At 61.2% G+C, this 113,398-nt stretch carries 104 protein-coding genes, 1 tRNA gene and 2 pseudogenes (2 of these 107 running past the window's edge); 53 read left to right on the top strand and 54 right to left on the bottom strand.

Annotated features, from left to right (window positions below; genetic code table 11):
• Both P0Y58_13175 and P0Y58_13170 read left to right on the top strand, forming a co-directional pair.
• On the top strand, positions 1–4 hold the final stretch of the coding sequence (locus P0Y58_13175; GenBank protein ID WEK33087.1) for a DUF1543 domain-containing protein. It extends 488 nt beyond the left edge of the window; 4 of the gene's 492 nt are visible here — the last part of the coding sequence; its start codon lies beyond the left edge, outside the window; the stop codon is at positions 2–4.
• A 61-nt stretch (positions 5–65) separates the two neighbouring features.
• A complete protein-coding gene (locus P0Y58_13170) occupies positions 66–1,043 on the top strand; it encodes a D-2-hydroxyacid dehydrogenase family protein (protein ID WEK33086.1) in 978 nt (325 codons plus the stop codon).
• 247 nt (positions 1,044–1,290) lie between these two features.
• On the opposite strand, the gene P0Y58_13165 is transcribed toward P0Y58_13170, so the two are convergent.
• On the bottom strand, positions 1,291–1,800 hold the full coding sequence (locus P0Y58_13165) for a hypothetical protein (protein WEK33085.1): 510 nt from the start codon (positions 1,798–1,800) through the stop codon (positions 1,291–1,293).
• A 177-nt stretch (positions 1,801–1,977) separates the two neighbouring features.
• Between P0Y58_13165 and P0Y58_13160 the strand changes: the two genes are divergently transcribed.
• Positions 1,978–2,988: a 5'-nucleotidase gene (locus P0Y58_13160; GenBank protein WEK33084.1), complete on the top strand. Its 1,011-nt coding sequence runs from the start codon at positions 1,978–1,980 to the stop codon at positions 2,986–2,988.
• Here P0Y58_13160 and mhpT read toward each other — a convergent pair.
• Both mhpT and P0Y58_13150 read right to left on the bottom strand, forming a co-directional pair.
• Complete coding sequence (gene mhpT / locus P0Y58_13155; GenBank protein ID WEK33083.1) at positions 2,985–4,217, bottom strand: 3-(3-hydroxy-phenyl)propionate transporter MhpT; 1,233 nt, start codon at positions 4,215–4,217, stop codon at positions 2,985–2,987. The two genes, P0Y58_13160 and mhpT, sit on opposite strands and share 4 nt — an antisense overlap.
• A 33-nt stretch (positions 4,218–4,250) precedes the next feature.
• Positions 4,251–5,642, bottom strand: a complete 1,392-nt coding sequence (locus P0Y58_13150; GenBank protein ID WEK33082.1) for an alginate export family protein — start codon at positions 5,640–5,642, stop codon at positions 4,251–4,253.
• A 192-nt stretch (positions 5,643–5,834) separates the two neighbouring features.
• Between P0Y58_13150 and P0Y58_13145 the strand changes: the two genes are divergently transcribed.
• Complete coding sequence (locus tag P0Y58_13145; GenBank protein WEK33408.1) at positions 5,835–6,044, top strand: hypothetical protein; 210 nt, start codon at positions 5,835–5,837, stop codon at positions 6,042–6,044.
• Positions 6,045–6,082: 38 nt separating this feature from the next.
• Positions 6,083–6,166, top strand: coding sequence for a hypothetical protein (locus P0Y58_13140; GenBank protein WEK33328.1), 84 nt, complete (start codon positions 6,083–6,085; stop codon positions 6,164–6,166).
• Here P0Y58_13140 and P0Y58_13135 read toward each other — a convergent pair.
• The 5 genes from P0Y58_13135 to P0Y58_13115 all read right to left on the bottom strand — a co-directional run bounded on the left by P0Y58_13135 (position 6,147) and on the right by P0Y58_13115 (position 13,439).
• Positions 6,147–7,877: an acyl-CoA dehydrogenase gene (locus P0Y58_13135; protein ID WEK33081.1), complete on the bottom strand. Its 1,731-nt coding sequence runs from the start codon at positions 7,875–7,877 to the stop codon at positions 6,147–6,149. The two genes, P0Y58_13140 and P0Y58_13135, sit on opposite strands and share 20 nt — an antisense overlap.
• A 14-nt stretch (positions 7,878–7,891) precedes the next feature.
• The gene (locus P0Y58_13130; GenBank protein ID WEK33080.1) at positions 7,892–9,133 is read right to left on the bottom strand and encodes a thiolase family protein; all 1,242 of its coding nucleotides are present in this window, start codon (positions 9,131–9,133) and stop codon (positions 7,892–7,894) included.
• Positions 9,130–11,013, bottom strand: coding sequence for a feruloyl-CoA synthase (locus P0Y58_13125; GenBank protein ID WEK33079.1), 1,884 nt, complete (start codon positions 11,011–11,013; stop codon positions 9,130–9,132). The genes P0Y58_13130 and P0Y58_13125 overlap by 4 nt, the downstream gene beginning before the upstream one ends.
• A 74-nt stretch (positions 11,014–11,087) precedes the next feature.
• Positions 11,088–12,536 carry an aldehyde dehydrogenase gene (locus P0Y58_13120; GenBank protein WEK33078.1) on the bottom strand — a complete coding sequence of 483 codons (1,449 nt, stop codon included), beginning with the start codon at positions 12,534–12,536 and terminating at the stop codon, positions 11,088–11,090.
• A gap of 72 nt (positions 12,537–12,608) precedes the next feature.
• Positions 12,609–13,439: a p-hydroxycinnamoyl CoA hydratase/lyase gene (locus tag P0Y58_13115; GenBank protein WEK33077.1), complete on the bottom strand. Its 831-nt coding sequence runs from the start codon at positions 13,437–13,439 to the stop codon at positions 12,609–12,611.
• Positions 13,440–13,673: 234 nt separating this feature from the next.
• Here P0Y58_13115 and P0Y58_13110 point away from each other — a divergent pair, with 234 nt between their 5' ends.
• The 6 genes from P0Y58_13110 (at position 13,674) to P0Y58_13085 (ending at position 22,055) form a co-directional block, all read left to right on the top strand.
• A complete protein-coding gene (locus P0Y58_13110) occupies positions 13,674–14,108 on the top strand; it encodes a MarR family transcriptional regulator (protein WEK33327.1) in 435 nt (144 codons plus the stop codon).
• Between the two features lie 298 nt (positions 14,109–14,406).
• A complete protein-coding gene (locus tag P0Y58_13105; GenBank protein ID WEK33076.1) occupies positions 14,407–16,566 on the top strand; it encodes a TonB-dependent receptor in 2,160 nt (719 codons plus the stop codon).
• A gap of 46 nt (positions 16,567–16,612) precedes the next feature.
• Positions 16,613–18,193 (top strand): FAD-dependent oxidoreductase, encoded by a 1,581-nt coding sequence (locus tag P0Y58_13100; GenBank protein WEK33075.1) that lies wholly within the window; start codon positions 16,613–16,615, stop codon positions 18,191–18,193.
• Positions 18,194–18,209: 16 nt separating this feature from the next.
• Complete coding sequence (locus tag P0Y58_13095) at positions 18,210–18,707, top strand: RidA family protein (protein WEK33074.1); 498 nt, start codon at positions 18,210–18,212, stop codon at positions 18,705–18,707.
• Between the two features lie 98 nt (positions 18,708–18,805).
• On the top strand, positions 18,806–21,250 hold the full coding sequence (locus tag P0Y58_13090) for a TonB-dependent receptor (GenBank protein WEK33073.1): 2,445 nt from the start codon (positions 18,806–18,808) through the stop codon (positions 21,248–21,250).
• A 34-nt stretch (positions 21,251–21,284) separates the two neighbouring features.
• Positions 21,285–22,055 carry an SDR family NAD(P)-dependent oxidoreductase gene (locus P0Y58_13085; protein WEK33072.1) on the top strand — a complete coding sequence of 257 codons (771 nt, stop codon included), beginning with the start codon at positions 21,285–21,287 and terminating at the stop codon, positions 22,053–22,055.
• A 190-nt stretch (positions 22,056–22,245) separates the two neighbouring features.
• Here the strand turns inward: P0Y58_13085 and P0Y58_13080 are convergent, their stop codons facing one another.
• Positions 22,246–22,887 carry an HD domain-containing protein gene (locus P0Y58_13080; protein ID WEK33071.1) on the bottom strand — a complete coding sequence of 214 codons (642 nt, stop codon included), beginning with the start codon at positions 22,885–22,887 and terminating at the stop codon, positions 22,246–22,248.
• 131 nt (positions 22,888–23,018) lie between these two features.
• Here P0Y58_13080 and P0Y58_13075 point away from each other — a divergent pair, with 131 nt between their 5' ends.
• Complete coding sequence (locus P0Y58_13075) at positions 23,019–23,990, top strand: helix-turn-helix domain-containing protein (GenBank protein ID WEK33070.1); 972 nt, start codon at positions 23,019–23,021, stop codon at positions 23,988–23,990.
• A gap of 79 nt (positions 23,991–24,069) precedes the next feature.
• Here the strand turns inward: P0Y58_13075 and P0Y58_13070 are convergent, their stop codons facing one another.
• Entirely contained in the window at positions 24,070–24,237 is a 168-nt protein-coding gene (locus P0Y58_13070; protein WEK33069.1) for a hypothetical protein, read from the bottom strand.
• Between the two features lie 223 nt (positions 24,238–24,460).
• On the opposite strand from P0Y58_13070, the gene P0Y58_13065 reads away from it, so the two are divergent.
• The 3 genes from P0Y58_13065 to P0Y58_13055 all read left to right on the top strand — a co-directional run bounded on the left by P0Y58_13065 (position 24,461) and on the right by P0Y58_13055 (position 27,067).
• Entirely contained in the window at positions 24,461–25,738 is a 1,278-nt protein-coding gene (locus P0Y58_13065) for a bifunctional O-acetylhomoserine aminocarboxypropyltransferase/cysteine synthase (protein WEK33068.1), read from the top strand.
• A gap of 64 nt (positions 25,739–25,802) precedes the next feature.
• Positions 25,803–26,567, top strand: a complete 765-nt coding sequence (locus P0Y58_13060; protein ID WEK33067.1) for a hypothetical protein — start codon at positions 25,803–25,805, stop codon at positions 26,565–26,567.
• Positions 26,568–26,602: 35 nt separating this feature from the next.
• Positions 26,603–27,067 (top strand): GNAT family N-acetyltransferase, encoded by a 465-nt coding sequence (locus tag P0Y58_13055; GenBank protein WEK33066.1) that lies wholly within the window; start codon positions 26,603–26,605, stop codon positions 27,065–27,067.
• Here the strand turns inward: P0Y58_13055 and P0Y58_13050 are convergent.
• A complete protein-coding gene (locus P0Y58_13050; protein ID WEK33065.1) occupies positions 27,064–28,260 on the bottom strand; it encodes a type II toxin-antitoxin system HipA family toxin in 1,197 nt (398 codons plus the stop codon). The genes P0Y58_13055 and P0Y58_13050 overlap by 4 nt on opposite strands.
• On the bottom strand, positions 28,257–28,511 hold the full coding sequence (locus P0Y58_13045) for a helix-turn-helix transcriptional regulator (protein ID WEK33064.1): 255 nt from the start codon (positions 28,509–28,511) through the stop codon (positions 28,257–28,259). The genes P0Y58_13050 and P0Y58_13045 overlap by 4 nt, the downstream gene beginning before the upstream one ends.
• A 193-nt stretch (positions 28,512–28,704) precedes the next feature.
• Here P0Y58_13045 and P0Y58_13040 point away from each other — a divergent pair, with 193 nt between their 5' ends.
• From P0Y58_13040 to P0Y58_13030, 3 genes are all read left to right on the top strand, one after another.
• Positions 28,705–30,405 (top strand): FAD-dependent monooxygenase, encoded by a 1,701-nt coding sequence (locus tag P0Y58_13040; GenBank protein WEK33063.1) that lies wholly within the window; start codon positions 28,705–28,707, stop codon positions 30,403–30,405.
• 11 nt (positions 30,406–30,416) lie between these two features.
• A complete protein-coding gene (locus tag P0Y58_13035; GenBank protein ID WEK33062.1) occupies positions 30,417–30,599 on the top strand; it encodes a DUF2783 domain-containing protein in 183 nt (60 codons plus the stop codon).
• Between the two features lie 63 nt (positions 30,600–30,662).
• Entirely contained in the window at positions 30,663–32,015 is a 1,353-nt protein-coding gene (locus P0Y58_13030) for an MFS transporter (GenBank protein WEK33061.1), read from the top strand.
• 106 nt (positions 32,016–32,121) lie between these two features.
• Here P0Y58_13030 and P0Y58_13025 read toward each other — a convergent pair whose 3' ends face one another.
• The 3 genes from P0Y58_13025 to P0Y58_13015 all read right to left on the bottom strand — a co-directional run bounded on the left by P0Y58_13025 (position 32,122) and on the right by P0Y58_13015 (position 35,067).
• Positions 32,122–32,649, bottom strand: a complete 528-nt coding sequence (locus tag P0Y58_13025) for a GNAT family N-acetyltransferase (protein ID WEK33060.1) — start codon at positions 32,647–32,649, stop codon at positions 32,122–32,124.
• A gap of 121 nt (positions 32,650–32,770) precedes the next feature.
• Entirely contained in the window at positions 32,771–34,162 is a 1,392-nt protein-coding gene (locus tag P0Y58_13020; GenBank protein ID WEK33326.1) for an amino acid permease, read from the bottom strand.
• A gap of 80 nt (positions 34,163–34,242) precedes the next feature.
• A complete protein-coding gene (locus P0Y58_13015; protein WEK33059.1) occupies positions 34,243–35,067 on the bottom strand; it encodes a phytanoyl-CoA dioxygenase family protein in 825 nt (274 codons plus the stop codon).
• Between the two features lie 137 nt (positions 35,068–35,204).
• Between P0Y58_13015 and P0Y58_13010 the strand changes: the two genes are divergently transcribed.
• Positions 35,205–36,113 carry a LysR family transcriptional regulator gene (locus tag P0Y58_13010; protein ID WEK33058.1) on the top strand — a complete coding sequence of 303 codons (909 nt, stop codon included), beginning with the start codon at positions 35,205–35,207 and terminating at the stop codon, positions 36,111–36,113.
• Between the two features lie 151 nt (positions 36,114–36,264).
• On the opposite strand, the gene P0Y58_13005 is transcribed toward P0Y58_13010, so the two are convergent.
• Positions 36,265–38,604, bottom strand: coding sequence for a multicopper oxidase domain-containing protein (locus tag P0Y58_13005; protein ID WEK33057.1), 2,340 nt, complete (start codon positions 38,602–38,604; stop codon positions 36,265–36,267).
• 198 nt (positions 38,605–38,802) lie between these two features.
• On the opposite strand from P0Y58_13005, the gene P0Y58_13000 reads away from it, so the two are divergent.
• Together P0Y58_13000 and P0Y58_12995 are read left to right on the top strand one after the other, a co-directional pair.
• Positions 38,803–40,281, top strand: a complete 1,479-nt coding sequence (locus P0Y58_13000; protein WEK33056.1) for a tyrosinase family protein — start codon at positions 38,803–38,805, stop codon at positions 40,279–40,281.
• Between the two features lie 8 nt (positions 40,282–40,289).
• Positions 40,290–41,075: a DUF2182 domain-containing protein gene (locus P0Y58_12995; GenBank protein WEK33055.1), complete on the top strand. Its 786-nt coding sequence runs from the start codon at positions 40,290–40,292 to the stop codon at positions 41,073–41,075.
• Here the strand turns inward: P0Y58_12995 and P0Y58_12990 are convergent.
• On the bottom strand, positions 41,031–41,678 hold the full coding sequence (locus P0Y58_12990) for a hypothetical protein (GenBank protein ID WEK33054.1): 648 nt from the start codon (positions 41,676–41,678) through the stop codon (positions 41,031–41,033). The two genes, P0Y58_12995 and P0Y58_12990, sit on opposite strands and share 45 nt — an antisense overlap.
• Positions 41,679–41,914: 236 nt before the next feature.
• Here P0Y58_12990 and P0Y58_12985 point away from each other — a divergent pair, with 236 nt between their 5' ends.
• Positions 41,915–44,974, top strand: coding sequence for an autotransporter domain-containing protein (locus P0Y58_12985; protein ID WEK33053.1), 3,060 nt, complete (start codon positions 41,915–41,917; stop codon positions 44,972–44,974).
• A gap of 51 nt (positions 44,975–45,025) precedes the next feature.
• Here P0Y58_12985 and P0Y58_12980 read toward each other — a convergent pair whose 3' ends face one another.
• Complete coding sequence (locus P0Y58_12980) at positions 45,026–45,223, bottom strand: DUF1737 domain-containing protein (protein ID WEK33052.1); 198 nt, start codon at positions 45,221–45,223, stop codon at positions 45,026–45,028.
• A 162-nt stretch (positions 45,224–45,385) separates the two neighbouring features.
• Between P0Y58_12980 and P0Y58_12975 the strand changes: the two genes are divergently transcribed.
• From P0Y58_12975 to P0Y58_12965, 3 genes are all read left to right on the top strand, one after another.
• Positions 45,386–46,213, top strand: a complete 828-nt coding sequence (locus P0Y58_12975; protein WEK33051.1) for a helix-turn-helix transcriptional regulator — start codon at positions 45,386–45,388, stop codon at positions 46,211–46,213.
• 148 nt (positions 46,214–46,361) lie between these two features.
• Entirely contained in the window at positions 46,362–46,541 is a 180-nt protein-coding gene (locus P0Y58_12970; GenBank protein WEK33050.1) for a hypothetical protein, read from the top strand.
• Positions 46,542–46,610: 69 nt separating this feature from the next.
• Positions 46,611–47,060: a GNAT family N-acetyltransferase gene (locus P0Y58_12965; protein WEK33049.1), complete on the top strand. Its 450-nt coding sequence runs from the start codon at positions 46,611–46,613 to the stop codon at positions 47,058–47,060.
• Positions 47,061–47,165: 105 nt separating this feature from the next.
• Here P0Y58_12965 and P0Y58_12960 read toward each other — a convergent pair whose 3' ends face one another.
• Positions 47,166–47,699: a hypothetical protein gene (locus P0Y58_12960; GenBank protein ID WEK33048.1), complete on the bottom strand. Its 534-nt coding sequence runs from the start codon at positions 47,697–47,699 to the stop codon at positions 47,166–47,168.
• A gap of 1,179 nt (positions 47,700–48,878) precedes the next feature.
• Between P0Y58_12960 and P0Y58_12955 the strand changes: the two genes are divergently transcribed.
• Positions 48,879–50,927, top strand: coding sequence for a TonB-dependent receptor (locus P0Y58_12955; protein WEK33047.1), 2,049 nt, complete (start codon positions 48,879–48,881; stop codon positions 50,925–50,927).
• Between the two features lie 89 nt (positions 50,928–51,016).
• Here P0Y58_12955 and P0Y58_12950 read toward each other — a convergent pair whose 3' ends face one another.
• Entirely contained in the window at positions 51,017–51,946 is a 930-nt protein-coding gene (locus P0Y58_12950; GenBank protein ID WEK33046.1) for a hypothetical protein, read from the bottom strand.
• Between the two features lie 267 nt (positions 51,947–52,213).
• Between P0Y58_12950 and P0Y58_12945 the strand changes: the two genes are divergently transcribed.
• Positions 52,214–52,456: a hypothetical protein gene (locus P0Y58_12945; protein ID WEK33045.1), complete on the top strand. Its 243-nt coding sequence runs from the start codon at positions 52,214–52,216 to the stop codon at positions 52,454–52,456.
• A 161-nt stretch (positions 52,457–52,617) separates the two neighbouring features.
• Positions 52,618–52,887, top strand: coding sequence for a DUF3077 domain-containing protein (locus P0Y58_12940; protein WEK33044.1), 270 nt, complete (start codon positions 52,618–52,620; stop codon positions 52,885–52,887).
• A gap of 145 nt (positions 52,888–53,032) precedes the next feature.
• On the opposite strand, the gene P0Y58_12935 is transcribed toward P0Y58_12940, so the two are convergent.
• Both P0Y58_12935 and P0Y58_12930 read right to left on the bottom strand, forming a co-directional pair.
• Positions 53,033–54,370 (bottom strand): McrC family protein, encoded by a 1,338-nt coding sequence (locus tag P0Y58_12935; protein ID WEK33043.1) that lies wholly within the window; start codon positions 54,368–54,370, stop codon positions 53,033–53,035.
• A gap of 5 nt (positions 54,371–54,375) precedes the next feature.
• A complete protein-coding gene (locus P0Y58_12930; protein WEK33325.1) occupies positions 54,376–56,235 on the bottom strand; it encodes an AAA family ATPase in 1,860 nt (619 codons plus the stop codon).
• A 2,014-nt stretch (positions 56,236–58,249) separates the two neighbouring features.
• On the opposite strand from P0Y58_12930, the pseudogene tnpB reads away from it, so the two are divergent.
• A pseudogene (gene tnpB, locus P0Y58_12925) lies at positions 58,250–58,390 on the top strand (IS66 family insertion sequence element accessory protein TnpB).
• A 54-nt stretch (positions 58,391–58,444) separates the two neighbouring features.
• Here the strand turns inward: tnpB and P0Y58_12920 are convergent.
• The 3 genes and pseudogenes from P0Y58_12920 to P0Y58_12910 form a co-directional block, all read right to left on the bottom strand.
• Positions 58,445–58,804: pseudogene (locus P0Y58_12920) on the bottom strand (transposase).
• A gap of 436 nt (positions 58,805–59,240) precedes the next feature.
• A complete protein-coding gene (locus P0Y58_12915; protein WEK33042.1) occupies positions 59,241–60,902 on the bottom strand; it encodes a hypothetical protein in 1,662 nt (553 codons plus the stop codon).
• Entirely contained in the window at positions 60,856–62,235 is a 1,380-nt protein-coding gene (locus P0Y58_12910) for a DNA cytosine methyltransferase (protein WEK33041.1), read from the bottom strand. The genes P0Y58_12915 and P0Y58_12910 overlap by 47 nt, the downstream gene beginning before the upstream one ends.
• Positions 62,236–62,309: 74 nt before the next feature.
• Here P0Y58_12910 and P0Y58_12905 point away from each other — a divergent pair, with 74 nt between their 5' ends.
• Entirely contained in the window at positions 62,310–62,594 is a 285-nt protein-coding gene (locus P0Y58_12905) for a hypothetical protein (protein ID WEK33040.1), read from the top strand.
• A gap of 20 nt (positions 62,595–62,614) precedes the next feature.
• Here the strand turns inward: P0Y58_12905 and P0Y58_12900 are convergent.
• The 9 genes from P0Y58_12900 to thrS all read right to left on the bottom strand — a co-directional run bounded on the left by P0Y58_12900 (position 62,615) and on the right by thrS (position 70,105).
• Positions 62,615–62,691, bottom strand: a tRNA-Pro gene (locus P0Y58_12900).
• 116 nt (positions 62,692–62,807) lie between these two features.
• On the bottom strand, positions 62,808–63,164 hold the full coding sequence (locus P0Y58_12895) for a MerR family transcriptional regulator (GenBank protein WEK33039.1): 357 nt from the start codon (positions 63,162–63,164) through the stop codon (positions 62,808–62,810).
• On the bottom strand, positions 63,145–63,447 hold the full coding sequence (ihfA, locus tag P0Y58_12890; protein WEK33038.1) for an integration host factor subunit alpha: 303 nt from the start codon (positions 63,445–63,447) through the stop codon (positions 63,145–63,147). Before ihfA ends, P0Y58_12895 begins: the two co-directional genes overlap by 20 nt.
• A 4-nt stretch (positions 63,448–63,451) precedes the next feature.
• A complete protein-coding gene (gene pheT, locus P0Y58_12885) occupies positions 63,452–65,833 on the bottom strand; it encodes a phenylalanine--tRNA ligase subunit beta (GenBank protein ID WEK33037.1) in 2,382 nt (793 codons plus the stop codon).
• Positions 65,834–65,866: 33 nt separating this feature from the next.
• Positions 65,867–66,883 (bottom strand): phenylalanine--tRNA ligase subunit alpha, encoded by a 1,017-nt coding sequence (pheS, locus tag P0Y58_12880; protein WEK33036.1) that lies wholly within the window; start codon positions 66,881–66,883, stop codon positions 65,867–65,869.
• Between the two features lie 109 nt (positions 66,884–66,992).
• On the bottom strand, positions 66,993–67,349 hold the full coding sequence (gene rplT, locus P0Y58_12875) for a 50S ribosomal protein L20 (protein ID WEK33035.1): 357 nt from the start codon (positions 67,347–67,349) through the stop codon (positions 66,993–66,995).
• Positions 67,350–67,376: 27 nt separating this feature from the next.
• Positions 67,377–67,571 (bottom strand): 50S ribosomal protein L35, encoded by a 195-nt coding sequence (gene rpmI / locus P0Y58_12870; GenBank protein ID WEK33034.1) that lies wholly within the window; start codon positions 67,569–67,571, stop codon positions 67,377–67,379.
• Between the two features lie 60 nt (positions 67,572–67,631).
• On the bottom strand, positions 67,632–68,183 hold the full coding sequence (gene infC / locus P0Y58_12865) for a translation initiation factor IF-3 (GenBank protein WEK33033.1): 552 nt from the start codon (positions 68,181–68,183) through the stop codon (positions 67,632–67,634).
• Positions 68,183–70,105: a threonine--tRNA ligase gene (gene thrS / locus P0Y58_12860; protein ID WEK33032.1), complete on the bottom strand. Its 1,923-nt coding sequence runs from the start codon at positions 70,103–70,105 to the stop codon at positions 68,183–68,185. The genes infC and thrS overlap by 1 nt, the downstream gene beginning before the upstream one ends.
• A 336-nt stretch (positions 70,106–70,441) precedes the next feature.
• Between thrS and P0Y58_12855 the strand changes: the two genes are divergently transcribed.
• On the top strand, positions 70,442–70,744 hold the full coding sequence (locus tag P0Y58_12855) for a hypothetical protein (protein ID WEK33031.1): 303 nt from the start codon (positions 70,442–70,444) through the stop codon (positions 70,742–70,744).
• A 162-nt stretch (positions 70,745–70,906) separates the two neighbouring features.
• Positions 70,907–71,119 carry a cold-shock protein gene (locus P0Y58_12850; GenBank protein WEK33030.1) on the top strand — a complete coding sequence of 71 codons (213 nt, stop codon included), beginning with the start codon at positions 70,907–70,909 and terminating at the stop codon, positions 71,117–71,119.
• 104 nt (positions 71,120–71,223) lie between these two features.
• Here the strand turns inward: P0Y58_12850 and P0Y58_12845 are convergent, their stop codons facing one another.
• Positions 71,224–71,541 (bottom strand): I78 family peptidase inhibitor, encoded by a 318-nt coding sequence (locus P0Y58_12845; GenBank protein ID WEK33029.1) that lies wholly within the window; start codon positions 71,539–71,541, stop codon positions 71,224–71,226.
• Between the two features lie 275 nt (positions 71,542–71,816).
• Here P0Y58_12845 and P0Y58_12840 point away from each other — a divergent pair, with 275 nt between their 5' ends.
• Positions 71,817–72,029: a hypothetical protein gene (locus P0Y58_12840; protein ID WEK33028.1), complete on the top strand. Its 213-nt coding sequence runs from the start codon at positions 71,817–71,819 to the stop codon at positions 72,027–72,029.
• On the opposite strand, the gene P0Y58_12835 is transcribed toward P0Y58_12840, so the two are convergent.
• From P0Y58_12835 to P0Y58_12805, 7 genes are all read right to left on the bottom strand, one after another.
• Positions 72,001–73,002 (bottom strand): nucleoside hydrolase, encoded by a 1,002-nt coding sequence (locus tag P0Y58_12835; GenBank protein WEK33027.1) that lies wholly within the window; start codon positions 73,000–73,002, stop codon positions 72,001–72,003. The genes P0Y58_12840 and P0Y58_12835 overlap by 29 nt on opposite strands.
• Positions 73,003–73,194: 192 nt before the next feature.
• Complete coding sequence (gene rbsD / locus P0Y58_12830) at positions 73,195–73,593, bottom strand: D-ribose pyranase (protein WEK33026.1); 399 nt, start codon at positions 73,591–73,593, stop codon at positions 73,195–73,197.
• Positions 73,590–74,498, bottom strand: a complete 909-nt coding sequence (rbsK, locus tag P0Y58_12825) for a ribokinase (protein WEK33025.1) — start codon at positions 74,496–74,498, stop codon at positions 73,590–73,592. Before rbsK ends, rbsD begins: the two co-directional genes overlap by 4 nt.
• A 15-nt stretch (positions 74,499–74,513) precedes the next feature.
• A complete protein-coding gene (locus P0Y58_12820; protein WEK33024.1) occupies positions 74,514–75,536 on the bottom strand; it encodes a LacI family DNA-binding transcriptional regulator in 1,023 nt (340 codons plus the stop codon).
• Between the two features lie 4 nt (positions 75,537–75,540).
• The gene (locus P0Y58_12815; protein WEK33023.1) at positions 75,541–76,536 is read right to left on the bottom strand and encodes an ABC transporter permease; all 996 of its coding nucleotides are present in this window, start codon (positions 76,534–76,536) and stop codon (positions 75,541–75,543) included.
• Positions 76,533–78,086 (bottom strand): sugar ABC transporter ATP-binding protein, encoded by a 1,554-nt coding sequence (locus tag P0Y58_12810; protein ID WEK33022.1) that lies wholly within the window; start codon positions 78,084–78,086, stop codon positions 76,533–76,535. Before P0Y58_12810 ends, P0Y58_12815 begins: the two co-directional genes overlap by 4 nt.
• 18 nt (positions 78,087–78,104) lie before the next feature.
• Positions 78,105–79,064: a sugar ABC transporter substrate-binding protein gene (locus tag P0Y58_12805; protein ID WEK33021.1), complete on the bottom strand. Its 960-nt coding sequence runs from the start codon at positions 79,062–79,064 to the stop codon at positions 78,105–78,107.
• Between the two features lie 405 nt (positions 79,065–79,469).
• Between P0Y58_12805 and P0Y58_12800 the strand changes: the two genes are divergently transcribed.
• Positions 79,470–80,558 (top strand): asparaginase, encoded by a 1,089-nt coding sequence (locus P0Y58_12800; protein WEK33020.1) that lies wholly within the window; start codon positions 79,470–79,472, stop codon positions 80,556–80,558.
• Between the two features lie 53 nt (positions 80,559–80,611).
• Here the strand turns inward: P0Y58_12800 and P0Y58_12795 are convergent, their stop codons facing one another.
• From P0Y58_12795 to hpaA, 3 genes are all read right to left on the bottom strand, one after another.
• Positions 80,612–81,103: a GNAT family N-acetyltransferase gene (locus tag P0Y58_12795; protein WEK33019.1), complete on the bottom strand. Its 492-nt coding sequence runs from the start codon at positions 81,101–81,103 to the stop codon at positions 80,612–80,614.
• Positions 81,104–81,162: 59 nt separating this feature from the next.
• Positions 81,163–81,585 carry a homoprotocatechuate degradation operon regulator HpaR gene (gene hpaR / locus P0Y58_12790; protein WEK33018.1) on the bottom strand — a complete coding sequence of 141 codons (423 nt, stop codon included), beginning with the start codon at positions 81,583–81,585 and terminating at the stop codon, positions 81,163–81,165.
• Between the two features lie 155 nt (positions 81,586–81,740).
• Complete coding sequence (gene hpaA / locus P0Y58_12785) at positions 81,741–82,646, bottom strand: 4-hydroxyphenylacetate catabolism regulatory protein HpaA (protein ID WEK33017.1); 906 nt, start codon at positions 82,644–82,646, stop codon at positions 81,741–81,743.
• A 171-nt stretch (positions 82,647–82,817) separates the two neighbouring features.
• On the opposite strand from hpaA, the gene P0Y58_12780 reads away from it, so the two are divergent.
• From P0Y58_12780 to hpaI, 8 genes are all read left to right on the top strand, one after another.
• Positions 82,818–83,477, top strand: coding sequence for a fumarylacetoacetate hydrolase family protein (locus P0Y58_12780; GenBank protein ID WEK33016.1), 660 nt, complete (start codon positions 82,818–82,820; stop codon positions 83,475–83,477).
• Between the two features lie 10 nt (positions 83,478–83,487).
• On the top strand, positions 83,488–84,252 hold the full coding sequence (locus P0Y58_12775) for a fumarylacetoacetate hydrolase family protein (GenBank protein WEK33015.1): 765 nt from the start codon (positions 83,488–83,490) through the stop codon (positions 84,250–84,252).
• Positions 84,253–84,257: 5 nt separating this feature from the next.
• A complete protein-coding gene (hpaE, locus tag P0Y58_12770; GenBank protein WEK33324.1) occupies positions 84,258–85,718 on the top strand; it encodes a 5-carboxymethyl-2-hydroxymuconate semialdehyde dehydrogenase in 1,461 nt (486 codons plus the stop codon).
• A 185-nt stretch (positions 85,719–85,903) separates the two neighbouring features.
• Entirely contained in the window at positions 85,904–86,827 is a 924-nt protein-coding gene (hpaD, locus tag P0Y58_12765) for a 3,4-dihydroxyphenylacetate 2,3-dioxygenase (GenBank protein WEK33014.1), read from the top strand.
• Between the two features lie 63 nt (positions 86,828–86,890).
• Positions 86,891–87,295, top strand: coding sequence for a 5-carboxymethyl-2-hydroxymuconate isomerase (locus P0Y58_12760; protein ID WEK33013.1), 405 nt, complete (start codon positions 86,891–86,893; stop codon positions 87,293–87,295).
• A gap of 43 nt (positions 87,296–87,338) precedes the next feature.
• Complete coding sequence (locus P0Y58_12755) at positions 87,339–88,646, top strand: MFS transporter (protein WEK33012.1); 1,308 nt, start codon at positions 87,339–87,341, stop codon at positions 88,644–88,646.
• A 17-nt stretch (positions 88,647–88,663) separates the two neighbouring features.
• The gene (gene hpaH / locus P0Y58_12750) at positions 88,664–89,467 is read left to right on the top strand and encodes a 2-oxo-hepta-3-ene-1,7-dioic acid hydratase (GenBank protein WEK33011.1); all 804 of its coding nucleotides are present in this window, start codon (positions 88,664–88,666) and stop codon (positions 89,465–89,467) included.
• Positions 89,468–89,477: 10 nt separating this feature from the next.
• Entirely contained in the window at positions 89,478–90,281 is an 804-nt protein-coding gene (gene hpaI / locus P0Y58_12745) for a 4-hydroxy-2-oxoheptanedioate aldolase (protein WEK33010.1), read from the top strand.
• A 150-nt stretch (positions 90,282–90,431) separates the two neighbouring features.
• Here the strand turns inward: hpaI and P0Y58_12740 are convergent, their stop codons facing one another.
• Positions 90,432–91,361: a flavin reductase gene (locus P0Y58_12740; GenBank protein WEK33009.1), complete on the bottom strand. Its 930-nt coding sequence runs from the start codon at positions 91,359–91,361 to the stop codon at positions 90,432–90,434.
• Positions 91,362–91,440: 79 nt separating this feature from the next.
• Positions 91,441–92,610 (bottom strand): flavin-dependent monooxygenase, encoded by a 1,170-nt coding sequence (locus tag P0Y58_12735; GenBank protein WEK33008.1) that lies wholly within the window; start codon positions 92,608–92,610, stop codon positions 91,441–91,443.
• Between the two features lie 202 nt (positions 92,611–92,812).
• On the opposite strand from P0Y58_12735, the gene P0Y58_12730 reads away from it, so the two are divergent.
• Entirely contained in the window at positions 92,813–93,412 is a 600-nt protein-coding gene (locus tag P0Y58_12730; protein ID WEK33007.1) for a helix-turn-helix domain containing protein, read from the top strand.
• Positions 93,413–93,423: 11 nt separating this feature from the next.
• On the opposite strand, the gene hpaR (P0Y58_12725) is transcribed toward P0Y58_12730, so the two are convergent.
• The 4 genes from hpaR (P0Y58_12725) to P0Y58_12710 all read right to left on the bottom strand — a co-directional run bounded on the left by hpaR (P0Y58_12725) (position 93,424) and on the right by P0Y58_12710 (position 97,067).
• Positions 93,424–93,846, bottom strand: a complete 423-nt coding sequence (gene hpaR / locus P0Y58_12725; GenBank protein WEK33006.1) for a homoprotocatechuate degradation operon regulator HpaR — start codon at positions 93,844–93,846, stop codon at positions 93,424–93,426.
• A gap of 119 nt (positions 93,847–93,965) precedes the next feature.
• Entirely contained in the window at positions 93,966–94,907 is a 942-nt protein-coding gene (gene feaR / locus P0Y58_12720; protein WEK33005.1) for a transcriptional regulator FeaR, read from the bottom strand.
• A gap of 113 nt (positions 94,908–95,020) precedes the next feature.
• Positions 95,021–95,590, bottom strand: a complete 570-nt coding sequence (locus P0Y58_12715; GenBank protein WEK33004.1) for a DUF3156 family protein — start codon at positions 95,588–95,590, stop codon at positions 95,021–95,023.
• Positions 95,571–97,067: an APC family permease gene (locus P0Y58_12710; protein WEK33003.1), complete on the bottom strand. Its 1,497-nt coding sequence runs from the start codon at positions 97,065–97,067 to the stop codon at positions 95,571–95,573. Before P0Y58_12710 ends, P0Y58_12715 begins: the two co-directional genes overlap by 20 nt.
• Before the next feature lie 245 nt (positions 97,068–97,312).
• On the opposite strand from P0Y58_12710, the gene P0Y58_12705 reads away from it, so the two are divergent.
• The 6 genes from P0Y58_12705 to P0Y58_12680 all read left to right on the top strand — a co-directional run bounded on the left by P0Y58_12705 (position 97,313) and on the right by P0Y58_12680 (position 104,935).
• Positions 97,313–98,800, top strand: coding sequence for an aldehyde dehydrogenase family protein (locus P0Y58_12705; GenBank protein WEK33002.1), 1,488 nt, complete (start codon positions 97,313–97,315; stop codon positions 98,798–98,800).
• 176 nt (positions 98,801–98,976) lie between these two features.
• On the top strand, positions 98,977–100,287 hold the full coding sequence (locus P0Y58_12700; GenBank protein ID WEK33001.1) for a hypothetical protein: 1,311 nt from the start codon (positions 98,977–98,979) through the stop codon (positions 100,285–100,287).
• Between the two features lie 360 nt (positions 100,288–100,647).
• Entirely contained in the window at positions 100,648–101,865 is a 1,218-nt protein-coding gene (locus P0Y58_12695; protein ID WEK33000.1) for a multidrug effflux MFS transporter, read from the top strand.
• A 125-nt stretch (positions 101,866–101,990) separates the two neighbouring features.
• On the top strand, positions 101,991–103,130 hold the full coding sequence (locus tag P0Y58_12690; GenBank protein ID WEK32999.1) for a tyramine oxidase subunit B: 1,140 nt from the start codon (positions 101,991–101,993) through the stop codon (positions 103,128–103,130).
• Positions 103,131–103,162: 32 nt separating this feature from the next.
• On the top strand, positions 103,163–103,585 hold the full coding sequence (locus tag P0Y58_12685) for a RidA family protein (protein ID WEK32998.1): 423 nt from the start codon (positions 103,163–103,165) through the stop codon (positions 103,583–103,585).
• A 54-nt stretch (positions 103,586–103,639) separates the two neighbouring features.
• Positions 103,640–104,935, top strand: coding sequence for an FAD-binding oxidoreductase (locus tag P0Y58_12680; protein WEK32997.1), 1,296 nt, complete (start codon positions 103,640–103,642; stop codon positions 104,933–104,935).
• A 36-nt stretch (positions 104,936–104,971) separates the two neighbouring features.
• Here P0Y58_12680 and P0Y58_12675 read toward each other — a convergent pair whose 3' ends face one another.
• Together P0Y58_12675 and P0Y58_12670 are read right to left on the bottom strand one after the other, a co-directional pair.
• Positions 104,972–106,969: a TonB-dependent receptor gene (locus P0Y58_12675; GenBank protein WEK33323.1), complete on the bottom strand. Its 1,998-nt coding sequence runs from the start codon at positions 106,967–106,969 to the stop codon at positions 104,972–104,974.
• A 189-nt stretch (positions 106,970–107,158) separates the two neighbouring features.
• The gene (locus P0Y58_12670) at positions 107,159–107,899 is read right to left on the bottom strand and encodes a GntR family transcriptional regulator (GenBank protein ID WEK32996.1); all 741 of its coding nucleotides are present in this window, start codon (positions 107,897–107,899) and stop codon (positions 107,159–107,161) included.
• 135 nt (positions 107,900–108,034) lie between these two features.
• Between P0Y58_12670 and P0Y58_12665 the strand changes: the two genes are divergently transcribed.
• The 4 genes from P0Y58_12665 to P0Y58_12650 all read left to right on the top strand — a co-directional run bounded on the left by P0Y58_12665 (position 108,035) and on the right by P0Y58_12650 (position 112,068).
• A complete protein-coding gene (locus P0Y58_12665; GenBank protein ID WEK32995.1) occupies positions 108,035–108,319 on the top strand; it encodes a UxaA family hydrolase in 285 nt (94 codons plus the stop codon).
• A 2-nt stretch (positions 108,320–108,321) separates the two neighbouring features.
• Positions 108,322–109,491 (top strand): UxaA family hydrolase, encoded by a 1,170-nt coding sequence (locus tag P0Y58_12660; protein WEK32994.1) that lies wholly within the window; start codon positions 108,322–108,324, stop codon positions 109,489–109,491.
• 263 nt (positions 109,492–109,754) lie between these two features.
• A complete protein-coding gene (dctA, locus tag P0Y58_12655) occupies positions 109,755–111,056 on the top strand; it encodes a C4-dicarboxylate transporter DctA (GenBank protein ID WEK32993.1) in 1,302 nt (433 codons plus the stop codon).
• A 22-nt stretch (positions 111,057–111,078) separates the two neighbouring features.
• Positions 111,079–112,068, top strand: coding sequence for an Ldh family oxidoreductase (locus tag P0Y58_12650; GenBank protein ID WEK32992.1), 990 nt, complete (start codon positions 111,079–111,081; stop codon positions 112,066–112,068).
• A gap of 81 nt (positions 112,069–112,149) precedes the next feature.
• Here P0Y58_12650 and P0Y58_12645 read toward each other — a convergent pair whose 3' ends face one another.
• Positions 112,150–113,398: the 3' portion of an amino acid racemase gene (locus P0Y58_12645; GenBank protein WEK32991.1), read on the bottom strand. It continues 230 nt past the right edge of the window; 1,249 of the gene's 1,479 nt are visible here — the last part of the coding sequence; its start codon lies beyond the right edge, outside the window; it ends in the stop codon at positions 112,150–112,152.

The following is a 113,398-nucleotide window of genomic DNA, read 5'->3' as shown; positions in this document are numbered from 1 at the left end:
CTGACGTTGATGCCAGCAGTTGGGTTATCTTCGACACCTCACTGTACCGCCAGGGCCAGAACACCATGCGCATTGTCATTCCCGACGACTACCAGGATGTGATCCGCACGCTCGACTGCTTCGCCAAGCTGAGCGGGCACGCTGTCAGGGTACTCCATGAGCGCCAGCCTGCCACGCCGGAGCAACTGGCAGAACGCTTTGCCGATGCCGACGCACTGGTACTTACCCGCGAACGTACACGCATCGACGCCGCCTTGCTCGACCGCCTGCCCAACCTCAAACTGATCAGCCAGACCGGCAAGGTGTCCAGCCACTTGGATCTGGCGGCCTGCACAGCGCGCGGTGTTGCCGTGACCGAGGGCCGCGGCTCGCCGGTGGCGCCCGCAGAACTTGCCTGGGCGCTGATCCTCAATGCCCGCCGGCAGCTGGTGCCAGCCATCGACGCCTTCCGCCAAGGCCAATGGCAGGTCAACCTGGGCCAGGCGCTGGCCGGCCAACTGCTGGGCATCTGGGGTTACGGCAAGATCGGGCAGCGCCTGGCGCGTTATGCGCAGGCGTTCGACATGCCCGTGCTTGTGTGGGGTAGCGACAGCAGCCGCGCCGCAGCCGAGGCCGATGGCCACCGCGCTGCCGCCTCGCGCGAGGCATTTTTTGCCGAAGCCGATATTGTCAGCCTGAACCTGCGCCTTTCGGAACAGACGCGCCACGGGGTGACCTTCGACGACCTGTCCCACATGAGGCCAGACGCGTTGCTGGTGAATGTAAGCCGTGCCGAACTGATTGCCCCGGGGGCGTTACTGCAGGCACTGGCTGCCGGGCGGCCGGGATACGCGGCGGTGGATGTTTACGAGGAGGAGCCGCTGCTAGACCCGGCCCATCCGCTGCTTCGTCACCCGTGTGTACTGAGCACGCCGCACCTGGGATACGTGGAGAAGAACGGCTACGAGCTGTACTTTGGCGATGCCTTCGACAATGTGCTGGCGTTTTTCGAAGGCAAGCCGAAGAACGTTGCCAACCCAGAGGCGCTGGCGGTTCGGCACTGAGCCATTTGGGAGCAACTGTCTTGTTCACAATCCAAGCGTTTGCGCGATCACTGTGGGAGCGGGCGTGCCCGCGAACACCGGCGAAGCCGGTGCCATCCACCGCGCTGGGCTCTTCGCGGGCATGCCCGCTCCCACAGGGACCGCGTAGGCTTCAGTCTTGTGCAGTACCTGTCAGAGCAGCCGGACCGCCACGAAGGGCCGCAGAGCGGCTCCATTCATGACGTGAGCTTTTGCCTTTAAGTAACGTTCAGCCGAACAGGTTCAGCCCCAGCGCAAACACAGCCACCGCCAGCGCCACCAGCGGCACGGCATTGCGCTCCAAGTACGCCGCCCAGCTGGTGCCGGACAACTGCTGCAATTGCAGCTCGCATTCACGCTGGCGCTCCGCCAGGCTGGCCAAACGCGCCTCGACGCTGTCAACGCGCTGAGCCTGGGTGCTGGCTGCCAGCGCAAGCTTCTTCAACGCCGTAGTCGCAGTGGTGGACAGTGCTTCCCGTGCAAGGTTGCTCGCGGCCAACTGCTCCTGGTGCTGCGCAAGGCTCTTGCGAATCGCCCCTTCCTTCTGCACGCGGGCCAGGGTACTTGCCACCAGCTTCCGGGTCTGCGCCTCGCCACTGGCCTGCAGCGCGGCCAGTTCGATTGCATGCTGGCCCTGCACACTTTCAAGGCGCTCCACCTCTTGCTTGCAGAAGGCATGACCCTCGGCCAGCCCCGGCAGTTCGTCGAGCTGTTGCTTGGGTTCGTATAGCTGGTTCATCAATTTCTGTCCGGATACAGCGTTAAAGGGCGGAACGCTATCAAATTGGCATCATTGAATCCACTGGCGAACGAGAGAATTGAGCGGTTGATCAGGTATCGGGGCACCAGAGGCCTGAGGGCTTTCGTCACCGCGCAGGCGTACACTTGCGTTCAGCACAGGCTCAGGAGTTGCTCAATGCCCTACCCCATCGAACAGAAACTGGTCATTGGCGTTGCCTCGAGTGCGCTGTTCGACCTCACCGTCCCGGACGACATCTATAAAACTCAGGGTGTCGAAGCGTACCGCCATCACCAGCAGCAGAACCTGGACGAGCCATTCCCCAAAGGCGTGGCATTCCCGTTCATTCGCCGCTTCCTGAGCATCAACAAGGCCTTCCCCGAGCAACTGCCGGTAGAGGTGGTGCTGCTGTCGCGCAACTCCCCGGAAACCGGCCTGCGGGTGTTTCGTTCGATCAACCATTACGAGTTGGACATCACCCGCGCGGCTTTCATGTCGGGCCGCTCGCCTTACGAGTACATCCCGGCATTCAATGCCTCGCTGTTCCTCAGTGCCAATGAAGAAGACGTGCAGAAAGCCATCGACGCCAACTACCCGGCCGGTCGGGTGCTGCCGACGCGCATCTACGATGACGAGATCGACACTGAGCTACGGGTGGCCTTCGACTTCGATGGCGTGATTGCCGACGACGAGGCGGAAAGCGTGTACAAGCGCAACGACAACCTCGATGATTTTCAGGAGCACGAGCGCGTGCACAAGGGCATCCCGCATTCGCCCGGGCCGCTGGCAGACCTGTACCGCAAGCTTTCGCTGATACGCATGCTTGAAGACCGCAAGCTGGCCGAGAACCCGGCCTACAAACGCATACTGCGGATTGCCATTGTCACCGCGCGCAATGCACCTTCACATGAGCGGGTGGTGACGACGTTGAAGGATTGGGGGGTGTCGCCGGATGAGTGCTTCTTCCTCGGCGGAATGGAAAAGCCCAGGGTGCTGTCGATTCTGAAGCCGCATGTATTCTTCGACGACCAGCGCAGTCACCTGCAGTCGCCGGCGGGTGATTTGCCGATGGTGCACGTGCCGTTCGGGGTGGCGAACAGGGGGCGTTCATCGACGCTCTCCCCGCCCGACAAGCCTTTGCAGGATCAGGAAGACACCGGCATTGCCGGTGCCATCCAACCTGTCTAGCGAGCAACCTCCTCAACCGGGGCATTGGCGGTCGGGCGGCTTCGCTGCCCCAGCAACGCACGCGCCGCCAATGCCGCTACCACCAGGCCAGGTGATGCCGCCAGCAGCAAACCACCAACACCAGCCCCCGCCGCCAGAATTTGCCCTGCGGCCAACGGCCCGGCCATCGACCCCAGGCGCCCTACCGCCACCGAAGCCCCCACACCGGTCGCGCGCACCTGGGTCGCATACAGCGTCGGCGCAAGCGCGTACAGCACCAACTGCCCACCAATAGCGCAATAGCCTGCGGTAAACCCGGCCAGCAACATCAGGCTAAAGGTGCTCGACAACCCCAAGCCCGCCAGCGAGACAAGCATGCCGGCATAAGCGATGAACACGGCCCGCCCGGCGAAGCCCCGGTCCATCATTCGCCCGGTGAGGAACGAGCCTGCCGCCCCGCCCAGGTTGAACAGAATCTGCACCGCGCCCGCCTGTGGCCGGCTATAGCCCTGCCCGATCAGCAGCGACGGCAACCAGTTGAGCAGCATGTACAGCACGGTGAGCGTGAAGAAGCACGCCACCCACAGCAACAACGTACGGCTTGCCTGCCCCGGCCCGAACAGCTGAGCCAGCATGCCGTTGCCAGCGGCGCTGCCTACAGGCTGGGCACGAAATGCTTGGGACTCCTTGAGCCACACCATCAGCACAAAAGCAATCGCGATGGGGGCAATACCGCCCACATAGAAGACCGTACGCCAGCCTTCTCCCAGCCCGGCCATGCCGATGACCGACGCGATCGCCCCGCCCAGGGGCACGCCGCAGTAGGTCAGGCTCACCGCCGTGCTACGAAGGCGCTCAGGCGCGGCTTCGCTGGCCAGGGCAATGAGGATCGGCAAGGCGGCCCCCAACCCCAACCCGGTCATCAACCGCGCAATCAGCAGCGAGGTGTACGTTTCGGCATGTGCGGTTCCCAGAGAGAAACCGCCGAACAACACAACCGCCACGATAAGGATTGCCTTGCGGCCCAGACGGTCGGCCAGCCAGCCACCGATAAATGCCCCCGGCAGCAACCCCAGCAGCCCGGCACTGAACACCCAGCCAAGCATGGCTGGGGTCAGCGCGAACTCCTTGGCCATGTGCGGCGCAGCGACCCCGGTGGCCTGAAGGTCCAGCCCCTCCAGCAACGCCACCAGAAAACACAGGCCGATGGTAAGCACCGGCTTGCTTGAAGATGAGAATGAACGACTCATGTGTGGCCCCTTTTGTTGTTTTGGGTCGGGAAGTCAAAGCCGGAACGTGGCACGCAAGGAAACGAACGATGAATCTTCGCCGCCGGCTTCCTTGATGGCAGCCCCTACGTCGTAGTACTTCATGTCGAGATCCAGCGTGAGGTTGGGTGTCGCCAGCCATCGGGTGTTGGCGCGGTAGATGGTGCCCACATGGCGGCCGGTGCCACGGGTGTTGGCCAGCAGGCTCATGCCGGGCATGTACACGCCATCTTCTTCGCGCTGCTTCCAGACTTCGAGCACGCCTTGTTCGAAGCGCACCGTGCGCCATGGCGAAAAGCCAAACGTGGGCCCCACCACAATCACGTTGCTCAAAGTGGTCAGGCTTGCCTCACCATAAACCCCGTTACGCGGGTACAGCGGGTCGAAGGTGCCGACCTTGCCGTCACCCGGGTCGCTATCACCGCTGGCGGCGTCGGCACGCATGCCCAGGCGCGGCTGCCAGGGGTGGTCGAAGGTATAGCCACTGTCACTGGACACCGCCCAGGCACGGATCGAAGCGCCGTCCAGGTGGCCACCCTGACCGGCCAGGTTCCAGCTCCAGTCCAGGGACTGATAGCGGCCGAACAGGCGCGTGCCGTAGGTGTAACGCTGCTCGTCCCCCGTCTCGCCAGCCAGGCTGCGGTCGTCGGTTTCCAGGCCGAAGGCAAACAGGTCCATGTTCCACGCCGCCGTCAGCGGCAAGGTGCCGTACAGGCCGTAGAACTTCACCGCATTGTTGCTGCCGTCATCCCAGCTGTCTTCACCTGTTTTCAACGGCCTGACGGCAAAAGCATCGAGCTTGCGCCCGTCCTTGAGGTTGAGGCTGGCACGCACACCGTCGAAGCTCAGGCGCAGGTTGGGCACATCCCGGTAAGTGACGAACACCTGGTCGCCAAAGGCCATCTCCTGGCGCCCGACCCGGGTGGTGTAACGCCCTGCGGCGAAGTCGTGGTTGAAGTCGACAAATGCCTGGCGGATTTCATTTCGGCCTTCGTCATTGGGTGAGTACAGGTCTTTGCCGAATGCCCGGGTGTTCTCCACCTGCACGAAGGTACGCAAGGCATCATCGAACAGGTGCAGGTCGGCATGGGCTTGCAACCGTTGCAACAGGTAAGAGTCGTCTTTCAGGCCACGCAAGCCGAAGAAGGGCCGGTTAAGCACATCGGCGCGGTAACGCGCCTCGGCCCCCAGTTGCAGCCAAGCCGACTCGGACAAACGGTGGTAGCGCAGGCCATCGAACGGGTCGCTGGCCTTGGCAGGGTCATCCAGAAAACGGTAGTCCTCGACCCAGCGCGGAGCGCCTGGCCGGCCTGGCCGGCTGTCTTCAAGCGGGCTGGCCGCTTGCACACACTGGCACAGCGAAAGCAGTACAACGGGCAGCAACGCCCGGTTCAACGGCCTCGTCATCAGAATTTCCTTTTACTTGTTTTTATAAAATTGGATAACTCTGTTAACGATTATTTTTGTTAATCATCTCGCCGTCAATAGCCAATTGACTGCCCGCAAGAAGCCATCGCCATTCTGCGTTCGCTGATCGAACGCAAATGCGTGCAAGGGCTGAGACATGGCGCCATCTGTGGCTAGTATTGGTCCTGCGCGGTGTCTGTTACGCAGTCATCCGCGCGCAATCACTCATTAAAACAACAAGAGAACTGCCTCAAACCCCTTGCCACCTTCGGCCTGCTCATGCTCGGCGCCAGCCAAGCCATGGCTGCGCAAACAGTTAAGCAACCAAACATTCTGCTTAACGTCGACGACGACCTCGGCTTTTCCGACCTGTGCGCGCTGGGCAGCGAAATCTGGCCGTGATCAAGGGCGGTTCGCACCTGTGCTCGGCAGACCGGTGCATGCGCTACCGGCCCTCGGCGCGGCAACCGCAGCCGGTGTTCATGGCAACCTCACACGTAGGTTTCAGAACGGTTGGTGAATAAAGGGCAAAGGTGATGCGGCCGCTCCGATGGCCGCCACCTGCCGGTCGAAATCGGGCAGCAGGTAGTTGAAGAAGTAATGGGCACTTTCCTGCTTTTCCAGCCGCTGTGGCGCATCTGCGGGCAGCGCCTGGATACAGCGGCACGTGCGCGCCCAGGCATAGGCCTGCAAGGCTGTGCCGCACAGTTGCAGGAAGTCGCCCGCAGCCCGGTACGGGTACTCGGGGTCGCCTGCCGCGCTGAGCCGCAATTTGGTAAGCACCACTTCCAGCGTGTCGCAAACCCTGCGCAACGCATCGCCCGCCTCGCCTGCGCCCGTTTCCTCCCGCAGTTCGGCCAGCAGCAGCGCAAAGCCTTCGCCCCCATCGCCCAGCACCTTTCGCAGCAGCAGATCGTTGGCCTGCACTTCGTTGGTACCTTCGTAGATCATCGCGATGCGGCTGTCGCGCAGCGTTTGCTCGATGGCGAACTCGCGGGTGTAGCCATAGCCGCCGAACACCTGCAGCGCCTTGCTGGCCAGGTTGAAACCGTGGTCGGTGAATACCGCCTTGATGATGGGCGTCAAAAGCCCCGCCAGCTTCGATGCCTTGGCCCGCTGCGCGAGGTCAGCTGATGCATCGGCGATATCCAGCCAGTGCGCTGCCCAGTAGCCCAGGGCACGCATGCCTTCGCTGCGCACCCGCAGTTCCAGCAAGATCCGGCGCATCGCAGGGTGCAGGTGAATGGGATCGGGAGCACCCTTGGGCTGCCCCGGTGCATTCATTTGCCGGCGCTCCAGGGCATAGTCCCTGGCGTACTGCCAAGCCGCTTGCGCATGCGCCAGCCCCTGCAGGCCGACATGCAGCCTGGCCGAATTCATCATCACGAACATCGCGGCCAGGCCAGCGTGCGCCTGCCCCAACAGCCAGCCGCTGGCCCCCTCGAAGCGCAGCGCGCAGGTGGCGCTGCCGCTAATGCCCAGCTTGTGCTCAAGGCTATCGCAGTGCACGGCATTGCGCTGGCCATCCTCCCGCCATTTTGGCACCAACACCAGCGACAAGCCGCGGCTGCCCGCCGGCGCATCCGGTAGCCGCGCCAGCACCAGATGCACGATGTCGTGGGTCAGGTCGTGGTCACCGCCGGAGATGAACAACTTGTTGCCGGTGACCGCGTAGCGGCCGTCGCCCAACGGCTCGGCACGGCAACGCAACAGGCTGAGGTCACTGCCGGCCTGAGGCTCGGTCAGGCACATGGTCGGCAAGGTTTCGCCACTGACGATGCCCGGCAGATAGCGCGCCTGCAGTTCGTCAGACGCATGGGCCTTAAGGCACAGGTAGGCGCCATGGGCGATGCCGCCGTACATGGCCCAGGCGTGGTTACTGCCGAACAGCATTTCCTGCACGGCAGCATCCAGCACCAAGGGCAGCCCCTGGCCGCCGAGTTCCGGGTCACAGGCCAATGCCGGCCAGCCACCCTCGACATAGGCACGATAAGCCGCCGGGAAACCCTCCGGCGTGTGCACATTCCCGTCGTCCAGGCGGCAGCCTTGGCGATCGCCCGTTGCATTCAGCGGCGCCAACACCTGTTCACTGAAGCGGGCAGCCTCTTCCAGCACCTGTGTGGCCAGGTCGAGGTCAAACCCTGCATAGGGGGGCATTGCCTGCCAGGCCTGGTCGGCCCGCAGCCAGTGTTGCAGCACGAATTGCATGTCCAGCAATGGCGCCTTCCAGGGCATGAGCCACCTCGCGTTCAAGCAGTAAATTGGGGGTTTTCGATCAGCAGCGCCATGCCTTGGCCACCGCCGATGCAGGCGGCGGCGATCCCGTAGCGCAGGCCGTCGCGGCGCAGCTGCCGAGCCAGGGTGTGTACCAGCCGCAGGCCGGTGGCGGCCAAGGGGTGCCCCAGGGCGATGGCACCACCATGGACGTTGAGCTTTTCCACATCGAGCTGCAGCGCGCTGGCCACGGCCAGCACCTGGGCAGCCTGGGCCTCGTTGATTTCGAAGCGGTCGATCTGCTCCAGGCGCAGGCCGCTGCGCTCGAGCAGCAACGCGATGGCCGGAGCAGGCCCGATGCCCATGGTGTGTGGCGATACGCCAACAGCCGTGGCCATCAGCAACCGGGCCAACGGGGGCCGGGTACAGGTTGAGTAGCGCGCCACCACAGCAGCTGCGGCACCGTCGACCACTGCACAACTGTTACCCGCCGTCTGTACGCCGCCACTGTGCACCGCACGCAGCCGTGCCAACGCAGCAGCGTCGGTAGTCCGTGGGTGGCTGTCCCGCCTGACTCCGGTCACGCCACGCGGTAATTCAATACCGCGTGGCAGGCAGCCTTCAACGACGAATGCCTGCGCCGTGACGCCGACGATTTCTTCATCGAACCAGCCCTGCTGCTGGGCGTGCAAGGCGCGCTGGTGGCTGCGCAAGGCCCAGGCATCCACCGCTTCACGGTGCAGGCCGAACTCACGCGCCAGGTTGTCCGCAGTACCGATCATGTCCACGCCGGCAGCGGGGTCGTACAGCGCCTCCCAGAGAAAGTCCTTGAACCCGACCGGAGCACCTAGCCGGAAGCCGTTTCGGTGTTCGTAGGCCGCAATCGGGTTGCGCGACATCGATTCGGCGCCCACGCACAGCACCTGCTGCGCACCACTGCGCAACTGCTCGCCGGCCTGGCGCAACAGTTCAAGGCCGGTGCCGCAGATACGCTGCACCGCCAACGCCGGGGCGGCCTGCGGCACACCGCAGTACAAGCCCACATGGCGCGGCAGGAAGTAGGCATCGAAACTGGCCTGGGCCATGCTGCCGGCGAGTACGCTGTCCACCGCCTGCGGGGCGATGCCAGCCCGGGCCAGCACCGCACGCCCGGCCTGGATGCCCAGGTCGATGGGCGATACCGCAGACAGTGCGCCGCCCAGGTCTACCCAGGGGGTGCGCACCATATCCACAATGGCCACGTCATCGAACATGGTGCAAAGGCCGGCACTGCTCATGGCCGACCCTGCGCGTGCAGCTGGGCCGGGTCTTCACCACGGTACAGCGCTTCCACCTGCGGGGCCCGCCGCTGCAGCACCGCACGCTGGTTGATCGAACCCTTGTCGGTGATTTCGCCCGCATCGATCGACGGCGGCTCTTCGAGCAGCGCCAGCCACTCGATGCGGCTGGCGTTGCCCTGGGCGTCACGGTTCAGGCGCGCCAGCCAGGCGGCAAACCAGTTGCGCACCGTGTCGCTGCGCAGCACCTCGGCATCGCTGGCGTCGGCCGACAGGCCTGCCAGTGCCCGGCACTCGGGCAAGCGCGGGAACACCAGCAACCCCAGGCACTCGCGATCCGGCGCGGTTACCACAATGTCCTGCACATAGGGCGAGCCTTCCAGCACCGCACGGTTACGCAGCGGGCCGACACTGACGAATACCCCGGACGACAACTTGAAGTCCTCAGCGATACGGCCATCGAACATCAGGCCCTGCTCGGGGTGCTGCAGGTCGGCCAGCTTCAATGCATCGCCCGAGCAGTAGAACCCCTCCTCGTCGAAAGCTTCGGCGGTTTGCTGCGGCGAACGCCAGTAACCGGGCATGATGTGCGGGCCACGGAAGCGCGCCTCCAGCTTGTCGGCCTGGGGTACCAGCTTCACTTCGCAACCCGGCGCCGGCAGCCCCACATAACCGGCCATCGACAACGGCCCGGTGGTGAAGGTGCAGGACGGAGCCGCTTCGGTCATGCCCAGGCCAGCCATCATGCGGATGCGCTCGCCACAGTGCTGCTCGGCGATGCGGTCCAGGCGGTCCCACACGCTTTGCGACAGGCCCGCTGCGGCAAAGAAGAACAGCTTGATGCGAGCGAAGAACACGTCACGCAACTGGGCGTCCTGTTCCAGCGCCTTGGCCAGTTCTTCCCAGCCCTTGGGCACAGTGAGGTAGGCCGTTGGCGAGATATCGCGCAGGTTGCGCAAGGTTTCGGCGAAGCCCTGCGGGGTAGGCTTGCCCGCGTCCAGGTAAAAGCTGCCACCGTTGTACAGCACGATGCCAAGGTTGTGGCTGCCGCCAAAGGTGTGGTTCCAGGGTAGCCAGTCCACCAGCACCGGCGGTTCTTCAGCGAACACCGGGAAGGTTTGCAGCAACATCTGCTGATTGGCGCAGAGCATGCGCTGGGTGGTAATCACCGCCTTGGGCAGCTTGGTCGAGCCCGAAGTGAAAAGGAACTTGGCGATGGTGTCGGGCCCGGTTGCGGCAAAGGCTGCATCACCCGCAGCCGGGTCGCAGGGTTGCAGCAGGCCGTCGAAGCTCACATGCCGACGCCCCGGCGCCTCGCCGCGCAGGCTGACCACGGGCACCGAAGCATCAAGCACAGCATCGAAGGCGCGCATGAACGGTTGAGTATCGGTGGTGAACACCAGGCCCGGGGTCAACACCTGGCACACATGCCGCAGCTTGGCAAAGTCCTGCGACAGCAGTGCATAGGCCGGCGATACCGGGCAATACGGGATGCCGGCATACATGGCACCCAGTGCAATCTGCAGGTGCTCGATGTCATTGCCGGAAAACAGCGCCAGCGGCCGCTCGGCGCTCAGGCCAAAGCCCAGCAGGTGGGTGGCAATGGTGCGCACCTGGCTGAGCATTTGCGCATAGGTGATCTCACGCCAGGCGCCATCAGTTTCACGCGCCGCGATGAAAACAGTGTCGGGGCGTATCTGCGCCCAGTGCAACAGCCGATCGAGCAAACGCGCAGGCAGCGGTGCCAGGGGCTCGACCGGCTGCATCCGCAGAATGCCATCGGCTTGCGTGATCTGCACCTGAGGGTGGCCGATGGACACCTGTCGGTAAGGCGGACATTGGCCAGGGTCGGACGACCGTAAGCGGGCTTCGGTATTCACGCAGGTTGCTCCTTGTTCTTGTTGTACATCCTGCCGCCGCCCGGCGCTGCCGGTGGCGGCCAATCGCGTGTTGCTCAGATGGGGTAATGCCGCGGACCATGCTGCAGGGTGACCCAACGCAGCTGGGTGAACTGATCGATGGCCGTGCGGCTGCCGAAGCTGCCGTAGCCGCTGGACTTGACCCCGCCGAACGGCATCTGCGCCTCGTCGTGCACGGTCGGGCCATTGATATGGCAGATGCCCGACTCGACCCGCTGGGCCAGGGCTAGTGCACGGCTGGTGTCGCGGCTGAAGATGGCCGACGACAGGCCGAACTCGGAGTCGTTGGCCAGCTTCAGCAAGGCCTCGTCACCCTCGGCACGCAACACCACCGCCACCGGCCCGAAGGACTCTTCGCGGTACAGGCGCATGCTGCTGTCGACGTTGTCGAGCAGGGTCGGCTGCAGGATGCTGCCATCCAGCTGACCACCACACACCAGGCGTGCGCCCTTGGCTACAGCATCGTCGATCAACGCCTTGATGCGCTCACCGGCCGCGCCGCTGACCAGCGAGCCGAGCACCGACGTGCTGGCCTGCGGGTCGCCGGCGCGCAGCCCGGCCACCTTCACCGCCAGCCTGTCGACGAAGGCGTCGGCGACGCGGCTGTCCACCACCAGCCGCTCGGTGGACATGCAGATTTGCCCTTGGTTGAAGTAGGCGCCAAAAGCGGCGGCTTCGACGGTAGCGTCGAGGTCGGCGTCGTCCAGCACCAGCAACGGGGCTTTGCCGCCCAGCTCCAGCAGGGCTGGCTTGAGGTGCCGGGCGGCCAGCTCACCGACAATGCGCCCGACGTGGGTAGAACCGGTGAAGTTCACGCGGCGCACGGCCGGGTTGGCGATCAGCCGCTCAACAATGGCCGGGGCGTCGTCCGGGGCATTGCTGATCACGTTGACCACACCGTCGCCCAGGCCTGCATCGTGCAGCACCTGGCCGATCAGCCGGTGCACGGCCGGGCTCAGCTCCGAGGCCTTGAGCACCACCGTGTTGCCGCACGCCAGCGGCATGGCGATGGCGCGGGTGGCAAGGATGACCGGGGCGTTCCATGGCGCGATGCCCAGCACCACGCCACAAGGTGCGCGCAAGGCCATGGCGAAACTGCCTGGCACATCCGAAGGGATCACTTCGCCGGTAATTTGCGTGGTCATGGCGGCGGCTTCGCGCAGCATATTGGCGGCCAGTTTCACATTGAAGCCATACCAGTTGGCCATGGCCCCGGTTTCACCCGCCACCGCGATGAATTCGTTTGCCCGCACCTGCAGCAAGTCTGCACCGGCCAGCAAACGGCTGCGACGCTCGCCGGGCGCCAGCGCGGCCCAGGCCGGGAACGCTGCACTGGCAGCGGCAACGGCCGCATCGGCATCGGCCAGCGTGGCGGCGGCAACTTGCGACACGACTTCGCCGGTGACCGGGTTACGGCGCTCGAAGGTACGTCCATCGCTGGCGGGGCACGACCGCCCGCCTATCAGCAAAGGCACCTGCAACATGCTTATTCCTCTTGTTGTACTTATAGGGAATATCCGCAGGCTGTGGCCGGTGATGGCCCAGCCTGCTTGAAATCAGCGCTTGTAGGCCTGCAGGCCCGGCTTGATGCTCTTGTCGTCGAGAAACTGCTTCATGCCCTGCTCGCGTCCACCTTCGGTGTCCAGCAGGCGGGACTGGTCGAGCTTGGCGTACAGATAGTCTTCGTTCTGCTCCCAGGTCAGTTCGCGGCAGCGCTTGAAACCGTTCTTGGCTGCACGCAATACCACCGGGTTTTTTTCCAGCAGGTTGAGCGCCAGTTCGCGGGTGACGTCGCGCAATTGCGCCAGTGGCACGCTGTCGTTAACCAGCCCCATTTCGGCGGCTTTCGGCCCACCGAAGGTTTTGCCGGTCATGATGTAGTACAGCGACTGGCGGTGGCCAACGGTATCGGCCATGGCCTTGCTGACCAGGTTGCCCGGCGGGATGCCCCAGTTGATTTCCGACAGGCCAAAGGTGGCCTCGTCGGCACAGATGGCCAGGTCGCATGCCACCAGCGGGCTGAAGCCACCGCCAAAGCACCAGCCGTTGACCATGGCGATTGTCGGCTTGGCATACATGCGCAACAGCCGCCATTGCCATTGCGAGGCATCGCGGCGGATTTTTTCTTGCAGGATTTCCGGGCCGGCGTCCACCTCACGGAAGTATTCCTTCAGGTCCATGCCTGCGGTCCACGACTCACCTGCGCCGGTCAGCACCAACACCCCGGCCTCGCTGTCCTGCTCCAGGGTTTCCAGCACGTCGACCATTTCCCGGTTCAGCGTGGGGCTCATTGCATTGCGCTTTTCCGGCCGGTTGAGGGTGACCCAGGCAATGCCCGACTCCAGTTCGACCTTCACGGTAGCCCAGCGGCCTTCGTATTTGCTCATGGTTCTGCACTCTTGTTGTTCGAGGTGGTGAACACCAAGCTAAGCGAGCAAATTAGTTATGTCAATTAACCATTATGAAAATTATCTTTCTTTCGCAGCATGTGTAACGTCCATTTCCCGCCAATTCCCCTAGCCGGATGACGCCAAGGCAGGCAGACTGGGTAACTTTCTTATCCATGAGCCAGGAGCCTGCACCCCATGGCAAAGTCTGCCCGCACTGCCGAAACCGTTTCCATGCCCGCTGCTGCGGCGGATGGGGTGCTTGAAGACTTGATCGGCTACGCCCTGCGCCGTGCCCAATTGAAGCTGTTTCAGAACCTTATTGCCCGGCTCTCGGCGCACGACTTGCGCCCCGCACAGTTCTCGGCGCTGGCAGTGATCGAGCAGAACCCTGGGCTGATGCAGGCGGACCTGGCGCGGTCGTTGGCGATCGAACCGCCGCAAGTGGTGCCGCTGCTGAACAAGCTGGAAGAGCGGGCCCTGGCCGTGCGCGTGCGATGCAAGCCGGACAAGCGCTCCTACGGGATTTTTCTCAGCAAGGCCGGCGAAGCGCTGTTGAAGGAACTGAAGCAGATTGCCCATGACAGCGACCGCGAGGCGACCTCGGCGCTGGATGATAAGGAACGCGGGCAGCTGTTGCGGTTGCTGACGAAGATCTATCAGGAATGAGGCGGTCTTGGAGCTATCAGCTCCGACCATTCGCTGCTGGGAGAACTTACCTCCACCATTCCATAAAATGCATTTTTTGAATCTTAAATAACTAAATAAATTCTATTTAATAATATTAGCTTAGACGTAAAAAGTATTTCAAAACAGTTTTTCATAGAGATATGTTCTCACCAGACCGACCCCTGAATGGCGGAGGCAAAGGAACCTGATACCTCCTTAAGCCTCATGCCACCTCACCCGGCTCCGGTATCCAGGTATCCGAAATCCCACTCGATGCTGGTTATCTGGAAGCTGCAACATGAAGCATTTGCCCTACCCTGTTCGCCATCACCTGTCCGCCGCCGTTGCATTCGCCCTGTTCACGCCCACGGCCTTCGCCGAGCCTGCCGAAACGCCACGCGACAAGCTGCCAACGGTCACCGTCACGGCGGAGCACCGTGAAGAGAACCTGCAGAAAACCCCGCTGGCGATCAGTGCCTTCGACGAGCGCACCCTGCAGGATGCGCAGATCAACAACGTGCGGGACCTGTCCGGTCGGGTGCCCAACCTCTCCCTGAACCGCCAGTCCATTTCCTACAGCGCGCAAACCTACGGCATTCGCGGCATTGGCGAGACCGACCCGATCCAGGAAGCTGCCGTTGCGGTATACGCCGACGACCTGTACATCCCGCGGGCGATTTCCTCGATGCTGGACTTCAACGATGTCGAGCGCGTTGAAGTGCTGCGTGGTCCGCAAGGCACCTTGTACGGGCGCAACAGTGCCGCCGGCGCGATACGGGTGATTACCCGCGACCCGAGCCAGCAGGCCCGCGCGTTCGTCGAACTGGGTGCCGGTAACTACAACGCACAGAACGGTCGACTGCTGGTCAGCGGGCCATTGGTGGACAACACCCTGTTCGGCAGTTTCTCGGCCATCCGCCTGACCCGCGATGGCACCGTGTACAACCGCACCCGTCACAAGGACGTCAACAACATCGACATCCAGTCGTACCGCGGCAAGCTGCGCCTGGCCCCGCAGGATTCTCCCTGGGACGTGCAACTGACGCTGGCCGGTACCTTCGACCGCGGCGACACCACCAGCTACACCCCCTTCAACCCGGCCAACGGCCATTTCGACAAGTTCAAGACCTACAGCAGCCTCGACCCGAAGAACAAGCTGGACCAGGGCAGCGCGGTGCTGCGGGCAATCTACAACATCGATGACCACCTGAATTTCAAGTCGGTCACGGCCTGGTCGGAATTCGACCAGCCGGTGGATTACGACAACTCCGGCCAGGCCAACAGCGGCACCGCATCGCCGATCCAGAACAACCTGATCACCTACAAGCAGCGCTACGCCACTCAGGAATTCCAGCTCAACGGCGAATACGACAGGTTCAGCTACACCCTGGGTGTGTACCTGTACAAGGAGCGCTTCCGCGCCGAGCGCGACAGCCTGACCTTTTCGGTGGCGCAAGACCGGGTCAATGCCAGCGGCCAGTACAGCACCACCGATACCGAAAGCTACGCGCTGTACGGCCAGAGCAATTACAAGCTGACCCCTCGCCTGTCGCTGACTACCGGCCTGCGCTACACCCACGAGCACAAAAACTTCGATTACAGCAACTACGCCATCACCACCGACCGGGCAATCACCGGCACCAACTTCGCTGCCGAAACCAGCGCTTCGTGGGCATCCCTCAGCCCCAAGGTTGGGCTGGAGTACGCCTGGAGCGGCAACCTGGTGCAGTACGGCTATGTTGCCCGGGGCTTCAAGGCCGGCGGTTTCGACAACCGCGCGCCAACCCGCGCCGCAGCCGAACAGGGCTTTGACCCGGAAAACGTCACCACCTACGAGGTGGGCTTCAAAGGCGACTTTGCCGATGGCCGCCTGCGCAGCAACATCGCCTTCTTCTACAACGACTACGACGACCTGCAAACCAATGCCTGGGACCCGGCCATCAGCGCCAACCTGCGCACCAACGTCGGCAGTGCCCACACCTACGGGGTGGAGCTGGAAAACACCGTGCTGCTGGCACGCGACCTGCGCCTCACCGCTAACCTCGGCTACCTGAAAAGCCAGTACGACGACTTCCAGAACGCCAGTGGCCCGGGCGTGAGCGCCGATGGCAAGAAGATGATCTTTGCCCCGGAGTGGAACGCCAGCCTTGGCCTGAACTGGACAGTGCCCGTCAACTTGCCGGGTGAGCTGGTGGCCAATACCGACTACCAGTACCAGACCCGGTCCTACGCCAACCCGCTGAACGCCGACATCTATGAAGTACCTGCCCAGGGCTTCTGGAATGCCAGCACCAGCTATGCCAGTGCGGACGGCCACTGGACCACCACCCTGTCGGTCAAGAACCTGCTCGACCGCGCCTATCCGCAAAGCATTGCCTACTCGGCCGCCAGCCGCACCGCTTACTACTCGGTCAATGACCCCCGCACCGTGCTGCTGAGCGTGCGCTACGAACTGTAGCGCCGCACTGAACGGACTCACTCCCCACTTGCAAGGAGAACACACCATGGGCTTGACCCGTAGAGACCTTATTGCCCACCTGATGGCCGCTGGCAGCTACGGCGCCGCACTTGGCAGCCTGTCCGCCCTGGGCCTGTTGCCCACTGCCGCCACGGCCAGCACCTTCGAGCCCCTGGGCCTTCCGGCCACGTCCGGCAACGGCAAGCGCGTGCTGGTGGTGGGCGCTGGCATCAGCGGCCTGGTGGCGGCCTATGAACTTGGCAAAGCCGGTTTTGATGTACGCGTGCTGGAAGCTCGCGAGCGAATCGGCGGGCGCGCCTGGACGCTGCGCAACGGTGACGAGGTACTGCACAATGACGGCAGCCGCCAGCAGGTCCGTTTCGACAACGGCCACTACTTCAATGCCGGCCCCGCACGCCTGCCCAGCCACCACCTGACCATCCTCGGCTACTGCCGCGAGCTGGGCGTGCCGCTGGAAGTGCTGGTCAACAGCAGCCGCAACGCCCTCGCCCAACCGGACCTCGCCCAGCCACCGTTGCTGCTGCGCCAGGCGGTGAATGACACCCGTGGGCACCTCAGCGAACTGCTGTCGCGCAGCATCAGCGGCAAAGCGCTGGACAAAGAACTGGACACTGGCGACCAGAACGCCTTGCTGGACTTTCTCAAGGTGTACGGCGACCTCGACGAGCAGCGCCACTACAAGGGCTCGGTCCGCGCCGGCTACACCCGCTTCGCCGGGGCGGGCGACCAGACACCGATCCAGCGCCAGCCAGTGGCACTCAAGCAACTGCTCAACCCCAACCTGATGCTGCCGCTGGTGTTCGATGAAATCCCGGAGTTTTCCGCCACCATGTTCCAGCCGGTAGGCGGCATGGACCAGATTGCCAAGGCCCTGTACGCCAAGGTGCAGGACAAGGTGCAACTGCACGCCGAAGTGCAGGCGATCCGCACCGGGGAAAACAGTAGCCAGGTCACCTGGCGGGACCGGCGCAGCGGCAAGACTCAGGTAGAAACCGCCGACTATGCCATCGTCACCATCCCCCTGCCCCTGCTGGCCCGTGTCGACCACAACTTTGGCAAAACCACCCAGGCAGCCATCGCCCAGGCCAAGCCGGACCTGGCCAACAAAGTGGCGTGGCAGGCACCGCGGTTCTGGGAAAGCGAGTTCCAGATTTATGGCGGGCTCTCCTACATCAACCACGAAGCGCGGCTGCTGTGGTACCCCAGCGACCACCTGAACAGCGCCCAGGGCATCCTGGTGGGCACCTACAACACCGGCGAAGTGGCGCGCACATTTGCCACGCGTTCGACAGAGCAGCAACTGGCGTCGTCGCGCCAGGCCGTGGAGTCGCTGCACCCGGGCCATGCCGGCAAGCTGCAGCGCGGGGTGGCGGTCAACTGGTCCAAGGTACCGTTCAGCGAAAGCCCGTGGATTGTCCACGACGTGCTGGCTGAACCCGGTTACTCGCACCTCAACCTGCCCCAGGGCCGCACCTGGCTGGCCAGCGATGCACTGGCCCATGGCGGGGTGGGCATCTGGCAGAACAGTGCGGCGGACTCGGCCCGCCATGTGGTCGGGCAGATCGCCCGGCACGCCCTGCAACAGCAACGCGGCGTCGCCGCCTGAACAAGGAAGCCCTCTGATGAACACACCTGCCCTGCTGCTTGGAGCCTTCATGTCACTGTCTGCAATTACCGCCCAGGCCGACACCATCAAACGTGTCGACCCGCCAGGCTCGAAGTTCCCCATTTCGCAACTGGTCACCGTACCGGCCGGAACCTCGCTGACCTTCGTCAGCGGCACGCTGCCGGACGTCGCCGACCCCAACGCGCCAGCGCAGACCATTGCCGCCTATGGCAATACCGAAACACAAACCCGCTCGGTACTGAAAAAGATCCAGGCGGCCCTGCAAAGCCAGGGCTTGGGCCTGGGTGACATCGTACAACTGCGGGTGTTTCTGGTAGGTGACCCGGCCACCGAAGGCAAGCTGGATTTTGCCGGGCTGCAAGCCGCCTACACCGAATTCTTCGCCACCGCCGAGCAACCGAAAAAACCAACCCGCACCGCCGTGCAGGTGGTGGCCCTGCCCCTGCCGGGCGCCCTGGTCGAGATCGAAGCGGTCGCTGCAAAAGCGCCCTGATACGCCCTTAAGCCATTCCCCCTACTGCTTGCCTGCCGGGCCACCCGGCGGGCGGCCCCTGTGCACCCGCTGTTCGACAGCGCTCATGGAGAGCGAACATGCTTCACGCCTTGAAACTGCCCAGCCCACGCCTGCAACCCGCCCTGCTGACCATGGCCCTTGGCGCCAGCGGCCTGGCCGCGCCTGCTGTATTCGCCGAAAGCACTGCCCAGGCCACCGACCCGGCACAGCTGGGCACCGTGATCGTCACCGGCAACCGCGGCTCGGAAAAACGCACGGTCACCACAAGCCCGGTGCCGATCGATGTGATCAGCGCCAAACAACTGCAGCAAACCGGCAAACCCGGCCTGATGGAAGCCCTTAGCGCCAGCGTGCCGTCCTTCACCCTGCCGGAAAAAACCGGCTGGGATGCCAGCGGCATGGCCCGTGCGCCCAGCCTGCGCGGGTTGAACGCGGCCCAGGTGCTGGTGCTGGTGAACGGCAAGCGCCGCCATACCAGCGCCACCCTGAACATCAGCGGCATCCATGCGGGCGCCGCGCCCACCGACCTTGACCTGATCCCCATCAGTCTCATCGACCACGTCGAGGTGCTGCGCGATGGCGCGGCGGCCCAGTATGGCTCCGACGCCATCGCCGGGGTGATCAACGTGATCCTCAAGGCCGACGCTTCCGGTACCTCGGTGACCAACGCAGGCCAGGGTTACGACGGCAAGAAGCAGACCGTGCAGCAAAGCTTGAACAAAGGCTTCGAAATCGGTGACAGCGGCATCGTGCAACTGGCCCTGGATGCGCGCAGCCAGAACGACGACAACAAGGCCAGCGCCAACGGCTACAGCTACGCCGAAGCCTTAGACAAGGCCGGCAAGTCCACCTACGGCGGCTATGGCACACCGAAGATCAACCTGCTGACCCTGGGCTACAACGCCGAGTTGCCGGTAAGCGACGACCTGACCTTGTATTCCTTCACCACGTATTCGCATCGCAAGGCCGAGCAGGGCCAGAACTTCCGCCTGCCGACCATCACCAACACCATCACCACCGGCCCTAACGGTTACCCAAGCGGCTACACGCCCACCTGGTACATCGAGGAAGATGATGTACAAGGGGCCTTCGGCGCCAAGGGCAATGCCGGTGAATGGGCCTGGGACCTGTCCAGCACCTACGGGCGCAACGAGGCGCTGCAGGGCACCACGCACAACCAGAATGCATCGCTGGGCGAAGCCACGCCCAACCATTTTGAATCGGGCACCTGGATTGCCACGCAGCTGACCAGCAACCTGGACCTGCAGCGCAGCTTCGACATCGGGCTGGACAAGCCACTTGACCTGTCCTGGGGCCTGGAGCACCGCCGTGATACCTACCAGGTGCGCGAAGGCGACTGGGCCTCGTGGGCCAACGGCGGCTACTGCCGTGCGCCCGGCGATTGCGCCGCATCCGGTGCACAGGTCACCAACGGCATTTCGCCTGACGAAGCCACCAGCACCAGCCGCAACAGCGTGGCCAGCTACATCGACGTCGGCTTCAACCCGCTGCCGCAGTGGTACCTGGGCAGCGCACTGCGCTACGAACACTACAACCGCGGGGTGGGCGCCACCCGCAGCGGCAAGCTGACCACCCGCTACGACTTCACCCCCGAGCTGGCCGTACGCGCCACGGTCAGCAACGGCTTTCGTGCCCCGTCGCTGGCCAACAGCCTGTTCAGCGCCCGCTCGACCACCTACGGCGTCGTCAATGGCGTGTACCAATCGATCAACTATGGCGTACTGCCGGTGGACTCGGCGGCCGCCAAGGCATTGGGCGCCAGCGCACTCAAGCCCGAGCGCTCGACCAACTACAGCCTGGGCCTGACCTACCAGCCTGCCCCGCAGCTGTCGTTTACCGCAGATGCTTACGTGATCAACGTGCGCGACCGCATCACCCTCACCGGTACCCTGCTGGGCGACGAAGTGACCCAGGCGTTGCTGGACAACGGTATCGACTCCACCTCTGGCGGGCGCTACTTCACCAACGGCGCCAATACCCGCACCAAGGGCCTGGACCTGGTCGGCAATTTCGACCAGAACCTGGGCAACTGGGGGCAACTGAAATGGACAGCCGCCTTCAACTGGAACCAGACGCAGATCCTGAGCTACAAGGAGAACGTCAATATCCAGGGAACCGACTACAACCTGATGGACCGCCAGGCGCGCAACTTCCTCACGGAAGTGCAGCCGCACACCAAGTTGATTCTCGGCGCCAACTGGCAGCGCGACCGCTGGACCAGCAACCTGACCCTGACCCGCTACGGCTCTTGGCGCGAAGTGAACTCGGCGACCGACCGCAGCCTGGACCGTGAGTACAAGGCGCGCTGGATCACCGACATCGACGTGGGGTATCAGCTGACCAAAGACCTTAACCTGGCTGTGGGGGCGCAGAACCTGTTTGATGTTTATCCGGAACGGCAGAACCCCAGCAGCAAGACCATGACCAAGGGGTATGGGGCGTATTCGCCTTATGGTTTTACCGGGGGTTACTACTTTACCCGGCTGACCTACAATTTCTGATGTGCAACCCAGGCTCCCACAATAGGCATACCTTATGAGCCTGATCCCCGGATTATCTGACAAAGCCTGCGTATTGGTATGCGGCGCAAGCCGAGGCATCGGCCTGGCACTGTGTACGGCGTTACTGGCCCGCGATGATGTAAGCCGAGTCTGGGCTGTGTCGCGGCACGCCAGCACCGCTGACGGGCTGCTTGCCCTTGCCCAGGCACATGGCGAACGCGTGGTACTGCTGGACTGCGATGCTCGCGACGAACTGGCGCTGGCTGCGCTTGCCAGCGAGGTGGGCATTGCCTGCATGCACCTTCATCTGGTCATCAGCACACTCGGTATCCTCCATCAGGAGGGCAGCAAAGCCGAGAAGTCGCTGGCTCAACTGAACCTCACCGCCCTGCAAGCCAGCTTCGCCACCAATGCATTCGCGCCGATCCTGTTGCTCAAGCACCTGATGCCACTGCTGCGCAAACAGCCCGCCACGTTTGCAGCGCTGTCGGCCAGGGTCGGTTCGATCGGCGACAACCGACTGGGTGGCTGGTACAGCTATCGCGCGAGCAAGGCGGCGCTGAACCAGTTGCTGCACACGGCAAGCATCGAACTGAAACGCCTGAACCCGGCCATGACTGTGTTGGCGCTGCATCCGGGAACCACCGATACCGAGCTGTCGCGGCCGTTTCAAGGGAACGTACCGGAGGGGAAGCTGTTTGAGCCGGCGTTTGCTGCGCAGTGTGTTATCGATCTGCTGGGACGGCTTGGGCCTGCTGAGAGTGGTAGCTTCTGGGGTTGGGATGGCGAGCGGATAGCCTGGTAAACGCATAGCCCCCTGTGAGAGATTGCCCACGTTGTCACGCAGAGAACTGATGTTGGACGCTCCGCGTACCCTGTGGGAGCGGGCGCGCCCGCGAAAGCTCCAACGCGGTGCATGGCACCGGCTGCGCCGGTGTTCGCGGGCACGCCCGCTCCCACAGAGACCGCATCAGGGCTGACAGGTACATCACCACTCAACTGGCCCAGCAAGACTGGCGAATGACGCTGCAGAAGTTCCCGGGCCGGAATGCCGGCTCCTTGTCGGCAATCACATCCGCCTTCACATTGCCAAACGTGGTTTGCGGCTTGTGCCGTATGCCGTTATAGAACGCCTGGATAATCGCCTCCTTGAAGTGTTCCCCGCGCGGGTGCGCCTGGACCACGGCATCCCGCGCAGTAATGCCCAACCCCTCGTGATGCAAGCCCAGCACATCGGTCTCCACACCCGCTGTGACCAAGGCAATCAACGGGTGCATATGTTCCGGAATGCCCGGCGTGGTGTGCAGCGCGATCGCCGTCCATACACGCTCGACATCACGTTCATCCACACCATGACGCTGGAGAAAATCACGCGCCACGTTGGCGCCATCCACTTCAAAGCGGCAGCACTCGCTGCTGTGCTCATGGGTCAGCCCCATGTCGTGGAACATGCAGCCCGCGTACAACAGTTCACTGTCGTAGCGCAGCCCCAGCCGCTGGCCGGCAAGCGCCGCGAAGTAGAACACCCGGCTGGAATGGTGGAACAGCAAAGGGGAAGCCGTTTCGCGGACAAGCTCGGTGATTTCCCGAGCCATGGCGCTGTCAGGCAGGTGGATACCGGCAATGGATGAGGACATGGTCGCTCCTTGGGTGGGTTGGTGACGCGTTCAGTCTGCAACCACACCCCCACGTCCTCAATTGACTTGTAACGTCAGATACTGCCATTGTCATTGGATTACAGACTTGCCGCAAAATGCCCGGAGCCACCATGCCCCCTCCCCCCCTCACGATCGCCATCCTGGCCATGCCCGGCGTGCAGATGCTGGATGCCTGCGGCCCGCTGGATGTGTTCGCCGAGGCCAACCGCCAACTCGGCCACGACGCCTATCGCCTGCTGCTGCTGGCTTGCGAACCGGGGCCGGTAGTGAGTTCTTCCGGCACGCGGCTGTATGCCGATGGCTGGATCGGGGAAGACCCGCCAGCCATCGATACCCTGCTGATCGCGGGTACGCCGCAAGCCGCCGACCAGTACCTGCGCCCCGGCATTCTCGACTGGCTGCAGCAGCGGGCAAGCGCTTGCCGCCGTTATGGCTCCGTGTGCACCGGGGCCTTTGCCCTGGCAGCCGCCGGGCTGCTGGATAACCGGCGAGTCACCACGCATTGGGCTGTGGCCGAAATGCTGGCCGAGCGTTACCCACGCGTGCACGTGGATGCCGACGCCATCCAGGTGCACGACGGCAAGTTGCGAACCGCTGCCGGGGTGACAGCGGGGCTGGACCTGGCACTGGCTTTGGTGGAAGAGGACCTGGGGCGGGATATTGCCAGGCAGGTGGCGGGCCATTTGGTGATGTACTTCAAGCGGCCGGGCGGGCAATTGCAATTCAGCCGCCAGGGCGGCACATCATCGGTCGGGCGCTCGGCGTTACAGGGGTTGCAACGTTATGTGGCTGCCAACCCTGCGCTTGAGCACGGCGTGGCCAGCCTGGCGGCACGGGTGGGGCTTAGCCCCAGGCATTTTGCGCGCGTGTTCCAGCACGATGTGGGCATGACCCCGGCGGCCTGGGTAGAACTGGCACGGGTGAACGCGGCACGCGCGCGACTGGAGGCTGGGCAAGAGGCGCCGAAACAAGTGGCTGCGCTGTGCGGGTTCGCCAATGCCGATACATTGCGGCGGGCGTTTGTGAAGCATGTGGGGGTTACGCCGGCAGAGTATCGCAAGCGCTTTGGGCGATCGGGATGAGTTCAAGCAGTTGGCGTGCGCCCGCGCCGGGTGCACTGTTGCAGCCCGGCCGAGGCAGTGCGTTCCATCGCGGGTCGGTTCAGCGAGGGCCGCCGCCCTGATGGCCGCCAAAGCCACCGCCGCCGCCCCCGTGGCCACCACCACCGTGACCACCGCCACCACCCGGCGGCATGAACATCCAGCAACCCGACAAGGCAGATACCAGCGCCGCCACCAAGGCTGCGCGGAAAAGGTGTTTCGACTTCATTGGAACGCTCCACAAGGCTAGATCTGCTGCCCCCGTTGGCCGGTTCGGCAGCGGGCGGATTCTAGAGCTGCGGGGTGATGGCACAGGGAAACTTTGCATAACTTTACAGTCGGTGCAGGCGCAGGGAGCGCAGCTCAGAAGGCGCCACCAAAACATCCTTGACCCGCTGCAACCGGCCACCGCATGCTCGAGCGCTTCCACCCCACGCTCAAGGAACGATTGCATGAAGCTGGAAACGCTCGCCATCCACGCAGGCTTCAGCCCTGACCCGACCACCAAGGCAGTGGCCGTACCGATTTACCAGACCACTTCCTTCGCCTTCGACGACACCCAGCACGGCGCCGACCTGTTCGACCTGAAGGTGGCCGGCAACATCTATTCGCGCATCATGAACCCTACCAACGATGTGCTCGAAAAACGCATGGCCGCCCTCGAAGGCGGGGTTGGCGCGCTGGCGGTGGCCTCGGGCATGGCGGCCATCACCTACGCCATCCAGACCGTTGCCGAGGCCGGCGACAACATTGTCTCGGTGGCCAAGCTGTATGGCGGCACCTACAACCTGCTGGCCCATACCCTGCCTCGCATGGGCATCAACACCCGCTTCGCCGCCCATGACGACATTGCCGCCCTCGAAGCGTTGATTGATGATCGCACCAAGGCGGTGTTCTGCGAGTCCATCGGTAACCCCGCCGGCAATATCGTCGATATCGCCGCGTTGGCCGAGGCCGCACACCGCCACGGTGTGCCGCTGATCGTCGACAACACCGTGGCCACCCCGGTGCTGTGCCGACCGTTCGAACATGGCGCGGATATCGTCGTGCACTCGCTGACCAAGTACATCGGCGGCCACGGTACCAGCATCGGCGGCATCGTCATCGACTCCGGCACGTTCCCCTGGGCCGACAACAAGGAACGTTTCGCCCTGCTCAACACCCCCGACCCGTCCTACCACGGCGTCACCTACACCGAAGCCTTCGGCCCCGCTGCCTTCATTGGCCGCTGCCGCGTGGTACCGCTGCGCAACACCGGCGCTGCGCTGTCGCCGTTCAACGCCTTCCTGATCCTGCAAGGCCTGGAAACCCTGGCCCTGCGCATGGAGCGCCACACCGAGAACGCGCTGAAAGTCGCCGATTACCTGCAAGCCCACGCGCAGGTGGCCTGGGTGAAGTACGCCGGGCTGCCCGACCACCCCGAGCATGAACTGGCCCAGCGCTACACCGGCGGCAAGCCGGCGTCGATCCTGTCGTTCGGCATCAAGGGCGGCCAGGCGGCCGGTGCGCGGTTCATCGATGCGTTGCAGCTTGTCGTGCGCCTGGTGAACATCGGCGATGCCAAGTCACTGGCTTGCCACCCCGCTTCCACCACCCACCGCCAGCTCAACGACGAGGAACTGGAGAAAGCCGGCGTACCGCGCGACATGGTGCGCCTGTCGATCGGCATCGAGCACAGCGACGACATCATCGCCGACCTGGCCCAGGCCCTGGAGGCCAGCCGCGGGTGATCGCTCCGCGCCCCACCCAATGCCGACGGCGGGCGCACAGTCATTCAGCCTGGACACACCCGCAATGACCCTGTTCTACCTGAAACTCATCGTCACCCCACTGCTGATGTGGGCCATTTCCCTCGCTTCGCGGCGCTGGGGCGGTTTGCTGGGTGGGTTGTTGTCCGGCCTGCCGATCACTTCGGCGCTGGTGATGACCTTCCTGTGCCTGGAACAGGGCACGGCCTTCGCCTTGGGCGCTATACCCGGCGCGTTGGGTGGCCTGGCGGCCGTACAGGCCACCTACACCTTCTACCTGTTGGCCACGCACAGGCTCGGGATCGCCCAGGCCGTTCTGCTGGCAGTGCTGTTCTATGGCTTGGTTGCCTATGCATTTACCCATTGGGGCAACCTGTACCTGTCGATCGCCGCGACGCTGGTGCTGATTGGCGTGCTGATACGCGCCAGCGGCCGTGAGCCCAAGCCCGACACTCTCGCCCGCCCCCGGCACCGGTATTGGGAGATCCCTCTTCGCATGGTGTCTGCCACTTGCCTGCTGATGGCCATCACCAGCCTTGCAAGTTGGTTAGGCCCGGCGACCAGCGGGATGCTTGCGCCGATCCCGGTGATTGCCTGGCCACTGGTGGTGTTCGCGCATGTGCAAAGCGGCCGTGCCGGGATGGCGGCGATGGTGCGGGGTAATGCAATCGGGGCGGTGGGAGTGGTCGCGTTTTATCTGGTTTTGGCGTGGCTGCTCGAAGCCTGGGGCGTTGGCGTTACCATCAGTCTGGCAATGATCTGCGCTGTGGTGCTGACTGTCGGGCTGGTCACGCTATTACGGCGGCGTTGATACGCAGCACGAAACATCAGTCGATTGAGGACGATATGGACTATCAGATTCGCCGGGCGGTGGCGGAGGATGCAGCAGGCATCAGCCGAGTGATCATCGCCGCTTTAAGGCAGACCAATGCAGCCGATTACGATGCCGCGACCATTGCCAGAGTGGAGCAATCATTCAGCGAAACGAGCGTTGCTCAATTGCTTGGCAGGCGCTTGGTCTTCGTTGCGACGGGCGACGATGAAGTGGTGGCTACTGCCAGCCTTGACGATGATGTCGTCAGGAGCATGTTCGTGGCCCCCGGCTTCCAGCGCATGGGTATTGGCGAACGGCTGATGCGCGCAGTCGAGAGTGAGGCGTTGACGCGTGGGTCACTGCAGTTGCGAGTACCCTCCTCGATTACTGCCCAGGGCTTTTATACCCGCTTGGGGTATCGGACAGTACGTGATGCGTTCCATGGGCAGGAACGCACGATCATCATGGAGAAACGTTTGATTCAGGGTTGCCCCTAACCGAATGTTCTCATGAATGGCTCAGCACATTGTCGGATAGCGGCGGCTACATGAGGTGCCTGCTCGCACAGCTCGGCCGAACTGTTGAGCACCTGCTCCAATGCCTGCAACTGCCCGCGGATAACCTCTTCTGGCTTGGCTACATCGCACGCCTTGGCGAACTCCAGCAGCCCCTGACGCGAAGCAAACAATGACTTGTTGCCGACAAGGTCCAGCGCCAATACGTCCTCTGGAATGTAGGCCGTGGTGTTGACGATATCGTAGGCAGGTGCCAGCCGTGCGTCCCGTTGGGCAGGGTCGGAATACAAGAGCCCGAAGTTCTTCAGATGGGCATCTCCGTTCCCGACGATACAGCTCAGGCTTACTATCGAGAACAACTGCGCCAACGAACTCTCCACTGCATCGGGTGGACAGAATAGCCGTATGGCCTTGGCGATTGCCGAATAGCTCTTGCTGTACTTCTGCGCGGCAGCCAGTCCCATCAATGCCGCCATGTCCTCAAAGCCGATAGGGTCAAGTTGCTCGTCACGGTCAAAACGGCGCATCACGAACAGCTTGGCGTTATCGGACAGGTAGAATTCCGGTACCGCGATCCCCGCTGCCTTGGCCACGGACATGCATAAATACTCATTGATCGCCAAACCGGGAAACTCATCCCGTCCGCTCTTGATGATCAAATCGGAAGTTTTTGAGGTAAAACGTTGCGGCCCTGCGCCCTGCTGCTCTGGCACCAGTACCTTGGGCTGAACGCCAGAGATTCCGGCGCGCAAGATGTAACGATCCACCAGGTCTGGAAAAATGTCCTCGGCCCCGTCCCAGGCCAGAATTTCCTCCAGCTTTTCTCCCGGAAACTGCTGCCGTTGCAAAAGCGCATCGACCTGATCGGAGCTCACTGCCACACGCCCAATTGGAGAGCTGCTGCCGGACAGCGCCAGCAAAAGCATAGGATCGACATTCACCACTTTTGCCAGCCGGTTGCGCAGCTGCTCCAGCACGTAACCTTCAGGCAGGTTCATCTGGAAAATCGGATGTAGCTCCCGATGGCGATATTCCTCAAAGCGCGCAGGCATCAGCAAACTGACTGCTGCAGATGGCTTGGCATCTTCCCGGTAGCGGAACAGATAGTCCGCCCCAGCGCTAAAAATTTTACCGCTCTTGCCTTCAGGCGTTTTCACATTCAACAGGGTGGTCATGAGTCGAAAATCCCCTGAATTTCATCCAGCGTAGGCATGGCTGCTGGCACGAGTGCGAATTCACAGTCCAGGGCTCCGACAACTCGCGCATAAGCTGACATCCCTACTGTCAGGTCGCCTTTCTCGATAGCGATCAGCTTTTGCCGGGTGATACCGGCAAGGCCAGCGAGCCGGGCTTGGGTAAGCCCGCGATTAAGCCGCCGCTTGCGAAGCATCTCGCCCAGACGGGTGGTGATGAGAGAATAATCCATGTTCGGTATACGTAACAAAACAAAGTAAATGTAACGTATACCTAACCTAGCAAAAAATCAAATCCGGGCGTAAACGAGAACAAGCATTCTTGGGGCAGAGCAATTGTCCCCTACCGGGGACATCGTTCGCTGTGGCCTCAAGTACAGTCATTCGCACACCTTGATACCTACAAAAATAAGGATGTGCATTGCCATGCATCAGCCCCACAGCGAGCCGCGCCGCTCCCTCTATTTCAACTATCAGGTCTTCCCCGCCCACACCGCCAGCGTCGGCGCGGCCAACCCGGAACGCAAACCGGTAGTGGTGGCAGGCGCCGGCCCGATCGGCCTGACCACGGCGCTGGACCTCGCCCGCCATGGCATACCCTGCGTGGTACTGGCGGCGGAACGGCAAGTGAGCGAAGGCAGCCGGGCCATCGTGTTTACCCGCCGCTCGATGGAAATTTTGCAGCAGGTCGGCGTCGCCGATCGGGTCTGTGAGCTTGGCTTGCCATGGCGCTGTGGCAATTCGTTCTACCGCAACCAGCTGGTGTTCCGTATGGAAAACCCACACGACCCAGACGACCGCTACGCGCCCATGACCAACCTGCAACAGCCCTGCCTGGAGCAGTTTCTGGTAGAGGCCGCCGAAGCCAACCCGTTGGTGGAGCTGCGCTGGGGCAATCGGGTGAGTGGCCTGGCGGAGCATGACGGCTTCACCCGGTTGAGCATCGATACCCCCGCCGGCAGCTATGAGCTGGACGCTGACTGGGTAGTAGCAGCTGACGGCGCGCGCTCGACGCTGCGCACACTGCTGGACCTGAAGCTGGAAGGTACCGCTTACGAAGGCCGCTTCGTGATCGCAGACATCAAGATTGACCTGGGCCTGCCCACCGAGCGCCTGGCCTATTTCGACCCGGCCTGGAACCCGGGCAACACCGTATTGATGCACCGCGAACCGGGTGATATCTGGCGAATTGACTACCAACTGCCCGAGAACGAAACCCCGGAACAGGCGCTGCAACCGGAGTCACTGCGCGAACGCATCAATGCCCAGCTACAGATGCTCGGCGTAGACGACCCCCAGTGGGAAATGGACTGGAGCTCGGTCTATTCAGCCCGCGCCCTGACCCTGCCGGACTACATACACAAGCGCGTGATCTTCGTAGGAGACGCGGCTCACCTGTTGCCGATTTTTGGCGTGCGTGGCGCCAATACCGGGTTCCAGGACTGCCATGGCCTGGTCTGGAAACTGGCCCTCACCCTCAAAGGTCTGGCAGGCCCCAAGCTGCTGCCGTCCTACTCCAACGAACGCGTCAGTGCAGCGCGGGAGATCATCAGCGAGGCAGGCAAGAGCACCCGCTTCATGGCGCCACCTACTGCGGGTTACCGCCTGGTCCGCGATGCGGTGCTGTCGCTGTCGCTGACCCAAGCGTTCGTCCGCCCCTTGTACCACTGGCGTACCTCGCGGCCACACGACTACGCAGACTCGGTGCTCAACTGTGCAACTGACGACAACGCGCTTTTCACTGCGGGCCCGCGCAACGGCGCCCCGCTGCTGAACATCCGGCTGGCCGAAGACGACTACCTGTTTGACCACCTGGGCGCCTGTTTCTACCTGCTCTATTTCACCAACGATAACTGCATCCCTAGTGACGTGATCGAGCAAGCGAACGCCATTCGCAGCAGCGGCGTGCCCTTGCAGATCATCGCAATTGCGCAAAGCGCCCAGGCCGCTATCAGCGGTGCAGACCACCTGATCGATGACACCAGCGGCCACATTGCCGCCAGGTATGGCATCACCCGCAATGGCGCCTACCTGGTGCGCCCAGACCAGCACATCTGCGCCCGGTGGCTGCAGGTATCTGCCGCACAAGTGCAATCCGCCATCGACACTGCCTTGGGCAAGCTCTGAGAGGAACCGCCATGAACACCCTGACCGCAACAGACCTAGAAGTGGTTTACGACGTACTGGCAGATGCCTTGGACCAGGCCACACCGGCCAAGGCCGAGCTGTTCCTGACCAAGCTGGCGCTGCTCAACGCCCATGCACTTGGCGATGCCCTGGCCTTTATCGAACTTACCCGGTCGGCGCTACAAGACCTGTAGTGACTGCAGTTGCCAAAGCACCGGAGCCGGTGCCGCTGAAACCAATAATAATCAGGCGCCCACATGCATCAAACCACTGCCCCCACTACCCCGATAGAAACCGCCAGTAGCGCCCAGCACAACGTGATGCGCAAAGTCTCCAGGCGCCTGCTGGGCTTTCTGTTCCTGTGCTTTGTGCTGTCTTTTCTAGATCGGATCAACATCGGCTTTGCCGGCCTGACCATGATGGGCGACCTGGGCTTGAGCAGCACCCAGTTCGGCATGGCCACCACGCTGTTCTACATCGCTTATATCGCCTGTGGCATCCCCAGCAACATGGCCTTGGCCAAAGTGGGTGCGCGAAAATGGATCGGCAGCCTGATGATCGCCTGGGGGCTGGCTTCGACCGCGACCTTGTTCGCGACCGATGCCAGCAGCTTGTACCTGCTGCGGATTCTGGTGGGTATCACTGAAGCCGGCTTTCTGCCCGGTGTGCTGCTGTACCTGACGTTCTGGTTCCCGGCGGCCTACCGCGCCCGCGCCAATGCCCTGTTCATGATCGCGATGCCATTCACCGCAGGCTTCGGGTCGGCACTTTCCGGGCTGATACTGAGCCTGGACGGCGTGTGGGGATTGCACGGGTGGCAGTGGCTATTCCTGCTCGAAGGCATGCCTTCGGTGATCATGGGCTTTGTGGTGTTCGGCTACCTGAACGACACGCCGCACCAGGCCCGCTGGCTGAGCCCCGAAGACAAGCAGCATCTGCAGCATGCCTTGGCCGCAGACACCCCACCTTCAACCTCTACAGCAGAGGATGGCACCGGCAGCCTGCTGCGCGAAATGCTCTCATCCACCGTGCTGAAGTTCAGCCTGGTGTATTTCTGCCTGGTCAACACGCTGGCGATGATCGCTGTATGGACGCCGCTGATCATCAAGAGCATCAGTGCCGCCGACAGCAGCAACAGCACCATTGGCTTTCTGGCGATGATTCCGCAGGTGTGCACCATCATCGGCATGCTGGTGTGGGGGCTGCATTCCGACCGCAGCCAGGAACGCAAATGGCACCTGGTGCTGCCCATGCTGGTGGCCGCTGCCGGCTGGATGTTCGCCGCCTATGCCGGTAACCCGATGGTGCAACTGTGCGGTATCTGTATGGCCGCCACGGGGTCGTACACCGCCATGTCGATTTTCTGGACTACCCCGGACCAGGCGCTGACGTTCAAGGCGCGTGCCATTGGCATTGCGGTGATCAACGCGTTCGGCAACATCGGTTCGGCGCTGAATCCGCTGGTGGTTGGCTGGCTGAAGGACCTGACCCACAGCTTCACGGCCGGGATTGTGTATGCCACGGTGCTATTGGTGATTGGCGCGTTGCTGACCTTTGTGCTGCCCCTGCCCTCGGCCAAGTCGATTTCAAAGCCTGCACAGGAACTGTAGGCGGCGGTTCGCTCCTCGATACACCAGAGGCGTTCGCAACCTGTGGGCGCGGAGTTACCCGCGAAAGGGCCGGTGGAGCATCAGAGAACTCGAGGGTTGGGCATGACTATTGATCATGCTCTTCCCTGTCTCGATATTCGCCCAGAGTCAGCTCCATCGATTGCGACATCAAAGCCGACCCCTCTCGTAAAGGCTCGGGTACACCAACGGGATGCAACCCGCCAGCTGTGTACAACCGCATCGCCGGGCTGTCCGCGATCGTCACACCCAGGCGGACGCATTGCGCACCATGGCTGCTCGCCCAGTTGGTAGCACGCTCAAGCAAGGCACGACCAACGCCGAAGCCACGCGCATTCGGCGCTACCCACATCTGGAATATTTCGACCACGGCTGCCTCGACGCCCGACGCCTTGCACCACACCAAGCCACAAACCTCATTACCCCTGATAGCAAAGAAAGCCTCGGCACTGCTGGATGATGCGACAGCTGATATACGCGTCTGCCACTCATTATCTGCCCTGGCTGACTCGTGCTCGTAAGTACTTCCAAAAGCATCCGGCGACTCATGCAGAGCCCTCAAACGCAAGTCCCGATAAGTTTGCCAATCACTTGCTGTTACAGGACGGACTATCACAATGGCACTTCCATTTTGCACAGTGTCAGCAAGAGACTAATGCCATAAACCTGCCAAGGCTATAGAAGATACCTGAAGCACGTCCTGGCAGTCCTTTGCCGACCGCGAACGGTTTAATGCCTCAAGCGCTGGCTGATACCGGGCGCGGTGTACGCACGCCCCATAGCCAGTAGCCCAGGGATAACAGGACCAACCAGCCTACCCCGACATACATGGCTGTGCGGCTGGCCGGGAACCAACCGAGCACGCCAAAGATGAACACCATGAACGCAATCGCGCAAGCCGGCCCTACCGGCCACAGTGGCACCCGATAATCCAGTGCGGCTACCTCCTCCTTGCTCATGCCGCGCCGCATGGCCACCTGCGATAGCAGGATCATCAACCACACCCAGACAATGGAGAAAGTGACCACCGCGGCAAGCACCAGGAACAAGTCTTCTGGCACCAGGTAATTCAATACCACGCCCAACAGCAAAGCGACGCCCATCACTGCGACTGTCATCCACGGCACACCAAAACGCGACAGTGATGCGAAGCCGGCAGGGGCCTGGCCGTTTTGAGCCATGCCGTACATCATTCGCCCGGCACTGAATATGTCGCTATTGATCGCGGATACCGCAGCGGAAATTACAACGATGTTCAACACGGTTGCCGCTGAGCTGATGCCAAGGCCACTGAAGATTTGAACAAACGGGCTACCGTGGCTCCCAATGCTGGTCCATGGGTAAATGGCCATGAGCACGAACAGGGTCAGGATATAGAACAGCAGAATGCGCAGAGGCACCGAGTTGATCGCCTTTGGCAGCACGCGCTTTGGGTCCCTTGCCTCGCCTGCGGTGATGCCGATCATTTCGACCCCGCCAAAGGCGAACATCACAACGGTGAAGGAAGCAATCATCCCACCGACGCCATTAGGGAAGAACCCGCCGTGGCTCCACAGGTTCGAGATACCGGCCACAGTGCCAGCCTCGTCATTCAGCTGGATACCCAACAGCAGCACGGCACCGCCTGCCACAATCATGGCGACGATAGCGGTCACCTTCAGCAACGACAGCCAGAACTCCATTTCCCCGAACACTTTCACGCTACACAGGTTGAGCGCACCGATGAAGAACACGATCCCAAGCACCCAGATCCAGGCGGGTGTTTCGGGAAACCACAATCCCATGTAAACGCCAAACGCCGTCACGTCTGCCAGGCACACCACCAACATCGAAAACGCGTAGCTCCAACCTGTCAGAAAGCCAAAGTAGCGGCCCAGGTATTGGCTGGCATAGTGGCCAAACGAGCCTGACACCGGGTTATGAACCGCCATTTCACCAAGGGCGCGCATCATCATGTAAATGGCTGCGCCGCCGATCAAGTAGGCGAGCAGAACGGATGGGCCTGCCAGTTTTATTGCCGATGCCGAGCCATAAAACAGCCCGGTGCCGATGGCAGAACCTAATGCCATGAAACGAATATGCCGGGTAGACAGGCCCCGCTTCAGCTGTTGTGAAGATTGAGCGCTCATAGATACCTTCTTGATTTTATTATCAGGTCCGCACAGCACAGAGGCTGTGCGTTTTAATCAGGCACGCATTGTTTCAATCATCAATCTCTTGGCCACAGCACCGGGAATAGCGCATGGTTCATCTGGGCACCGCTCGCCAATTGCGTTTCGAGCCCGGGAAATTGTGGCGAGGTTTTCCACTGGCGCGGTGCGTGGGTGATGTCGTCGCCCAGAAAGCGCACTGAAAAGGCACGGCGCCGGCGATTGCCCCCGACACCGCCAGAGGCGTGCAGGGTCAGCATGTGGAAGAACACGGCATCGCCCGGGGAAAGCTCCCAGCCGAGGATGTTCCAGGCGCTGCGGTCAGCTTCGATATCCGGCAAGTCGGTAAGGCTGCCTTCCGGAAACCATTGCGCCTGGCTGTCGAGGAAGCTGCGTGGCATCAGCCACGGACCCAGGTGCGAGCCCCCTACGAATTCAAGGGTGGACGCCCGCGCGACGGGGTCGACTGGCATCCACATGCTGCAGTTCTGGCGCCCATCGATGTTGTAGTACGGCTGGTCCTGATGCCAGGGCGTACGCTGGCGCGTGTTTGGCTCTTTGACCAGCAGGTGATCGTGATAAAGCCGGGCTGTTTCGCTGTTCATGAGTTGAGCGGCAACACTACCCACCCGGCTCTCGAAGATGAACTGGCGATAGGCCGCGATATCGCCCCAGTTGCAGAAGTCCTCGAAGAACCAACCAGGGTCGTCAGCGCGGCTGGCCACTTTGGCGCGTTCGCTTGGGGTTTTCAGGTTCTGTTCGATGCCGGTTTCGAGCAGTGCAACTTCCTGCGGCGTGAACAGATTACGGACGCAGACAGCACCATCACGCTGGAAAGCCTCGATGGTTTCATCGCTTAGTTGAAATTCGACGGACTGTTTCATAAAGCACCCTTGGTCTTTTTATTGGGCAACAGCACCACTGCCAAGTGTCGAGCGGAATAAGCAAGGTGCAAAGCGAGTATTGCTTTTCGGCACCAATAGGAAAAGAATATATTTCCTAATCCTGAGTATAGGAAAAAATGATAGGGTTCTCGTTTCGGCAGTTAGAGTATTTCGTCGCCGTGGCCGAGCACGGCAGCATCAGCGCTGCTGCGAGAGCACGACACGTTTCGCAGCCCTCGGTGTCGGTTGCCATCGCCCAGCTCGAAGAAGCGCTGAACGAGCGGCTTTTCCGGCGCCAGGTCAGTCGCGGGCTGGAGCTGACGTCAGCGGGCACGCGATTGCTTGCACAGGCTCGCGATATCATTGGCATGGCCATCGCCATGAATCAAAAAACGGATCAGGCGCAAGGTTCACTGCGCGGCAACCTGTCGCTTATCTGCTTTCAAGACCTGGGACCTTACTTTGCACCGCGGCTGCTATCGAGCTTTCGCAAGCAGTACCCCGAGGTCGAGGTAACGCTGTTCGAAACTGACCTGGCAGGCGTACACCGCAACCTGAGTGCCGGCAAAGCCGAGCTCGCGCTTACTTATGACATCGGCCTGGATCACTCGCTGCCGCGCCAGGTACTGGCTGAACTGAAACCCTACGCGCTGATTGCCACGGACCACCGCCTGGCCCACCTGGCAGCGATACCGCTGCATGAACTGGCCCAGGAATGCCTCATTCTTGAGGACATTGCACAAACGCGTGAATATTTCCTTTCACTGTTCTGGGCGCATAACCTGCAACCGCGCACTCAGCAGTACACCCAGACGTTCGAAATGCAGCGGGGCCTGGTCGCGCATGGCTACGGGGTTGCCTTGTCGTGTACCCGGCCCGCCGGGGACCACTGCTACGACGGCACACCACTGCTATGCCGGCCATTACTGGAAGCGGTAGTGCCACAAAAAGTGGTGCTGGCCCAGTCAGGCGCGATGCACCCATCGCCGGTAGCCGAGGCATTCAAACGTTGGGTTGCCCGGGAGATCGCAGGCGCGGCAGTGTGAATCCGATTGAGGTTCCAGGCGCTCAGCGCAGCCGAACCGCGAGTCTCGGGGCGGCGGGAGTAGCCGCCTGCCGCCCTGAGGTTTCGCTAAGGGGCATGCGACCTGACGACAACAGCCAACGTTGTATCAGCAGGTCGAGGTAGCGCGCCGTTCAGTGCGCATGCGTAGGGGTCGCCGATCCGTTGGCGGCGCCCCCGGCGCCTTTGCCTTGCTGTTCGATCCAGTCCAGCCCACCCGGTATACCGGCCTCGAAAATCTCGACCAGGCGCATCATCCCGCCGTCTTCATGGGGCAGAATGTGGCAATGCAAAACGAAGCGCCCAACGTAGCGCTCATAATGTGAGCGCACTACAACTTCGACGCCGGGCTCAACGATGATCGTGTCCTTGTACACGTCCTTCATACCGAAATACTGCGAGGTCGCGTCCCCGGTCACATCCACGCCATCCGCCAACCGCGTTACGCGTACCACCTGGAAAGGGTTGATATGGATATGGAACGGGTGAGCAACATCGGCGGTGCGCAGGCGCCACTCGTCCGTGTTGCCAAGTTGCAGTGCGATAAGTTCGTCCTCTCGTTCGCTGAAACGAACATCTTCAACCTTCCCCCACGGCGCTTGCGGGTCGGGATCAGACGCTGCCTCGAAGCCTGCACGGGTAAGCCGTGCATGCCCCAACCCCGCGCCCGAAGGTGCAGAGGCCACGCCTTTCTGCACTGACTTCAGGTTGAAACGAAGCAGACGGACGTTGTCTACCCGCTCCCAGGCCTCCTCCTGTTGTTGCGGCGCTTGCCCTGTCAGCCTGTCGTGTGGCGAGAAATGCTCAAGCTTCAGGCCGGCGTCGAGGTCGGCCAGAATCGCCGGCAGTTTCGAGGTGTCGAGCCCCTGTTTTTCGCGATCTGCAGCCAGCCGCTTGGCCGCGCTGACCAGCATGTCATGAATGACCACCTTGGCGTCAGCAATCTGCTGGGCATCGTTGCGCTCGACCCTGACAGTGAAGAGCAGGCGCCGGCTGTCCACCGACCCTTCCACACTGGCCTGCGCCGATAGAGGGGCATCGATGACGCAGTAATCCTGATGGCGCAGATCGCCGGCAGGCTGAGGGAAGGACACCAGAATGTCGCTGCGATAACCCGGCTGCAGTACCCGGCTGTCCGTCTCCAGGGCCTGGTACCTGGTCAGCCCATCGGCAGCGATCTCGAACACTTTGAGTGGCGGGCCATCGACCTCGCACTCACGTGCAATCACTCGATCGTTGTCAGCGGCGGACGTGTTGCTGAACACCGTCTTCAGCGACGTTGACTCCGCCTGTGCCGGGCGCGGCTTTGCAGGAAAGACCTGAACCTTGATGCTGTCATTGAAGCCTGCATGGATAAGGCGCCAGCGCTCCGGCTGCCCGGCAATGACCTTCTCCTGGCCAGGTTCGCTGCCAATGCCCAGCATGTCGGTGACACGGCCGTTGACGGTAGTGAAGCGCCCCGAAGCTGTCCAGTTGCTGGGGCCGCCCAGATCGTTGTAGTCGACGATGGCGCCGATATCACCGGCGGCGCAGTTCCATTTGTCCGCTTTGGGCGTACCGTCCGGGGCAAAGCATTTGTACTGAATCTGCTGCAGCATGAAGACCCGGTCGGGAATCGGTTTTCCATCGGGCCTGCTCAACAGCACATCGATGTCACCACTGCGCAAACCTTGACCATTCACGCCCGGAACCGGCCATCGATCTCCATTCACGATCAGCGCCCCAGCCACGCCGCTGGCAACCTGCAAGGCGGTGGAGCCGTGAACGTGGGGGTGGTACCAAAAGGTTCCGGCAGGATGATCGGCAGGGATGTTGTATTCGTACTCGTGCGCCACACCGGCACTTGGGTACAAGGTGCGCAGCACATTGTCGCTGTTACCGGCCGGGTTCACCCAACTGCCGTGGAAGTGGTTGTTGGTGGTGTTGAAACAACCCGGGCGGCTGTTGGGAATATTCATCGTGCCAGGGTCATGGGCCGCTGGGTCGCACTGCTGCTGCGGGATCAGCTTTTCATATACATCCTTGCCAAGCCCGGCCTGGGTATAGTCCTGGCGCAGGCCTGCGGGCAGCTGGTCCCAAGGCAACAGGTGATTGTAGATATCAAAGCGGACCGTCTGGCCCGGAAACGCCTTGATCAGCGGGGCCGCGACCAGGCCTTCGGCACTGGCGCCGTTGAGGTCGGCATAACCGCGCAACCAGACCTTGTCGTTGCTGCCCTTTTTCGGGTCGTGGATTTCGGCTTGTTTCAGGCGCAGTTCCAGTTGCGCACCGGGGTCTTTCTGGCGGATGACCGTGCGCGAAGTGACGCCGCTGGCTTCAAGCATGCCGTGAGCCGCTGCAGCCCCACCCCGATCGATGCCCATCGTCAGTGCAGGTGGGTTGCTGATGCCGCCAGCCTGAGCGGAAAAAGCGTTGGCGACCCAGAAAAGCGATGCCAATGACCCGCTGCACAGAGCCAATCCTTTTGACTGCATATCAGGTTCCTTCCCAAGTAATTGCCAGTGGCTGGCAACAGGATATTCAACTGGAAAAGTAGTTTGAGACGATGAAAACGCAAGGTAATGGCAATTTGATAATCCCGCCTATACTCAGGCCCGACAGTTTTCTGGAGTCAACGTTCAATGGGTCTGCAGGCGGGGCCGCCTGCAACTGTCATCAAGGAGAAGATGCTAATGGCAAGGGAAAGACAAGACGTCGCCACATTGGGCTCTGGTTGGGACAACAAGACGCTGCTGCACTACGCCTTGGCAGTTCGCGAACTGGACAAGTTACCCATTACCGACCACAACAGCTGGAAGTTTCTGGGGGCCATCCACGGTTTCGATCAGGACTTGTGGATTCAGCGTGAGCTCATCAACCACGGCGACCCTGTTCCAGAGGCGCTGCTCGATAATACCTATGGCAATCAGTGCCAGCACGGCAGCTGGTATTTCGTTTCATGGCACCGCGGCTATCTGTTCTCATTCGAAGCCATCGTAGCTGCGAAGGTGAAGGAGTTGACCGGTGAGGACTGGGCCCTGCCGTACTGGAACTACTTCAACCCCGATGACCCGCAGGCACGCGATCTGCCAGCCGCGTTCCTGCTGGACACCTTGCCGGACGGCTCCCCCAACCCGTTGAAAAAATACCCGCGCCGGCCCGGCCTGACCAGGCTGGAACCAGGCCCTACCGATGCGTTCAGCCTGGATGCCATGAAAGAAACCGACTTCACCGTAGACGGCGGCATCGGTTTCGGGGGTGGCGTCTCAGGTGATTTCGTTCAGTTTGGCGGCTGGACAGGCGACCTGGAACGCAACCCGCACAACACCGTGCACCGCCTGATCGGCGGTAACTACGGGTTTATGGCTGACCCGCTTCTGGCTGGCCTGGACCCGATCTTCTGGCTGCACCATTGCAACGTCGACCGTCTTTGGGAAGCCTGGATGAGCACGTCGGGCAAGCATATGGTGGATGACCCGCAGTGGCTGAACGGCCCGCTTGACCGGGTTTTCATCGTGCCGCAAACAGGCAGCGCCGAGACCGGCCTGACATTCACCAGCCGCGATACACTCCCGGAGGGCAGCCTGCACCGCCCATACGACAATTTGACCATCGGCACCGGTGTAACACCAGGAGTGCGAGGCGTGAGGCGAGTCAGCATGGGTTCACCCGATCAGCAAAGCGTTGTACCTATCGGTGCCAACGCCTCAGTGGTCACTGTGGGCGCTGCCCCGGTAGTCACCCATGTCGATCTCGACCCCGCCAGTACCCGCGCCGGCGTTGCAGCGCTGGGCGCCAGCACAGCGGGTGAGGAAGTTACCCGGCTTTATCTGCGGCTCGAATCAGTCCGTGGCAAAGCGCCCTCGCCGCTGCTTGAGGTGTATGTCAACCTGCCCGCCGGCGCGGCCCCTGCAAACCACCCTGAACTTCACGCCGGCAGCCTCACGCTGTTCGGCCTGAACGTAGCGTCCAGAACTGACTCGGGCCATGGCGGCAACGGCCTGGGTTATACGCTCGACATTACCGACCTGGCCGAGCGACTGAAAGCCAGTGGTAGCTTCGACCCTGCACACCTGCAGGTAACCCTGGTACCTGGCGAGCAGATCTCGGCCAGCACGCCGGTGACAGTCGAGCGGATCAGTGTGGTCAAACGCACGGGCATCGTGAGCTGATAACAGGCATGGCCAAACCGGGTTCGATACTGCGCGGTTTCACTCGGGCACCTTGGCCGTTGCTGTTCGCAACGGCCGGGGTCGGCCTGGTTTTTTGCATCTACAACAATGGGCACGCGGCTTACGCGGCGTTCTGCATCAGCACTGAGGGGCTGGGCGTAGCTGCACTCTGGTTCAGCGCCATACGGGCGGAACTGGTCATGACCCCGTTGCATGACGTGCTGGGCAGTTGGGCGCTTATGCTGGTTGCGATGATGCCGCCCTTGCTGGCGATGCCACTCATGCATGTATGGCGCTCTAGCCTGCCGCGCCGGCGCGTGCGTGCGCTGTTCGGTTTTTTACTGAGCTACAGCACCCTGTGGATGGCCGCCGGGCTGGTGCTCAGCGCAGTTGCGCTGCTGCTGTCGCTGGTCTTCCCGGACAGCGCCCTCGGCCTGAGCGTATTGCTGGCCTTGGTCTGGTCTGCCAGCCCGTGGCACCGGGCAGCGCTTAACCGGGGGCACCGGCTGCAACGTATTGGCCTGTTCGGGTGGAAGGCAGACCGGGACTGCCTGTATTTTGGCCTGAGCCACGGGGTGTGGTGCATCGGCGCATGCTGGGCCTGGATGATGGTGCCGCTGCTGGTCCACCAAGGGCACATTCCCGTCATGCTGCTGGCCGGCGCCATCATGCTGGTCGAACGCCTGGCTGCGGGCGAGCGGCCAAGCTGGCGCGTGCCGTTGATCGTCAAGGTGCTGGGTTTTGGCAGGCTATCGACCTCTGCCGTAGAAGCCCTCAGCAGTAAGCGCCACTGAAACCTGGTAAATCACCTCCTTGGTTTTTTTCGTGACATAGACGTTACACAGAAGCTTCTCTGCGCTATCTGGAGGAATGACTGAAATTGGACGCCCGCCATTGGTGTTCAAATCCAATGGCGCAGAGGTGAGTTCGCCGGACCGAATGGCGGCGACTACGCCTTTTCTCAGGTCATCGCGTCGAATATTTTTCTTTCGCGCGGCGTTCTGGACCGTAAGCTTCAACGCAATCAACGCACCAGAAATTTCCAGCACACACATCCTGTCAATTTCAGCATCTATGTTTTTTCCGATACCCGCAGTTTTCAACCGAATACCGTTGATTTGCCGAGTCGACATGGGTTCAGGGTAATACTTGTACCCGCCCATATTGGACGGAGGGCCGTCTGCGGCATAGCTGTATGCAATGCTTTCGTTAAAAGCAGCTCTGACTGACTTGGGGTAGAACTTTTCCAGATAGCCCTTTACGTAGGCCTCTGAGTACCAGCGTTTGGCGATGGCTACCCTGTTTTTGTCATAGCCGGCCAAGGCTGCCGGAACCACGGCCAAGCAAAGAACAAGACCCGCACAGGCTCTGAATATCATCTGAAATCCTTTCAACATGCTCACCCGCCCTGATGACGGGTGTTGGCATACTACTGCAAGATTCTTCGCGGGCAACCCAACACCACAGTGTGCGCAACGTCACGTTCCGGAAGACGCTAGCACATGCGTACTATTCTCACCACGGCAAGCACTTGCCGATACTCCCAGCGCTAATCCGTTGCACATATGGAATGCCATTGCCCCCAAAGCTGGCAGCCACTTGCGTGGCATCTAATGGAGTATCTGGAGTCGCCATGAATCCCCTTTTCAGACTGTCCCCACTCACGTTCGCGATCACGCTTGCCCTGCTGCCAAGCGCCCACGCAGCGGACTACATCCTCAATAGCGCAGAGGACACTTTCAGCAGCGACCGCGCCTACGACGGCACGGTGTCGCTACGCCCCAGCGATGGCATCCCCGCCAGCCTGACCATCAACAATGGCGCCGAACTCACCAGCAAAGGTGGGCGGATCGGTGGGTCGCAGACCAACAACGAAGCCAGTACGGCCATGGCCACGGTCTCGGTCCAGGGCCCCGGTTCACGCTGGGTGGTACCGCGCACCACTGCCGTGCTGGGCAATACCATTGTCGTCGGCGGCGCTGGCCAGGGCACGCTTAACGTACTCGACGGCGGGCAAGTGTTGGTGCGCGACCTTCAGTTGAGCGACAACGGCAACACAGGCAATGCCCTGTCCCGGGCAAACCTGGTGGTCAGCGGCGCCGGTTCGAAAGTAGATGCCGTGAACGTCACCGCCGGTGGCACGTTCCTTTACGATTCGCGCATCACACTGAAAGATGGCGGGCAACTTGCCAGCGAACGCGTGGCCATCAATTCGATCAGCGACCTGTCCGGGGCCAACACGCGCTGGGACAACACCGGCACGTTCCGCAACCGCAACGACCTCAGCCTGAGCAATGGCGCGGTGCTGACCAGCGATTCGATGGAGCTGGGTTCGGCCAACCTTGGCCGCAACACCGTGGTGAGCGTATCCGGCGAAGGCACGCGCCTGGCAACGCGCGCACTGACCTTGGGTACGACCACCAACAGCACCAACCTGGTGTTGGCCAACGGCGCCGAGCTGAGCAGCACCGACGGTATCGACATCAGCGTGCTGACCAGCATCAACTCCGCCGCACGTGGCACCCTCAGCATCGGTGGCGGCGTGGTGAGGGACGACAGCCGCACCGATATCGATGCCCTCACCGCCAGCTCCGCACAGGCTGCCGGCCGCCTCGACCCGCAAACGGCCGTCCGCTTCGGTGCCGGCAGCGGCGCGCTGGCCTTCAACCACACCGATGGCGACCTGAACCTGAGCAACAGCATCAGCGGAGCGGGCCGGGTGTATTCTTTCAGCGGTAACACCACCCTGAGCGGCGACCTTACCGGGATGTCTGGCAGCACCGTAGTGCGTGGCGGGCGCCTGGTGCTTGCCGGCGACGTCGACCAGACCAACCCCCGTGGCACCTCGCTGCTGAGCATCGGTAACGGCACGCTGGTGGTCAACGGCACCGTCGGCCATACCGACAGCACCGGTAACTACAGCAACCGCGCTCAGGTACTGGACGGCGGTGTGCTGGCCGGTGTCGGCCAGGTCGGCAGCACCCAGGTTGCCTCGGGCGGTACCCTGTCGCCGGGTGAAGGCGCGCTGGGCACCCTGTCGATCAACGGCGACCTGGAGATGGCAGCCGGCTCGCGTTACGCCGCCGATATCGCAGGGGATGGCGGCTCGGACCGCGTCAACGTCAGCGGCACCGCGACCCTGCGTGGCACGCGGGTCGATGTCACCACCCTCAACGACGCGCAAAGCTACCAGACCGGGCAAACCTACACACTGCTGGCCGCCCAGGGCGGTGTGGTGGACGGCGCTGCGGCAGGTACTGCCTATGCCGAGGCTTTCACCAACTCGGCGTTTCTCAACGTCAGCCTGCAGCGCACGGCCAATGAGCTGAACCTGACCATTGCGCAGAAGACCACGCCACCTGTTGAGCCGCCGGTGGAACCACCTGTAGAGCCACCCGTTGAGCCACCGGTCGAGCCGCCTGTCGAACCACCGGTAGAGCCACCCGTACAGCCTCCGGTAGAGCCACCGGTTGAGCCGCCCGTACAGCCACCTGTCGAGCCACCCGTTCAGCCCCCGGTACAACCACCGGTGCAGCCGCCAGAAACGGGCGGGCCAGGCACCCCAGGCATCTTCCAGACCGTGGCACTTACTGAAAACCAGTGGAACACCGCAGGCGCGCTAAGCGTACTGCAGCAAAGCGGCGAACCCCTGCGCCTGTACAACAACTTGCTGGTGCTGGATGCCGACAGCGCCCGCGATGCCATCGACCAGCTCTCCGGCGACTACCACGCCAGCACCGGCACCGCGCTGATCGCCAACAGCCAGGTGGTGTCCGGCGTGCTGGGCACCCGCCTGCGCGACCTGTTCGACAGCAGCAGAGTGCGCATGCCACTGGGTGCGTCGAACCTGATGCCAACCACCCCTGAAGCGCAGGGCGGCGCCTGGGCGCAAACCTTCGGTAACTGGTCGAAACTGGACGGCAATAACGGCTCTAGCGGTTTGCACCAGCGCACCGGCGGTGTGCTGATCGGTGCCGACGGCAGCATCAACCCGGACTGGCGGGCCGGCGTGTACGGCGGCTACAGCCGCACCAAGTTCGACGCCGACGACCGCGATGCCAAGGGCCACAGCGACAACTACCACCTGGGCCTGTACACCGGCGCCCAGCTTGATGCCCTGCGCCTGAGCGCGGATGTCGGCTACACCTGGCACAAGCTGGACAGCAAACGCAACGTGGCCTTTGCCGGGTTCAACGACCATCTGAAGGGCAAGCGCGACGCCAACACCCTGCAGGCCAGTGGCGAAGCGGCTTACCGCATCGGCCTGGGCGCGGTGGCGCTGGAGCCGTTCGTGGGCGTGTCGTACGTGAAGTACGACGCCGACAGCTTCCATGAAAAAGGCGATGCCGCAGCGCTGGGCGTGTCCAGCGAGAAGCAGGACACCTGGTTCTCGACCGTGGGCATGCGCGCCTCGACGCGCACCCGCGTGGCCGACCACGACACTCAGTTCTACGGCTCGCTGGGCTGGCGCCGCGCCTATGGGGATCTGGACCCAAGCAGCACCCAGGCGTTTGCAGGGGGGCCGGACTTCGCGGTGCAGGGCATCGCCCAGACGCGTAACGTGGCAATGACCGAAGTGGGCGCGAAAGTACAACTGAACCGCCAGACTGAAGTGGGGCTGTCGTACCAGGGCCAGTTTGGTTCAGATGCCCGCTTCCACTCGGTGAATGCGGGGGTTACGGTGCGCTTCTAAGCCTCTTATCCGGGCCTGATGCTGGATGCCAGCAGAAGGCCCGGACCGGGTTCAAGCCGAAGCTACCTGTGCCCCAGGCCAGGTCACAGCCTGCGCTACGATCACATCTTTGCCATTGAACGTGAGTGCAGGCCCGCCATGAAGTTGGTACCCCAGCTTCAAGGCATCACTGACCCTATGGCAAAAAGAAGCGTCATCGGGGCCCGTTAGCACCCGGTAAATCGGCATTCCATCCGGTGGTTGAGGCATCTGTTCGTTCCTTGCTGAAAAAGGTGTGTATTCCCAGAATACTGTTTACGGCCGGGGCACGGCTACGCGCCAAGCTGGCAAATTGGTTATCCTGCCCGGCAGGCCACCTTCCAGTGGCCACCTAAAACAATAAATCCTGCCTTGCCCCCGGGGAGTAGCAGCATGGAATTCTGGCCATTACGCCCTTCCACTACCCACTTCCACCTGCCCATCGAGCAAACCGCCACCCTGCTTTCCCGCAGCCGCGAAAGCCACGGCAAGCTGCTGGCCGCCGACATGCTGAAACTGGTCAGCGCCCAGGTGCCCTTGGCCCAATGCACCCTCTTCGCCTACGGCCCCAACCGCAGCCCGCAGATCATTTCCTTCGCCGACCGCGCACGCATGCTTGAGCTGCCCAGAATCTCCAGCAACTACGCCGAACGCTTCTACAGCATGGACGGCAACCAACAGGCGATGACCGAGCGCCCTGCACTGCCCGCAGCCGACCGCATCATGGTGCAACGCCAAGGCATCGAAGACATTGCTCACCGCGACTACCGCCGCATCTGCTACGAGCTGCCGCAAATCACCGAACGTGTCGCCTTGCTGACCCAGTGCGAGGGCAACCGCTGGCTATCGGTGAATTTATACCGAGGCCGTGAACACGGCCGCTTCTCTGCCAACGAAATCAATGTCATCGAAACAGCCGCCCCGCTGATCGTACAACTCTCCCGACTGCACTACCGCGCCTACCTCGAAGCAAATGAAATGCCGGCCCTGCTCAGTGAACGGGTTATCAGCCTGTACCCGGAACTGACCCGGCGCGACCGCGAGCTACTGCAACTGATGCTGGCCGGCTGCGAGGTCGAGGCCATCAGCGCGGGCATGGGCATTCAGCTGTCGAGTGCGGCCACGTACATCAAACGGCTGTATCGCAAGCTGGGGATTTCCGGCCAACGCGAGTTGTTGGCGTTGGCGACTCAGCGCAAGGGGGCGAGACAGGTTCACTGACAGCAAGCTCGGTCCAAATGCTGCTGAACCTCGGGCACAGGCGTGGCGATGAACAACTCGCAAGTGTTCGGCGACGAGGCTGGAAGCAGATTTGCTATGATCCCGCGCTCATACTCACCAAGCTATTTGCAGCGTACTGGAAGACCCGATGAACAAATTGATCCTGCCTGTTGCCATCTTCTTTAGCGTGCTCATTACGGGGACGATAGCCGAGCATTACGGCCTGGAAGGTAGCTGGAAAATCGGCCTCCTTTGCCTGGTGGCGTTTGTCGTGCAAATCATCGTTGCCCGCTTCCAGCGCTACCAACGGCAGAAAGCCCAGCGCTAACAAGCCACTGCACCGATGTTTGCTGAACAGGCTGCAGAGGCCACGCTACTCAAGTCACGGAAGACGACCATGCAGTTACGCACGATGACCCACAACGATTGCCACAGCGCCAGTGCCCTGTGCCTGGAGGCATTCATGTTGGCGGTAGCGCCATCACTGTCGCCCCAAGGCGTGGAAACGTTCAGCAAGGTAGCAGCACCGCAGGCCTTCGCCGAACGAATGACCGGCGACAACTTGATGCTGGTGTGCGTTGTAGAGGGATCCCTGACTGGGCTGATCGAACTCAAGGAAGGGAGCCACGTGGCCATGCTGTTCGTTGCGCCGGGTTGGCAACGCCAGGGTATCGGCAAGTACCTGGTAGACGCTGCGCTGCAGCAGGCCAGGGGCAATGTGGTGACAGTCAGAGCGTCGTTGTCGTCGGTGGCAGCTTATCAACGCTACGGATTTGCGCTGGCGGGGGAAGTGGGCGAGTTCGCCGGGCTGGTCTATCAGCCGATGGAGAAGCGGTTGATCGATTGAAGCGGGGCCATCGACACTGCGCTACCACTGTGCGTACATCAACCCCGCCCTTGCTAAAAAATACTCAGCAGCCAGCGCAAACAGACCCAACGTTAGCGTTGTTTTTCAGAACTTGAAACGCTGGTCGAACACCGTCTGATCACCCACCGTCACTGTGCATTGGCGGGCCACTTCAACCGGCAGCATCGGGCCCAGCAACGGATACATCGCCTTGTAGAACACTTCATCGCAAGCGACGTCCTTCACGAAGGGCTGGGCGTGGCCGGCTGCGTCGGCGGTAATACGGCAACCTGTCACCAACTCAGGGGGCAACTCGCTCAATGTCAACTTGCTACCGTGGAGCTTCTGTATATCGACTATCCCGTCGCAGGCGACTCTCGTCTCGCCTTCCTTGAGGGTTTTGGTGTAATCAACCCGCTTGAAGCCGGTACCTGTGAACAACGCCTGATCGTTGACCGTGACTCGGTAGTCGGAAGGCTTGAGAACGATGGATTTGATGCAGAACTCGGTGGTAACAGGCTTCCCATTCACCTGCACTGTTTCCGTTTTGCAGCCAGGGCTGGCCTGGGCAAAAGGATCGGGCGAACTGGCACAACCGGCCAGTGACAGTAAACACGCACCCAACAGCATTTTTTTCATGTGACTTCCTGTGCTCAACGTAAAGCCTCCTGGGGGCGACTTCGGGAACCGCTCAATTCAGTTAGTAGGCTGGCACAAGGCGCAGCGTTCACTGGCAAAGCAGTGCGTAATTGAGCGAACGCATGGGTTAAAGTTCCTTGCTTGCACGCCCTGTCATTTCGCTAAACGACCGCATCATGGCGAAACGGGATGGCATCGAAATTATCGCTCAGCATCAAACTGACGCTGCCCTGCCAATTCGCAAATCCTCCGCACCGACAGCATCCGGCCAAGCAGTGCCAGCGACGGCTCACGAACACCGCTGTTTCAGCGGTATTTAGCCGTTGTGCGACAACAGACTGAAGAAAAAATCAGGCCTTCTGGCGAATCTGAAGATTTTCATTCACAAGTGAAGAAAATGGCTAAGGCAGCGGATCGAATCAAAGAAAAACGCGGTGCCCTCATTCCGCTGCTCGATCCGCAGCAGGGTTGCCAGGTGTTCGCCACAAGATAAGCAGCGCCTGTGAGATCGAGCGCCGCCCGCGCGGCGCATCGCGAGCTGCGCTCGCTCCCACGTTTGTTTCTGGCCAATTTAGCCTGTGATATTTGTGCGCGAACCCTTGGCGCATGTCTCGATACCGCGCCGTATGAACCAGGCGGTCGCGCGCGCCTGTGACAGGCGTTACTGGCCAGAAACAAACGTGGGAGCGAGCGCAGCTCGCGATGCGCCGCGCGGGCGGCGCTCGATCTCACAGGCGCTGCATATCTTATGGCAAACACCTGTAAGCCCTGATGCGATCCCTGTGGGAGCTGGCTTGCCTGCGATCGGCGGCGCAGCCGTCGTAAAATCAGTATCCACGGTGTAGCAGGCAACTCACGGACTCAGGATTTACGACGGCTGCGCCGCCGATCGCAGGCAAGCCAGCTCCCACAGTGATTGGTACTGGGCCAGCGACAGCGACTAGATCCTTGTAGCTGCGCCAATCAGCTTTGGCGCACTCCTTACCAGCGCATGTGCAGGTGCAGGCTCACGGCCGCATCAGCGGCTCGATACCGATCCTGAACGCCTGTCTGCCCACTGAGTAAATTATTTGTCAGTTTTATGTAAATTATTTTACACATTTTATTCCAAATGCTTCTTATTTGCGTTAACGTCCCGCCTCGATTTCAACCCTACCGATCGACAAGGACTGTTACGCAATGCTGCCATGCCCTCCTTCCGCCCGCGCCCTGCTCACCGTTGGATTGCTTGCCGCGGCTGCAGCCCATGCCGAGGAACCCCTCGAGCTCGAGCCGCTTCCCGCCACAGAACTGCAAGCCTCATTCGTCACCGCCACAGGGCGCGGTACGGATGTACGAGATGCGCCAGCCAGTGTCAGCGTCATCACGCGGGAAGAGATCGAACGCCAGCCTGTCTACGACCTCAACACCCTCCTGCGCCGCATCCCCGGGGTGACAGGCGGTTACGGCCCGGTGGGCGAGCAGTCGAAGATCAAGCTACGAGGCCTTGACGACAAATACACCTTGATATTGGTGGACGGGAAACGCATCGGTAGCTCCGCCGACACTAATTACCGCCGTGATCTGGGTCGCCAGGACATCAACTGGATCTCGCCGAACATGATTGAGCGGATCGAAATCGTGCGCGGGCCGATGTCTTCGCTGTATGGCTCAGACGCCATGGGCGGCGTCATCAATATCATTACCCGCAAGGTATCCCGTGAGTGGAGTGGGTCGCTCAACGTAAACACCACGATGCCGGAAGACTCCGACCGTGGGCAGACCAACCAAACCAGCGTCAACTTGTCTGGCCCTGTCACTAACGCCATCGGCCTGCGCCTGGGCGCCAATGTCACCCGACGCGCTGCCGACGAGGCCACCCCTCGCCTCGACGCAATGGGTGACTTCGTTTACAACGACGGCGCCGGCGGCGCCAAAGACCACAGCGTCAACGCTTTGCTCAATTGGCAAATCAATGACAACCATGAATTGTCCTTCGAGGCCATCCACGGCGTGGAGCGTTCGTGGTCGTCAAAGAAAACGTTCGGTGACTGGGGGGATACCGTAGGTGAAGCGTTCGGCGCCGGGCGCCTGACGCGCGACAGTTTCGTGGTCTCTCACCATGGCGACTGGGGCTTTGGGACCTCGCGTATCGACGCTTACTTGAATAAATTCGACAATGACATTGGCGAGGGCAAGGCCAACTCGGAAGAAAAAATTGTCGAAGGCAGCCTGAATATCCCGTTCGAACTGTTGGTCAACCAGCGCCTGACCGTGGGCGGCCAGTGGAAACGAGAACAGCTGACCAACACTGACACGCTGGGCACGGTGCCCGTGGATTACCAAGGTGCGGCAGTGGGAGGGTCGGACCTTGAAGGTGACTATTCCGCGCTGTTCGTCGAGGATGAATTGTTCCTGCTCGATAACCTGTCGCTGACACTGGGCAATCGCTTCGACCACAGCGATGAATACGGCAACCACAATAGCCCACGCGCTTATGTGGTCTATCACCCTCACCCAGACTGGACAGTACGCGGTGGAGTATCGCGCGGGTTCCGGGCCCCCAGCTTGAAAGAAGGCAGTGCGGGCGCAGCGACCAACTCTGGCGGTCGCGGCTGTACCTCTCTGCGCCCGCTTGGCTACGTTACCGGTAGTTGCTGGATGGCAGGCAACCCGAACCTGCGCCCGGAAATCAGTACCAACAAGGAAATCGGCGTTTCGTTCGACCACGACGGCTGGGAGGCCAGCCTCACCTACTTCCATACCGACTTCAAAGACAAAATTGAATATGCACCTCTGGGGTACTTCGAGGGCCGCTGGTGGACCATGCTGGAGAATGCGGACAAAGCCCGCACCCGCGGCTGGGAAGGCAGCACCAAGGTGCCGTTGTGGGAGAATGCCAGCTGGCGCACCAACGCAACCTACATGCTCGAAAGCCGCAACCTGTCGACCGGTGAAGACCTGATCAGTTCGCCGAAGCTCTCGTTGTTCAGCGCCATTGATTGGCAGATCAGCGACCGGATCGGTACCGAGCTTTCGGCTCAGCATGTGGGCAAGCAACGCGGACTAGGCACAGACTTCGTCAAGTCTTACACCACCTATGATCTGACCGGAAACTGGGCGGCCACCAACTGGTTAACCGTGAACGCTGGCGTGCAGAACTTGCTGGATGAAGACCCGCGTGATGACTCGACCACCTTTTACGTGCCCGGTCGGGCGTATTTTGTTGGGGTAACCACCTACTTTTAAGTTGAGCGAACCGCAACTGCGCTCACCTGAATGTACAGTTGAGCGCGCATGCTCATGAAGAAAGCTCGGGCCGCCTTCAACCGCTGTTATCAGGGCTTCATCAGCGGCTCGATGCCAATCCATTTCTTCACCGGGTGATAACACAGCTGCAGGGGCGGAATTTCCACCTTTCGCCCCTGAACCTGCAGGCTACCCAGGTTGATCGCCCATTTGGAATCGGCATTCAGCTTGTCCGTCTGGAAGATCACATACGCCGAGCCATAGCGCTTGTTGTTGGTGAGCTTGGGAATCATCCGGTGCACTTCGTCGCTGTTGATGTCGTACGGCGATGGCCTGGCAGCCCGCTCAGTCACAGACGGATAGTCGTAGATGTCGTTGAGGCCCACATACACCTCAGGCCGCGCATTCCGGCGCGAGCCGTCTTCGAAGGTGATGTAGGCCTGGTGGCTGTCGTACAGCACCGGGATCGGCGGCTCGCCACGTTTGGAGGCCGTCGATGGGCGCTGGCGGTCCTTGTTGTAGGCGATCAACTGCACGAAGAATTCCGGTCGCGGGTACTGCTCGCCCGGGTACTGCACGTGCAGGCCTTGCTCGTAGCGCTTTTCACCCCATTGAGCCGCGTGGTCGTAGAGGTAGGTTTCCAGGTAGAGGGTGGTTTCGCCCTGCGGGCCTGGCACATTGAACTGGAACTCGGATTCGCAGAGGTCCGCGTAGGCGGCGCGTTCGCGTTTCCAGGGGATACAGGCGGTTAGTGAGGCTGTGGCCAGCAACAGCAGGAGAGAGATGGCGCGCTTGAGGTTGAACCTGCCTTGGTCTGGATGCGATTGGGGGAGTTTCGGGAGCTGGGGGGCGGAAGTCCATGGTGACCGTTTGACATCATCGGGACATGGCTGGATACAGGGATGGGTGGGTGGTTCGCTTTTTGAGAGGTTTGAAGGATTGGCCGAGCGGCGAACGATGCAGAATTCGACGGCAAACGCGGGGGAAGAATCAGAAAAAAGAACTTCCTTGTAGGGCATTTCCCAAAGATACTCCCTGCACCTGATTTCCGTTGCACATGGTCAACGTGGGTTCTAGTCTCGGCTGGTCGCTGCCAATTCAGCGACCGGTTTTGACAGACCGCTGACGTTGTCCTCATGTGCACACTTTTATGGTGGCTGTACGTGCGGGCACCCTCTGGTGCGCCGAGTGCCAACGTCTCGGTCTGTCAACCCGCGTACAGCTGCCACCCTCTTGTTTGACAGCAAGGTTGAGGTAGCTCCACTTTTCGACGTTGGAGTTACAGCATGCTAAAGATCGTTCCAGATCCACCTCACAAATCTCTCTGCCTTGAAGACACGCTGATCGAAGCCACGGATTACGCGCTGTGCGCAGCGACCGTCGTGCATCAGGCAATGCTGCTGCAGCCCAAGTCACCAGCGTCGATTCTGATGATGACCTCGATGCACGAACTGGAGACGCTGCGAGCATTGCTTGAGTCCGCGCTGGTTCAGCTACAGACACCCACTGAAGCCGCGACTTCGCACTGACGCTTAACTGGTTGCGTGGCCTGGGCACGGCCCATAACCGGCAAGCCAGGCCCCGACAGTGAACTGACCTACATCACAGGCCTCAGCGCTTGTGAGCCACTGTGGGGGATTGCTGGCGATGGCGTTGACCCAGGTTCTCGAGATTTCGGGGAGATTGAACAATGTCTACAGAAGAAACCAAATTCACCGTCGGCAAAACCACCTTCTACCAAGGTGAAAACCAGACCCATCCGCTGTTCCGAATCGAACCCGGCATCCCTTGCCAGAGCGCCCGTGAGCAAGCCTCGGAGCTGATGGGTTACGCGCGGGATATGACCTTGGACGGTTTGATGGAAGACAAGCCGCAGCTGATCTGGGCCTCGCACTACATCTGCGCTTTGGCCAAGGCCCTGCTCGACGATGCCGAACTGGGCATGATAAAAGGTCCTTGACTACTCTCATCCTCCCGGCCCAACGTCCCACCCTGGAGCGGATTCATCCGCGATGGGCCGCATAGCGGCCCGACCAGTCCAAGCATCAGGAAGTTGGCAAGCCTCTCTGAGCCAGCCTGGGACGCCAGTTCAAGTTGACCTGCGATCATTGAACGTCCTCAGCCATGGCCAAGCTTTGTCTCACTTGGCGAATACTCTTGGTGATTTCTGTAGCAGGTAGCAAAGGCAAGCTGGTGAACTCAGCCCCGATCAATCGTTCCTCATCCAAATCGAATGGAAGCGCATGCAGTCTTAATTCACCGAAGTCAAACGGTGCCAACGGCTGCTTGAAGTCGGCCCAAGACGGGTAAATCAGCACCATCTCCCCCTGCCCTCTCAGGTACTTCTGCCCATAGGCATACAGCTGATAGAAATCGCTTTGGCTCAATCCATATTTGTTTGCGCGATCTGCCCCATTCAGGCGCTTCCATTTGGTATCCACTACCCATTCCTCACCGCCGTGCCGCACCAACAGGTCCGGCTCTAAGCGGAAGATAGGTTTCCCTTCGTGTACGCAAAGAGAATGCCTTGAGGCTTGTGGGATCACCTTGGCGCCAGTCAGCATATTCCGTTGCAGCCACCCTGCCACATATCGCTCAAATAGCTTTTCCATTGGAAATAGCAGACTCATACCTTGCCATTCGCCGCTCACGGCGATTGGCATCTGCTGGTTAAGGATCAGCTCGCACCAGAGTTTGATCGGCTGGTAATGCGCCAAAACGCGGTCTCGACTCCAGGCACGAAAATCTGCTTGGACCTGCTTACTGCTGGGTATCTCAACAAGCATGGAACGCAGCTCGTTGGCTAGGCGCCATTTGCTCGCATCCTGTGTGGTCTTGGCCACCTGCTCCAACGCCATTTTGAGCAGTCGATTTTCAGCGCGATCTGGTAGGAACAGATCGTGACGAATCTGAAAATGATGTTGTCGCCCCAAGGGCTGGCGCATCTGTGCCACTACATTCATCTGCCCCCGCAGAAAACGCTGTTCCTCTTCGATGCGTTGATAGTCGAAACGCACGCCGCGTTTGACCAACAGATCTAGTTCTCGGAGAAACTCACCCATCACCCACTCGCTCAGGGGAGCATCGAATAACTCCAAACTGGTCACAGAGGCTTCGCGGGGTTTGAGTGATAAAGCGCTTTGAATCAGCTTGCGCAGCAACTGACGGCTTTGAAGCACACAATCGCCGCGCTCGAAGTGCTTGGGCAAAATTTCCAGCCGAGTGCCGCAGGGTGCTTCCAACACCCCTACATAGCTGTCCCACTTGAGCGAGCGGCGCCCCTCCACCTGTAGCAGGGTCGCACCGTTGCGACTGAAACTGGCACTGAGCTCACACAACCAATCAAAGGCGCTAGAGGACACTTGAGCCAAATCCAATGAAGGCGTCACTGCCTCAGTGGTCAGACGTGCATATTCACGAACGGTAATCAGCGCGCGGTTCACGTTGGTTAGCCCAAGATGTTGCGGTAGCTGGAAAGCGAGCCAAATGCATCGTTATTTAGCTCCCAGCGTTGATCGTTTAGCTTGCCAGCTACCTCACTACCAAATAGGGTCAAAAGCCCCTGCTCGGTAAGCGGTCGCTGTATGAAGGGATCAGTGCCATTGGCCTTAGCATGGTGATCATTCAACACCCAGCCGATACGTTCCCAATCTTCGAAGAAGTACTCCTGCAACAACGGCAGTATCTGATTGCGGAATATCAACTTCAATCGATCGAGACTTGGCTCGGCCTGCAGCGGCATAAAGTAGGCATGCCCAAGACAGTGATCGCGATCAAGCAGCACCTCGATGCGCTGGTTCATCACACGCAGCAGTTCGCCGATCGGCACGCCTTCCACTTCAACTTTATCCAGGAGATCTGGCCGAGGCGGCATCTCTCGGAAGGTAAAGCGCCTGCGCAAAGCGATATCAACACCCGCCAACGAGCGGTCAGCAGTGTTCATGGTGCCGATCAAGTAAACATTTTTTGGAACGCTGAACCGCTGCTTGGAATACGGCAGCACCGCTGACAACGCTTCATCGGCGCCCGCCCGCTTGGATGGCTCGATTAGAGTGATCAGCTCGCCGAAGATACGCGAGACGTTGCCCCGATTGATCTCGTCGATGATCAGAACGCGAGCATCACTGCCAGGCCCACTATCCGCCGCCGGCACCGCCTGGCTTAGCATATGCTCTATCAGCGGCGCCAATATGTTGTTGTAGCCGTTGACCATGATGGGCTCGAGACTCAATCCCGGAAGCTTCTTAATCGCCTCTTTGTCACGAATGTCTTGCAGGGTAATCTGACCAGACCGTACAGCGTCGGCCAATGTATTCAACAGACGGATTGACAAGCCCAAAAAATTGCCATTGGGCTTCTGGAGCTCCAGCAAATCAGCACTGGCGTAAATAACTTGGTAGCCCCGGCTAAAAACCTGCCCCGTGCTGAAGCCCGCAGCAGTCCCTACGCCCGCTACGCTTTGAGCTCCCAACAGCGCCTGCAATTTTTCCTGACTCAGCGTCGGGCTACATAATTCATATAGCGTCGTCTGAGTGAACTGATTATTGAGCAGTTCGATATGTGGTAGTGATGGCCTGTACTGACGCAACCACTTCACTGGCCGCATTTGCGAGTAGTCTGCCTCATACTCAGGGTGAGCCTTGAAGCTGTAGTCACCCGTGATTTCACCAATGGCCCGGAACTTGAAATTCCCATCGCTGACCACCAACAAGTCACCCGGCTTCATCTTGGTCACGAAGGCAGTAACACTGGTCAGGCTGTAATCCATAGCCCCGTCCAGCGGAACACCTTCATCAGCAAAGCGCTGCTGCACATCGCTACGGCTCTTACAACCGCCGAAGTTGATTGCCCCACCGTATCCCAGCAGGACATAGCCCCCCCGCAAGCATTCTTCATAGATGCTGGCATCTCTGCCAAGCGTATTGCCCAATGACATCTTCCAGATCCGACGGCTGCCCAGCTCTAGCGGTGCCTCAGTTTGTTGGAGGACTTTGACAGCCGCCACTTCGCACAAGCTTTTGAAAACACCATCCACGACTTCATAGCGGAGCTGTCCACTGGACTCGTCGCTCTCGGCACGCAATCCCTCTACGAAATCCTCATAGCTAAAGCTCTGGTGGAATGTTACGAAACGGATTCGCCCATCTTTTACTAACTCATCGAAGCGAGCCTTTAGCGAAGCACGATCAGCTTTCCAAGACTGCAGAAATGCGGCGTCCAATACCTCTAGCGCAGCCTCGATAGTGGCGTAAGTTTTACCGGTACCCGGAGGCCCAAACAGGATCTGATTGAGTGGCACACTGGGCATAACAGCAGGTCCTTTAAAGGTCACAGGATGGACGTCATCATCGAGCTCCGTCCCCTCATAGGCGCTGCACAGCGCTTCCAGGGCCTCGACTCCACTTAAGGTGATGCACACAGCCTCACGACCATTGGCCAGTTCAGGAGCACATGAGCGCAAGTTACTATTGCGGCTCCGATCAGGGAGGTAGTCATCACGACTTAACGGCGGCTCGACCATTGTGTTCAGCCAAGCGCCTGGAGCCACAAACAGGGTCAGCTTCTTTCCTTCTCGGATCAGCGCCAATTGCCGCCCATTGATCAGCCGATAACCCGCGACCTTCTGCGTCGTATTAATGGGAACAAAACGCTCAGGCTGTTCGTTGAAATAGGCCAGCGCCTGCTCGCCCACTGCCTGCTGCTGCAGCCAAGACTTAGCGGTAGCCCAGCAGGTGTCGGCATAAGCAAACATGTTTTGATCGCCACGCCCATCGAGCAGCTGTCGCTGTAATGCTGGTGCAGAAAGTGCACTAGGCTGGTTTGTGGCAGCACGCAGAACCCGCAAACCATAAATGGGCAGCACGCATGGCTGCTCGGGGCGCTGGTACAAAAAAGCCAATTTCCATTTTAGTGCTGGCCCCAATCGAGCCTGCTCCACCGCGTCCAGATCACCGGCTCGAGCCGCGTTGGCGATAAGCATGATCTGGCCAAGTACCTGAGCAAAAGCCTCGTCGGCCGTAGCCCCGTACTGGCTGTACCACGCGTAATTAGTCGAATAGGATCGCTCGCTATCACTGACCTTTTCGGTTTCGTCACGTCGCGAGTAGACACCGAACTTAAACGCAGAACCGCCCCATATCGAACCCAGCGACTCAGTCAATATTTCGACCCAGTAAACGAAGCAGTCCTGATCACCCGAATGGCTGTATTGCACCAGCCTCATATTCTCCAGCGCTTCCAGCGGCCAGCGATGTAAAAAGCTTTCCCAGAGTGCCTGACGCTCTTCGATGGGCTCATTCATGCATGAGTCCTCAGCAGCCGGCCAAACTCCGCCACTTGAACCTCAGAGGCGCCGTGCAATATGCCCTGGATCAACGGACGGCGCTTTTCCAACAACTGATCCTGCGTAGCTTCGAAGGTCTGCATGCTTTGATCAGGTAAAGTCGGGTAATACACGTACACATCCTTTTTTCTTGACCAAGGAGGCACTGGCTGCGCGTCCTTGCGGGAAATTCCGCAACAACTTTCAGCGTTTTCCTACAGGAGATCAAGCTACATCGCGATCCTAAAAGTCCAAGCAGCCGTTCTGCTTGTCACTCGCAACGCAAGAGCTCCGCTTGGATCGCGATTTGACCAGTGACCATTCCCCCGCTAGCACATCACCCTCCGGAACCGCGCTGGCCACGGTGCCCCCGGGAGCGGACCACATGGACGCGCCGCCAATGTTGTAGCCATAGCGCCAGGTGCCCGGACGCTCGCGCGTCCATGGCGCCCAACAAAAAGTTGGTCAAGGTGCTCGGCACCACGGTCAACAGGTAGCCTCAACGGAAATAAAAAAGTGCCACCGACGGAAAAGGTCCCGGGGCGAGCAATCTGCGAAAATGCACTGTCGGGTGAACCGCTGATGCTGTTGCCGCAATCCCCGAGAATCAAGCCGCTGATGCTGGATCGAAACTGCAGAACCACACCGAAAGGGCCGGAGTCCGAAGCGATGGTCAGCTGCACCGTACGCTGCTGCAGGTAAAGGAAAAGATTTTCGCCCGCGGTCGTCCCCAGCCCGCCGAACTGGCGCAGTTACGACCCAAGGGACAGCCATAAAGACTGGCCAGGCGCCCAGAGCCCGAGATACTGAAGACCTGTCACCGTGAAGTGCCTGGGGTGGGTGTCACGTTGCGTCACCTGCTTTGAGATGTTCAGGTGACACAAATCTCTAACGGGGAACAAGACGCTGTCTTCCCTAAGCGCGCCATGAACCCAACATTCAAAGCGGCTTGTTGATGGCCGATGCTGTGCTCCGATTTTTCAGGAGCCCGTTCACCATGATGCGACCCGACGCCAAAGTCGAAAAGGTTTACCTCTATCCCAAGCCTGCCGACTTCCGAAAATCCATCGATGGACTGGCCGCTTTGGTGGAACTCGATATCAAGGTGGCCTTATTCGATCCGGTGCTTTTCGTGTTCCTCAACAAGCCACGCAACCGCGTGAAGATCCTCTATTGGGAGCGTAACGGCTTCTGTCTCCATCCAGGCCTTGAGCTGCCCCATGACATGGACACTCATATCCTGCCGGGCTCTTTTACGAACATCATCGCTTTTTTGCCGGTAGGCAGTTTCGATGCCATAGAGCTTACCGATCATTTTTAACGCGACATCCGTACGCCCCGTCTTGCCTTTGGGCTGCACACTCTGCGCTTCAAGGAACTTGCGCCGCACATGCGCCCAGCAGCCCAAACGTTCAACACCTGCTCGCGCACCCACCCCATTATAGCCGGAGTAATCGTCCGTCATTTGATAGCCGCGGTAGCGATCAAGTAGGCGCTTCGGCACATCCTGAGCCAGGCTGGGTGCGTACTTGAAAAGGATCACTGCCCGATCAGGCCGCTCCCCCCTGTCTGTACCGGGTCGCATCATGGTAAACGGGCTCCTGAAAAATCGGAGCACAGCATCGGCCCGTTTCGAATGCGGGGTTCATGGCGCGCTTATCGATAAGCAGATCTACGTAGGCTCTGAGTCAACGCTCTATCGTGTACTTCTAGCTGCAGGGCGGAGGCGGCACCGAGGACACGCTCAGCGCCCTGGGCGTAATGGCGAGCCGATCGCAGAATACAGATCCAATTCATGCTCTATATATCAACGGACAATGATAGCGAATCAAGAGTTCTTGAATCACCAATCAACCATAATTCCACCACTGCATTGGTTTACGTCGCACCAATAAAAAAGGCCATTGAAAATCGAAATCGGCAAAAATATAGGATGGATATCGAGCGTATTTTATAATTTCAGCCATCCTAAATGCGGAGCAACCATAAATTTATCGCCCCGCACTCACCCTAACAAGAGACTTTGAACTTAGCCAGCTTAGGTCCTGAGTAAATCTTTTCACAGCACTAGTTGAGTCACCTACTACTCCCTCATAGAACTTTGCAACCGAAACTAACGAGATATGAGTATTCGCTTTACCTCCAGGTGCAAAAATATTTAACTCACCAACTTTAGGTGGTGTACAAACGCCCTCAATCAAAACCAAATCCAACAACAAAATTCTGCGAGAATTGACCAGCAATCTGGGCTCAATCACAATCAAGCTGTTTTTGACAGCAAACAACACTTCGCCTAAACAATGCGTAAAGCAACGCGTGATTTCATCCTCAGCATATCCTTCATCCAGGAGGATAGTGCGAGCATTATCATAAGAGTAGCCCGCACGCATCAAAGCATGTGAAAAATCAAGCGGCGTCAGAAAGCCGCATGCCTGAAGAACCCGGCGCAGTTTGGTATGCACCGTTCTCACTTGAAAGAAGTCAAAAGTCGAAGGCATCTCCAGCATATGCTTCAAGTCTCGAAACAAGCTCGAATAATAGCCGGCACCATCCAAGTACTCCACAAATAGTGCTTTAGGAAACTTAGCTCTCGTTAAAACTCTCGAAGACCGAGTCTGATCTACAACTTTATGCGAGACACTCCCTGAATCTCCAGCATAAAATTGCGCCTGAATGAATACACTTTGACACCATCCAGGCGTATTGTAGGGAAGTACGAAATCATATGCCCGAGTTTTTGTAGGATCACCTTTCAAATCATCTACGACCTGTAATCCAACGCTTACCTCACCAAGGCCTGTTGCTGCTGATTTAAGGACTTCAGACTGAACACCTCCAGCATCAATTACAACATCATCTAAATTGTAGTCGACGCCGGCCTTCAGTCCCCACATAGACATGCAACGACGAAGAATTTTTTCAGGGAGGTGCCCACTCTGAGCGGCAACGGAACCGCGCACTTTGAATGCTACAATCGGCGACAGTAACTTTTTCTCGAAACCAGGATTTTCACTCCGGAGCTTGAAGAAACTATAACCTAGCACCCAAAGCTGCTCAACGGAATCCTCAGAATCCAAAATGCTATTAATATAGCATTTCAACAACCATGTCGCCTCAGCTTCCAAGTCAATAGGCCCTGAATAACCACTGGCTAATACCAACGCATCTGAAATCAGCTTACATATTCTTTCTTGCTTTATGACACGACCAAGGTCCTGGCTTTCAAATCGCACTTTGCCGTTAAGCCTAGACCGAACTACGGGAAATGATGATTTGCCTTCGACTGTATTAAGCCAAACAGGGAATTGACATTTATTATTATTATCCGACTTTCCCGTAACCAAAAAAAGCATAGACACTAGCGAGTCAACTAAACCATTTGCCTCAACTAGAGCATCGTGAATTGTTGACTGTTTCGAAATAATATTTTCGATTTCAGCCACGCAATATACCGCCATTTTTTCAGCATTACAGTCTTCAGGACTATTGAAACTATTCGTTGCCGCGCCTAGCGACTCGAGCAAAATGGACACCTTCGAAAGCTCTTGCCTATAGGTGTCAGTTTTTGTTACCTGCTGAATTGACGCAGTGATCCAAGAGTCAAACTCAGCAACTTTTTCTTCGAGACTTAGACTGACAGCTGGCAGTTTCAAAATTCGCTTCCTTGAGTAAAAAACTGTGTATAGATTGCGCAAAAACCCGCCCTACGGGAGGCGACACTGCATTCCCTACCAAACGATACCCGTCTACGAGACTAATTGTGTCCTGAGAAAACTCAAATTTGAAATCATCCGGAAACCCTTGCAATCTAGCGCATTCTCTCAAAGAAAAAGGCCTATCAGATTTTGGATGCAAGAAATATCGCGGATTGTGGAAATTAGTCAATACCGTAGGTGAGGGCGCATGCCAGAGCGGTCGCTTGTATAGTCCTGAGCAGAACATCGCTCCTTTGAGATCAAACTTCCCAGAGATCTCTTTCAGGTAGTTTTTCTCTAGCAAGCTACGGACGCATGAATAAACTTCAGTGACACCTGAGAAGTGTGAAATCACATCTAGCGGCAGTGGATTTCCGTTTGGTATAGTGCCATATTTTTTATGCCGTCTATTTTTACTTATGGCCTCAAGAACCTTAACTTCGTTCTCAGTCACTGGACCAAAGTAATCAGGTATGCGCCAAGTATACACAGAGGTATCTGAATGCCTGACATTGCAAAGCTTCTGGCCCGGTCCTATCTTCGAAAAAATAAGCTGGAGATCTGGCTTCCAGTTATTGGCTATCTTATGTCCATCAACTGAATCGTCTAGCATCTCAAGGTCGGACATAGCATCAGAAATAGTTTTGACGGGAGCTAGCTTACCCTGCCCTCCTGAAAATAAGTCTGCATCCATGGAGATGGCCGACTCACCGTTTCTGCTTTTTACGTCATTAGTAGGTTTCGGCCATACAAATGAATCACTTGCTAAATCTTCTCTGACACCGATAAAATAAATTCTGCGCCTATGCTGCGACACCCCAAACGCTGCTGAATCGAATAACTTGTAGATGACGTCATAACCAACGGCTTTAAATTCATTCACAATTGTTTGCAAGAATGAACCTTTAAAATTTTGAGACAACCCATCTACATTTTCAGCCAGGAAAATCTTAGGCCTCAATTTTTCTACCGCAGACTTCATTTCCAAGTAAAGAAGATTTCTGTCATCACTCTGGCGCTTAGGCCCAGCTTTAGAAAAGCCTTGACATGGAAAACCTCCGAGCACCACATCGCAAGAACCCAATGACTCCATATCACTATGAAATTCGGCGCTCCTTACATCTCTAACATATGCCCGCTCATCGATATTAGCTTTATATGTAGCGATAGCAGCAGGATCATTATCACAAGCGTAGATAAGATCGAAACCTAGCTCTTTAAAGCCGATGTCCAAACCACCGCATCCAGCAAAAAGACTTACAACTGAAGGCTCAAAATTTACGCCACTCATTTTCACTAGACCGCCGCTAACGCCACTGAATAAACATGGTAATATAGCACCAACTGTAAATCATTGGAAGCAAGATGATTAAGATTGACCATTTCAACCTACTCCCACCCAGGTCAGAGGATATCGTCAAAGTGCGACATATCCTGGCTAATGGTCGAGAATACAAGCTAACTGAGCTGATAAATAAATCTAAGCTTACCAAAACCCAGGTGCTCTGCAGTCTTCAACACCTGGCCAACAGCGGGGACGTGATGATATTTACCGCCGGCAAGACGAAGACTTTTAAATTAGCAAGCGAACCCGAAGAACAACAATCGCCCGACTCTATTATCGAGAGCAAAAAAAAACCACCAAATTAATGGTGGTTTTTCTCAAATAATGGTCGGGACGGAGTGATTCGAACACTCGACCCCTTGCACCCCATGCAAGTGCGCTACCGGGCTGCGCTACGCCCCGACTGGGCTTGAAGCATGTTCTCAATGTTGCCGAGAACGTTGAAGAATTTACCCTAACCCCCTGATAAATGGAAGCTTTTTCTCAAAAAATTTCCCACTCATCAGAAAAACCCAGGCTCACTTCTTCAACACCACCAGCACATCCTCCAACTCAACAATCATCTGCCGAATCAGCTGCTTGTACTGGCTAGATTCATCCTTAGCCTCATCACTGGAAAGCCGCAACCGAGCCCCGCCAATGGTGAACCCCTGCTCATACAGCAGCGCACGAATCTGGCGAATCATCAGCACGTCTTGCCGCTGATAATACCGCCGATTCCCCCGCCGCTTCACAGGGTTAAGCTGGTCGAACTCCTGCTCCCAATACCGCAGCACGTGTGGCTTAACGGCACACAACTCGCTCACTTCACCAATGGTGAAGTAGCGTTTGCCCGGTATGGGGGGCAGTTCGTCGTTATGGCTTGCTTCCAGCATAGGCCTCAACCCGGGCCTTCAACTTCTGCCCTGGACGAAAGGTGACGACGCGCCGTGCAGTGATCGGGATCTCTTCCCCTGTTTTGGGGTTGCGGCCCGGCCGCTGGCGTTTGTCGCGAAGGTCGAAGTTGCCGAAACCGGACAGCTTGACCTGCTCGTTCTCTTCAAGTGCGTGCCGAATTTCTTCGAAAAACAGCTCGACCAGCTCCTTGGCCTCACGCTTGTTAAGCCCCAGCTCCTCGTACAGCCTTTCGGCCATCTCAGCTTTCGTCAGAGCACCCATGCCGTTATTTCCTTAACGTGGTGTTCAACCTTTGTTCGAGCGAGGTGAGGATGTTTTGCAGGGTAGTGTTCACCTCATCGTCGTTAAGAGTGCGCGATGGATGCTGCCAGGTCAAGCCGACGGCAAGGCTTTTTCTATCAGGATCAATGCCTTTACCTTGGTAGACATCAAACAGCCTGAGGTCTGTGAGCCATTCGCCTGCATTGTCACGAATTAATTCAAGCACCGCGCTAGAAGCAACATCACGTCCTGCAATCAAAGCCAGGTCGCGACGGGTTTCCGGGAACTTGGACAGCTCGCTGAATTTCGGCAGGCGGCCTTCGACCACGTCGCCCAATACCAGCTCGAACAGGAACACCGGGCGATCCAGGCCCAGGGCTTTGGCCAGCTCTGGGTGGATGGCGCCGAGGTAGCCGACCAGTTTGCCGTCGCGCTCGATGGCGGCGGTCTGGCCTGGGTGCAGGGCTGGGTGTTTGCCGGCGCTGAAGGTGAAGTCGCTCAGGGCGCCGGAGTAGCCCAGCAGGGCTTCCACATCGGCTTTGACGTCGAAGAAGTCGACGCCGTCGCGGCCGTTGGCCCAGCCTTCTGGCAGGCGGCTGCCGGTGATAACGCCGGCGATCATTGGCTGCTGCTGCAGGTCACCCAGCTGGCCAACGAAGCGCAGGCCGCTTTCGAACAGGCGAACGCGGTCTTGCTGGCGGTTCAGATTGTGCTGCAGGGCTTTGACCAGGCCCGGCCACAGCGAGGCACGCATGGCGGCCATGTCGCTGGAGATGGGGTTGGCCAGCAGCAGCGGCTCTACGCCCGGGCTGAACAGTTCGAACAGTTTCGGGTCGATGAAGCTGTAGGTGATGGCTTCCTGGTAGCCGCGGGCAACCAGCAGGCGGCGCAGGTTCGGCAGGTCACCGCGGGTTTCCGGCTTGCCCTGTGGGGCCAGGCGGGCTTGCGGGTAGCGAACCGGCAGATTGTTGTAGCCGTACAGGCGGGCCAGTTCTTCGATCAGGTCCACTTCCAGGCTGATGTCGAAGCGGTGGCTTGGAACGGTAACGGTCCACTCCCCTTCCGCGCCTTTGGCCGTGGTCAGTTCCAGGGCGTTGAGCAGCTGCTCGACCTGGGCTGGGTCCATTTCCATGCCGAGCATCTGGGTGATGCGTTCGGCGCGCAGGGTGACCGGGGCCACTTGCGGCAGGTGCTGTTCGCTGACGGCTTCGACGATCGGGCCGGCTTCGCCGCCGACGATGTCCAGCAGCAGCTGGGTGGCGCGTTCCATGGCTTCGCGGGCCAGCTGCGAATCGACGCCGCGCTCGTAGCGGTGCGAGGCATCGGTGTGCAGGCCGTAGGAACGGGCTTTACCGGCAACGGAAATCGGCTCGAAGAAGGCGCTTTCCAGGAACAGGTCGCGGGTTTTTTCGGTGTTTACACCGCTGTGCTCGCCACCCATGACGCCGGCGATGGCCAGGGCGCGGGTGTGGTCGGCGATCACCAGGGTGTCGGCGCGCAGGGCAACTTCCTGGCCGTCGAGCAGGACGAGTTTTTCGCCCTCTTCGGCCATGCGTACGCGGATGCCGCCGTTGATTTCTGCCAGGTCGAAGGCGTGCATCGGCTGGCCGAGCTCGAGCATCACGTAGTTGGTGATGTCGACGGCGGCGTCGATGCTGCGCACGTCGCTGCGGCGCAGGCGCTCGACCATCCACAGCGGGGTCGGCTTGCTCAGGTCGACGTTACGGATAACGCGGCCCAGGTAGCGTGGGCAGGCAGCCGGGGCGCTGACTTCGACCGAGCGCACTTCGTCGTGGGCTGGCTGTACGGCTGGCACTACCGGGCGGGTGACCGGGGTGTCGTACAGGGCGCTGACGTCGCGGGCCAGGCCGGCGATGGACAGGCAGTCACCGCGGTTCGGCGTAAGGCCGATTTCGATGCTGGCGTCGTCCAGGCTCAGGTAGGTGCGAATGTTCTCGCCAACCGGGGCATCGACAGCCAGTTCCAGCAGGCCGTCATTTTCTTCGCTGATTTCCAGCTCGGCTGCCGAACACAGCATGCCGAAGGATTCGACGCCGCGCAGCTTGGCCTTTTTGATCTTGAAGTCGCCAGACAGCTCGGCGCCGATCATGGCGAACGGAATCTTGATGCCTGGGCGGGCGTTAGGCGCGCCGCACACGACCTGGAAGGTTTCCTGGCCGTTGGTTACCTGGCACACGCGCAGCTTGTCGGCGTCCGGGTGTTGTTCGGTGGCGAGGATTTCGCCCACGACAATGCCGCTGAACTGGCCGGCAGCGGGGGTAACGCTGTCGACTTCGAGGCCGGCCATGGACAGGCGGGCGACCAGTTCGTCACGGGAGACTTGCGGGTTTACCCAACCGCGCAGCCACTGTTCACTGAATTTCATGCTGTTCTCCTAGAAGTTGCGTCGGGCATTGACCTAGCGGAATTGCGCGAGGAAGCGCAGGTCGTTGTCGAAGAACAGACGCAAATCGTTGACGCCATAGCGCAGCATGGCCAGGCGCTCGGCACCCATGCCGAAAGCAAAGCCCTGGAACTCTTCAGGGTCGATGCCAGACATGCGCAGCACGCTCGGGTGCACCATGCCGCAGCCCATCACTTCGAGCCAGCCGGTTTGCTTGCACACGCGGCAGCCATTGCCGGAACACATCACGCACTGGATGTCGACTTCGGCGGACGGCTCGGTGAAGGGGAAGAACGATGGACGGAAACGCACCGCCAGTTCTTTTTCGAAGAATACGCGCAGGAATTCTTCGATGGTGCCCTTGAGGTCGGCGAAGTTGATATCGCGATCGATCAGCAGGCCTTCGACCTGGTGGAACATCGGCGAGTGGGTGATATCCGAGTCGCAGCGATAAACGCGGCCCGGGCAGACAATGCGGATCGGCGGCTGAGTCGACTCCATGGTCCGCACCTGCACCGGCGAGGTGTGGGTACGCAGCAGCATGTTGGCATTGAAGTAGAAGGTGTCGTGCATCGCCCGGGCCGGGTGGTGGCCGGGGATGTTGAGCGCTTCGAAGTTGTGGTAGTCGTCTTCAACCTCTGGGCCTTCGGCAATGCCGTAGCCGATGTGAGTGAAGAACTGCTCGATGCGCTCGAGTGTACGGGTGATCGGGTGCAGGCCACCGGTGGCCTGGCCGCGGCCTGGCAGGGTGACGTCAATGCATTCGGCAGCCAGGCGAGCGCTGAGCTCGGCTTCTTCAAAGGCGGCCTTGCGGGCATTGAGCACAACGGTGACGCGCTCTTTGGCGTCGTTGATCAGCGCGCCGACTTTCGGCCGCTCTTCGGCTGGCAGGTTGCCCAGGGTCTTCATCACCTGGGTCAGTTCGCCCTTCTTGCCGAGATAATTAACCCGGATCTGTTCCAGGGCATTGATGTCTTCAGCGCGTTCCACGGCCTCTAGGGCTTGGGAGACCAGCGCATCCAGGTTTTCCATGTACAGACTCCAGATACGAAAATAGGGGAAGAGCTTTGAAGGCTCTTCCCCTATCGATGACGTTCAATGCCCGACGGCGCTAGCGCCGCCGGGTGATTGTCGCGGGTACTTAAGCCAGAACGGCTTTAGCTTTCTCGACAATCGCAGCAAACGCCGCTTTTTCGTTCACTGCCAGATCAGCCAGAACCTTACGGTCGATTTCGATCGAAGCCTTTTTCAGACCAGCGATGAAACGGCTGTAGGACAGACCGTTAACGCGGGCACCGGCGTTGATACGAGCGATCCACAGTGCGCGGAACTGACGCTTCTTCTGGCGACGGTCGCGGTAGGCGTATTGGCCTGCCTTGATGACCGCTTGCTTGGCTACGCGGAATACGCGCGAGCGTGCACCGTAGTAACCTTTAGCCAGTTTCAGAATTTTTTTGTGACGCTTACGAGCGATAACGCCGCGCTTAACACGAGCCATGAGTAACTTCCTCTATCTTAACCAGAATTAACGAACGCGCAGCATGCGCGCGACTTTCGCCACGTCGGACGGGTGCAGCAAGCTGCTACCACGCAGTTGACGCTTACGCTTGGTCGACATTTTGGTCAGGATGTGGCTCTTGAAAGCGTGCTTGTGCTTGAAGCCCGAAGCTGTCTTCAGGAAGCGCTTCGCAGCACCGCTTTTGGTTTTCATTTTTGGCATGTTGGAACTCCGCATTCGTTAAAATTACACATAATCATCAGGCCTGCCGTGCCCGGGAGATTACTTCTTTTTCTTGGGGGCGATGACCATCATAAGCTGGCGTCCTTCCATCTTAGGATGCTGCTCAACGGTGCCGTATTCAATCAGGTCGTTTTCAACCCGCTTCAACAGCTCCATGCCCAGCTCCTGGTGGGCCATCTCACGACCACGGAATCTCAGAGAGATCTTGGCCTTGTCCCCATCACTAAGGAAACGTATCAGGTTGCGTAGTTTTACCTGATAATCCCCATCCTCCGTCCCTGGACGAAACTTGATTTCTTTGATCTGGATGATCTTCTGGTTTTTCTTGGCTTCGTTGGCCTGCTTCTTCTTTTCGAAGATGTGCTTGCCGTAGTCCATGACCTTGCAGACAGGCGGTAACGCGTCTGCAGAGATTTCTACCAGATCCAGCTTCGCTTCATCAGCGATACGCAGCGCTTCATCAATCGAGACGATGCCAACCTGCTCGCCGTCTGCGCCAATTAACCGAACCTCGCGGGCCGAGATATTCTCGTTGATCGGGGCCTTCGGTACAGCACGCTTATCGTTTCTCATTTCACGCTTAATAGTCATTACTCCGATTCTTGGCGACCACGCCGGGAAACCGTCTGTGTCAGCAGCTCAGCGAATTGCGCGACGGGCATGGAGCCCAGGTCTGCGCCTTCACGAGTACGCACTGCAACGGTTTGCGTTTCGACTTCGCGATCCCCTATAACCAAAAGGTACGGGACCTTGAGCAAAGTATGCTCGCGGATTTTAAAGCCGATCTTCTCATTTCTCAAGTCCGACTTGGCACGGAAACCGCTACCGTTCAGAGATTTTTCAACCTCAAGGGCAAAATCGGCCTGTTTGTCGGTGATATTCATGATCACCGCTTGGGTCGGAGCGAGCCACGCCGGGAACACGCCAGCGTAGTGCTCGATCAGCATGCCGATGAAGCGCTCGAACGAACCAAGGATGGCGCGGTGCAGCATGACCGGGCGCACACGGCTGTTATCTTCGGCGATGTAGCTGGCATCCAGGCGTTCTGGCAGGTTCGGGTCGTACTGCAGGGTACCACACTGCCAGTTACGGCCGAGGCAGTCGCGCAGGGTAAACTCGATTTTCGGGCCGTAGAAGGCGCCCTCGCCTGGCTGGTATTCCCACTCAAGGCCCGATTCGTTCAGGGCGTCGGCCAGCGCCGCTTCGGCACGGTCCCACAGCTCTTCGGAACCGACACGCTTGGCCGGACGGGTGGACAGCTTCATGGCGATGTCGCTGAAGCCGAAGTCCTTGTACACATCCAGGGTCAGCTTGATGAAATCGGCGGCTTCTTTCTTCACCTGTTCTTCGGTGCAGAAGATGTGCGCGTCGTCCTGTACAAAGCCACGCACGCGCATGATGCCGTGCAGGGCGCCGGACGGCTCGTTACGGTGGCAGGCACCGAACTCGGCCAGGCGCAGCGGCAGGTCGCGGTAGCTTTTCAGGCCTTGGTTGAACACCTGCACGTGGCATGGGCAGTTCATCGGTTTTACCGCGTAGTCACGGCTTTCCGACGAAGTGGTGAACATGTTCTCGGCGTAGTTGGACCAGTGGCCGGAACGCTCCCAGAGAATACGGTCGACAACCTGCGGGGTCTTGATTTCCAGGTAGCCGTTGGCGCGCTGAACCTGGCGCATGTACTGCTCGAGCACCTGGTACACGGTCCAGCCGTTGGCGTGCCAGAACACCATGCCCGGGGCTTCTTCCTGCAGGTGGAACAGGTCGAGCTGCTTGCCGATTTTGCGGTGGTCGCGTTTTTCGGCTTCTTCGATGCGCTGGATGTAAGCGGCCAGCTGCTTCTTGTCGGCCCATGCGGTGCCGTACACGCGTTGCAGCTGCTCGTTCTTGGCATCGCCGCGCCAGTAGGCACCGGACAGCTTGGTCAGCTTGAATGCCTTGAGGAAGCGGGTGTTCGGCACGTGCGGGCCACGGCACATGTCGACGTATTCTTCGTGGTAGTACAGGCCCATGGCCTGCTCATCCGGCATGTCTTCGACCAGGCGCAGTTTGTAATCTTCGCCACGGGTCGTGAACACGTCGATGACTTCGGCGCGCGGGGTCACCTTTTTGACCACGTCGTAGTCTTTCTCGATCAGCTCCATCATGCGCTTTTCGATGGCAGCCATGTCTTCAGGGGTGAAGGGGCGCTCGTAGGCGATGTCGTAATAGAAGCCTTCGTCGATAACCGGGCCGATCACCATCTTGGCGGTCGGGTACAGCTGCTTCACGGCGTGGCCGACCAGGTGGGCGCACGAGTGACGGATGATCTCCAGTCCCTCTTCATCTTTAGGGGTGATGATCTGCAGGGTGGCGTCGTGGCTGATCAGGTCGCAAGCATCGACCAGTTTGCCGTCGACCTTGCCGGCGACGGTGGCCTTGGCCAGGCCGGCACCGATGGAAGCGGCGACGTCGGCTACGGATACGGCGTGATCAAACGAACGTTGACTGCCATCGGGAAGAGTAATAGTGGGCATGGCGCCTCCTCTCCTAGTGGTGACCCCTACCAAAGGTCACGTGGGTTGGGATGAGCCAGTACAAGATCCGACCTGCCTCCCTTTATAAGGAAGCCTGCCTCACAGTGGCAGAAGCCTTTCGGCTTGCAAGGGACGAACCAGAGTGACTGGAAAGAAAAAGATAGCTGCGGCCGGCACAGCGCGACCACAAGCCGAGCATGCTAGCACGCGGGTTGCACCCCAGGCAGAAATATTTGGAAATTGCACCGCAGGGGTGAACTATCGCGGAAAAATACCGCTCAGACCTTGGGAAGCAACCTACTCTTGATGAGACCTTGACCCAAGGAGTAACTGGTTATGAGATTTCAGTCCCTTCTGGCCGTATGTGCCATGAGTGCCCTGCTGCCGCTGGCGGCCCACGCAGGCGATTTCCCGCCAGGCAAGGAGCAGGGCTACATGGCTCAGTGCCGGGAAGTCGCGACAGGCCAGGGCGTGAGCGCCGAAATGGCGACCAAGCACTGCTCGTGCGGCGCCCAGGCCATCAAGAAAAACTTTACCGACGCGGAAATTGCCGACCTCGACAGCAAGGACGGGGTGGATGCCAAGCTGATGGCCAAGGCCCAAACCGTGGTCAAACAGGCCTGCGCACCCCATAGCTGAAGCCTTTAAGCCGGGGTTGACGAAAATTTATTTGCGCTAGATCAACATCTAGTGAAGGTAAAAGGCGCTACATCCGCAGAATTAGACTATGATGTGTTCTGTGCCAGGCAGCTCAGGCGCTTAGGCACTTCGAAAAAATTCAAGTTTCTGGAGATTCATCCCATGTCCAATCGCCAAACCGGCACCGTCAAATGGTTCAATGATGAAAAAGGCTTCGGCTTCATCACCCCACAAGGCGGCGGCGACGACCTGTTCGTTCACTTCAAAGCCATCGAATCTGACGGCTTCAAGAGCCTGAAAGAAGGCCAGACTGTTTCCTTCGTCGCCGAGCGCGGCCAGAAGGGCATGCAGGCTGCACAGGTTCGTCCGGAGTAATTCGGAAGCTGTGAAAAAACCCGCCCTCGTGGCGGGTTTTTTTATGGGCGCTGCGCAGCCCTGCCGCGGCCTTTTCGCGGGGTTACCCGCGAAAGGCCCTTCGATCAACCGCAGTTGACGCGGGTTACGTTGCCCTGCTCGTCCACGTTTAGGTTAAGGCGGTCGGAGCGGTACTCCAGGGTTACCACATCATGCGGCTTGAGAATGCGTGCCGTCTGCGAGCCACTGGCCTTGCGCGCCTGCTCCAGCAGCTCGGCGCTGCCGGGTTTGCCCATGGCGAAATCGGCGCCGCTGGCGTCGCAGCGGCCATCGTTGCCAGCCGATGCGGCCGGTGCATCGCCACCAGCGTTGCCACCAGTGCTGCAACCAGCCAGGACAGCAGCCACCGCCAGGGTTGCCAGGTAAGCACGGGTACGGAACATGAAGCCTCCTAAATGGGTCCGGGAACTGTCTGTTCCGACAGCTCCGCTCAGTATTCGTTGCAAAACCGGTCAAGTCTGCCTGAACTCTAGCACCGAGGCGAAAAGCAATCGTGACCGGATTTTGCACAACCCCCTGCGTTTGCCATATGCTTAGCGCTCACGGTCACTGGCGCAAAGCCATGATTTGCTGCAAGAAGTGGAGTGCATCCCGCCTCCATCGAACACCAGGGTCAGGTGTTCACTCCTTCGTTCCGGGCCCCAAGCGAGAGCTTTTCATGAGTACCCATAGCATCGATGCCGACATCAAGGTCAAATGGGCGGAGGGCCAGAGCGCGTACAGCCCTGGCACACCGGAAGAGTTGCTGTTGATCGCCATTGACCTTTTGGTACGCGACAACGGTGCCGAAGCGGCACGCAGCTTCATCGACCAGGTGTTCGAGCGCTACGCGCCCCACACGGCTATTCCAATCGCGACAGACGGGCGCTGAGCAGGTCGAACAGCCCCTGTGCATCGCCCTGCTCTACCCACAGCACATTGGCCGGCTGCTTGAGCACGCCGTACCAGTCGGCAATGGTCTGACCGAAGGTCGGCCCTTCGCGGCTGTCGATGCTCATGTGGATGCGTCGGCCACTGAACAGCTCGGGTTGTAGCAGGTAGGCGATGACACTGGCGTCGTGCACCGGGCCGCCTGGCATGCCGTACAGGTCCATGTCGTGGGTGATGTAGGCATTCAGGATATCCACCACGCGTTTGCTGGCCTGGTTGTTCACGGCTGCCAGTTGTTCAAGGCGGGCGTCGCTGGTCAGCAGCTTGTGGGTGACGTCCAGCGGCAGGTAGATCAGTGGTACGCCGCTGGCCAGCACCACTTGGGCGGCATGCGGGTCGGCGTAGAGGTTGAATTCCGCCACCGGGGTGATGTTGCCGCCATTGAAATGGGCGCCACCCATGACCACCACCTCCTTGATGCCCTTGACGATCTCCGGGCGCTGGATCAACGCCAGGGCCAGGTTGGTCTGCGGGCCGAGCATGGCAACGGTGATGCTGTGGGGCTTGGCTGCGCCGAGGGTGTCGACCAGGTATTGCACCGCATTGCCTTGGGCCAGAGGCGCTTTGGGCTCGTGAACCTGTACGCCGGTGAGGCCTTCTTCACCATGAACGTCGGCGGCATAGATCGGCGCGCGCACCAGTGGCCGGCCGGCGCCGGCATAGACCGGAATGTTTTCACGCCCCGCCCATTCGCGGGCCAGGCGGGCATTGCGCGAGGTTTTATCCAGGCGCACGTTGCCGGCCACCGTGGTGATGGCGCGGATATTGAGTTCGTCGGGCGAAGCCATGGCCAGGAACAGCGCGACCACGTCGTCGGCGCCTGGGTCGGTGTCGATGATCAGGTCGATGGGGGCGGCCTGGAGGGTGGTGGCTGTGGCGATGAAGGCGATTCCTTGTAGCAGGGGTTTGAGCATGGGGGCACTCCTGTTGCCGGAACAGAATACGCAAGCACGCCGCGGTGTGCTTTAGGTGGGAGCGGCCTTGTGTCGCGAAAGGGTCGCGAAGCGGCCCCAGGTTCTCAGCTCCGCAGCATGAAATGCCGGGGCCGCTTCGCGACCCTTTCGCGACACAAGGCCGCTCCCACACAAAAAACCGTGTTTCGCCTGTTAGAAGGTGACGCCGGAGATAAGGGCGATGTTGCTGTATGGCTGACACTCACCGGTACGCACCACCGCACGGGCACTACGCGACAGTACTTTGAAATCTTCATGGCTCAGCCATTCCCGCTTGCCCAGCTTACCCTTCAGCCGCTCGATCTCGACCAGCGCTGGCGGCACCACTTTCTGCATTTCTTCAGCCAGCACATGCCGCTCTACCTGCAACTCGCTCAGCACTACCCGCAACACGCTGGCGAAATCCGGCAGGCCGGACGTGACGGCCAGGTCGATCAGTTCCACGCCCGGGGGCACCGGTAGCCCGGCATCGCCGATCACCAGGATATCGCCATGCCCCATACCGGCAATGACCCGCGACAGGGCAACGTTCAGCAAGGGGGTTTTCTTCATGGTGCCAGCTCCGCCAGATAGGGAATCGACGGCTGGGCACCGGCACGGGTAACCGACAAGGCGGCGGCACGCTGGCCAAAGGCGATGGCCTCGCCCTCCTCAAGCCCCCGCACCAGCCCGGCAGCAAAGCCACCAATAAAGGTATCGCCAGCCGCCGTGGTGTCCAGCGGTTGCACCACCGGCGCCGGATAGTGCCAATGGCCTTGAGCAGTCACCAGCAAGGCCCCTTGCGCACCCAGGGTGATGATGACCTTACCCGCGCCCAGTTGTAGCAAGCGCTCGCCAGCACGCAGCGCACTGCCCTGGTCAGTGACGGGCATGCCGGTCAGGGCTTCGGCCTCGCTTTCATTGGGCATGAGGTAATCGATGTGGGCAAACCACTCTGCCGGCAAGGGGCCAGTGGCAGGCGCCGGGTTCAGGATTACCTGCTTGCCCAGTTCATGGGCCCTGGCCAGTGTCCAGGCCACGGTGTCGACCGGCACTTCCAGTTGGCAGATGACCACCTCGGCCGACTGCAGCAGCGCATCGAAGCGCCGCACCGCCTGTGGCGTCAGCAGGCCGTTGCCGCCGGGAATGATGACAATGCAGTTCTGGCTGGCAGCATCCACGGTGATCAGTGCCACACCGCTGGACACCCCGGGGCAAGTACTGACGCCCTGACAGTCGATGCCTTCGACATACAGCGCACGGTGCAGTTGCCGGCCGTAGTCATCGTCACCCACATTGCCGATCATTGCCACGCTGCCGCCCAGCCGTGCTACCGCCACCGCCTGGTTGGCGCCTTTGCCACCCGGCACGGTGAAAAAGCTTTCGCCGGGGAGCGTTTCGCCAGCGCGGGGCAGGCGCTGGGCGCGGGCCACCAGGTCCATATTGAGGCTACCGACCACCACGACCTTCGCATTCATGACGTTTCCTTAGCGCTAGCGGTAATCGTTGAACAGGTCCGGGCGTGGCCCGGTGGACTCACGTAGCACAATGCGCGGGGCTACGATGCGTTGCTCCGCCGCGCCTTGCCGGGGTGTGCCTATACGTGCCAGCAGCAGTGAAGCGGCGCTCTCGCCCAGCTCGCGAATCGACTGGCCCACCGTGGTCAGCGGCGGGTACACGTAGCGGCTGAGCTCGATGTCGTCGAAACCGATCACCGACAGCTCACCCGGTACGCTGATATTGCGTTCGGCTGCAGCACGCAGTACGCCAAACCCGATCATGTCGTTGCCGGCAAAAATCGCTGTGGGCCGCTTGCCCTCCAGCAACTGCGCCGCTGCGGCATGCCCACCTGGGCTTGTGAAGTCGCAGTGCAGCACACGGCTGCCCGGCACCGGCGCACCGACTTCGGCCATGGCACGGCGAAAACCGTTCAGGCGCAACTGGGTAACCCCGGTTTCGGCGGGGCCGCCGATATAGGCAACGTCGCGGTGGCCAAGCTCCAGCAGATGCTGGGTGGCCAGGTACGCGCCGTGCTCGTGGTCGATGCGCACCAGGTCGGCATCGACGCCTTCCAGCTCACGGTCAACGATGACCATCGGCGTGCGCACGCATGCCAGGCTTTGCAGCAGGTCGCTGTCCTGGCCCACCGAGGCCACCACCAGGCCGTCGATGCGCTTTTCCAGCAGCACGCGCAGGTAACTGCGCTGCTTCTTTGGGTTGTCGTCGGAGTTGCACAAAATCACACAGTAGCCGTTGCGTTCGCAGGCGTCTTCAATCCCCCGCGCCAGCTCGGCGAAGTACGGGTTGACGCTGTTGGGCACCAGCAGGCCGATGGTGGCCGTGCTGCGGGCCTTGAGTGAACGCGCCACGGCGCTGGGCACGTAGTCCAGCTCGATAATGGCGGCTTCAACCTTCTGCCGCACGTGTTCGCTGACCGGCCGGGTCTTGTTCAATACATGGGACACGGTGGTGTAGGAAATACCCGCCAGTGCCGCGACATCTTTGATGGTTGCCATGGTGTCAGTTCCGCCGGCCTGCGCGCCGGCTCCGGTAAGTGTCAAGCACCACGGCGATGACGATCACCGCCCCGGTGATGATGCGTTTGGTCGGCTCGCTGGCGCCAATCTGCGCCAGCCCGGCGGCCAATACGGAAATGATCAGTACGCCAAAGAAGGTGCTGATGACCGAGCCGCGCCCGCCCATCAGGCTGGTACCGCCGATCACCACGGCGGCAATCACCTGCAGCTCCAGGCCAGAACCGGCATTGGGGTCGGCTGCTTCAAGGCGCGATATCTGGAACAGCGCGGCCAGGCCTGCAAGCAACCCCATCAGGGCAAACACCAGCACTTTGTAAGGGCGCGGGTCGATGCCCGCCAGGCGCACGGCCTCTTCGTTGGTACCGATACCGATCAGGTAGCGGCCGAACACCGTGCGGGTCAGCACCCACTGGGCCAGCACAATCACCAGCAAGGCGATGATGAACGCGGGTGAAATACCAAAGGCCACCGGGTTTGAAAACCAGGCATAGGCATCGCCGATGTAGGCGGTGCGCGAGTCGGTGAACTGGTAAGCCAGCCCACGGGCCATTTCCAGCACACCCAGCGAGACGATGAACGAGGGAATCCGCCACGCCACGGTGACTCCGCCGGTAATGCTGCCGGCCAGCGCAGCCACGGCCATGCCCAGCAGCGCCGACGGCAGCGCGCCCCAGCCCCAGCCGAGGATCGCCACACTCACTGCCGAAGCCGCCAGGGCCAGCACCGAGCCCACCGACAGGTCAATGCCGCCGATGATCAGCACGAACGTCATGCCCACGGCCAAGACCATCAGGTCGGGGATCTGGTTGGCCAGGGTACTGAAGGTGTTGTACGACCAGAAGTGGCTGCTAAGGAACGAGAACAGCACAATCATCGCCAGCAAGGCGCCGGCCAGGCCCAGGTAGGTACCCAGGCCAAAGTAGGTGCCACTGCGGCGCACCGGGGCGGCGCCTTGGCTATCGAGCGGGGTGGTTTTCATGCGTCCATCCTGGGGGCTGCACCGTGCAGCAGCGCGTCACGTTTCTGATAACCGGCAAAGGCCGCAGCCAGCAGCTGGTCCTGGCTCCAATGGTCACGTTCGAAGGTGTCGATCAGGCGGCCGGCAGACAGCACAGCGATGCGGTCGCAGATCAACATCAGTTCACGCAGGTCGCTGGACACCACCACCAGCGCCCTGCCCTGGCGCGCCAGTTCGGCCAGCAGGCCGTAGATGTCGAACTTGGCACCCACGTCGATGCCACGGGTGGGCTCGTCGAACAGCAGCACCTGGCAGTCGCGCTCCAGCCAGCGGCCGATCACCACCTTCTGCTGGTTGCCGCCAGACAACTCGCCCACAACCTGATGGGCGCCGGCACTGCGAATGCGCATGGCCTGGATCTGGCGCTCGGCCAAGGCCTGTTCCGCCTGGCCATCCAGCACCCCGGCCCGCGACACCGCGCCCAGGTTGCCCAAGGCGATATTGGCGCTGATCGACTGCGTCAGCAGCAGGCCCTCACCTTTGCGGTCTTCGGTAATCAGGGCGATACCCGCCCGCACCGCGGCCTTGGGCGAGTCGATGGTGACCGCCTGCAGTGGCTGGCCGAGCGCGATGCTGCCACTGTCGGCACGGTCGGCGCCGTAGATCAGCCTCAACAGTTCGGTACGGCCGGCGCCGATCAGGCCGGAGATGCCAAAGATCTCCCCTGCCCTGACTTCAAACGACACCTCGCGCACCTTGTCCGCACGGCTGAGCTTGTCGATTCTGAGCAGCGGCGCACCGAGTTGCCGGCGGCCCAGGTCGATGTGTTCGCCCAGCTCGCGGCCGACCATCAGGTTGACCAGCTCGGCGCTGCTGTAGCGCTGGATCGGCTCGTCGCACACCAGCTTGCCGTCGCGCAGCACGACGATGCGCTGGGCCACGCGCTGCAATTCTTCCAGCCGGTGCGAGATGTAGACAATGGCCACCCCGCGCTCGCGTAGCCGCTCGATCTGGGTGAACAGCAGTTCCACCTCGCGCGCCGTAAGCATGGCGGTGGGCTCATCGAAAATCAGCACATGGCAGTCGCCGATCAGGTTGCGGGCGATCTCGACCATCTGCTGATGGCCAATGCCCAGCTCGCCGACCGGGGTGTCAGGGTCGATGGCGTCGAGCCCGACCTGAGCCATGGCGGCCGTGGCCTGCTGGCGCAGGCGTTTACGGCTGATCCAGCCGAAGCGGCTGGGCAGGTTGCCGAGAAACAGGTTTTCCGCCACGGTCAGCGTGGGCAGCAGGTTCAGCTCCTGCATGACCATGCGCACGCCAAGGCGCTCTGCCTCGCTGCGGCTGCCAGGCGCGTAGGCCTGGCCGCGGTAGGTCATGTGCCCGGTGGTGGGGGTTTCCAGGCCACTGATCAGCTTGGACAGCGTGCTCTTGCCCGCGCCGTTCTCGCCGGTCAGGGCCAGCACTTCGCCGGCGCGCAGGCTCAGCCCGACGTCGCCGAGCACAGGCTGGGCGTAGGTTTTACCCAGGCCACTGGCGGCGAGCACCACTTCATTGGCCGATGCAGGCATGGCCGTTTCTCCTGGGTGTCAGGGCTTTTTAGTGATGAGTTCGACCGGGGTCTGGATGACGTTGTCGGCATCCACATCAGGCTTCTCGCCCTTGACCATCTTCAGCGCGGCCTGAATGCCGTACACCGCCTGCTGGCTGGCCGCCTGGTCGAGGGTGGCCAGCACGCGACCATCGTCAAGCATCGGCTTGATGGCATTGATGTTGTCGTAGCCCACCACTTGCACCTGGCCGGCCTTGCCGGCTGCACGCACGGCCGAAACGGCGCCCAGGGCCATGCTGTCGTTGCCGGCCAGCAGGGCTTTCAGGTCGGGGTATTCGTTGAGCATGGAGGCGGCGACGGCGTTGCCTTTGTCGATTTCCCAATTGCCGCTTTGCACCGAGACGATTTTCATCTGCGCGGCGTCCATGGCGTCCTTGAAACCGGCGGTGCGCTGCTGGGCGTTGGTGGTGGTCGGCACGCCTTCGATGATGCCGACCTGGTCACCGGCCTTGAGCTTCTCGTTGGCAAGATAGTCGCCAACCAGCCGCGCGCCCTTGCGGTTGTCGGGGCCGACGAAGGGTACGCTGATGCCTTTGCTCTTGAGCAGGTCAGGGTCCAGGCGGTTGTCGATGTTGATCACCACCACACCCTGGTCCATGGCTTTCTTCACCGCTGACACCAGTGCCTTGGAATCCGCTGGGGCAATCACCAGCGCCTTGGCGCCGGAATTGACCATCTGCTCGACAATGCGGATCTGTTCGCTGGTATCGGTTTCGTTCTTGATGCCGTTGGCGATCAGGTCAAATTCATCGGCGTGGGCTTTCTGGTAGTCCTTGGCGCCGTCTTCCATGGTGCGGAAGAACTCGTTGGCCAGTGACTTCATCACCAGGGCGACCTTGGGCTTGTCTTCGGCATGGGCGGCAGACAATGGCAGGGCGAGAGAAAGGGAGGAAACGACAGCGAGGGCCAGCAGACGACCGGGGAACGGCAGTTTCATGGACGATGACTCCGAATCTTGTTTTTTTATCGGATCGCAAACGTTTGCGGTACCTAACTATGGAAACAAGACCTGATTTTGTCAAATGCGTTTGGCGCTTGGGGCCTAAGCGCTGGCTGAGCTGATTATCCAGATTTTTCCGAAAAACCGAACACCTTTTCCTATGTTTGTTCGGAATGTCGAATGGAACACTGCCCCTTGTAGGAGCGGCCTTGTGTCGCGATGGGCTGCGCAGCAGCCCCGGCAATGTGTGTTATGGCGCCAATTTCCGGGGGCGCTACGCACCCCTTTCGCGACACAAGGCCGCTCCTACAAAAGCATCGCGCGCAGGGTTGGTATGAAAGATGCCTTCAAGCCTGCGCGACTCAAAAAATCATCTCACTAGGAAGAGAGAGAACAATAACGATGAATGCCGCACTTAAAACCTTCGCCCCCAGCGCACTCGCCCTGCTGCTGATCCTGCCCGCCACTGCCTCCGCCAAAGAGGCCGAAACCCAGCAGAAGCTGGCCAACGTGGTCATCCTCGCCACTGGCGGCACCATTGCCGGCGCCGGTGCCAGCGCCGCCAACAGCGCCACTTACCAGGCCGCCAAGGTCGGCGTCGACAAGCTGATCGCCGGCGTGCCGGAACTGGCCGACATCGCCAATGTACGTGGCGAACAGGTGATGCAGATCGCCTCGGAAAGCATCAGCAACGAAGACCTGCTCAAGCTGGGCAAACGCGTCGCCGAGCTGGCCGAAAGCAAGGACGTCGACGGTATCGTCATCACCCACGGCACCGACACCCTGGAAGAAACCGCCTACTTCCTCAACCTGGTAGAGAAGACCGACAAGCCGATCGTGGTGGTTGGCTCGATGCGCCCGGGCACTGCCATGTCCGCCGATGGCATGCTCAACCTGTACAACGCCGTGGCCGTGGCCAGCGACAAGCAGTCGCGTGGCAAGGGCGTGCTGGTGACCATGAACGACGAGATCCAGTCGGGTCGTGACGTGAGCAAGTCGGTCAACATCAAAACCGAGGCCTTCAAGAGCGCCTGGGGCCCGATGGGCATGGTGGTGGAAGGCAAATCGTACTGGTTCCGCCTGCCGGCCAAGCGCCACACCGTCAATTCCGAGTTCGACATCAAGCAGATCAGCAGCCTGCCGCAGGTGGACATTGCCTATGGCTATGGCAACGTGACCGACACCGCCTACAAGGCGCTGGCCCAGAACGGTGCCAAGGCGCTGATCCATGCCGGTACCGGCAACGGTTCGGTATCGTCGCGGGTAGTGCCGGCGCTGCAGGAGCTGCGTAAAAACGGCGTGCAGATCATCCGCTCGTCGCACGTCAACCAGGGTGGCTTCGTGCTGCGTAACGCCGAGCAGCCGGACGACAAGAACGACTGGGTGGTAGCCCATGACCTGAATCCGCAGAAGGCGCGGATTCTGGCGATGGTGGCAATGACCAAGACGCAGGACAGCAAAGAGCTGCAGCGGATCTTCTGGGAATACTGAGATAGCAACAACCTCAGCAGTCGCCGGCTGCTGAGGTATTCTTCGCTATCGGATCAGAGACCCATGACCATTTCGTGCCAGGCCATGCCACCGTGGTCGGAAGGCGAAGGTCGCACGTACTGGTAGCCCATCTTGCGGTACAACTCGACATGCTGTTCCTTGCACATCAGGTGGATGGTCTGCTTGCCTTGCGCCTTCATGCGCGCGATGAATTCATTCATCAACAGCCTGGCGTAGCCCTTGCCTTGGTGGGAAGGGTCGACCACCACTGACATGATCACCACGTTGGGCGCCAGCGGGTCATGCCCGACCAGTTCTTTGAATGCTTCGTCGGACATCACCACTTTATGGGCGCAGCCGGAATTGATGAAGCCGACGATGCCTTGCGGGTCTTCGAGCAGCAGGAAGCCTTGTGGATACTGGCTGATGCGGGTGCGGATCTTTTCCAGGGTGGCGGCCTCGTCGCCTTCGTAGGCGCCGATCTCGATCTGGTAGCAGCGCTCGGCGTCAGCGACGACGGGCTGGCGGAATTGCGTGTTGCTCATGGTGCAGGCTCCGGACAACGGGTTGATGTGCAGTTCAATGAAAGTGGCCTGTTGCGATGCTATGGCTCGATACGCTTCAGCTCATTCAGCAACGCCATCAGTTGCTGCAGCTTCTCTTCCCCAAACTGCGCCTGGATCTTCTGGTAGTTGGCCTCCATGCCCTCCTTCATCGAGGCAAAGCACGCCTCGCCGCCTTCGGTCAGCGTCACGAATACCCGCCGCTGGTCCTGCGCGGCCTTCTGCCGGCGCACCAGCCCGTCGCGCTCCAGCCGCCCCAGCACCCCGGTCATGCTCGGTTTGAGGATGCAGGCCAGCTCCGCCAGCTGGTAATTCTCCAGCTCGCCATGCTGCTTGAGGATGCGGATCACCCGCCATTGCTGCTCGGTCAGGTCGTGCGCGTTCAGCAGCGGCCTGAAAAATGCCATCGCGGCCTCCCGGGCCTGCAACAGGCTCAGGGTCAGCGAGGGTTGCGTCTTGGTCATGGTCAAACCTGTGGTTTTTCTCAATTCACGATTTTAAGGGCATGCACGATGGAAAGTGCAATCTGTTCCACGGAAAACCCATTCAGGCCAGGCGCACGAGCTGCGACCATCCAGTGCAAACAACAACACGTACCGGGTGCGCCGCCATGGCCATTTCATTGCAACCCCGCCTGCCGCTGGCGGTATTCCCCGGGCGTGAGCTTGGCGTAACGGTTGAAGAAACGGCTGAAATAGGCCGGGTCCTTGAAGCCAAGCTGGTAACAGATTTCGTTGGCCGTGCTGCCGGAAAACAGCAACAGGCGCTTGGCTTCCTGCATCAGCCGCTCCAGCACCAGGCGTTTGGACGGCAAGTCGGCGATGCGCCGGCACACATCGTTCAGGCGCGCCTCGGTCACGCCGATCTGCCGGGCGTAGCGGGCCAGCGGCCAGTGTTCAAGATAATGCGCTTCGATCAGCGCGTTGAAACGGTGGAAGATCTTCAGGTCTTCATGCCGGGCCGGGGTCGACTCCAGCGAGTTGGGGCACAGCCGCAGCAGGCTGATCATGATCAACCGGGTCAACGACTGCAGCGCCGCCTCACGCCCCGGTTGCTGGGTGGCAAATTCGTCGCTCAAGGCGTCCAGCCAGCCTTGCAGGCGCTGCGCCTCGGCCTTGTATTCAGACGGCAGGTTGCCCAGCGCCACGCAGGCCGGCTGCACCTGCATGCCCGCCGGCAGCAGGCTGGCATCGGCTTCGATCAATTGCCAGACCAGTTGCTGGCGCACGGTCAGCACGTGCCCGTCGCTGTCCGCTTCGGTGACGAACGCGTGTGCCACCGTCGGCGGCGTGAGGAAAAACATCGGCCCGCCCTCGATGTACTGCTGGTCGTCCAGGTACACCCGCACCGTGCCCGACTTCACGTAATGCACCTGAAAAAACCGGTCATGCCGGTGCACCGGCATGTTGCGCCCGAAAAAGCCCGCCAGGTTGCCCAGCCGGTCGTAATGCACCTCGCTGTCGCTGTAGCGCTGGTCATAGACCTGGCCGATGTTGATGTTCGGTATCGGATGCCGGTCGCTCATGGCTGCTTGCTCGCAAATCGCTTGACCCTGTTGACGATGGCCCATGGTGCACTGCCTTGCCGGCAGGCGCTACAGGCCACCCCTTGACCATCGTTAACATATTAACTATAACATTAACACATTAACGAAATCCGCAGGACGGCCACCGCCCTGCACTGCCAGGAGAAGAGCATGAGCCATGCCCTGCATGACGTTGCCAGCGGCACCCTGTTTGGCGTCGCGCTGAACTACCAGGGTTTGCTGCAGCAGCACCAAGCGGCGTTCGTCGAAGCACCGTACAAGCAACTGCCGGTCAAGCCGGTGTTGTTCGTCAAGACCCCGAACACCCGCAACCAGCATGAAGGTCAGGTGGTGTTCCCGGCCGGTGTGCAGCGCCTGCAACCTGGCCCGGCGCTCGGCGTGGTGATTGGCAAGGACGCCAGCCGCGTCAGCGTGGCCGATGCCCTGAAGCATGTGGCGGGCTACACCATCGTCAACGAAGTGAGCCTGCCCGAAGACAGCTACTACCGCCCGGCAGTCAAGGCCAAGTGCCGCGACGGCTTCTGCCCGGTCGGCCCCGAGCTGGTACCCGCCAGCCAGGTGGTCAACCCCGATGCCTTGGGCCTGCGCCTGTATGTGAATGGCGAACTGCGCCAGCACAACAACACCGCCAACTGTGTGCGCACCGTGGCCCAGTTGATCGCCGAGATCAGCGAATTCATGACCCTGCATGCTGGCGACATCCTGATTACCGGCACCCCCGAGGGCCGCGTCGATGTACAGCCAGGCGACCGCGTCGATATCGAGATCGACGGCCTGGGCAAGCTGACCAACCACATCGTCGCCGAGTGAGGAATTACCTGTGAAACACGCCCGTATCCAGTTCGACGGCCAGGTCCACGATGTCACTGTCGAAGACGATCACCTGCGCCTGGCCGACGGCCGCCTGGTCCATCAGGACCAGGTCACCTGGCTGCCACCCGCCACCGGCAGCATGTTCGCCCTGGGCCTGAACTACGCCGACCACGCCAAAGAGCTGGCCTTCGCGCCGCCCACCGAACCGCTGGCGTTCATCAAGTCGCCGGGCACCTACACCGGCCACAACCAGGTCACCTGGCGCCCGGACAACGTCGAGTACATGCACTACGAGTGCGAACTGGTGGCGGTCATCGGCAAAGCGGCGAAGAACGTCAAACGCGAGAACGCTCTGGACTACGTAGCCGGCTACACCGTGTGCAACGACTACGCCATCCGCGACTACCTGGAAAACTACTACCGCCCCAACCTGCGGGTGAAGAATCGGGACGCCACCACCCCGGTCGGCCCGTGGATCGTCGACGCCGCCGATGTGCCAGACGTCAGCAACCTGAAGCTGCGCACCTGGATCAACGGTGAGTTGAAGCAGGAAGGCACCACGGCAGACATGATCTTCGACATCCCGCACCTGATCGAATACTTCTCCAGCTTCATGACCCTGCAACCGGGCGACATGATCGCCACCGGCACGCCAGAAGGCCTGGCCGATGTGGTGCCGGGTGATGAAGTGGTGGTGGAAGTGGAAGGCGTCGGTCGCCTGGTCAACCGTATCGTCAGCGAAGCTGACTTCTTCAAGAACAACAAGGCATGAGCAGCATGATCAAGCACTGGATCAACGGCCGTGAGGTCGAAAGCAAAGACACCTTCGTCAACTACAACCCGGCCACCGGCGATGCCATCTGCGAAGTCGCCAGCGGCGGCGCCGAGGAAGTGGCCCAGGCTGTTGCTGCGGCGAAAGAAGCCTTCCCGAAGTGGGCCAACACCCCGGCCAAAGAACGTGCCCGGCTGATGCGCAAGCTAGGTGAGCTGATCGAGCAGAACGTGCCGAAACTGGCCGAGCTGGAAACCCTCGATACCGGCCTGCCGATCCACCAGACCAAAAACGTGCTGATCCCGCGAGCCTCGCACAACTTCGACTTCTTCGCCGAAGTGTGCACGCGCATGGACGGCCACAGCTACCCGGTCGACGACCAGATGCTCAACTACACCCTGTACCAGCCGGTGGGTGTGTGCGGCCTGGTGAGCCCGTGGAACGTACCGTTCATGACCGCCACCTGGAAGACCGCGCCGTGCCTGGCGCTGGGTAACACCGCCGTGCTGAAGATGAGCGAACTGTCGCCGCTGACGGCCAACGAGCTGGGCCGCCTGGCGGTTGAAGCGGGCATCCCCAATGGCGTGCTCAACGTGATTCAGGGTTACGGTGCCACGGCTGGCGACGCCCTGGTACGCCACCCGGATGTACGCGCCATCTCCTTCACTGGCGGCACTGCCACCGGCAAGAAGATCATGCAGACCGCCGGCCTGAAAAAGTATTCGATGGAACTGGGTGGCAAGTCGCCGGTGCTGATCTTCGAAGATGCCGATCTCGACCGCGCCCTGGACGCTGCGCTGTTCACCATCTTCTCGCTGAATGGCGAGCGGTGCACCGCTGGTAGCCGGATCTTCATCCAGGAAAGCGTGTACCCGCAGTTTGTCGCCGAGTTCGCTGCCCGCGCCAAGCGCCTGATCGTCGGCGACCCGACCGACCCGAAAACCCAGGTCGGCTCGATGATCACCCAGCAGCATTACGACAAGGTCACCGGCTATATACGCATCGGCATCGAAGAAGGCGCACGCCTGGTCGCCGGTGGCCTGGAGCGCCCGGCCAACCTGCCGGCGCACCTGGCCAAGGGGCAATTCATCCAGCCTACGGTGTTTGCCGATGTGAACAACAAAATGCGCATTGCCCAGGAAGAGATTTTCGGCCCGGTGGTGTGCCTGATCCCGTTCAAGGACGAAGCCGAGGCGCTGCAGCTGGCCAACGACACCGAGTACGGCCTGGCCTCGTACATCTGGACCCAGGACATCGGCAAGGCCCACCGCCTGGCGCGTGGCATCGAGGCCGGCATGGTGTTCATCAACAGCCAGAACGTACGCGACCTGCGCCAGCCGTTCGGCGGCGTGAAGGGTTCCGGTACCGGGCGTGAAGGTGGGCAGTACAGCTTCGAGGTGTTTGCAGAAATCAAGAACGTGTGTATTTCCATGGGTAGCCACCACATTCCGCGTTGGGGCATATAAAGCCACCCCGATGGGGCAGTTAACCCTGTGGGAGCGGGCGTGCCCGCGAAGAATCCAACGCGGTGGATGGCACCGGCTACGCCGGTGTTCGCGGACTCGCCCGTTCCCACAGAGGATCGCGGCGGCCAAAACCGGGCAGGACCGTAGCCTCTACACGACAACAACATCCTTTAACGGAGCTTTCCATGGGCAAACTCGCTCTCACTGCCAAGATTACCCATGTACCGTCCATGTACATGTCCGAACTGCCTGGCCCGCGCCAGGGTTTTCGTCAGGCGGCCATCGACGGGCATCACGAAATCAGCCGCCGCTGCCGCGAGCTGGGCGTGGACACTATCGTCGTGTTCGACACCCACTGGCTGGTCAACGCCAACTACCACGTTCTGTGCGGGCCGCATTTCGAAGGCGTTTACACCAGCAACGAACTGCCGCACTTCATCAGCAACATGCCCTACGCCTTCCCCGGCAACCCCGAGCTGGGCAAGCTGCTGGCCGAGGAATGCAACCGCTTCAACGTCGAAACCATGGCCCACCATGCCACCACCCTGGCTCCGGAATACGGCACCCTGGTGCCGATGCGCTACATGAACCAGGACCAGCACTTCAAAGTGGTCTCGGTGTCGGCACTGTGCACCTCGCACTACCTGGCCGACAGCGCCCGCCTGGGCTGGGCCATGCGCAAGGCGGTGGAAGACCATTACGACGGCACCGTGGCGTTCCTGGCCAGTGGCTCGCTGTCGCACCGCTTCGCGCAAAACGGCCAGGCGCCGGACTTCGCCACCAAGGTGTGGAGCCCGTTCCTGGAAACCCTCGATCACCGCGTGGTGCAGATGTGGGAAAACGCCGAATGGGAAGAATTCTGCGGGATGCTCCCTGAGTATGCCTCCAAGGGCCATGGCGAAGGCTTCATGCATGACACGGCAATGCTGCTCGGCGCCTTGGGCTGGTCGAAGTATGACGGCAAGGCTGAGGTGGTGACGCCTTACTTCGGCTCTTCGGGCACTGGCCAGATCAACGCGATCTTCCCGGTCACGCCCCAGGATGGCTCGACGATTCCTTCGGCGCAGGCCGCCAATCCGGCCGCCGTCGCGTCCACCAGCCGCCTGTAACCCACCCGTTCGCGGCTGGCCTCCCTGGCGGGTGGCCAGCCGCTCCTCACCGAGGAGGCCCCCATGCCACACCTGGTTCTGCTGTACACACCCGACCTTGAAACCGACGCCGACATCCCCGGCCTTTGCCGCGCCCTGGCCGACACCATGCTCGAACAACGCGATGCCGAAGGCAAAGCCGTGTTCCCCACTGGCGGCACCCGTGTGCTGGCCTACCCCGCCGCCCATTGCGCGGTTGCCGACGGCCAAGGCGAATACGGTTTCCTGTACGCCAACCTGCGCATGGCTACCGGCCGCAGCGCCGAAGTGCACAAAGCAGTGGGCGACAGCTTGCTGGCGGTATTGAAAGCCCACCTGGGGCCCCTGCTGCAACAGCGCCCGATCGGCATCACCGTGCAGATCGACCAAAGCGCTGCCCAGGTCTACGACGCCAAGCACAGCACCTTGCACCCGCTGTTCAACCGCTAGCACCCATTCCCTTCCCGTCTCATTACAGAACAAGTACAAAAACATGAGCACACTCGAACAAGCCTCGCCGCGCGAGGCACACGCTGAACGGGCCGACAGTACCCACCGGGCAGTCACTTGGCGGCTGATGCCGCTGCTGCTGGTGTGCTACCTGTTCGCCCACCTGGACCGCATCAACATCGGCTTCGCCAAGATGCAGATGAGCCAGGACCTGCACTTGTCAGACACGGTCTACGGCCTGGGCGCCGGGCTGTTTTTCATTGCTTATGCGCTGTTCGGCGTCCCCAGCAACCTGCTGCTCGACCGCGTTGGCCCGCGCCGCTGGATCGCCTTCCTGATGGTGGTGTGGGGGTTGCTGTCGACCAGCATGCTGCTGATTGAAAGCAGCAGCGCGTTCTACATGTTGCGCTTTGCTCTGGGCGCGGCCGAGGCCGGGTTCTTCCCGGGCATTCTGGTCTACCTCAACCGTTGGTACCCGGCCGGGCGCCGCGCCCAGGTGACCGCGCTGTTCGCCATTGCCGTGCCGTTGGCCGGAGTGGTCGGCGGGCCAGTGTCCGGCGCTATCCTGGCGTTCATGCACGACACGGGCGGGCTGCGCGGCTGGCAGTGGATGTTCCTGCTCGAAGGCGCGCCGGTGGTGCTGCTGGGCCTGGTGGTGCTGGCCGTGCTGCCGGAGCATTTCGAAAAGGTGCGCTGGCTGGACGATCAGCAAAAAGCCACGCTGCGCGCGCAATTCGGTGAAGAAGAGCAGCGCAAGCCGGTGACCTCGTTCAGCGCCATTTTCGCCAGCCGCGCGCTGTGGCTACTGGTGGCGGTGTATTGCGCGGTGATGCTGGCGGTAAACACCCTGGCGTTCTGGATGCCCAGCCTGATTCACAGCGCCGGGGTGGCCAGCGACGCCAGTGTCGGCCTGCTCAGCGCCGTGCCGTATGTGGCCGGCTGCGTGTTCATGTTGGCGTGCGGGCGCTCCAGCGACCGCCTGCGTGAACGCCGCTGGCACCTGTGTGTACCGCTGCTGATGGCCGCCGCCGGCATCGCCATTGCCGCGATTGCGCCCGAGCAGGCGGTGCCGGTATTGGCTGGCCTGATATTGGCTGGCATGGGCGCCAGCGCCGCGCTGCCGATGTTCTGGCAACTGCCGCCAGCCTTCCTCAATGCCCGCACCCAGGCCGCCGGCATTGCCCTGATCAGCTCGCTGGGCAGCATCGCCTCGTTCTTCACGCCCTACTTCATCGGCTGGGTGCGCGACACCACCCACAGCGCCAGCCTGGCCCTGTACGTACTCGCCGTCTTCATCGCCCTGGGAGGCCTGCTGGTGCTGCGCACCCAGGCTGCCATCGTCAATCCTTGAATCAAGAGACCGTCCCCATGCTAGATAACGCTTTCATCCAGCAAGCCGCCGAACGCCTCGACCAGGCCGAACGCTCCCGCGAGCAGGTGCGCCAGTTCTCGCTGGACCACCCGGCAATCAGCATCGAAGATGCCTATGCCATCCAGCGCGCCTGGGTGGCGAAAAAGATCGCCGCCGGGCGCAAGCTGGTGGGCCACAAGATCGGCCTGACTTCGCGGGCCATGCAGGTATCGTCGAACATCACCGAACCCGACTACGGCGCCTTGCTCGACGACATGCTGTTCGATGAAGGCAGCGACATCCCCTTCGAGCGCTTCATCGTGCCGCGCGTTGAAGTGGAGTTGGCGTTCATTCTCGGCAAGCCGCTCAAAGGGCCCAATGTCACCGTGTTTGACGTGCTGGACGCCACCGAGTGGGTGATCCCGGCGCTGGAAATCATCGACGCGCGCATCCAGCAGGTCGACCCGCAAACCCAGGCCACCCGCAAGGTGTTCGACACCATTTCCGACAATGCCGCCAATGCCGGCGTGGTCATGGGCGGCCGTGCTGTACGCCCTACCGAAATCGACCTGCGCAAAGTGCCGGCGGTGCTCTATCGCAACGGTGTGATCGAAGAGTCCGGGGTCAGCGCTGCGGTGCTCAACCACCCGGCCAAGGGCGTTGCCTGGCTGGCCAACAAGCTGGCCCCGTACGACGTCACCCTGCAGCCCGGCCAGATCATTCTTGGTGGTTCGTTCACCCGCCCGGTCGCAGCGCGCCCCGGCGACACCTTCCACGTCGACTACGACATGCTCGGCTCCATCGCCTGCCGCTTCGTTTGAGGACCTGCCCATGGACATGCCCATCAACCACTTCAAGCAACGCCTGCACAGCGGCGAGCCGCAGATTGGCCTGTGGCTCGGCCTGGCCGATGCCTACTGCGCAGAGCTTGCTGCAAATGCCGGCTTCGACTGGCTGCTGATCGACGGCGAGCACGCACCCAACGACCTGCGCGGCATGCTCGCCCAGTTGCAGGCGGTGGCGCCCTACGCCAGCCAGGCGGTGATCCGCCCGGTAGTCGGCGATACCGCGCTGATCAAGCAGGTGCTGGATATCGGCGCGCAGACCTTGCTGGTGCCGATGGTCGAAAGTGCCGAGCAGGCGCGTCAGCTGGTCAAGGCCATGCATTACCCACCCAAGGGCATTCGCGGGGTGGGCAGCGCGCTGGCGCGGGCTTCGCGCTGGAACAGCATTGCAGGTTACCTGGACCATGCCGACGAGCAGATGTGCCTGCTGGTGCAGATCGAGAACACGGAAGGCCTGGCAAACCTGGACGAGATCGCTGCGGTGGAGGGTGTGGATGGCGTGTTCATCGGCCCAGCGGACCTGAGTGCGGCGATGGGGCATCGGGGCAACCCCGGGCACCCGGAGGTGCAGGCGGCGATTGAAGACGCCATCGTGCGTATCGGCAAGGCAGGCAAGGCTGCGGGTATTCTCAGCGCGGATGAAAAGCTGGCGCGGCGCTACATCGAGCTGGGTGCGGCGTTTGTGGCGGTGGGGGTGGATACCACAGTGCTGATGCGCGGGCTGCGCGAGCTGGCGGGGAAGTTCAAGGATATGCCTGTGGCCAGCAATGCCGGGGGTGGTGTCTACTAAGACATCATCAGCGGATGGCACCGGCTGTGCCGGTGTTCGCGGCTAAAGCCGCTCCTACAGGGACCGCGCCGTAGCTGCTGTTGGCGCTGAACCTGTGGGAGCGGGTTCACCCGCGAACACCGGCACAGCCGGTGCCATCCAACGCGATGTTCAGATGTTGATGAGGGCCTTGAGCACTGTCTTGAAGTTATCCAGCTGCTCTTCACTGAACTGCCCGAACACCTTGTCCTGCTGTTCCCTGGCAATGGTCCACAACGCCTCGGTCTCGTCCACGCCCTTCACCGACAAGCGCACCCTGCCCTCGTCATCGGCAATCAGCCCCTTGCGTTTGAGGTTGGCCACCGCCTCTTCAATCTCCAGCGCCGGCATCGCCACTTCGCGCTGCAGGTCGTTCAGGCTCAGCCCCGCATCGTTTTCAAGCACCATCAACATGCGTGCCTCGCTGGTACGCAGCCCGGTGCACAACTGGCGTGGCTGGTAATCCGCCTGGTAGGCGCGCAACGCCTGGGTCATCAGGTAGTACAGGTTGTGCTGCAGGCGGCCCTGGAAGTGGCTGCTCGGCGCCTGCCCCTCTGCGGGCTGGGTCATGCGGGTATGCGGCAGCACCATGGAATAGGCGCCCTGGTGGTACAGCAGCGGCGAGCGGCCAAAATCATCGAAGGCCACCACCTTGCCCACCAGAATCCAGTGATCGCCACCGTCCAGCTGCTGGTACTTTTCACACTCGAAGCGCGCCGCGCAGTCGGCAAACAGCGGCGCACCGCCGGTGCCGGTTTCGTAGTCGATGCCGGCAAAACGGTCTTCTTTCGGGCGAGCAAAGTTGTTGGACAGGTCGATCTGGTCCGCCGCCAGAATGTTCACGGCAAAATGCGAGGCCTCTTCGAACACTTCGTGGCTGGTCGAGCGTTTGTCGATGCTCCACAGGATCAGCGCCGGGTCCAGCGATACCGAGTTGAAGCTGTTGGCGGTAACGCCGACTTTGCGGCCACTGGCCCCGGCAGCCGTGACCACGGTCACGCCGGTGGCGAAGTTGCCCAGGGCGCGGCGGAAGGCGCGTGCATCGAAGGTTTCATTGGACATGCAAGACTCCCGGGCAGGCCTGGCAGCCTGCCCTGTTTGTTGTTGTGCTTGTAAGGGATGGTTGAAAACAGGTGTCGGCTCAGACCATTGCCGGGTCAGGCTCCAGGCCCATGAGCTCGCGGCCGAGGATTTGCGAACATACGTCATAGTCGGTGTAGGCATGGGCACCGGTCATGTGCGAATCGCGGAACAGCCGCTGCAGTTCGTTACGCTCGAACCAGGCGCCACCACCGGCGGCTTCCATCAGGCGGTCGACGGCCTGGATGCACATTTTCACGGCATAGCCCTGGTTGGTACGCCAGAACGCCAGCGTGCCACGCGATGGGTATTCGTGGCGGGCGCTGTGCTCGGCAATCTCGTCCCAGCTCTTTTCCAGCAGTGCACGTGCAGCAGCCACCTGGTGGGTCGACTCGGCCAGGCGCATCAACGCCGGGGTGGCGGCGCCCACTGCAGCACCGGTGTAGGCACGCACGCGGTTGCGGGTTTTCTCGCGGAATACCTCCAGCATACGCTCGGCAACGCCCAGGCTGACCGTGGAGAAGCCGCTGGCAAAATAGGGGCGGTACGGGGCGAAGAAAATCTTGCTGTCGGGGTACAAACCAAAGCCCGCCGACTTGCCCTCCATCATGTCCTTGGCCTTCTGGATGCGGTGCTCGGGTACGAAGGCGTCACGCACGATAAGGGTTTTGCTGCCACTGCCGCGCATGCCCACGGCATACCAGTCATCACGGATTTCATAGTCGCTGCGTGGCAGAATCGCGAAGCAGTAATCCTGAGTGCCTTCGGCGTTCTTGCGGCGGAATCCGAGGATCGCCCATTCGGCGTGGTCGCAACCGGAACTCCAGCCCATTTCGCCGCTGAACGACACGCCGCCCTCAACCTCTTCAGTGCGGCCGAACGGCGCGATACTGCTGCTGGCGGTAGCGTCCGGGTTGCTGCCCCACACCTCCTGCTGCAGCTTGGCCGGGAACATTGCCATCTGGTGGCTGTGGGTGCACAACAGGCTCATGGCCCAGGCGGTGCTGGCGCAGGCCCCCGCCAGCAGGGCGATGCACTGGGCAAACTCTGGCAGAGTGATTTCCATACCGCCGTAGTGCTTGGGCAAAAAGGCGCGGTGCATGCCGATGCTTTTCAGCAAGGCGATATTCTCTGCCGGTACACTGCGGTCCTGCTCAGCGGCCATGGCATTGGCGGCGATGGTCGGCAGGACGGACTTCAGGTCTTCCAGCAGGGGGTTTGGCGTTTTCATGAGCGGTCTCTTTCTTATTGGATTCAAAGACGCGATCAGTATGTGAGCGGCAACTGGGCCGCGGAATGCACGTTACGAGGGGAACATTGCACTTTCCATGGCCTGCGGAAATTGCCTGGCGACAAGCATTGACCCGTGCATTTTCGATCACCACAATCCCACCCTCAAGACGCGCGCGGCCCGCCGCGCCCCTGATGGAGCGATGCTGTTGAAAGACCTTTCCCCTTCTGCGGTGCGGGTGTGCGATGCCGCCGTCGGCCACTTCGCCGAGTACGGCTATGACGCCTCTTCGCTGAACGAAATCGCCCAGTTGGCGGGTATGCGCAAGGCATCCCTGTATGCGCACTTTGCCAACAAGGACGCCTTGTTCGTGGAGGTATTCCAGCGTGCGCTGGTGCAGGAAACAGCCTTTGTCGAGCACGGCTTTGCGCAGGAAGGCCGCGACGGCCTGGCGCCGGGGCACTGGCTGGCCCTGCACCTGGCCGAACGTTATCGCGACTCGGCCGAGCTGCGCTTCGTGTTGCGCACAGCGTTCCTGCCCCCGTCAGGGATCAAGCCGATTGTCACAACGGGCTTCGAAAACTACCTGAACGGCATACGCGAAGGGTTCTGTGTGGCCCTGCAAGCTCGCCATGGCTGGGCGCGTGAGCAGCACAGCCGCCTGGCGCTGTATGCCGATGCTTACCTGGGCATCATCGACAGCCTGTATGTAGAGCTGATGTACGCAGGCCCCGCTGCCTATGAGCGCCGCGCGGCAGCACTGCTGAAAGTGCTCGAAGACTCACTGTCACTCAACGGCTGACGCTTGGCGCGTCAGGGTTTGATCTTCTTCATTTCATCCAGCAGTTGCATCAGCTGCTGCAGCTTGTCTTCGCCAAACTGGGCGAGGATCTTGGCGTAGTTGCTCGCCATCTCTTCGCTCATGGCCAGAAACGCCTGCTGGCCGGCCTCGGTCAGGCGGATGTACACCCGGCGCTGGTCCTCCGGCGACTTGCGCCGCGCCACGATGCCGTCACGCTCCAGGCGCTTGAGCACCCCGCTCATGCTGGGCTTGAGGATACAGGCCAGCTCCGCCAACTGATGGCTTTCCAGCTCGCCTTGCTGGCGCAGGATACGAATGACCCGCCATTGCTGCTCGGTCAGGTCATGGGCATTCAACGCCGGGCGGAAGAACGCCATGGTGGCTTCGCGCGCCTGCAGCAAGGTCAGGGTCAGGGAAGGTCTTGGTGTGGTCATGCGGGCTCTGAAGGGCTGGAATCAGCAAACCGGCGAGTATGGCAGTGCATAATCATTAATACATTAATAGAATGATTTCCACCCATTTCCAGGCAGCAACGCCAGCCGTCGGTTGCGCCTCAGGCCATCGCCTGGGCCCGGTAATCCTTGGGCGAGCGCTCGAACTGTTTCTTGAACGAGCGGCTGAAGTGCGCCGAGTCGGTAAACCCCCACTTGTAGGCGATCGAGGTGATCGATTCGCTCCTGAAGAACGGGTTGGCCAGGTCATCGGCGCTGCGCTTCAGGCGTGCCCGCTGAATATAGCGGCACACGCTATCGCCTTCCTCCTCGAACAAACGGTACAGGTGGCGCACCGAGATGTTCAGGCGCCCTGCCAGGTTGGCCGGGCTAAGCCCGGGCTGTGACAGCGACTCGTCGATGACTTGCTGCACGTAACCGCGCAGGTTGGCACCGTTCAAGGCTTGGAGGTTGCCCGGCGCTTCACCATGGCGCTCGAAGCCCGGCTCCAGCAGGGCGATGAAGGCAGTCTGCAGCGCGTCGCCCTGGGCGCCATCGCCGCTTACGTTACCGTCCTTGCACAGCTGGTCCATCAGCACATGCAGCATGCGCCCGCAGGCGTTGGTCGAGGAGATCTTGCCAAACATCGGGCCGCTGCCCTGCACGTACTTGCGCACCTGCTCACGCGACAGGGCCAGCGAGACATGCTCGATCAAGCCGCTGGGGGTGATCTCGCAACGCCCGACCGAATCCATCAGCAGCAGCTCACCCGGCGCCAGGCTGACCTGCACGCCGCCCTGGCACACGGTGGAATGCCCGGCACGCTGGCTGACCAGAAAGCAATGCTGATCATCGTCGAGGGTGGGATTTTCGCCCAGCCGGCGGATGTTGCCGGCGTTGGTGCGCAAATTGGCCAGCGGTAAGCCTGCGCGGGAAAAGGTGGAAATTTCGCCGATGAACAGCGAGTGGTTGGACGCAAGCTCCGTCTCGAAGCGGCCACAGATCTGCTGCAAGGCCGTGGTCCAGCGTTCCAGCCCATAACGGTTGGATTGTTGAGTATGCATGGCTACCCTCGACGCAGGATTTGTTGTTATGCGCACATTGTTAACATGTTATCTATGTACGCACAACTGTCATCATTCGTCGGTACATACCGCAAGGCGTATGCCAGGTTGCGTCAAAGGCTGGGTAGCAAGGCGTTGAACTGGGCCAGGCTGGCCATCAGGTGCGCCCGCTGCTGCGGGCTGATCGGGATGTAGCGGCGAAACGCTGGCATGCGGTTGACCACTTCGCTGCCGCCCATGTGCTCCAGTGTCAGCAACCATTGGCCGTCGCGCCAGGCCAGGGTCAAGCGCTTGAAATCCAGTGGCATCAGGGCTGCCACCAGTGCTGCCTGCTGCAGCAACCGGTCACGCAGTTGAGCGAAGCGTACACGGTCACCCTTGCGGTACACGCACGCCAGGCCGGTGCGGCGTAACGCACCGGTGTGGCGCAGCTCCAGGCTGACATCGCCCCCTTGCGGGGCAGGCAGCAACAGCTGGAACTCACAGGTGACGATATGCATCAGCAGGTGGGCTTCGATGCGTTCGTGCACCTGAGCCTGCCAGCCCGGTACCGGGCCGTGGAGCACCCCGGCAGCCAGGTTCTGCTGCCCCAGGTTGCGCGCCAGGCATGCCAGCGTCGTCCCGGGTCGGTAACCGGAAGGCGCTCGTGGCGCCAGCAGGCGTTCACGCAAACTTCTGATCATGCAGCACGTGCTCCACGGCGTGGCCAGGTTCGGCGGCGAACTCTTTCTCTAGCACATCCTCAACCCGTGCCGGCTTGAACGGGTTGACCTTCTGCACGCACAGCGTCCAGAACAACGCATAGGCCGCAGTAGCACCCAGCATGATGGCGAACGGCACGTAGACATCGGCAGGGTTCATGCCTGGCGGCGTGATGAACGCCATGCCGATGAGGATGCCACTGCTGGAGAAGATCTGCGGCAACGGGAACAGTGGCGAGCGGTAGGCCCGCGGCAGGTCCGGGCGGCGAATGCGCAGGATCACCACCGACAGCGTCACCAGCAGGTAAGCGGTACTCCACGCGCACACGGCGGCCAGCACCAGGTGCAGGATGTTGTCCGGGTTGCCGCCCAGGTACCAGGCATGCAGGCAAGGGATCAACGCCACCACCAGAATGCACAGTAACGGCGTTTTGAAGCGCGGGTGCAGGTAGGTGAACACCTTGGGCAACGCGCCGTCGACCGCCATGCCGTAGAGAATGCGTGGCACACCGGCCATCAGTGTGTTGATGGTTGCCGCACCGGCGAACAAAAAGCCGATACCCAGCCACACCGGGCCGATGTCGCCCATCACCTGCTCAGCGAAACGCGGGATGGCCATGGGCGTGTCCAGCAGGTGCACGCCGCTGGCGGCATCGAGCACCACGTTTTCCACCTGGCGCTTCATCGCCGCACCGTAGATGAACATGCAGCTGGCCACACCAAACAGGCCCAGCGCCATGGCCCGTGGCAGCACCCAGGCCGAGCGGCGCAGCTCAGGCGCCAGCGGTGTGACGAACTCGCAACCGACGAACATGAACATGGCCATGCCGACCAGCGACAGGATGGTCATCAGGTCGGTGCCCACCAGTGACACGCCGAACGGACCGTCCAGCTCCACTGCTGGAGCAGCAATAAGGCCGAGCACGCCGAACACCATCAAGGTGGTCCACATACCAAAGGTAAGCACCACTTCCGCGCGGCTGAAGGCGCTGACACCAAAGGCATTGAGCACCGCGAACGCCACCACGAAGCACACCCCCAGCAGCCACGAACCGCCGGCAGATTCCGCCAGGGTATTGAGGTGCTCGAAGTTCACCAGCGCCATCACCCCCGACAAAATGGTTTCGGCGGTGCCGGCGAACACGTGCACGATCAGGTAGGCCGACAGCGTGCCGGTGATGGCGAAGAAACGGCCCATGCCGCAGTTGATGTAGTCGTACACCGAGCCTGTGGTCGGCAGGATCGAAGCGGCTTCGGCGAATGTGGTGGACTGCGCGAGCATCATCAATGCAGCGATGACCATGGCCACGGCGAAGGCGCTGCCGCCGATGCCAAAGCCCATGGTTGCGGTGAGGATCACCGGGCTGGCCATGATCAGCCCGACGGTGCTGGCCAGGGCGGTGGGGAAACCGACCGTGCCGCGGTTGAGGTGCTCGGTGAGCTTGTTATTGAGTGACATCGTATGCCCCGGCTTGTTTTTATGGCGTTGAACGAGTGATCACTGTGCGCTGCAGGTGGCATGGCGTCTTGCCAATGGCTGCCGCCGCCCTTGTTGCTGCCTGCCAGCGCCCTCTGTTCATGCCTGCATCGGCCTCATCGCCGGCAAGCCTGGCAGCCACAGTCATGCCCCTGTCACGCAGGCACAAGAACCGCTCTGCCCCGCTCACTAAGCTGCAGGCTTTGGCCACCTGCCCCGGAGTTTGCATGAGCGACATCACCCTCCTCCCTGCCGTCACGGCCTTCCTGGCCCGCGAGCATGGCGTGTTCATCCACGGCCAGCACCTGGCCAGCCAGTCGTCCTCGAACATCGCCGTGGTCAACCCGGCCAACGGCCAGACCATCGCCCACATCGCCGACGCCAACCAGGCCGATGTCGACCATGCCGTCAGCTCCTCGCGCCAAGGGTTTACCGCCTGGTCGCACACCAGTCCCGCCGCCCGCGCCGCGGTGCTGTTCAGGCTGGCCGACCTGCTGGAAGCCAATCGCGAAGCGCTGGCACAATTGGAAACCTTGCAATCCGGCAAGCTGATCGGCATTTCCCGTGCCTTTGAAGTAGAGCAGGCCGCGCACTTCCTGCGCTACTACGCCGGCTGGGCCACCAAGATCACCGGCCAGACCATTACCCCGTCGCTGCCTTCTTTCGCCGGTGAGCGCTACAGCGCCTTCACCCTGCGCGAACCGATTGGCGTGGTGGTGGGCATCGTGCCATGGAACTTCGCCACCATGATCGCCATCTGGAAGCTGGCCTCGGCCCTGACCACCGGCTGCAGCATCATCCTCAAACCCAGCGAATTCACCCCGCTGACCCTGCTGCGCATTGCCGAACTGGCCACCGAAGCAGGCCTGCCGGCCGGTGCACTGAACGTGCTGACCGGGGGTGGCCTGGTGGGCAAGGCGCTGATCGAGCACGCCGGTACCGACAAGGTCTCGTTCACCGGCTCCGTGCCCACCGGTATCGCCGTCGGCCAGGCCGCCATGGGCGCCAAGCTGACTCGTGCAACGCTGGAACTGGGTGGCAAGAACGCGGTGGCTTTCCTGCCCGACGTGGCCGTGGATAAGGCAGTCGATGGCATCATCGAAGCCGGCTTCCTGCACTCGGGGCAAATCTGCGCCGCGGGCGAGCGCTTCTATGTGCACCGCTCACGCATCGATCCACTGCTGGATGCTCTGTCCCAGCGGCTGGGCCAACTGAAAATCGGCTCACCGCTGGACGAAACCACCCAGTTCGGCCCGGTGGCCAACAAGCCGCACCAGCAAAAGCTGGCCGATCTGTTCGCCATCGCGCGCGCCGAGGGCAGCCAGATCATTCACGGCGGCAAGATAGGCGACGGCCCAGGCTGTTTCGTCGAGCCCACGGTGATTCTCGCCAAATCAGCCAGCGACACCCTGCTCAACCAGGAAACCTTCGGCCCGGTGGCCACCTTCCTGCCGTATGACGACGAAGACGAACTGCTGCAGTTGATGAATGCCTCGCCCTACGGCCTCAGCGCCAGCCTGTGGACCAATGACCTGGGCAAGGCCATGCGCATGATCCCCGAAATCCAGGCCGGTACCTTGTGGGTGAACATGCACACCCTGCTCGACCCGGCTGTGCCGTTTGGCGGCATCAAGGCTTCCGGCATTGGCCGCGAGTTCGGCTCGGCCTTCATCGACGATTTCACCGAGCTGAAGTCGGTGATGATCCGCTACTGACCACGCCCCTGGCCAAGGCGTGCAAGCGCCTTGGCAGCCTCGAACAAGACCCCGCCCCGCCGCACACGCCCTAATAGGCCATCGCCGCCAACCGCGATGGCCCCTCGTCAGACCGAGGGCGCCCCCGAACAACAAAGGCCCCTGTGAAGGTGCCGAGAACAATCGAGGGATGTGTAATGGTCAAACCGCAAACGCTGTCCACCTTGGCCCTGGCAACCTTGCTGGCCAGCCAGGCCGCGCCGGCCGTTGAGCTGTACGCCGACGATGACAGCCACCTGAACGCCGACATGCTGGCGGTATGGGGCATGTTCAACAGCCGCAAGAACTACGACGGCACCACAGGTGGTTCGACCTGGCGCGAAGGCTTTATCAAGTATGGCCTCAGCGGGGACCAGGGCCTGGCCGGCAACGGCACGCTGTATGGCAGCCTGAACTGGGTAAGCTCGGCCACCTGGGGCGATGGTGATGCAGCCGGCAACACCGACGGCACGGAACGCACCACCAAGATCGAGGACGCCTTCCTCGGCTGGCGCTCAGCCGACCTGTTCCCCACGCTGGGCAAGGATGGCGTGGACGTTTCCGCCGGCCGCCAGACCATTCGCCTGGGCAGTGGTTTTTTGATCAACGACGACGGCCCGAACCTGGGTAATGGCGTCGCCGACGGTGCCCTGGACCGCGGCGGTGCTTACTACCTGGCCGCCCGTCACGCCTTCGACCGCACCGCAATGCTGCGCCTGGGTGGTAGCGAAGGCCTGCATGGCAGCCTGCTGTGGCTCAAATCCGATAACCGCGCCCAGGCGGAAACCGAACTGGCCGCCGGCACACTGGACTACACCCACGCCCTGGGCACCCTGGGGCTGACCTGGATTCACGGCATCGACGTTACCGACCAGTGGGCCAGCGACTTTCAAAAAGCCCGCGAGGGCATGGACGTGTACAGCGTGCGCGGTGAGGGCAGCGCCGGCATCGACAATGCCAGTTTCGCTTTTGAATACGCCTGGCAGGACAAGACAGATGGCCCCGAGCAAGCCTGGTATCTGCAGGCCGGCTACACCTTTGCCGACCTGCCGTGGGCGCCGTCGGTCACCTATCGCTATACCCGTTACTCGGCGGGCTGGGACGCGCTGTTCAGCGGCCTGTCCAGCGGTTACGGCACCTGGTTTCAGGGTGAGGTCGCCGCCAATTACGCCGGCCCTTTCAACAGCAATACTGGTATTCACCATGTGGGCGTGAAGGCGACGCCGCTGGAAAACCTCACCGTCGGCGCGTTGTACTTCGACTTCGACACCGTGCGGACCCGCGACAGCCTCAACCTCGATGCCCGGGAGCTGGACCTGTATGTGGAATGGGCGGTCAACGAGCATTTGATCATCAGCCCGCTGGTGGGGCTGTACCAGCCGCGCAAGGATGAGAGCAACGGCGGTAATCAGGTGGGGGGGAATGGCACCAATGTGTATAGCCAGCTGACCGTGGCTCTGCCGTTCTGAGTTCGCCGAGGCGGCTGCATCGCCTGGTAGATCGAGCGCCGCCCGCGCGGCGCATCGCGAGCTGCGCTCGCTCCCACGTTTTTTTCGGGCCAATTATTCCTGGGGAATTTGCGCGCGAACGCCTTGGCGCATGACGCGATATCGCGCCGTACATACAAGGCGGTCGCGCGCGCCTGTAACAGGCGTTACTGGCCAAAAAAAAGGTGGGAGCGAGCGCAGCTCGCGATGCGCCGCGCGGGCGGCGCTCGATCTCCCAGGCGCCGAACTTTTCAGGGCGAACAACGTTTGACCTTGCCTGGCCCGGCGCATAATATTCGCCAACCTACCGATCGGTAGGTGAAAAATCAGCCAGAGAAAACCATGCAAGCAGATCCCGCTCCCCCAACACCATTGCGCTTCGCCCTGGGCCTTGGCCTGATCGGCGCCCTCGGCCCGTCCGCTGTCGACATGTACCTGTCGAGCCTGCCGGAAATCGCCAGCCACTATCAGGCAAGCTTCACCCACGTGCAGTTGACGCTGACGTTCTTCCTGCTGGCCATGGGCGCCGGCCAGTTGCTCTTCGGCCCCATCGTCGACGCCTTTGGTCGGCGCAGGCCGCTGCTGACCGGCCTGTTGCTGTTCATCCTCTGCTCACTCGGCGCAGCCGCCGCTCCCAGCCTCGACGCCCTGATCATCCTGCGCTTCTTGCAGGGCCTGGGCAGTGCGCTGACCTTGGTAGTAATCATGAGCATGGTCCGTGATGTCAGCCAGGGCGTAGCCGCGACCAAGCTGTTCGCCCTGCTGATGACCATCGAAGGCGTGGCGCCGATCCTGGCCCCGGCTCTGGGCGGCGTGATCGACGCGCATTTCGGCTGGCGCGCCGTGATGCTGGTACTCGCCGGCATGGGTTTGGCCGTGCTGGTCAACAGCCTGCTGAACCTGCCAGAAACCCTGCCCCTGGGTAAACGCGAACCGCTGCGCCTGGGCCACGCCTGCCGTACCTACCTGGCCATCCTCGCTGACCGCCGCTTCCTGCGGCCGACCCTGGCAGTGGCGGCGGTGTTCTTCTTCCTGTTCGCCTACATCGGCGGTGCCACCCTGGTGTACCAGGCCCACTACGGCCTGAGCGCCCAGGCCTTCGGCCTGCTGTTCGGCGCCACCGGGGTATCGATCCTGTTCGGTGCCATGACGGCCAGCCGCCTGATCAGCCGGCTGGGCCTGAATACCCTGACGCGTGCAGGCGTGCTGTGCATGGCCGGCGGCGCCTGCATCAGCCTGCTCGGCGCACTGACGGGGCTGGGGCTGCCGGGTGTGGCCAGCGGCATGGTGGTGGCCCTGTTCGGCTTGGGGATCGCCGAATCGACGCTAATGTCGCTGGTGATGGCCTCGCAGGACAAGGCACTGGGCTCCACCGCAGCGCTGCTGGGCGCCATCCAGCTCTCGGCCTCTGCCGGCGCGGCCCCCCTGGCTGCGGTGGTGCTCAACCACGGGCCGACCGCATGGGCGGCGCTGCTGGCCCTGTGCACCCTGGTGGTGTGCCTGCTGACCGCCCTCAGCCTGCGCGACACCCCCGCCAGCTTTTCGCTCGCTGGCCACTGAAGCGCTGGCACTGACGGTCAACTCGGCTGGCAGGCAGGCACAAGACGACCTACCAGTCGTTAGCGAAACTGGTTGCCTCGATACCAACAATAAATCCGACGGCAGCCAGCCCTGCGAGACCCGCCATGACCCTCGATACCAGAATTGACTTCATCTACCTGTCCGAGCAGGACATGATCCGCGCCGGCGTCACCGACATGCCCGCCTGTGTCGACACCATGGAAGAAATGTTCGGCCTGCTGTACCAGGGTGACTACCGCATGGCCGGCCCGAACAGCGACTCGCACGGCGCGATGATCACCTTCCCCGAGCACTCGCCATTCCCCAACATGCCCAAGCCCACGGCCGACCGGCGCATGATGGCGATGCCGGCGTACCTCGGTGGCCACTTTCAGACCGCAGGCGCCAAGTGGTACGGCTCCAACATCGCCAACCGCGAGAAAGGCCTGCCCCGCTCGATCCTGATGTTCACCCTCAACGATGCCGACACCGGCGCGCCACTGGCGCACATGTCGGCCAACCTGCTGTCGGCCTATCGCACCGGCGCCATCCCGGGTGTCGGCGCCCGCCACCTGGCGCGCAAAGACGCCAAGGTCATCGGCCTGGCCGGCCCGGGTGTAATGGGCAAGACCACGGTCGCCGCGTTCATGGCTGTCTGCCCGCTGATCGATACCCTCAAGATCAAGGGCCGTGGCCAGAAGAACCTGGATGCGTTTGTCGCCTGGGTGAAAACCAGCTTCCCGCAAATCACCAATGTTCAAGTAGTGGAAACCCTGGAAGACGTCGTGCGCGGCTCCGACCTGGTCAGCTACTGCAGCTCCGGCGAAGTCGGCGACCCCAGCCAATACCCGCTGGTGCGCCGCGAGTGGGTCAAGCCCGGCGCCTTCCTGGCGATGCCCGCGCCCTGCAGCATCGACGCCGGCATGGAGCAGGACGACGTGCGCAAGGTGGTGGACAACACCGGCCTGTACGAAGCCTGGTTCGAAGAGCTGCCCAAGCCTGCGCACAACCACGTGCCGCTGGTAGGCGTGCGCTTCATGGACATGATCGCCGAAGGCAAGCTGGCCGCCGAGCAGGTGGAGGACATCGGCAAGATCATCAGCGGCGACGCACCGGGGCGCCTGCATGACGACGAAATCATCCTGATGTCGGTGGGCGGCATGCCCGTCGAAGACGTGGCCTGGGGCACCGTGGTGTACCGCAAGGCGCTCGAGCAAGGCATCGGCGTGAAGCTCAACCTCTGGGAAACCCCCGTTCTCAGCTGATCCCCCCACAACCGGATAACAAGGCAAAGCCCATGACACACATCACCAAACTGAAAACCGGCTCCAGGTTCGAAGACATGGCCAGCTACTCCCGCCTGGTGGCGGTGGACAACTGGATTCATGTGTCCAACACCGCCGGGCGCAACCCGCAGACCCAGCAGATTCCAGAAGACGTTATCGAACAGACCCACCAGGTGTTCGCCAACATCGAAACCGCCCTGGCTGCGGTCGATGCCAGCCTGGCCGACGTCATCAACTCTCGCGTGTTCATCCAGGACCCTGCCGATGTGCCACGGGTGATGGACGTGATCGGCGAGAAGTTCCGCGGCATCGACCCGGCCACCACCGTCACCTGCCCGCCGCTGGGCTCGACCGTGTACAAGGTCGAGCTGGAAGTCACGGCCTACCGCGGCGCGGGGCAAGCGCAGGTGACGATGATCCGCCTTGGCCAGTGAGGCCGCTGGCCAACCCTGAGCACTGACCCTGTCCCAACCGCATCGAGTAAAGCCATGTCTCCCACGATCGCCCCTGTGCAAACCAGCGCCCGCCACCCCGACGCCACCACCGTGGTGATCATCGGCGGCGGCATTATCGGCCTTACCGCCGCACTGAGCCTCGCCGAACGCAACATACCGGTGGTGGTGCTGGAAAAGGGGCGCATCGCTGGCGAGCAGTCGTCGCGCAACCTGGGCTGGGTACGCAAGACCAACCGCCACGCCCACGACATCCCCCTGGCGCTGGCAGCTGACAGGCTGTGGGCCGAGATGCCCGCCCGCGTGGGCAGCGACGTCGGCTATCGCCAGGCCGGCATCATGTTCATCGGCCGCAACGACACCCAGATGGGCATGCACGAAGGCTGGCTGAAAAGCGTCGAGGCGCTGGGCCTGGATTCGCGCCTGCTGAGCTCGCGCGAAATCGCCAACATGGTCCCAGGTGGTCGAGCGGATTGGGCAGGCGGCATCTTCACCCCTTCGGACGCCCGCGCCGAACCCACCCTGGCCGCCAGCGCCATCGCCCGGGCGGCAATTGCCAAAGGCGCGGTGGTGGTGGAGAACTGCGCAGTGCGTACCTTGGTCACCGCAGCTGGCCGGGTCAGCGGGGTGGTCACCGAGCAAGGCGAAATCCGCTGCGACCAGGTATTGCTGGCCGGTGGCCTGTGGTCGCGCAAGTTCCTTGGCAACCTGGGCATCAACCTGCCGACCTTGCCGCTGACCTGTTCCGTGCTGCGCACAGAACCCATGGACGGGCCAACCGACATCGCCGTTGGCGCACCGGACTTTTCCTTCCGCAAGCACAAGGATGGCGGCTACATCATCACCCAGCGCGGCGCGCTGGATGCCTTCCTCACCCTCGACCACCTGCTGTTGGGCAAGCGTTACCTGCCCCAGCTGCGTGCCCAGCGGGATTTTTTACGCATCAGCTTTGGCAGGTATTTCTTCAAGGACCTGGCCCTGGCCCGACGCTGGAAGGCCACGGATGTAACCCCCTTCGAGCAGGTACGGGTACAAGACCCGCACGCCAACCCGGCACTCAACGACGAAGCCATGCGCAACCTCAAGGCGGCCTGGCCGGTGTTCGAACAGGCACGCATCGCCAGCGCCTGGGCCGGCACGATTGACGTCACCCCCGACTCCAACCCAGTCATCGGCCCTGTGGCCAGTATCCCGGGCCTGACCCTGGCCACCGGCTTTTCCGGGCATGGCTTCGGCACCTCGCCTGCTGCCGGCCAGCTGGCGGCAGACCTGGTTTCCCAGGCTACCCCGCTGATCGACCCTGCGCCTTACCGCTTCGAGCGATTCGCCTGACCCCTGCGGAACCTGGAGTGCGCAAACGCTTGCCGGCTAGCGGAACTGGTACTCCAGCCCCGCCCCCGCGTACCACGAGCGCCCGGGCGCTGCCTCGTAATAGCGCCCGTTGCTGTCGCCGACAATAACGGACCCTACATACTGCCGGTCAAACAGGTTGTCCAACCGTACCATCTGGTGGAACGTCCAAGGGCCGACATGCTGCTCGAACCGGGTCCGCCAGTTGAATATCGCATAGGCAGGTGCAGCCTTGGCGTTGTTGCTGTCGTCTACATAGACCTTGCTGCGGTACTGCCCTTCAACCCCCATGCTGATGGACGAGACAGGCTTCCAGACCAGCTCGCCATACAGGTTGTCGAGCGGCACACCTGGCAGCCGGTTGCCACTTTCGATGGTCTGGCTGACGTCATCGGCGTAGCGGGCATCGGTGCGGGTATACACCAGGCTCGCCTGCCACTGCTCGCTCAGGTCGCTCTGCAGGCTCGCCTCAAAGCCACGCCTCACAGTGCGCCCTGCGTTGCGATAGCTGGTGCGGCCATCGGTTGCGCTAGCCACGACGATTTCGTCATCGGTATGAATTTCATACACCGCCGCGTTCAAACGTGTGCGTTCGCCAAGCCGGTACTTCACACCCATCTCGTACTGCATGCTGGTGGCTGGCTTGAGGCCGAAGTTGAAGCTTTCGGCCAGGCCCGGCGCATAGGCCATCTCGGCTTGCGTAGGGGTTTCAAAGCCTTTGCCGACGCTCACGTAGCCACGCAGGTCCGGCGTGAACGCGTACATCACCGACAGCGACGGAGTGGCTTGCTGGTACTTCTTCGAGCCGCTTGAGTCACCGTTGGCAAGGTAATGGTCGTTTACACGCATTTCCATGGTGCTGTAGCGCAGCCCCAGCTCGCTGGTCCAGTTGCCGATTTCCCAATGCGCCTGGAGGTACGGATCCAGGCTGGTGGCGGTGTCTTTCTCGTCACGGCGCAACTCGCCTTTCACGCCCAGTTGGTCGCCACTGAAGTTCTGGTAGCCGCGGCGGTCGTCCTTGCTCTGGTCGTAATCGGCGCCGACGGTGAAGGTGAAATCACCAGGCACGTCGGCAACCGGTTGTATCCAGCGCAGAGTGCCGCCGTGGAATTCACGGTCGAAGGCGACAACCCCGCCGCCACGCTGGCTGTTGGAGGCCACCGTTCTGGGGATGGACAAGTACTGCACCACGCTGCGCCGCCCCGCGTACAGGTTGAACTGCAGCGTGGCATCACCAAAGTAGCGCTCGTAGTTCATGCCCAGTTGCTGGTGGTCGATGCTTTTGCGGGTGTTGTAGGTTTCGGCCACTGCCGCTGTGGAACGCGGGTCATGCTTGTAGGCATCCCAGGTTTGCCCCAGCGGATCCTGCGTGTTGTTCTGCTCCAGGCTGCTGTAGATCAGCGCCATGCGCGAGTCGTCGTCGGGCTTGAAATTGACCTTGGCGAAGGTCTGGTCACGGCGTGCGGCACTGTGGTCGCGGTAGCCATCGGTATCCAGCCGCGAGGCATCCAGCACGAAACCGGCGGTGTCGTTACCGCCCTCTGCCGACAGGTGATTCTTGTTGAAACCGTCGCTGCCGAACGTGGTTTCGGCACCCACGCGTGCGGGCCCCTGCCCGTCCCGGGTGAACATCTGGATCACACCACCGGCGTTGCTGCCGTACAGTGTTGCTGCCGGGCCGCGCAGTACTTCGATACGGTCGGCCACGTCCAGGTTCAGCGTGGCTGCCTGCCCTTGCCCATCGGGCGTACTGGCCGGTATGCCGTCACTCAGCAGCTTGATGCCGCGCACGCCGAAGGCCGAGCGTGCGCCGTAGCCGCGTGAGGAAATCTGCAAGTCCTGGGCATAGTTCTGGCGGTTCTGCACCACCAGCCCAGGTACCTTGCTCAGCACCTCTGACAGGTTGACGCCAAGCTGGCCATCAGTGCCGTGGGACAGGTCAACGGTATCCACCGAAAACGGCAGGTCGAATGTGCTGGTGGGCGCATAGGCGCCGGTGACCACCAGAGGCTGCATGAGCACTGTGGTAGCACTATCGGCCGCGGCAAGGCATGGGGCGCTGACGCCCAATGCAAGTAGCACCAGCTGCCCGCAACGGGCGGGCTGGCGAAAAACACGTGAAGACATTCGAAATTTCCATAAATCCGGCAGCCATCAAGGCCGATTCGCGGCCCAAACGGGTTGATTGGCATCAGGCCAAAGGCCCTAGATTCTATTGACGTAGCAGTGGCCCTGTGTGCTGACCACCGACACCCGTTTCTCGATCGCCCTGCCTTGGTAATCCAGGGCAATACGCACGATCTGCAACAACGGCGCCCCCACTTCAACGCCCAGCGCTTGCGCCTGACTGGCGTCGGCACTGATGGCAAAGATGCGCTCATCAGCATGCGCAACGGTGGCGCCGAAGCGCTGCTGGTACAGGCGATACAGCGTGTTGGGCAACACTTCGGGCTGCCTGTCCAGGCCAATGAAACGCTCGGCGCACAGGAGGATGTCCTCGTAGATGGCCGGTTTGCCCTCCAGCTCGCGGGTGCGCGAAATGTGGATCACCTTGGCACCCGGCTGCAGGCCCAACGCCTGCGCCTCTTGGGCACTGGCCTTGCGAACCTTGCGCCCCAGCACGATCGACACCGGCAGGCAGCGCTCACCGTCGGGGCGGCAGATGTTGAAAAAGCGGAACAAGGCATGGTCGCCATCATGGGTGGCGACCGAAGTCCCCTTGCCCTGCTGACGCACCACCACGTTCTCGGCCACCAGCTCGTTGAGCGCCTTGCGCAAAGTGCCGACGCTGACCTGATACGTGGTCGCCAGCGCCGCCTCGCTGGGGATGAACGTGCCGGGCGACCATTCACCTGAATGGATGCGCTCCATCAGCAAGTCTTTGATCTGCATGTACAGCGGCTGAAAGCTCGGGGCCTTTTGCGGGTTCTGCAGGGCGTCGGTCATGGTCATCTGTCGTCGGCAGTTCGTAGGCCGCAAGTATACCCCAAACACAAAAAAAGCAGAGCGCCTTGACTATCCTATAACCTATGTCCTATACATGACTTACGGCATATGAATGACCGTCACAGGAGAACAACAATGAGCATTGATTTTGTCGTCCACGATGCCGACGACGCCGTCGGCGTCGTAGTAGTCGAAGGCGTGCAGGCGGGCCAGAAGTTGACAGGCTGGGTCATGGACCAGGACCAGACCCTGGAATTCGTGGTGCGTGACGCCATCCCGATCGGCCACAAGCTGGCCATCCGTGACCTGCAGGAAGGCGATACGGTGATCAAGTACGGCGTCGACATCGGCCGGGTGATCAAGCCCATCCGCGAAGGCGAGCATCTGCACGTCCACAACGTCAAAACCAAGAGGTGGTAAGCATGCAACTCAACGGACGCACTTTCCTGGGCTACCGCCGCGACAATGGCCGTGTGGGCATTCGCAACCATGTGATCATCCTGCCGGTGGACGACATCTCCAATGCGGCCGCCGAAGCGGTGGCCAACAACATCAAGGGCACCCTCGGGCTGCCCCACCCTTATGGCCGCCTGCAGTTCGGCGAGGACCTGGACTTGCACTTCCGCACCCTGATCGGTACCGGCTGCAACCCCAACGTGGCTGCGGTGGTGGTGATCGGTATCGAGCCCGGCTGGACCCGTCGCGTGGTCGACGGCATCCGCGCCAGCGGCAAGCCGGCGGAAGGCTTCTGGATCGAACAGAACGGCGACCACAACACCATCTGCGCCGCTTCACGCAAAGCGCGCGAATTCGTGCAGTACGCCACCGAGCTGCGCCGCGAGGAGTGCGCTATCAGCGAACTGTGGGTCTCGACCAAGTGCGGCGAGTCCGACACCACCTCCGGCTGCGGCGCCAACCCCACCGTGGGCAACGCCTTCGACAAGCTGTACGCACAGGGCTGCACGCTGGTGTTCGGTGAAACCTCCGAGCTGACGGGCGGCGAACACCTGGTCGCCGAGCGCTGCAGCACCCCGGCAGTACGCGAGCGGTTCCAGTTCATGTTCGACCGCTACAGCGCCATGATCGACCGCTGGAAAACCAGCGACCTGTCCGAGTCGCAGCCGACCAAGGGCAACATCGAAGGCGGCCTGACCACCATCGAGGAAAAGGCCCTGGGCAATATCCAGAAAATCGGCCGCAAATGCCGGGTGGATGGTGTGCTGGACAAGGCCGAGGCGCCGACCGGGCCTGGCTTGTGGTTCATGGACTCGTCGTCTGCGGCGGCAGAAATGGTCACCCTGTGCGCAGCGTCCGGTTATGTGGCGCACTTCTTCCCCACCGGCCAGGGCAACGTCATCGGCAACCCGATATTGCCGGTGATCAAGATCTGCGCCAACCCGCGAACCTTCCGCACCATGGGTGAACACATCGATGTCGATGTATCCGGCCTGCTGCGCCGCGAAATCAACATGGACGATGCCGGCGACCGCTTGCTCGACATGCTGATGCGTACCGCCAACGGTCGCTACACTGCCGCAGAAGCCTTGGGGCACCGTGAGTTCGTGCTGACCCGGTTGTTCGAAAGCGCCTGACCTGCCGCGCCGTTGCCTGCATCCTCAGGCAACGGCGCTTGCTCCTGCCTGCGTTCAAGAAGTACGTCTCACAACAACCATAAATGGAGACCTTCATGAAACCGCTCTGCCCCGCTGCCCTGCCCCCTCCGGTGTTTCTCCCCAAGCCCACGCAGCCACGACGACCGTAGTGAGCGCCCGCGTGCCGCGTACACAACCCGAATCTGCTGCACTGCCCTGATCAGCCAGATTGGCGCGGGGTATCCGCTCATGGAGAAACAACCGTGAAAATCCTCAAGAACCTGTATGTCCAGGTGGTGATCGGCCTGATCGCCGGCATTGCCCTCGGCTACTGCTGGCCCTCGCTGGGGGTCGAGATGAAGCCGCTGGGCGATACGTTCATCCGCCTGATCAAGATGCTCATCACCCTGGTGATTTTCTGCACCGTGGCCATTGGCATCGCACGCATGGAAAGCCTCAAGGAACTGGGCAAGGTCGGCTTCAAGACCTTCCTGTACTTCGAGGTGGTGACGACCCTGGCGCTGTTGCTGGGCATGATCATCGCCAACCTGGTACAGCCCGGCGCCGGCATGAACATCGACCCGGCCAGCCTGGACAGCGGCGCCATGTCGCAATACCTGGACCAGGTGCACGCGCAGGAGTCCTCCAGCCTGCTGACCCAACTGATCCCCAACTCGGTGGTCGGCGCCTTCGCCAGCGGTAACCTGCTGCAGGTGCTGCTGTTCTCGGTGCTGTTCGGTGTGGCGTTGTCCGGCATGTCCAGGCGCAGCCGGCTGGCTGCGAAGGTGATCGAACAGTTTGGCGAAACCCTGCTGCGCATCGTCGGCATGATCATGTGGCTGGCCCCCATCGGTGCGTTCGGCGCCATGGCCTTCACCATTGGCAAGTACGGTATCGGGGCGTTGCAGCAGATGGGCTTGCTGATCGTCTGCCTGTACGTCACCAGCCTGCTGTTCATCGGTATTGTGCTGGGCTCGATCAGCTTTGCCTGCGGGATCAACATCTGGTCGCTGATCAAGTACCTGCGCGAAGAGCTGCTGATCGTGCTGGGCACCTCCACCACCGAGTCGGTCCTGCCACGGCTGATGCAGAAACTGGAACGGCTGGGCTGCGACAAATCGGTGATCGGCCTGGTATTGCCCACCGGCTACTCGTTCAACCTCGACGGCGCCGCCATCTACCTGACCATGGCCTCGCTGTTCTTGGCTCAGGCGCTGAACATCGACTTGTCATGGGGCCAGCAACTGAGCTTGCTGGTGATCCTGCTGATCACCTCCAAGGGCGGCGCAGGGGTAGCCGGTGCGGCGCTGATCGTGCTGACCGCCACGCTGGCCAGCCACGACATCATCCCAGTGGCAGCGATTACGCTGATTCTGGGCATCGACCGCATTCTCAATGAAGTACGGGCGTTGACCAACATGATGGGCAACGTGGTCGGCACACTGGCGATTGCCCGCTGGGAGGGCAAGCTCGACCTGGCCAAGGCTCGCGCCGAACTGGCTGCCCCTGGCCGCTTGCCTGCGCTTGATCCGGCACCGCTGAACCTGTCGCAGAAAAAACCCTGAATCCGCTGCAAGGAGCCAACCCATGACGGTACAAATCAGCGTTCGGCAGGCACACGACCTTGCCATGCAGGCACTGCGCAGCGCCGGCATGCCGGAAAGCCCCGCGCAAAGTTGCGCCCATGCCCTGGTGCAGGCCGAACGCGAAGGCCTGCCCTCCCATGGTCTGTCGCGTTTGCCGTTCTATCTGGAGCAGATGGCCACCGGCAAGGTTGACGCCAAGGCCGAGCCCAGCGTGGTGCTCGAAGGTGCAGTTGTGCGGGTGGACGCCTGCCACGGCCTGGCCTTTGCGGCCATCGACGCTGGCCTGGGCCCGGCGATGGCCACGGCCCGCCGCCTCGGCATTGCGGCGCTGGCCATCGGCCGCTCGCATCACTTCGGTGTGGCCGGGCAACCGGTGGAAAGGGCCGCGCGCGAGGGCCTGCTGGCACTGGCACTTAGCAATGCGCCAGCAGCAATGGCCCCCTGGGGTGGACGAACGCCGCTGTTTGGCACTAATCCCATTGCCTTCGCCTCGCCGCGCCAGCATGCAGAACCGGTTGTCATCGACCTGTCGCTGTCGAAGGTTGCGCGCGGCAAGGTGATGCTGGCCAGGCAAGCGGGCACACCGATTCCGGCCGGCTGGGCGATCGACAGCAGCGGCAATGACACGACCGATCCGCAGGCGGCACTGGCCGGCAGCATGGTGCCCATGGGCGATGCCAAGGGCGCCGCGCTGGCAATGATGGTGGAACTGCTGACGGCGGGCCTGACCGGCAGCCATTTCGGTTTCCAGGCCAGTTCGTTCTTCGATGCGCAGGGGGATGCACCGGGTGTGGCGCACTTGCTGTTGCTGATTGACCCGCAGCGCTTTGGCCCCGGTTACCTGAGCCATGTCGAAGCGCTGTTCACCGCCATGCTGGCGCAACCGGGCGTGCGCTTGCCAGGGCAGCGGCGGATACATGAACGGCAAGAACACAGTGATTTCATCGAGGTGCCGCAGGCGTTGCTGGACCGGCTGAAAAGCTGCGTTTGAACTTAGATCCCGGGGGCGCTTTGCGCCCCAGGATTCCGACCAACCACGCTATCCATGACATCACCCTGGCCAGAGACAGCTTCAATTCTCAGCAGGCAGCTTATGCGCCAGCGCTACACATTTGCGGGCCAGGATCATCGTCGGGTCCACAAGGGCGACAGCCCTGCCATTGAGGTCGTAGGCATCACAGTGACTGAGCAACAGGGGTAGCTCCGTACATCCCAAAATAAGGACCTGCGCGCCTACTTCCGACAAGTGCTCGGCAGCAATCAGCAACTCATCCCGGCACAGCCCGTCAGTGAACCCTGCCTTGACGCCGCGCTCGCCGTAGATAGCCTCCATGACCAGCTTTTGGTAATCCGGCGCCGGCACGATCAGCTCAAGCCCTGCGCGGCTGGCTGCCTGGTGATACACCTGGCTGGCGACGGTTCCTGAAGTAGCCAGCAAACCAATCGTTTTATCGGAACCGTAGGTTTGCTTTATCCAGTCGATCGTCTCCGTGAGCATGTTGACGATCGGCACGCGCAGGTGCTCCTGGATACGCTCGACAAACGCATGCGCGGTATTACACGGGATTGCAATTGCGTTGGCACCCGCGCTCTCCAGGCGCTTGCAGGTCGCGTACATGGCCATTGTGGGGTCCGCCTCAGCGTGCAGCAGATTGGCCGTACGATCCGGTATTTGCGGATTCTGCTCCACCACCATCTTGATATGGTCCTGGTCACGACCTGCCGGCGTGCTGGCAACCACCTTGCCCATGAAATCAACCGTCGCTGCAGGGCCAACGCCCCCCACGATACCCAGCTTGAATGGCAGGGCACGTGGCGCACCCGAACCCAGTGTTGCATAGGTGGCATAGAGGTCGTTGATATCGAGCGCAGTGATGCCCCGGCGCTGCAAGTCTGCACACACCAGTGAGAGCTCGGTCATGCCAGGCACGATAAGCGCCGCGCCTTGCGCCTGTACTGACAGGCAGGCCTGGTAGACCGACTCCAGCGGCACCCCGTCCAGATACCCGTCCTTGATGCCATTGCCCCCGTACATGGCCTGCATCAGGCCGACCTGTGCCTGCGCGTCGGGATACACAACTGCGTACTCGCCGCCCAACGCACGCTCAAAGAGCCCGGAATGGCGCACGTAATCCGAAGCAAGCACACCCAGCGTGCTGCCCGGCACGGCGATCTGGCGAATGTGCCGTACCAGGCTTTCCATCATGTCCAGTACAGGAATGCCCAGTTCTTCCTGAATCTCTGCACGAAAGGTCTGGCTGGCAAAACACGGCAGCATGATTGCATCTACACCGCTCGCTTCAAACGACCTGCACACCTCG

The organism is Candidatus Pseudomonas phytovorans, assembly GCA_029202525.1.
Taxonomy (GTDB): domain Bacteria; phylum Pseudomonadota; class Gammaproteobacteria; order Pseudomonadales; family Pseudomonadaceae; genus Aquipseudomonas; species Aquipseudomonas phytovorans.
Note: the sequence above shows the minus strand (reverse complement) of the source record. Positions and strands in the feature narration are given on the sequence as shown.

What these genes read in the sequence shown, in the direction of transcription:
- mhpT (WEK33083.1), bottom strand. Translation starts at nt 4,217, where the DNA reads ATGAGTCGTTCATTCTCATCTTCAAGCAAGCCGGTGCTTACCATCGGC.
- P0Y58_12760 (WEK33013.1), top strand. Translation starts at nt 86,891, where the DNA reads ATGCCACACCTGGTTCTGCTGTACACACCCGACCTTGAAACCGACGCC.
- P0Y58_13020 (WEK33326.1), bottom strand. Translation starts at nt 34,162, where the DNA reads ATGAGCGCTCAATCTTCACAACAGCTGAAGCGGGGCCTGTCTACCCGG.
- P0Y58_12660 (WEK32994.1), top strand. Translation starts at nt 108,322, where the DNA reads ATGCAACTCAACGGACGCACTTTCCTGGGCTACCGCCGCGACAATGGC.
- P0Y58_12980 (WEK33052.1), bottom strand. Translation starts at nt 45,223, where the DNA reads ATGCCTCAACCACCGGATGGAATGCCGATTTACCGGGTGCTAACGGGC.
- hpaE (WEK33324.1), top strand. Translation starts at nt 84,258, where the DNA reads ATGATCAAGCACTGGATCAACGGCCGTGAGGTCGAAAGCAAAGACACC.
- P0Y58_13095 (WEK33074.1), top strand. Translation starts at nt 18,210, where the DNA reads ATGAACACACCTGCCCTGCTGCTTGGAGCCTTCATGTCACTGTCTGCA.
- P0Y58_13100 (WEK33075.1), top strand. Translation starts at nt 16,613, where the DNA reads ATGGGCTTGACCCGTAGAGACCTTATTGCCCACCTGATGGCCGCTGGC.
- P0Y58_12905 (WEK33040.1), top strand. Translation starts at nt 62,310, where the DNA reads ATGATTAAGATTGACCATTTCAACCTACTCCCACCCAGGTCAGAGGAT.
- P0Y58_13060 (WEK33067.1), top strand. Translation starts at nt 25,803, where the DNA reads ATGACCCTGTTCTACCTGAAACTCATCGTCACCCCACTGCTGATGTGG.
- P0Y58_13070 (WEK33069.1), bottom strand. Translation starts at nt 24,237, where the DNA reads ATGAAGTCGAAACACCTTTTCCGCGCAGCCTTGGTGGCGGCGCTGGTA.
- P0Y58_13150 (WEK33082.1), bottom strand. Translation starts at nt 5,642, where the DNA reads ATGACGAGGCCGTTGAACCGGGCGTTGCTGCCCGTTGTACTGCTTTCG.
- P0Y58_12940 (WEK33044.1), top strand. Translation starts at nt 52,618, where the DNA reads ATGTCTACAGAAGAAACCAAATTCACCGTCGGCAAAACCACCTTCTAC.
- P0Y58_12675 (WEK33323.1), bottom strand. Translation starts at nt 106,969, where the DNA reads ATGCAGCCTCTGGTGGTCACCGGCGCCTATGCGCCCACCAGCACATTC.
- P0Y58_12840 (WEK33028.1), top strand. Translation starts at nt 71,817, where the DNA reads ATGAGTACCCATAGCATCGATGCCGACATCAAGGTCAAATGGGCGGAG.
- rplT (WEK33035.1), bottom strand. Translation starts at nt 67,349, where the DNA reads ATGGCTCGTGTTAAGCGCGGCGTTATCGCTCGTAAGCGTCACAAAAAA.
- P0Y58_12735 (WEK33008.1), bottom strand. Translation starts at nt 92,610, where the DNA reads ATGAAAACGCCAAACCCCCTGCTGGAAGACCTGAAGTCCGTCCTGCCG.
- P0Y58_13085 (WEK33072.1), top strand. Translation starts at nt 21,285, where the DNA reads ATGAGCCTGATCCCCGGATTATCTGACAAAGCCTGCGTATTGGTATGC.
- P0Y58_12990 (WEK33054.1), bottom strand. Translation starts at nt 41,678, where the DNA reads ATGTTGAAAGGATTTCAGATGATATTCAGAGCCTGTGCGGGTCTTGTT.
- P0Y58_13050 (WEK33065.1), bottom strand. Translation starts at nt 28,260, where the DNA reads ATGACCACCCTGTTGAATGTGAAAACGCCTGAAGGCAAGAGCGGTAAA.
- P0Y58_12975 (WEK33051.1), top strand. Translation starts at nt 45,386, where the DNA reads ATGGAATTCTGGCCATTACGCCCTTCCACTACCCACTTCCACCTGCCC.
- P0Y58_12820 (WEK33024.1), bottom strand. Translation starts at nt 75,536, where the DNA reads ATGGCAACCATCAAAGATGTCGCGGCACTGGCGGGTATTTCCTACACC.
- P0Y58_13040 (WEK33063.1), top strand. Translation starts at nt 28,705, where the DNA reads ATGCATCAGCCCCACAGCGAGCCGCGCCGCTCCCTCTATTTCAACTAT.
- P0Y58_12845 (WEK33029.1), bottom strand. Translation starts at nt 71,541, where the DNA reads ATGTTCCGTACCCGTGCTTACCTGGCAACCCTGGCGGTGGCTGCTGTC.
- hpaR (WEK33006.1), bottom strand. Translation starts at nt 93,846, where the DNA reads ATGACCACACCAAGACCTTCCCTGACCCTGACCTTGCTGCAGGCGCGC.
- P0Y58_12945 (WEK33045.1), top strand. Translation starts at nt 52,214, where the DNA reads ATGCTAAAGATCGTTCCAGATCCACCTCACAAATCTCTCTGCCTTGAA.
- P0Y58_12930 (WEK33325.1), bottom strand. Translation starts at nt 56,235, where the DNA reads ATGCCCAGTGTGCCACTCAATCAGATCCTGTTTGGGCCTCCGGGTACC.
- P0Y58_13035 (WEK33062.1), top strand. Translation starts at nt 30,417, where the DNA reads ATGAACACCCTGACCGCAACAGACCTAGAAGTGGTTTACGACGTACTG.
- P0Y58_13170 (WEK33086.1), top strand. Translation starts at nt 66, where the DNA reads ATGCGCATTGTCATTCCCGACGACTACCAGGATGTGATCCGCACGCTC.
- P0Y58_13090 (WEK33073.1), top strand. Translation starts at nt 18,806, where the DNA reads ATGCTTCACGCCTTGAAACTGCCCAGCCCACGCCTGCAACCCGCCCTG.
- P0Y58_13010 (WEK33058.1), top strand. Translation starts at nt 35,205, where the DNA reads ATGATAGGGTTCTCGTTTCGGCAGTTAGAGTATTTCGTCGCCGTGGCC.
- P0Y58_12755 (WEK33012.1), top strand. Translation starts at nt 87,339, where the DNA reads ATGAGCACACTCGAACAAGCCTCGCCGCGCGAGGCACACGCTGAACGG.
- infC (WEK33033.1), bottom strand. Translation starts at nt 68,183, where the DNA reads ATGACTATTAAGCGTGAAATGAGAAACGATAAGCGTGCTGTACCGAAG.
- P0Y58_13140 (WEK33328.1), top strand. Translation starts at nt 6,083, where the DNA reads ATGCGCTACCGGCCCTCGGCGCGGCAACCGCAGCCGGTGTTCATGGCA.
- pheT (WEK33037.1), bottom strand. Translation starts at nt 65,833, where the DNA reads ATGAAATTCAGTGAACAGTGGCTGCGCGGTTGGGTAAACCCGCAAGTC.
- P0Y58_12710 (WEK33003.1), bottom strand. Translation starts at nt 97,067, where the DNA reads ATGTCACTCAATAACAAGCTCACCGAGCACCTCAACCGCGGCACGGTC.
- P0Y58_12850 (WEK33030.1), top strand. Translation starts at nt 70,907, where the DNA reads ATGTCCAATCGCCAAACCGGCACCGTCAAATGGTTCAATGATGAAAAA.
- P0Y58_12695 (WEK33000.1), top strand. Translation starts at nt 100,648, where the DNA reads ATGCAAGCAGATCCCGCTCCCCCAACACCATTGCGCTTCGCCCTGGGC.
- P0Y58_13065 (WEK33068.1), top strand. Translation starts at nt 24,461, where the DNA reads ATGAAGCTGGAAACGCTCGCCATCCACGCAGGCTTCAGCCCTGACCCG.
- P0Y58_13075 (WEK33070.1), top strand. Translation starts at nt 23,019, where the DNA reads ATGCCCCCTCCCCCCCTCACGATCGCCATCCTGGCCATGCCCGGCGTG.
- hpaR (WEK33018.1), bottom strand. Translation starts at nt 81,585, where the DNA reads ATGACCAAGACGCAACCCTCGCTGACCCTGAGCCTGTTGCAGGCCCGG.
- hpaA (WEK33017.1), bottom strand. Translation starts at nt 82,646, where the DNA reads ATGAGCGACCGGCATCCGATACCGAACATCAACATCGGCCAGGTCTAT.
- P0Y58_13160 (WEK33084.1), top strand. Translation starts at nt 1,978, where the DNA reads ATGCCCTACCCCATCGAACAGAAACTGGTCATTGGCGTTGCCTCGAGT.
- P0Y58_13130 (WEK33080.1), bottom strand. Translation starts at nt 9,133, where the DNA reads ATGAGCAGTGCCGGCCTTTGCACCATGTTCGATGACGTGGCCATTGTG.
- P0Y58_12715 (WEK33004.1), bottom strand. Translation starts at nt 95,590, where the DNA reads ATGATCAGAAGTTTGCGTGAACGCCTGCTGGCGCCACGAGCGCCTTCC.
- P0Y58_13030 (WEK33061.1), top strand. Translation starts at nt 30,663, where the DNA reads ATGCATCAAACCACTGCCCCCACTACCCCGATAGAAACCGCCAGTAGC.
- P0Y58_13110 (WEK33327.1), top strand. Translation starts at nt 13,674, where the DNA reads ATGCCCGCTGCTGCGGCGGATGGGGTGCTTGAAGACTTGATCGGCTAC.
- P0Y58_13005 (WEK33057.1), bottom strand. Translation starts at nt 38,604, where the DNA reads ATGCAGTCAAAAGGATTGGCTCTGTGCAGCGGGTCATTGGCATCGCTT.
- ihfA (WEK33038.1), bottom strand. Translation starts at nt 63,447, where the DNA reads ATGGGTGCTCTGACGAAAGCTGAGATGGCCGAAAGGCTGTACGAGGAG.
- P0Y58_13115 (WEK33077.1), bottom strand. Translation starts at nt 13,439, where the DNA reads ATGAGCAAATACGAAGGCCGCTGGGCTACCGTGAAGGTCGAACTGGAG.
- hpaH (WEK33011.1), top strand. Translation starts at nt 88,664, where the DNA reads ATGCTAGATAACGCTTTCATCCAGCAAGCCGCCGAACGCCTCGACCAG.
- P0Y58_12680 (WEK32997.1), top strand. Translation starts at nt 103,640, where the DNA reads ATGTCTCCCACGATCGCCCCTGTGCAAACCAGCGCCCGCCACCCCGAC.
- P0Y58_13120 (WEK33078.1), bottom strand. Translation starts at nt 12,536, where the DNA reads ATGTTGCAGGTGCCTTTGCTGATAGGCGGGCGGTCGTGCCCCGCCAGC.
- P0Y58_12855 (WEK33031.1), top strand. Translation starts at nt 70,442, where the DNA reads ATGAGATTTCAGTCCCTTCTGGCCGTATGTGCCATGAGTGCCCTGCTG.
- P0Y58_12780 (WEK33016.1), top strand. Translation starts at nt 82,818, where the DNA reads ATGAGCCATGCCCTGCATGACGTTGCCAGCGGCACCCTGTTTGGCGTC.
- pheS (WEK33036.1), bottom strand. Translation starts at nt 66,883, where the DNA reads ATGGAAAACCTGGATGCGCTGGTCTCCCAAGCCCTAGAGGCCGTGGAA.
- P0Y58_12700 (WEK33001.1), top strand. Translation starts at nt 98,977, where the DNA reads ATGGTCAAACCGCAAACGCTGTCCACCTTGGCCCTGGCAACCTTGCTG.
- P0Y58_12805 (WEK33021.1), bottom strand. Translation starts at nt 79,064, where the DNA reads ATGAAACTGCCGTTCCCCGGTCGTCTGCTGGCCCTCGCTGTCGTTTCC.
- P0Y58_12950 (WEK33046.1), bottom strand. Translation starts at nt 51,946, where the DNA reads ATGCCCTACAAGGAAGTTCTTTTTTCTGATTCTTCCCCCGCGTTTGCC.
- P0Y58_12795 (WEK33019.1), bottom strand. Translation starts at nt 81,103, where the DNA reads ATGAGCAACACGCAATTCCGCCAGCCCGTCGTCGCTGACGCCGAGCGC.
- P0Y58_12665 (WEK32995.1), top strand. Translation starts at nt 108,035, where the DNA reads ATGAGCATTGATTTTGTCGTCCACGATGCCGACGACGCCGTCGGCGTC.
- P0Y58_13135 (WEK33081.1), bottom strand. Translation starts at nt 7,877, where the DNA reads ATGCCCTGGAAGGCGCCATTGCTGGACATGCAATTCGTGCTGCAACAC.
- P0Y58_12705 (WEK33002.1), top strand. Translation starts at nt 97,313, where the DNA reads ATGAGCGACATCACCCTCCTCCCTGCCGTCACGGCCTTCCTGGCCCGC.
- P0Y58_13165 (WEK33085.1), bottom strand. Translation starts at nt 1,800, where the DNA reads ATGAACCAGCTATACGAACCCAAGCAACAGCTCGACGAACTGCCGGGG.
- rbsD (WEK33026.1), bottom strand. Translation starts at nt 73,593, where the DNA reads ATGAAGAAAACCCCCTTGCTGAACGTTGCCCTGTCGCGGGTCATTGCC.
- hpaD (WEK33014.1), top strand. Translation starts at nt 85,904, where the DNA reads ATGGGCAAACTCGCTCTCACTGCCAAGATTACCCATGTACCGTCCATG.
- P0Y58_12690 (WEK32999.1), top strand. Translation starts at nt 101,991, where the DNA reads ATGACCCTCGATACCAGAATTGACTTCATCTACCTGTCCGAGCAGGAC.
- P0Y58_12965 (WEK33049.1), top strand. Translation starts at nt 46,611, where the DNA reads ATGCAGTTACGCACGATGACCCACAACGATTGCCACAGCGCCAGTGCC.
- feaR (WEK33005.1), bottom strand. Translation starts at nt 94,907, where the DNA reads ATGCATACTCAACAATCCAACCGTTATGGGCTGGAACGCTGGACCACG.
- P0Y58_12685 (WEK32998.1), top strand. Translation starts at nt 103,163, where the DNA reads ATGACACACATCACCAAACTGAAAACCGGCTCCAGGTTCGAAGACATG.
- P0Y58_12740 (WEK33009.1), bottom strand. Translation starts at nt 91,361, where the DNA reads ATGTCCAATGAAACCTTCGATGCACGCGCCTTCCGCCGCGCCCTGGGC.
- P0Y58_12835 (WEK33027.1), bottom strand. Translation starts at nt 73,002, where the DNA reads ATGCTCAAACCCCTGCTACAAGGAATCGCCTTCATCGCCACAGCCACC.
- P0Y58_12910 (WEK33041.1), bottom strand. Translation starts at nt 62,235, where the DNA reads ATGAGTGGCGTAAATTTTGAGCCTTCAGTTGTAAGTCTTTTTGCTGGA.
- P0Y58_12800 (WEK33020.1), top strand. Translation starts at nt 79,470, where the DNA reads ATGAATGCCGCACTTAAAACCTTCGCCCCCAGCGCACTCGCCCTGCTG.
- rbsK (WEK33025.1), bottom strand. Translation starts at nt 74,498, where the DNA reads ATGAATGCGAAGGTCGTGGTGGTCGGTAGCCTCAATATGGACCTGGTG.
- rpmI (WEK33034.1), bottom strand. Translation starts at nt 67,571, where the DNA reads ATGCCAAAAATGAAAACCAAAAGCGGTGCTGCGAAGCGCTTCCTGAAG.
- P0Y58_12810 (WEK33022.1), bottom strand. Translation starts at nt 78,086, where the DNA reads ATGCCTGCATCGGCCAATGAAGTGGTGCTCGCCGCCAGTGGCCTGGGT.
- P0Y58_12960 (WEK33048.1), bottom strand. Translation starts at nt 47,699, where the DNA reads ATGAAAAAAATGCTGTTGGGTGCGTGTTTACTGTCACTGGCCGGTTGT.
- P0Y58_13045 (WEK33064.1), bottom strand. Translation starts at nt 28,511, where the DNA reads ATGGATTATTCTCTCATCACCACCCGTCTGGGCGAGATGCTTCGCAAG.
- hpaI (WEK33010.1), top strand. Translation starts at nt 89,478, where the DNA reads ATGGACATGCCCATCAACCACTTCAAGCAACGCCTGCACAGCGGCGAG.
- P0Y58_13015 (WEK33059.1), bottom strand. Translation starts at nt 35,067, where the DNA reads ATGAAACAGTCCGTCGAATTTCAACTAAGCGATGAAACCATCGAGGCT.
- P0Y58_12895 (WEK33039.1), bottom strand. Translation starts at nt 63,164, where the DNA reads ATGCTGGAAGCAAGCCATAACGACGAACTGCCCCCCATACCGGGCAAA.
- P0Y58_12730 (WEK33007.1), top strand. Translation starts at nt 92,813, where the DNA reads ATGCTGTTGAAAGACCTTTCCCCTTCTGCGGTGCGGGTGTGCGATGCC.
- P0Y58_12995 (WEK33055.1), top strand. Translation starts at nt 40,290, where the DNA reads ATGGCCAAACCGGGTTCGATACTGCGCGGTTTCACTCGGGCACCTTGG.
- P0Y58_12650 (WEK32992.1), top strand. Translation starts at nt 111,079, where the DNA reads ATGACGGTACAAATCAGCGTTCGGCAGGCACACGACCTTGCCATGCAG.
- P0Y58_12670 (WEK32996.1), bottom strand. Translation starts at nt 107,899, where the DNA reads ATGACCGACGCCCTGCAGAACCCGCAAAAGGCCCCGAGCTTTCAGCCG.
- P0Y58_13080 (WEK33071.1), bottom strand. Translation starts at nt 22,887, where the DNA reads ATGTCCTCATCCATTGCCGGTATCCACCTGCCTGACAGCGCCATGGCT.
- P0Y58_13000 (WEK33056.1), top strand. Translation starts at nt 38,803, where the DNA reads ATGGCAAGGGAAAGACAAGACGTCGCCACATTGGGCTCTGGTTGGGAC.
- P0Y58_12985 (WEK33053.1), top strand. Translation starts at nt 41,915, where the DNA reads ATGAATCCCCTTTTCAGACTGTCCCCACTCACGTTCGCGATCACGCTT.
- P0Y58_12955 (WEK33047.1), top strand. Translation starts at nt 48,879, where the DNA reads ATGCTGCCATGCCCTCCTTCCGCCCGCGCCCTGCTCACCGTTGGATTG.
- P0Y58_12970 (WEK33050.1), top strand. Translation starts at nt 46,362, where the DNA reads ATGAACAAATTGATCCTGCCTGTTGCCATCTTCTTTAGCGTGCTCATT.
- thrS (WEK33032.1), bottom strand. Translation starts at nt 70,105, where the DNA reads ATGCCCACTATTACTCTTCCCGATGGCAGTCAACGTTCGTTTGATCAC.
- P0Y58_12815 (WEK33023.1), bottom strand. Translation starts at nt 76,536, where the DNA reads ATGAAAACCACCCCGCTCGATAGCCAAGGCGCCGCCCCGGTGCGCCGC.
- P0Y58_13105 (WEK33076.1), top strand. Translation starts at nt 14,407, where the DNA reads ATGAAGCATTTGCCCTACCCTGTTCGCCATCACCTGTCCGCCGCCGTT.
- P0Y58_13055 (WEK33066.1), top strand. Translation starts at nt 26,603, where the DNA reads ATGGACTATCAGATTCGCCGGGCGGTGGCGGAGGATGCAGCAGGCATC.